This window comes from Pseudomonas fontis, assembly GCF_028656955.1.
Classification (GTDB): Bacteria; Pseudomonadota; Gammaproteobacteria; order Pseudomonadales; family Pseudomonadaceae; genus Aquipseudomonas; species Aquipseudomonas fontis.
This window is the reverse complement of the sequence record NZ_JAMDGY010000011.1, coordinates 57,672-170,218: the sequence shown is the minus strand read 5'-3', so window position 1 is coordinate 170,218 and position 112,547 is coordinate 57,672. Positions and strand designations below refer to the sequence as shown.

General features: G+C 62.7%; 100 protein-coding genes, 1 other RNA gene and 2 pseudogenes (2 of these 103 cut by a window edge). 55 read left to right on the top strand and 48 right to left on the bottom strand.

Going from position 1 to position 112,547, the window contains the following annotated elements:
• The 3 genes from M5G11_RS03815 to exaC all read right to left on the bottom strand — a co-directional run.
• Positions 1–62: the 5' end (the start) of an ethanolamine ammonia-lyase subunit EutB gene (locus M5G11_RS03815; RefSeq protein WP_273909548.1), read on the bottom strand. It extends 1,333 nt beyond the left edge of the window; only the first 62 of its 1,395 coding nucleotides appear in the window; it begins with the start codon at positions 60–62; its stop codon lies beyond the left edge, outside the window.
• A gap of 52 nt (positions 63–114) precedes the next feature.
• Positions 115–1,563: an ethanolamine permease gene (gene eat / locus M5G11_RS03810; RefSeq protein WP_273909549.1), complete on the bottom strand. Its 1,449-nt coding sequence runs from the start codon at positions 1,561–1,563 to the stop codon at positions 115–117.
• A 203-nt stretch (positions 1,564–1,766) separates the two neighbouring features.
• Positions 1,767–3,287 carry an acetaldehyde dehydrogenase ExaC gene (gene exaC, locus M5G11_RS03805; RefSeq protein ID WP_273909550.1) on the bottom strand — a complete coding sequence of 507 codons (1,521 nt, stop codon included), beginning with the start codon at positions 3,285–3,287 and terminating at the stop codon, positions 1,767–1,769.
• 266 nt (positions 3,288–3,553) lie between these two features.
• Between exaC and M5G11_RS03800 the strand changes: the two are divergent.
• The 5 genes and pseudogenes from M5G11_RS03800 to M5G11_RS03785 all read left to right on the top strand — a co-directional run.
• Positions 3,554–5,264: pseudogene (locus M5G11_RS03800) on the top strand (sigma-54-dependent Fis family transcriptional regulator); the annotation flags it as partial.
• A gap of 71 nt (positions 5,265–5,335) precedes the next feature.
• A pseudogene (locus M5G11_RS27480) lies at positions 5,336–5,482 on the top strand (helix-turn-helix domain-containing protein); the annotation flags it as partial.
• Between the two features lie 66 nt (positions 5,483–5,548).
• Positions 5,549–6,898, top strand: coding sequence for a UDP-N-acetylmuramate:L-alanyl-gamma-D-glutamyl-meso-diaminopimelate ligase (gene mpl, locus M5G11_RS03795; RefSeq protein WP_273909552.1), 1,350 nt, complete (start codon positions 5,549–5,551; stop codon positions 6,896–6,898).
• Positions 6,895–7,524: a flavin prenyltransferase UbiX gene (gene ubiX / locus M5G11_RS03790; protein ID WP_273909553.1), complete on the top strand. Its 630-nt coding sequence runs from the start codon at positions 6,895–6,897 to the stop codon at positions 7,522–7,524. The genes mpl and ubiX overlap by 4 nt, the downstream gene beginning before the upstream one ends.
• Positions 7,521–7,805 (top strand): YceK/YidQ family lipoprotein, encoded by a 285-nt coding sequence (locus tag M5G11_RS03785; protein WP_273909554.1) that lies wholly within the window; start codon positions 7,521–7,523, stop codon positions 7,803–7,805. Before ubiX ends, M5G11_RS03785 begins: the two co-directional genes overlap by 4 nt.
• A gap of 99 nt (positions 7,806–7,904) precedes the next feature.
• Here the strand turns inward: M5G11_RS03785 and M5G11_RS03780 are convergent, their stop codons facing one another.
• The 3 genes from M5G11_RS03780 to M5G11_RS03770 all read right to left on the bottom strand — a co-directional run bounded on the left by M5G11_RS03780 (position 7,905) and on the right by M5G11_RS03770 (position 10,839).
• Positions 7,905–8,546, bottom strand: a complete 642-nt coding sequence (locus M5G11_RS03780) for an oxidoreductase (protein WP_273909555.1) — start codon at positions 8,544–8,546, stop codon at positions 7,905–7,907.
• Between the two features lie 26 nt (positions 8,547–8,572).
• Positions 8,573–10,294, bottom strand: coding sequence for a C13 family peptidase (locus M5G11_RS03775; RefSeq protein WP_273909556.1), 1,722 nt, complete (start codon positions 10,292–10,294; stop codon positions 8,573–8,575).
• A gap of 89 nt (positions 10,295–10,383) precedes the next feature.
• A complete protein-coding gene (locus M5G11_RS03770; RefSeq protein ID WP_273909557.1) occupies positions 10,384–10,839 on the bottom strand; it encodes a MaoC family dehydratase in 456 nt (151 codons plus the stop codon).
• 169 nt (positions 10,840–11,008) lie between these two features.
• On the opposite strand from M5G11_RS03770, the gene M5G11_RS03765 reads away from it, so the two are divergent.
• From M5G11_RS03765 to M5G11_RS03755, 3 genes are read left to right on the top strand one after another with little or no spacing between them, the layout of a single operon-like run.
• On the top strand, positions 11,009–11,371 hold the full coding sequence (locus M5G11_RS03765) for a CidA/LrgA family protein (protein WP_273909558.1): 363 nt from the start codon (positions 11,009–11,011) through the stop codon (positions 11,369–11,371).
• A gap of 2 nt (positions 11,372–11,373) precedes the next feature.
• Complete coding sequence (locus M5G11_RS03760; protein ID WP_273909684.1) at positions 11,374–12,084, top strand: LrgB family protein; 711 nt, start codon at positions 11,374–11,376, stop codon at positions 12,082–12,084.
• Positions 12,085–12,093: 9 nt separating this feature from the next.
• Positions 12,094–12,684 (top strand): LON peptidase substrate-binding domain-containing protein, encoded by a 591-nt coding sequence (locus M5G11_RS03755; protein WP_273909559.1) that lies wholly within the window; start codon positions 12,094–12,096, stop codon positions 12,682–12,684.
• A 42-nt stretch (positions 12,685–12,726) separates the two neighbouring features.
• Here the strand turns inward: M5G11_RS03755 and M5G11_RS03750 are convergent, their stop codons facing one another.
• Both M5G11_RS03750 and M5G11_RS03745 read right to left on the bottom strand, forming a co-directional pair.
• Positions 12,727–14,043: a bifunctional DedA family/phosphatase PAP2 family protein gene (locus tag M5G11_RS03750; protein ID WP_273909560.1), complete on the bottom strand. Its 1,317-nt coding sequence runs from the start codon at positions 14,041–14,043 to the stop codon at positions 12,727–12,729.
• 4 nt (positions 14,044–14,047) lie between these two features.
• Positions 14,048–14,740: a DNA-3-methyladenine glycosylase gene (locus M5G11_RS03745; RefSeq protein ID WP_273909561.1), complete on the bottom strand. Its 693-nt coding sequence runs from the start codon at positions 14,738–14,740 to the stop codon at positions 14,048–14,050.
• Between the two features lie 384 nt (positions 14,741–15,124).
• On the opposite strand from M5G11_RS03745, the gene M5G11_RS03740 reads away from it, so the two are divergent.
• The 12 genes from M5G11_RS03740 to lipA all read left to right on the top strand — a co-directional run bounded on the left by M5G11_RS03740 (position 15,125) and on the right by lipA (position 26,402).
• On the top strand, positions 15,125–16,396 hold the full coding sequence (locus M5G11_RS03740) for a glutamate-5-semialdehyde dehydrogenase (RefSeq protein WP_273909562.1): 1,272 nt from the start codon (positions 15,125–15,127) through the stop codon (positions 16,394–16,396).
• Between the two features lie 37 nt (positions 16,397–16,433).
• Complete coding sequence (gene nadD, locus M5G11_RS03735) at positions 16,434–17,084, top strand: nicotinate-nucleotide adenylyltransferase (protein ID WP_273909685.1); 651 nt, start codon at positions 16,434–16,436, stop codon at positions 17,082–17,084.
• Between the two features lie 44 nt (positions 17,085–17,128).
• Positions 17,129–17,551 carry a ribosome silencing factor gene (rsfS, locus tag M5G11_RS03730; protein ID WP_273909563.1) on the top strand — a complete coding sequence of 141 codons (423 nt, stop codon included), beginning with the start codon at positions 17,129–17,131 and terminating at the stop codon, positions 17,549–17,551.
• Positions 17,552–17,560: 9 nt separating this feature from the next.
• Positions 17,561–18,028 (top strand): 23S rRNA (pseudouridine(1915)-N(3))-methyltransferase RlmH, encoded by a 468-nt coding sequence (gene rlmH / locus M5G11_RS03725; RefSeq protein WP_116549813.1) that lies wholly within the window; start codon positions 17,561–17,563, stop codon positions 18,026–18,028.
• 15 nt (positions 18,029–18,043) lie between these two features.
• Positions 18,044–19,930, top strand: a complete 1,887-nt coding sequence (gene mrdA / locus M5G11_RS03720; RefSeq protein ID WP_273909564.1) for a penicillin-binding protein 2 — start codon at positions 18,044–18,046, stop codon at positions 19,928–19,930.
• Positions 19,931–19,968: 38 nt separating this feature from the next.
• Positions 19,969–21,072, top strand: a complete 1,104-nt coding sequence (gene rodA, locus M5G11_RS03715) for a rod shape-determining protein RodA (protein WP_273909686.1) — start codon at positions 19,969–19,971, stop codon at positions 21,070–21,072.
• 17 nt (positions 21,073–21,089) lie between these two features.
• Entirely contained in the window at positions 21,090–22,100 is a 1,011-nt protein-coding gene (mltB, locus tag M5G11_RS03710) for a lytic murein transglycosylase B (protein ID WP_273909565.1), read from the top strand.
• Positions 22,100–23,098: a septal ring lytic transglycosylase RlpA family protein gene (locus M5G11_RS03705; protein WP_273909566.1), complete on the top strand. Its 999-nt coding sequence runs from the start codon at positions 22,100–22,102 to the stop codon at positions 23,096–23,098. The genes mltB and M5G11_RS03705 overlap by 1 nt, the downstream gene beginning before the upstream one ends.
• A gap of 137 nt (positions 23,099–23,235) precedes the next feature.
• Positions 23,236–24,396, top strand: coding sequence for a D-alanyl-D-alanine carboxypeptidase family protein (locus M5G11_RS03700; protein ID WP_273909567.1), 1,161 nt, complete (start codon positions 23,236–23,238; stop codon positions 24,394–24,396).
• A gap of 76 nt (positions 24,397–24,472) precedes the next feature.
• The gene (locus tag M5G11_RS03695; protein ID WP_273909568.1) at positions 24,473–24,748 is read left to right on the top strand and encodes a DUF493 domain-containing protein; all 276 of its coding nucleotides are present in this window, start codon (positions 24,473–24,475) and stop codon (positions 24,746–24,748) included.
• On the top strand, positions 24,748–25,395 hold the full coding sequence (gene lipB / locus M5G11_RS03690; RefSeq protein WP_273909569.1) for a lipoyl(octanoyl) transferase LipB: 648 nt from the start codon (positions 24,748–24,750) through the stop codon (positions 25,393–25,395). Before M5G11_RS03695 ends, lipB begins: the two co-directional genes overlap by 1 nt.
• A gap of 2 nt (positions 25,396–25,397) precedes the next feature.
• Positions 25,398–26,402 (top strand): lipoyl synthase, encoded by a 1,005-nt coding sequence (lipA, locus tag M5G11_RS03685; protein ID WP_273909570.1) that lies wholly within the window; start codon positions 25,398–25,400, stop codon positions 26,400–26,402.
• A gap of 114 nt (positions 26,403–26,516) precedes the next feature.
• On the opposite strand, the gene M5G11_RS03680 is transcribed toward lipA, so the two are convergent.
• The 5 genes from M5G11_RS03680 to leuS form a co-directional block, all read right to left on the bottom strand.
• On the bottom strand, positions 26,517–27,833 hold the full coding sequence (locus M5G11_RS03680) for a lytic murein transglycosylase (RefSeq protein ID WP_273909571.1): 1,317 nt from the start codon (positions 27,831–27,833) through the stop codon (positions 26,517–26,519).
• 61 nt (positions 27,834–27,894) lie between these two features.
• The gene (gene arfA / locus M5G11_RS03675; RefSeq protein WP_010222906.1) at positions 27,895–28,059 is read right to left on the bottom strand and encodes an alternative ribosome rescue factor ArfA; all 165 of its coding nucleotides are present in this window, start codon (positions 28,057–28,059) and stop codon (positions 27,895–27,897) included.
• 143 nt (positions 28,060–28,202) lie between these two features.
• Positions 28,203–29,240: a DNA polymerase III subunit delta gene (gene holA, locus M5G11_RS03670; protein WP_273909572.1), complete on the bottom strand. Its 1,038-nt coding sequence runs from the start codon at positions 29,238–29,240 to the stop codon at positions 28,203–28,205.
• A gap of 36 nt (positions 29,241–29,276) precedes the next feature.
• Positions 29,277–29,882 carry an LPS-assembly lipoprotein LptE gene (locus M5G11_RS03665; RefSeq protein WP_273909573.1) on the bottom strand — a complete coding sequence of 202 codons (606 nt, stop codon included), beginning with the start codon at positions 29,880–29,882 and terminating at the stop codon, positions 29,277–29,279.
• Between the two features lie 74 nt (positions 29,883–29,956).
• Positions 29,957–32,563, bottom strand: a complete 2,607-nt coding sequence (leuS, locus tag M5G11_RS03660) for a leucine--tRNA ligase (protein ID WP_273909574.1) — start codon at positions 32,561–32,563, stop codon at positions 29,957–29,959.
• Positions 32,564–32,801: 238 nt separating this feature from the next.
• Between leuS and M5G11_RS03655 the strand changes: the two genes are divergently transcribed.
• Together M5G11_RS03655 and M5G11_RS03650 are read left to right on the top strand one after the other, a co-directional pair.
• On the top strand, positions 32,802–33,119 hold the full coding sequence (locus M5G11_RS03655; RefSeq protein ID WP_273909575.1) for a hypothetical protein: 318 nt from the start codon (positions 32,802–32,804) through the stop codon (positions 33,117–33,119).
• Positions 33,120–33,245: 126 nt separating this feature from the next.
• Entirely contained in the window at positions 33,246–34,007 is a 762-nt protein-coding gene (locus M5G11_RS03650) for a YdcF family protein (RefSeq protein WP_273909576.1), read from the top strand.
• Here the strand turns inward: M5G11_RS03650 and lnt are convergent.
• The 4 genes from lnt to M5G11_RS03630 are packed head-to-tail and all read right to left on the bottom strand — an operon-like array spanning position 34,004 to position 37,863.
• The gene (lnt, locus tag M5G11_RS03645) at positions 34,004–35,521 is read right to left on the bottom strand and encodes an apolipoprotein N-acyltransferase (RefSeq protein WP_273909577.1); all 1,518 of its coding nucleotides are present in this window, start codon (positions 35,519–35,521) and stop codon (positions 34,004–34,006) included. The genes M5G11_RS03650 and lnt overlap by 4 nt on opposite strands.
• A gap of 8 nt (positions 35,522–35,529) precedes the next feature.
• Positions 35,530–36,369: an HlyC/CorC family transporter gene (locus tag M5G11_RS03640; RefSeq protein WP_273909578.1), complete on the bottom strand. Its 840-nt coding sequence runs from the start codon at positions 36,367–36,369 to the stop codon at positions 35,530–35,532.
• A 5-nt stretch (positions 36,370–36,374) separates the two neighbouring features.
• Positions 36,375–36,869 (bottom strand): rRNA maturation RNase YbeY, encoded by a 495-nt coding sequence (ybeY, locus tag M5G11_RS03635; RefSeq protein ID WP_273909579.1) that lies wholly within the window; start codon positions 36,867–36,869, stop codon positions 36,375–36,377.
• Entirely contained in the window at positions 36,862–37,863 is a 1,002-nt protein-coding gene (locus tag M5G11_RS03630) for a PhoH family protein (protein ID WP_273909580.1), read from the bottom strand. The genes ybeY and M5G11_RS03630 overlap by 8 nt, the downstream gene beginning before the upstream one ends.
• Positions 37,864–38,069: 206 nt before the next feature.
• Here M5G11_RS03630 and M5G11_RS03625 point away from each other — a divergent pair, with 206 nt between their 5' ends.
• Entirely contained in the window at positions 38,070–38,396 is a 327-nt protein-coding gene (locus M5G11_RS03625) for a DUF1820 family protein (protein ID WP_273909581.1), read from the top strand.
• Positions 38,397–38,405: 9 nt separating this feature from the next.
• Here M5G11_RS03625 and M5G11_RS03620 read toward each other — a convergent pair whose 3' ends face one another.
• The 4 genes from M5G11_RS03620 to M5G11_RS03605 form a co-directional block, all read right to left on the bottom strand.
• Positions 38,406–38,966, bottom strand: a complete 561-nt coding sequence (locus M5G11_RS03620; protein ID WP_273909582.1) for a tetratricopeptide repeat protein — start codon at positions 38,964–38,966, stop codon at positions 38,406–38,408.
• 225 nt (positions 38,967–39,191) lie between these two features.
• Positions 39,192–40,475 carry a glutamate-1-semialdehyde 2,1-aminomutase gene (hemL, locus tag M5G11_RS03615; protein ID WP_273909583.1) on the bottom strand — a complete coding sequence of 428 codons (1,284 nt, stop codon included), beginning with the start codon at positions 40,473–40,475 and terminating at the stop codon, positions 39,192–39,194.
• 15 nt (positions 40,476–40,490) lie between these two features.
• A complete protein-coding gene (gene thiE, locus M5G11_RS03610; RefSeq protein WP_273909584.1) occupies positions 40,491–41,117 on the bottom strand; it encodes a thiamine phosphate synthase in 627 nt (208 codons plus the stop codon).
• 22 nt (positions 41,118–41,139) lie between these two features.
• Positions 41,140–41,937 (bottom strand): hydroxymethylpyrimidine/phosphomethylpyrimidine kinase, encoded by a 798-nt coding sequence (locus tag M5G11_RS03605; protein WP_273925247.1) that lies wholly within the window; start codon positions 41,935–41,937, stop codon positions 41,140–41,142.
• A 262-nt stretch (positions 41,938–42,199) separates the two neighbouring features.
• Between M5G11_RS03605 and M5G11_RS03600 the strand changes: the two genes are divergently transcribed.
• The 4 genes from M5G11_RS03600 to M5G11_RS03585 all read left to right on the top strand — a co-directional run bounded on the left by M5G11_RS03600 (position 42,200) and on the right by M5G11_RS03585 (position 48,098).
• Positions 42,200–44,185: a sensor histidine kinase gene (locus M5G11_RS03600; protein ID WP_273909586.1), complete on the top strand. Its 1,986-nt coding sequence runs from the start codon at positions 42,200–42,202 to the stop codon at positions 44,183–44,185.
• Positions 44,186–44,271: 86 nt separating this feature from the next.
• Positions 44,272–45,924, top strand: a complete 1,653-nt coding sequence (locus M5G11_RS03595; protein ID WP_273909587.1) for an acyl-CoA dehydrogenase family protein — start codon at positions 44,272–44,274, stop codon at positions 45,922–45,924.
• 32 nt (positions 45,925–45,956) lie between these two features.
• Positions 45,957–47,462, top strand: a complete 1,506-nt coding sequence (amn, locus tag M5G11_RS03590; protein WP_273909588.1) for an AMP nucleosidase — start codon at positions 45,957–45,959, stop codon at positions 47,460–47,462.
• Positions 47,463–47,468: 6 nt separating this feature from the next.
• A complete protein-coding gene (locus M5G11_RS03585) occupies positions 47,469–48,098 on the top strand; it encodes a pseudouridine synthase (RefSeq protein WP_273909589.1) in 630 nt (209 codons plus the stop codon).
• Here M5G11_RS03585 and M5G11_RS03580 read toward each other — a convergent pair.
• Together M5G11_RS03580 and M5G11_RS03575 are read right to left on the bottom strand one after the other, a co-directional pair.
• On the bottom strand, positions 48,095–48,298 hold the full coding sequence (locus M5G11_RS03580; protein ID WP_010222926.1) for a DUF2788 domain-containing protein: 204 nt from the start codon (positions 48,296–48,298) through the stop codon (positions 48,095–48,097). The genes M5G11_RS03585 and M5G11_RS03580 overlap by 4 nt on opposite strands.
• A gap of 55 nt (positions 48,299–48,353) precedes the next feature.
• Positions 48,354–48,830 carry an Lrp/AsnC family transcriptional regulator gene (locus tag M5G11_RS03575; RefSeq protein ID WP_273909590.1) on the bottom strand — a complete coding sequence of 159 codons (477 nt, stop codon included), beginning with the start codon at positions 48,828–48,830 and terminating at the stop codon, positions 48,354–48,356.
• Positions 48,831–49,274: 444 nt separating this feature from the next.
• Between M5G11_RS03575 and M5G11_RS03570 the strand changes: the two genes are divergently transcribed.
• Positions 49,275–50,132, top strand: a complete 858-nt coding sequence (locus M5G11_RS03570) for a DUF6515 family protein (RefSeq protein ID WP_273909591.1) — start codon at positions 49,275–49,277, stop codon at positions 50,130–50,132.
• A 382-nt stretch (positions 50,133–50,514) separates the two neighbouring features.
• Here M5G11_RS03570 and M5G11_RS03565 read toward each other — a convergent pair whose 3' ends face one another.
• Together M5G11_RS03565 and M5G11_RS03560 are read right to left on the bottom strand one after the other, a co-directional pair.
• Complete coding sequence (locus tag M5G11_RS03565) at positions 50,515–51,387, bottom strand: cation diffusion facilitator family transporter (RefSeq protein ID WP_273909592.1); 873 nt, start codon at positions 51,385–51,387, stop codon at positions 50,515–50,517.
• A 27-nt stretch (positions 51,388–51,414) separates the two neighbouring features.
• Complete coding sequence (locus M5G11_RS03560; protein WP_273909593.1) at positions 51,415–51,834, bottom strand: polyribonucleotide nucleotidyltransferase; 420 nt, start codon at positions 51,832–51,834, stop codon at positions 51,415–51,417.
• A gap of 118 nt (positions 51,835–51,952) precedes the next feature.
• Between M5G11_RS03560 and hrpB the strand changes: the two genes are divergently transcribed.
• A complete protein-coding gene (hrpB, locus tag M5G11_RS03555) occupies positions 51,953–54,478 on the top strand; it encodes an ATP-dependent helicase HrpB (RefSeq protein ID WP_273909594.1) in 2,526 nt (841 codons plus the stop codon).
• A gap of 6 nt (positions 54,479–54,484) precedes the next feature.
• Here the strand turns inward: hrpB and M5G11_RS03550 are convergent, their stop codons facing one another.
• Positions 54,485–55,576 (bottom strand): endonuclease/exonuclease/phosphatase family protein, encoded by a 1,092-nt coding sequence (locus M5G11_RS03550; protein ID WP_273909595.1) that lies wholly within the window; start codon positions 55,574–55,576, stop codon positions 54,485–54,487.
• Between the two features lie 55 nt (positions 55,577–55,631).
• Positions 55,632–56,303, bottom strand: coding sequence for a YciC family protein (locus M5G11_RS03545; protein ID WP_273909596.1), 672 nt, complete (start codon positions 56,301–56,303; stop codon positions 55,632–55,634).
• A gap of 152 nt (positions 56,304–56,455) precedes the next feature.
• On the opposite strand from M5G11_RS03545, the gene M5G11_RS03540 reads away from it, so the two are divergent.
• The 3 genes from M5G11_RS03540 (at position 56,456) to M5G11_RS03530 (ending at position 58,430) form a co-directional block, all read left to right on the top strand.
• Positions 56,456–57,217 carry a DUF2076 domain-containing protein gene (locus M5G11_RS03540; protein WP_273909597.1) on the top strand — a complete coding sequence of 254 codons (762 nt, stop codon included), beginning with the start codon at positions 56,456–56,458 and terminating at the stop codon, positions 57,215–57,217.
• Between the two features lie 107 nt (positions 57,218–57,324).
• Positions 57,325–57,804: a LabA-like NYN domain-containing protein gene (locus tag M5G11_RS03535; RefSeq protein WP_273909598.1), complete on the top strand. Its 480-nt coding sequence runs from the start codon at positions 57,325–57,327 to the stop codon at positions 57,802–57,804.
• Positions 57,805–57,824: 20 nt separating this feature from the next.
• Positions 57,825–58,430: a 3'-5' exonuclease gene (locus tag M5G11_RS03530; protein ID WP_273909599.1), complete on the top strand. Its 606-nt coding sequence runs from the start codon at positions 57,825–57,827 to the stop codon at positions 58,428–58,430.
• On the opposite strand, the gene M5G11_RS03525 is transcribed toward M5G11_RS03530, so the two are convergent.
• A complete protein-coding gene (locus M5G11_RS03525) occupies positions 58,427–58,879 on the bottom strand; it encodes an Lrp/AsnC family transcriptional regulator (protein WP_273909600.1) in 453 nt (150 codons plus the stop codon). The genes M5G11_RS03530 and M5G11_RS03525 overlap by 4 nt on opposite strands.
• A gap of 152 nt (positions 58,880–59,031) precedes the next feature.
• On the opposite strand from M5G11_RS03525, the gene yedA reads away from it, so the two are divergent.
• The 4 genes from yedA (at position 59,032) to M5G11_RS03505 (ending at position 65,039) form a co-directional block, all read left to right on the top strand.
• Positions 59,032–59,961, top strand: coding sequence for a drug/metabolite exporter YedA (yedA, locus tag M5G11_RS03520; RefSeq protein ID WP_273925245.1), 930 nt, complete (start codon positions 59,032–59,034; stop codon positions 59,959–59,961).
• Positions 59,962–60,078: 117 nt separating this feature from the next.
• Complete coding sequence (locus M5G11_RS03515; RefSeq protein WP_273909602.1) at positions 60,079–62,646, top strand: T6SS effector BTH_I2691 family protein; 2,568 nt, start codon at positions 60,079–60,081, stop codon at positions 62,644–62,646.
• The gene (locus M5G11_RS03510) at positions 62,646–63,650 is read left to right on the top strand and encodes a DUF6708 domain-containing protein (protein ID WP_273909603.1); all 1,005 of its coding nucleotides are present in this window, start codon (positions 62,646–62,648) and stop codon (positions 63,648–63,650) included. Before M5G11_RS03515 ends, M5G11_RS03510 begins: the two co-directional genes overlap by 1 nt.
• Positions 63,651–63,707: 57 nt before the next feature.
• A complete protein-coding gene (locus M5G11_RS03505; protein ID WP_273909604.1) occupies positions 63,708–65,039 on the top strand; it encodes an RNA helicase RhlE1 in 1,332 nt (443 codons plus the stop codon).
• 129 nt (positions 65,040–65,168) lie between these two features.
• Here M5G11_RS03505 and M5G11_RS03500 read toward each other — a convergent pair whose 3' ends face one another.
• Positions 65,169–66,413, bottom strand: coding sequence for a TIGR03862 family flavoprotein (locus M5G11_RS03500; protein WP_273909605.1), 1,245 nt, complete (start codon positions 66,411–66,413; stop codon positions 65,169–65,171).
• 150 nt (positions 66,414–66,563) lie between these two features.
• The gene (locus tag M5G11_RS03495) at positions 66,564–67,478 is read right to left on the bottom strand and encodes a histone deacetylase family protein (protein WP_273909606.1); all 915 of its coding nucleotides are present in this window, start codon (positions 67,476–67,478) and stop codon (positions 66,564–66,566) included.
• An 84-nt stretch (positions 67,479–67,562) separates the two neighbouring features.
• On the opposite strand from M5G11_RS03495, the gene M5G11_RS03490 reads away from it, so the two are divergent.
• Entirely contained in the window at positions 67,563–67,988 is a 426-nt protein-coding gene (locus M5G11_RS03490; protein ID WP_273909607.1) for an EamA family transporter, read from the top strand.
• Here the strand turns inward: M5G11_RS03490 and M5G11_RS03485 are convergent.
• Positions 67,905–68,774, bottom strand: coding sequence for a phosphatase PAP2 family protein (locus M5G11_RS03485; protein ID WP_273909608.1), 870 nt, complete (start codon positions 68,772–68,774; stop codon positions 67,905–67,907). The two genes, M5G11_RS03490 and M5G11_RS03485, sit on opposite strands and share 84 nt — an antisense overlap.
• The gene (gene pmrG, locus M5G11_RS03480) at positions 68,771–69,445 is read right to left on the bottom strand and encodes a lipopolysaccharide core heptose(II)-phosphate phosphatase PmrG (protein ID WP_420793791.1); all 675 of its coding nucleotides are present in this window, start codon (positions 69,443–69,445) and stop codon (positions 68,771–68,773) included. Before pmrG ends, M5G11_RS03485 begins: the two co-directional genes overlap by 4 nt.
• Positions 69,446–69,786: 341 nt before the next feature.
• Here pmrG and M5G11_RS03475 point away from each other — a divergent pair, with 341 nt between their 5' ends.
• The 4 genes from M5G11_RS03475 (at position 69,787) to M5G11_RS03460 (ending at position 74,157) form a co-directional block, all read left to right on the top strand.
• Positions 69,787–71,988, top strand: coding sequence for a TonB-dependent receptor (locus M5G11_RS03475; protein ID WP_273909610.1), 2,202 nt, complete (start codon positions 69,787–69,789; stop codon positions 71,986–71,988).
• A 67-nt stretch (positions 71,989–72,055) separates the two neighbouring features.
• Positions 72,056–72,625 carry a GNAT family N-acetyltransferase gene (locus M5G11_RS03470; RefSeq protein WP_273909611.1) on the top strand — a complete coding sequence of 190 codons (570 nt, stop codon included), beginning with the start codon at positions 72,056–72,058 and terminating at the stop codon, positions 72,623–72,625.
• Positions 72,626–72,700: 75 nt separating this feature from the next.
• Positions 72,701–73,570: an acyl-CoA thioesterase II gene (tesB, locus tag M5G11_RS03465; RefSeq protein ID WP_273909612.1), complete on the top strand. Its 870-nt coding sequence runs from the start codon at positions 72,701–72,703 to the stop codon at positions 73,568–73,570.
• A complete protein-coding gene (locus M5G11_RS03460) occupies positions 73,567–74,157 on the top strand; it encodes an HAD family hydrolase (protein WP_273909613.1) in 591 nt (196 codons plus the stop codon). The genes tesB and M5G11_RS03460 overlap by 4 nt, the downstream gene beginning before the upstream one ends.
• On the opposite strand, the gene M5G11_RS03455 is transcribed toward M5G11_RS03460, so the two are convergent.
• On the bottom strand, positions 74,075–76,144 hold the full coding sequence (locus tag M5G11_RS03455) for a sensor histidine kinase (protein WP_273909614.1): 2,070 nt from the start codon (positions 76,142–76,144) through the stop codon (positions 74,075–74,077). The genes M5G11_RS03460 and M5G11_RS03455 overlap by 83 nt on opposite strands.
• A gap of 103 nt (positions 76,145–76,247) precedes the next feature.
• Here M5G11_RS03455 and M5G11_RS03450 point away from each other — a divergent pair, with 103 nt between their 5' ends.
• The gene (locus M5G11_RS03450; protein WP_273909615.1) at positions 76,248–76,931 is read left to right on the top strand and encodes a response regulator transcription factor; all 684 of its coding nucleotides are present in this window, start codon (positions 76,248–76,250) and stop codon (positions 76,929–76,931) included.
• A gap of 111 nt (positions 76,932–77,042) precedes the next feature.
• On the top strand, positions 77,043–80,216 hold the full coding sequence (locus tag M5G11_RS03445) for an autotransporter domain-containing protein (protein ID WP_273909616.1): 3,174 nt from the start codon (positions 77,043–77,045) through the stop codon (positions 80,214–80,216).
• A 57-nt stretch (positions 80,217–80,273) separates the two neighbouring features.
• On the opposite strand, the gene M5G11_RS03440 is transcribed toward M5G11_RS03445, so the two are convergent.
• The 3 genes from M5G11_RS03440 to M5G11_RS03430 all read right to left on the bottom strand — a co-directional run bounded on the left by M5G11_RS03440 (position 80,274) and on the right by M5G11_RS03430 (position 84,338).
• Positions 80,274–82,733, bottom strand: a complete 2,460-nt coding sequence (locus M5G11_RS03440) for a TonB-dependent siderophore receptor (RefSeq protein WP_273909617.1) — start codon at positions 82,731–82,733, stop codon at positions 80,274–80,276.
• A gap of 156 nt (positions 82,734–82,889) precedes the next feature.
• A complete protein-coding gene (locus M5G11_RS03435; protein ID WP_273909618.1) occupies positions 82,890–83,837 on the bottom strand; it encodes a FecR domain-containing protein in 948 nt (315 codons plus the stop codon).
• Positions 83,838–84,338, bottom strand: a complete 501-nt coding sequence (locus tag M5G11_RS03430) for a sigma-70 family RNA polymerase sigma factor (RefSeq protein ID WP_273909619.1) — start codon at positions 84,336–84,338, stop codon at positions 83,838–83,840.
• Positions 84,339–84,488: 150 nt separating this feature from the next.
• Here M5G11_RS03430 and M5G11_RS03425 point away from each other — a divergent pair, with 150 nt between their 5' ends.
• Together M5G11_RS03425 and M5G11_RS03420 are read left to right on the top strand one after the other, a co-directional pair.
• Positions 84,489–85,499, top strand: a complete 1,011-nt coding sequence (locus tag M5G11_RS03425) for a zinc-dependent alcohol dehydrogenase family protein (RefSeq protein ID WP_273909620.1) — start codon at positions 84,489–84,491, stop codon at positions 85,497–85,499.
• A 259-nt stretch (positions 85,500–85,758) separates the two neighbouring features.
• Positions 85,759–87,015: an aromatic amino acid transport family protein gene (locus M5G11_RS03420; protein WP_273909621.1), complete on the top strand. Its 1,257-nt coding sequence runs from the start codon at positions 85,759–85,761 to the stop codon at positions 87,013–87,015.
• 9 nt (positions 87,016–87,024) lie between these two features.
• Here the strand turns inward: M5G11_RS03420 and M5G11_RS03415 are convergent, their stop codons facing one another.
• On the bottom strand, positions 87,025–87,909 hold the full coding sequence (locus M5G11_RS03415) for a LysR substrate-binding domain-containing protein (protein WP_273909622.1): 885 nt from the start codon (positions 87,907–87,909) through the stop codon (positions 87,025–87,027).
• A 160-nt stretch (positions 87,910–88,069) separates the two neighbouring features.
• Between M5G11_RS03415 and ydiJ the strand changes: the two genes are divergently transcribed.
• Entirely contained in the window at positions 88,070–91,090 is a 3,021-nt protein-coding gene (gene ydiJ / locus M5G11_RS03410; RefSeq protein WP_273909623.1) for a D-2-hydroxyglutarate dehydrogenase YdiJ, read from the top strand.
• A 62-nt stretch (positions 91,091–91,152) separates the two neighbouring features.
• On the opposite strand, the gene M5G11_RS03405 is transcribed toward ydiJ, so the two are convergent.
• The 8 genes from M5G11_RS03405 to M5G11_RS03370 form a co-directional block, all read right to left on the bottom strand.
• Positions 91,153–91,932 carry a class I SAM-dependent methyltransferase gene (locus M5G11_RS03405; RefSeq protein WP_273909624.1) on the bottom strand — a complete coding sequence of 260 codons (780 nt, stop codon included), beginning with the start codon at positions 91,930–91,932 and terminating at the stop codon, positions 91,153–91,155.
• A gap of 180 nt (positions 91,933–92,112) precedes the next feature.
• Positions 92,113–92,504, bottom strand: a transfer-messenger RNA (tmRNA) gene (gene ssrA, locus M5G11_RS03400).
• A 103-nt stretch (positions 92,505–92,607) separates the two neighbouring features.
• Complete coding sequence (locus M5G11_RS03395; protein WP_273909625.1) at positions 92,608–92,883, bottom strand: hypothetical protein; 276 nt, start codon at positions 92,881–92,883, stop codon at positions 92,608–92,610.
• A gap of 146 nt (positions 92,884–93,029) precedes the next feature.
• Complete coding sequence (locus M5G11_RS03390) at positions 93,030–95,840, bottom strand: FAD-binding and (Fe-S)-binding domain-containing protein (RefSeq protein ID WP_273909626.1); 2,811 nt, start codon at positions 95,838–95,840, stop codon at positions 93,030–93,032.
• A complete protein-coding gene (locus M5G11_RS03385) occupies positions 95,837–96,508 on the bottom strand; it encodes a LutC/YkgG family protein (protein WP_273909627.1) in 672 nt (223 codons plus the stop codon). Before M5G11_RS03385 ends, M5G11_RS03390 begins: the two co-directional genes overlap by 4 nt.
• Complete coding sequence (locus tag M5G11_RS03380) at positions 96,508–97,962, bottom strand: LutB/LldF family L-lactate oxidation iron-sulfur protein (RefSeq protein WP_273909628.1); 1,455 nt, start codon at positions 97,960–97,962, stop codon at positions 96,508–96,510. Before M5G11_RS03380 ends, M5G11_RS03385 begins: the two co-directional genes overlap by 1 nt.
• Complete coding sequence (locus M5G11_RS03375) at positions 97,959–98,783, bottom strand: (Fe-S)-binding protein (RefSeq protein WP_273909629.1); 825 nt, start codon at positions 98,781–98,783, stop codon at positions 97,959–97,961. The genes M5G11_RS03380 and M5G11_RS03375 overlap by 4 nt, the downstream gene beginning before the upstream one ends.
• A gap of 141 nt (positions 98,784–98,924) precedes the next feature.
• A complete protein-coding gene (locus M5G11_RS03370; protein WP_273909630.1) occupies positions 98,925–100,613 on the bottom strand; it encodes a lactate permease LctP family transporter in 1,689 nt (562 codons plus the stop codon).
• 253 nt (positions 100,614–100,866) lie between these two features.
• Here M5G11_RS03370 and M5G11_RS03365 point away from each other — a divergent pair, with 253 nt between their 5' ends.
• The gene (locus tag M5G11_RS03365) at positions 100,867–101,634 is read left to right on the top strand and encodes a GntR family transcriptional regulator (protein ID WP_273909631.1); all 768 of its coding nucleotides are present in this window, start codon (positions 100,867–100,869) and stop codon (positions 101,632–101,634) included.
• Between the two features lie 146 nt (positions 101,635–101,780).
• Here M5G11_RS03365 and smpB read toward each other — a convergent pair whose 3' ends face one another.
• Positions 101,781–102,263: an SsrA-binding protein SmpB gene (smpB, locus tag M5G11_RS03360; protein WP_273909687.1), complete on the bottom strand. Its 483-nt coding sequence runs from the start codon at positions 102,261–102,263 to the stop codon at positions 101,781–101,783.
• A 115-nt stretch (positions 102,264–102,378) separates the two neighbouring features.
• Here smpB and M5G11_RS03355 point away from each other — a divergent pair, with 115 nt between their 5' ends.
• Positions 102,379–103,782 (top strand): sodium-dependent transporter, encoded by a 1,404-nt coding sequence (locus M5G11_RS03355; RefSeq protein ID WP_273909632.1) that lies wholly within the window; start codon positions 102,379–102,381, stop codon positions 103,780–103,782.
• Between the two features lie 7 nt (positions 103,783–103,789).
• Entirely contained in the window at positions 103,790–104,224 is a 435-nt protein-coding gene (locus tag M5G11_RS03350) for a type II toxin-antitoxin system RatA family toxin (RefSeq protein WP_273909633.1), read from the top strand.
• Between the two features lie 64 nt (positions 104,225–104,288).
• Here the strand turns inward: M5G11_RS03350 and M5G11_RS03345 are convergent, their stop codons facing one another.
• A complete protein-coding gene (locus M5G11_RS03345; RefSeq protein ID WP_273909634.1) occupies positions 104,289–104,813 on the bottom strand; it encodes an outer membrane protein assembly factor BamE in 525 nt (174 codons plus the stop codon).
• A gap of 97 nt (positions 104,814–104,910) precedes the next feature.
• Here M5G11_RS03345 and fur point away from each other — a divergent pair, with 97 nt between their 5' ends.
• On the top strand, positions 104,911–105,315 hold the full coding sequence (gene fur / locus M5G11_RS03340; protein ID WP_028944541.1) for a ferric iron uptake transcriptional regulator: 405 nt from the start codon (positions 104,911–104,913) through the stop codon (positions 105,313–105,315).
• Between the two features lie 67 nt (positions 105,316–105,382).
• Here the strand turns inward: fur and recN are convergent, their stop codons facing one another.
• Complete coding sequence (gene recN / locus M5G11_RS03335) at positions 105,383–107,056, bottom strand: DNA repair protein RecN (RefSeq protein ID WP_273909635.1); 1,674 nt, start codon at positions 107,054–107,056, stop codon at positions 105,383–105,385.
• Positions 107,057–107,285: 229 nt separating this feature from the next.
• Here recN and grpE point away from each other — a divergent pair, with 229 nt between their 5' ends.
• The 5 genes from grpE to carA all read left to right on the top strand — a co-directional run.
• A complete protein-coding gene (gene grpE / locus M5G11_RS03330) occupies positions 107,286–107,852 on the top strand; it encodes a nucleotide exchange factor GrpE (protein WP_273909636.1) in 567 nt (188 codons plus the stop codon).
• Between the two features lie 102 nt (positions 107,853–107,954).
• Positions 107,955–109,871: a molecular chaperone DnaK gene (gene dnaK / locus M5G11_RS03325; protein ID WP_273909637.1), complete on the top strand. Its 1,917-nt coding sequence runs from the start codon at positions 107,955–107,957 to the stop codon at positions 109,869–109,871.
• A gap of 193 nt (positions 109,872–110,064) precedes the next feature.
• Entirely contained in the window at positions 110,065–111,189 is a 1,125-nt protein-coding gene (gene dnaJ, locus M5G11_RS03320) for a molecular chaperone DnaJ (protein WP_273909638.1), read from the top strand.
• 13 nt (positions 111,190–111,202) lie between these two features.
• The gene (gene dapB / locus M5G11_RS03315) at positions 111,203–112,006 is read left to right on the top strand and encodes a 4-hydroxy-tetrahydrodipicolinate reductase (RefSeq protein ID WP_273909639.1); all 804 of its coding nucleotides are present in this window, start codon (positions 111,203–111,205) and stop codon (positions 112,004–112,006) included.
• A 316-nt stretch (positions 112,007–112,322) separates the two neighbouring features.
• Positions 112,323–112,547, top strand: the 5' portion of a protein-coding gene (gene carA / locus M5G11_RS03310; RefSeq protein ID WP_273909640.1) for a glutamine-hydrolyzing carbamoyl-phosphate synthase small subunit. The gene runs 912 nt beyond the window's last position; the window shows 225 of its 1,137 coding nt (coding positions 1–225); its start codon is at positions 112,323–112,325; the stop codon falls past the right edge of the window.

Below are 112,547 nucleotides of genomic sequence, written 5' to 3'. Positions count from 1 at the left end.
ACCTCTTTGAGGCTGTCGAATCGGTAGGTCTGGGTGCCTACTGCGTGTACAAAACTTGCCATACAGGATCTCCAGAGCGCCGCAGGGCTGGCCTGCGGCGCGGGGTGGCGGCGGTCAGTGCAAGGCTTCTTCAGCCTTCTGGATCGCAGCGAATTCCTCTTCCGGTGTACCGGCCACCAGGTGATGGCGGCTGTAGAAGGCAAAGTAGGCGATCAGCACGCCATAGATGATGGCTGCGCCAATCACCACCCGTGGGTCAACCAGGAAGCCGGCGATCACCGCGATGCAGGCCAGCACCAAGGCCACGCCCGAGGTGAACACGCCGCCTGGGGTACGGTATGGACGCTCCATTTTGGGGCGTTTGATGCGCAGGGTGATGTGCGCGGCCATCATCAGTACATAAGACAGCGTAGCGCCGAACACTGCAACGAGGATCAGCAAGTCACCCTGGCCGGTCAGCGACAGGGCGAAACCGATGATGCCGGGGATGATCAGGGCCAGCACCGGCGCCTTGCTCTTGTTGGTTTGCGACAGCTTGCGCGGCAGGTAGCCGGCGCGCGACAAGGCGAAGATCTGCCGCGAATAGGCGTAGATGATCGAGAAGAAGCTGGCGATCAGGCCAGCCAGGCCGACCAGGTTGACGAAGCCGCCCATCCAGGTGGAGCCGCCGTAAGCCTTGGACAACGCCTCGACCAGCGGGTTGCCCGAGCTTTTCAGCGCTTCGGCGCCGGCACCGCCAGGGCCGACCACCAGGATCAGCAGGGCGAAGGCCAGCAGCACCAGCATCGCCCCGATCAGGCCGCGCGGCAGGTCACGCTTGGGGTTCTTGGTTTCTTCGGCGGCCAGCGGCACGCCTTCGACGGCGAGGAAGAACCAGATCGCATAGGGGATCGCCGCCCACACGCCGACATAGCCGAACGGCAGGAAGCTGCTGGCGCCGACCGCGTCGGTCTGGGCGATGTCGAACAGGTTGTTCACGTCGAAGTGCGGCACCATCGCCACCAGGAACACGCCCAGGGCAATCGCCGCTACCGCGGTAATGATGAACATCAGTTTCAGCGCTTCACCCACCCCGAAGATGTGGATGCCGATGAAGATGATGTAGAAGGCCAGGTAGATGATCCAGCCGCCAATGCCGAACAGTGACTGGCAGTAGGCGCCGATGAACACCGCGATGGCGGCGGGGGCGATGGCGTATTCGATGAGGATCGCGGTGCCGGTCAGGAAGCCGCCCCAGGGGCCGAAGGCGCTGCGGGCAAAGCCGTAGCCGCCGCCTGCGGTGGGGATCATCGACGACAGTTCGGCCAGCGAGAAGCACATGCACAGGTACATCGTGGCCATCAGTAGCGTGGCGAGGAACATGCCGCCCCAGCCGCCTTGGGCCAGGCCGAAGTTCCAGCCGGCATAGTCGCCGGAAATCACGTAGGCCACGCCCAGGCCCACCAGCAGCACCCAGCCGGCGGCGCCCTTTTTCAGTTCACGTTGTTGGAAATAGTCGGAGCCGACTTTTTCAAAGTCGACAGAAGAACCAGCCGGCACGTTGCCGGAGTGATCGCTTGGCATAGGGTTCACCTGTTTTTCTTATCGTTGCCAGCGGGATGCCGGCTTGTCTGGTGATGGTCTTGCAGAAAGCGAGCCAGAGCGGCTTGGGGCGCTTTGCAGGCCATCGCCGGCAATGCCGGCTCCCACAGGGAATGGCTCAACCCTGTAATTGTGGGAGCCGGCCTTACCGGCGATGGGCCGCGAAAGCGGCCCCAAATCAGGCCCTAGAAGAAGCCCAACGGGTTGATGTCATAGCTCACCAGCAGGTTCTTGGTCTGCTGGTAGTGGTCGAGCATCATCTTGTGGGTTTCACGGCCGACGCCGGACTTCTTGTAGCCACCGAACGCGGCGTGGGCCGGGTACAGGTGGTAGCAGTTGGTCCACACACGGCCTGCCTTGATGCCGCGGCCCATGCGGTAGGCGCGGTTGATGTCGCGGGTCCACACCCCGGCGCCCAGGCCGAACTCGGTGTCGTTGGCAATTGCCAGGGCTTCGGCTTCGTCCTTGAAGGTGGTAACGCTCACCACCGGGCCAAAGATTTCTTCCTGGAACACGCGCATCTTGTTGGTGCCCTTGAGCAGGGTCGGCTGGATGTAATAGCCAGTCGACAGGTTGCCCTCGAGTTTTTCCACCTTGCCGCCAGTCAGCAGTTCAGCACCTTCTTTCTCGGCAATTTCCAGGTACGAGAGGATCTTGTCGAACTGCTGCTCGGAGGCTTGGGCGCCGACCATGGTGTCAGTGTCCAGCGGGTCGCCGCGCTTGATCTGCTTGATCTTCTTCATCACCTCTTGCATGAACGCCGGGTAGATGGACTCCTGCACCAGCGCCCGCGATGGGCAGGTGCACACTTCACCCTGGTTGAAGAACGCCAGCACCAGGCCTTCGGCGGCCTTTTCGATGAAGCTCTGCTCGGCCTGCATGATGTCTTCGAAGAAGATGTTCGGCGACTTGCCGCCCAGCTCCACGGTCGACGGGATGATGTTCTCGGCGGCGCATTTCATGATGTGCGAGCCGACCGGGGTCGAGCCGGTAAAGGCGATCTTGGCGATGCGCTTGCTGGTGGCCAGGGCTTCACCGGCTTCGCGGCCGAAGCCTTGCACCACGTTGAGCACGCCTGGTGGCAGCAGGTCGCCGATGATTTCCATCAGTACGGTGATGCCCAGCGGGGTTTGCTCGGCCGGCTTGAGCACCACGCAGTTGCCGGCGGCCAGGGCCGGGGCGAGTTTCCAGGCGGCCATCAGGATCGGGAAGTTCCACGGGATGATCTGCCCGACCACGCCCAGCGGCTCATGGATGTGGTAGGCCACGGTGTTGCCGTCGATCTCGGCGGCGCTGCCTTCCTGGGCGCGCAGGCAGCCAGCGAAGTAGCGGAAGTGGTCGGCCGCCAGCGGGATGTCGGCGTTCAGGGTTTCGCGCACGGCCTTGCCGTTGTCCCAGGTTTCGGTAATGGCCAGGGTTTCGAGGTTCTGCTCGATACGGTCGGCGATTTTCAGCAGGATCAGCGAGCGCGCCTGCACCGAGGTGGTGCCCCAGGCATCGGCGGCGGCGTGGGCCGCGTCGAGGGCTTTCTCGATGTCTTCGGCGGTGGAGCGCGGGAACTCGGCAATCAGCTGGCCGTTGACCGGGGAGGTGTTTTCAAAGTACTGCCCTTTGACCGGAGCAACGAACTCGCCACCGATGTAGTTCCCGTATTTTTTCTTGAAGGTGACTTTCGCGCCTTCAGTACCGGGATGTGCATAACGCATGGTGTGTCTCCTGGCTATTGTGCTTGTTGAGGGAGGTAACAAGCGTAGAGCAAAGTGCGGGCCACTGCCGGCAGGCCCAGGTAAATCAAGGGCTTGGGCTTTTTTGCAGCGGGGGCGAGGCGGGCGCTGTGACAGCCCTGGCACAGGTGCTGTGACACTTTGTGCCATTTTCGGCACGGCCCGTGACTCGGTGGTCGAGCTGGCATTGCAATGCGCGGGCAGCTGGAGGATGCTGGGCTTCTCTCATCTGCGGAGAACAATAAAAAGTGCAGAGCAATCATCTCAGCCGGCACGCCCGGCAAGTGTTGACGGTGACCCAGGGCAAGGCGCACCTGGAAGGGCCGGGCAGCGATCCGTCGATTGCCCGATCCTGGCTGCGCTGCCTGGAGGACTACCACCTCGACCCGTCGCAAAACATGGCGCCGACCGTGCTGGAACATGGCCGTGTGCTGGAAAGCCGCGAGCGTTTGCAGCAGGTGCTGCAAATCGCCGGCAACGAGATGAACAGCCTGCACCAACAGCTCTCCGGCGCCGGCCATGCGGTGCTGCTCACCGATGCCCGTGGGGTCATCCTCAATTGCGTGACGGCGCCCACCGAGCGGCGCATTTTCGAGCGTGCCGGGCTGTGGCTGGGCGCCGACTGGAGCGAGGCCCGCGAGGGCACCAATGGCATTGGCACCTGCCTGGTCGAGCGTCAGGCGCTGACCATTCATCAGGACGAGCACTTCCGTGGCCGGCATACCGGGCTGACCTGCTCGGCCAGCCCGGTGTTCGACCCCCATGGTGAATTGCTGGCGGTGCTGGATGTGTCGTCGGCACGCCCGGATGTTTCCCGCCAGAGCCAGTTCCACACCATGGCGCTGGTCAACCTCTCGGCGAAGATGATCGAGAGTTGCTACTTCCTGCGCTATTTCGAGAACCACTGGCTGCTGCGCTTCCACTTGCAGGCGGAGTCGGTGGGTTTGTTCAGTGAAGGGCTGCTGGCCTTTGATGGCGATGGGCGGATTTGCGCGGTCAACCAGAGTGCCTTGAACCTGCTGGGGACCATTCGCGGCGGCCTGCTGGGCAAGCCGGTGGAGATGTTCTTTGATTGTGCGCTGGACGAATTGCTCGGCCGCGCCACGGCGCTGGCCAGCACAAGCTGGCCGCTGCGCACCCGCGATGGCCGGCTGCTGTTCGCCAGCCTGCGCGGCCAAACCCGTAGCAGCGTGCCCACCCCGGTGGTGGCGGTGGCCAAGCCGGCGCCAGCGGCGGGTATCTGCCTGGTCGACCCGGCATTGCAAAATGACTTCCGCCGCGCCGTGCGTGTGTTCGAGCGCAATGTGCCGCTGTTGCTGAATGGCGAGACGGGCTGCGGTAAAGAGGCGTTCGCCAAGGCCGTGCATCAGGCCAGCCTGCGTGCGGACAAGGCGTTTGTGGCGCTGAACTGTGCGTCCATCCCGGAAAGCCTGATCGAGAGTGAGTTGTTCGGCTATCGCGGCGGCAGCTTTACCGGTGCGCGCAAGGAGGGCATGCGCGGCAAGCTGCAGCAGGCTGATGGCGGCACCTTGTTGCTGGATGAAATCGGCGACATGCCGCTGGCGCTGCAAACCCGCCTATTGCGGGTGCTGGAAGACCGCATGGTGGTGCCGATCGGTGGCGAGCCGCAGGCGGTGGATGTGCGCATCATCAGTGCCACGCACCGCAACCTGCTGGAGCGGGTGGCGGATGGCAGTTTCCGTGAAGACCTTTATTACCGGCTCAATGGGCTGGAGATTGCCTTGCCGGCGTTGCGCGAGCGCAGTGATAAAACCCAGCTGCTGGATTTCATCCTGGCGGAAGAGGCGGCCGAGCAACCAGTCCACCTTGCCCCTGAAGCGCGCCAGGCCCTGCTCGATTTCGCCTGGCCGGGCAACGTACGCCAGTTGCGCAATGTGCTGCGCACGTTGGTGGCGCTATGCGACAACCAACGCATCGAATACGCAGACCTCCCGCCCATCGTGAAGAAAACGGTGATCACTGTGGGAGCCGGCCTTGCCGGCGATGAGGCCAAACAAGGTCCCGCCGCCCCCCTGCAGGACGCCGAGCGCGAAACCCTGCTGCACACCCTCGAACAACTACGTTGGCACATGACCCATGTCGCCCAGCACCTGGGGGTCAGCCGCAATACCCTGTATCGGAAACTGCGCAAGCATGGCCTGGCGCGGGGCGTCTGAGCGAAACTCAGGATGCGATTTTTCGCCCCCTAAGCTACCCTGCCTCCACGTTTCGTGAGGTCGACCATGCACATTCATATTCTCGGTATCTGCGGTACTTTCATGGGCTCGCTGGCAGTGCTGGCCAAGGAACTTGGCCACCGTGTCACCGGCTCCGATGCCAACGTCTATCCCCCCATGAGTACCCAGCTCGAAGCCCAGGGCATCGAGTTGCACCAGGGCTATGACGCCGCCCAGCTCGACCCGGCCCCCGACCTGGTAGTGATCGGCAACGCGCTGTCGCGCGGCAACCCGGCCGTGGAATACGTGCTGAACAAGGGCCTGCCGTACGTGTCGGGCCCGCAGTGGCTGGCTGACCATGTGCTGCAAGGTCGCTGGGTACTGGCCGTGGCCGGCACCCATGGCAAGACCACCACCAGCAGCATGCTCGCCTGGGTGTTGGAACATGCCGGCATGAGCCCGGGCTTCCTGATCGGTGGCGTGCCGCAGAACTTCTCGGTATCGGCGCGCCTGGGCGGTACGCCGTTCTTCGTGGTCGAGGCAGACGAATACGACAGCGCCTTCTTCGACAAGCGTTCGAAGTTCGTTCACTACCGTCCGCGTACCGCGATCCTCAACAACCTGGAATTCGATCACGCCGACATCTTCCCGGACCTGCCAGCCATCGAGCGGCAATTCCACCACCTGGTGCGCACCATCCCGAGCGAAGGCCTGGTGATCCATCCGACCACCGAGCCGGCCTTGGCGCGGGTGATCGAGATGGGCTGCTGGACCCCGGTGCAAACCACCGGCGAAGGTGGCCAATGGCAGGTCAAGCTGCTGAGCCAGGACGGTTCGCGCTTCGAGGTGAGCTTCGAAGGTGAAAGCCAGGGTGTGGTCGAGTGGGAACTGACCGGCCAGCACAACGTGGCCAACGCACTGGCCACCCTGGCGGCGGCGCGGCATGTCGGCGTTGTGCCGGCCATGGGCATCGCTGCACTGAGCGCGTTCAAGAGCGTCAAGCGGCGCATGGAGAAGGTTGCTGAAGTGCAGGGAGTGACCATCTATGACGATTTCGCGCACCACCCGACGGCGATTGCCACCACCCTGGATGGCCTGCGCAAGCGTATCGGCGATGCACCGCTGATCGCCGTGATCGAGCCGCGCTCCAATTCGATGAAGCTCGGCGCGCATCGCGACGGCTTGCCGGAAAGCGTGCGCGATGCCGACCAGGTGATCTGGTACGCACCGCCGAACCTGGGCTGGGACCTGGCCGGTACGGCGGCGCAATGCACCGTGCCGTCGATTGTTGCCGACAGCCTGGAGGCGATCATCGAGCGCGTGAAGAGCCAGGCCACGCCGGGCACCCAGGTGGTGATCATGAGCAACGGCGGCTTTGGCGGCCTGCATGGCAAGCTGGCTGAGGCCCTGAAATGAGCGGCCCGGAACGCATCACCCTGGCGATGACCGGTGCTTCCGGCGCCCAGTACGGCTTGCGCTTGCTGGACTGCCTGGTGCGCGAGGAGCGCGAGGTGCACTTCCTGATTTCCAAGGCGGCGCAGTTGGTGATGTCGACCGAGACCGACGTGGTATTGCCGGCCAAGCCGCAGGCGATCCAGGCGTTCCTGACCGAGTACACCGGCGCGGCTGCCGGGCAGATTCGCGTGTATGGCAAGGAAGACTGGATGTCACCCGTGGCCTCGGGCTCGGGTGCGCCGGCGGCGATGGTGGTGGTGCCATGTTCGACCGGCACCTTGTCGGCGATTGCCACCGGGGCCTGCAACAACCTGATCGAGCGGGCGGCGGACGTGACCTTGAAGGAGCGTCGCCAGCTGATCCTGGTGCCGCGTGAGGCGCCGTTCTCGACGATTCACCTGGAGAACATGCTCAAGCTGTCGCAGATGGGCGCGGTGATCTTGCCGGCGGCGCCGGGGTTCTATCACCAGCCGCAGACCATTGATGACCTGGTCGACTTCGTCGTGGCGCGGATTCTCAACCTGCTGAACATTCCCCAGGACATGCTGCCACGTTGGGGCGAGCATCATCTGGGCGGTGAGGAGTGAAGCTGCTGTTGAGCGCCCTGGCGTTGCTGGTGGTGGGGGGGTGCTCGACGGTGCGCACGCTGGATGCCGCCAAACCGGGGGCACCGGTGGTGTACTCGGGGACGCGGCTGAACCTGTATGTGATGCAGGGCGGGTGTTGCCCGGAAGACCGCTTCGGGGTGGCAGCGCCGGCACATCCGGGGTTGGACCTGCCGGGCAGTGCGTTGCTTGATACGCTGTTTTTGCCGCTGTCGTTGCTGACGGTGCTGGGGGTAGGGTTTCAGGCTACCGGTGGGTTGTAGCTACTGGCCTCATCGCCGGCAAGGCCGGCTCCCACAGTGTCCAGGCTGAACTCAACTCAATACCTGTGGGAGCCGGCCTTGCCGGCGATGGTGCCCCAGTTATTTCCCCAGCTTGCGCAACTCATCAGACTCGACAACCCGAACCCCATCCTGCTCTTCCAGCGCCAGGCGCCACAACGCCCTGGCCAACTGACAGGCTTCGATCCCGCGATACTTGCCGGGAATCAGCTTCGACAACGGCCCTGCCAACTGCTCGCCAAGGCGCGGTTCAATCCGCTCACCGAGCAACAGCGAAGGCCGGGCAATGGTCAGCTGCGGCCAATCCTGCGCCTTCAGTGCTTCCTCCATCTCGCCCTTGACGCGGTTGTAGAAAATCTTCGACTTGGCATCAGCGCCCAGGGCACTGATCACCAGCAAATGCCGCGCACCCATCTCCCGCGCGCGCTTGCTGAACGCCACCACCATGTCCAGATCAACTGCCCGAAACGCCGCCTCCGAGCCCGCCACCTTGATGGTGGTACCCAGGCAGCAGAACGCGATGTCCACCCGGCCATTGAGCTGCGGCAGGAACACCGCTGGATCACCCACCGGGTTTTCCAGGTGCGGATGCTCCGCCAATGGGCGGCGTGAAGGGGCTAGCACGCGGGTGACCGTCGGCTCGTTGAGCAGCCGGTCAAGCAGATGTTCGCCAGTAAGTCCGGTGGCTCCGGCAAGCAGAATGTGCTGAGGCGTCAGGTACATGATGTCTCTCCCTTGTTACAGTCAGCTTAGTGGCTGCCGGCACTTTTTGCTTGGCTGGCCTCGGCACTTTGCAGTGCTTTGCGGGCCTGCTGCTGACGCAACTTTTGCCAATGTGCCAGTACGCCCTTTGGCGCCCACATCTGTGGTTCGGAAGCTTCGAAGTCTTCCGCCTGTTCACGTTCGGCAACGCTCGCCTTGGCGAGTTCGAAGGCTTGTTGCAAGTCATCGGTCTGGTTCAGCGCCTGGGCAAACAGGGCATCGCCGAAATAGGTGAAGTCGGCTTCTTCGCTGCAACCGAACGACACTCGATCACTACGCGCCGCCGTCATGATCAGCGTGCGTTCATCCTTGAGAGGGGCGATGTAGCCTCCTGAATAACAGGCCGAGATGACAATGATCTTGTCGCGATCCTTCAGTGGGGCCAGGGCACTGGCCAGCTCGTCGGCAGGCAGGTCAGCCAGTTGCAGGCGCGGCTGGTCGAGCACCAGTTGGTGATCCTCGCTGCCATGGCTGGTCAGGTAGATGAACACCAGGTCTTCCGGCCCCGTGCGATCGGCCAGGGTGCGGGCCGCGCGGGCGAGGTTCTCGCGGGTGGCCAGCGGGCGGTCGGCAAGGTGGTCGCGGTGGTTCACCAGGTTGATATGGGCGACTGCGCCGAAGCGGCTCTTGAGCATGTTGCTGACATAGTCGGCCTCGCGCATGAACACGCTCTGCTTGCCATCACCGGCCAGGGTCAGGCTGTACAGCTCGATCTCCGGGGTGGATGGCGGCACTTGCGCCAGCGCTTTTTCCAGCAGGCTGCCCTGGTTGAGCAGGGCCAGTTCCAACGGGTCGGGCAGCAACCGGCCCTTGTCATCCCGTACGCGCAGGCCGTTGACCCACAGGCCGCTTTCCGCGGGCGCATCGATTGGCGTCAGTTGGCCGGCGCCCTGGTAGGTGTCGTTCTCGAAGCCGCCGACATACACACTGCCATCCGCCAGTTGCAGGCGACCACTGCCGGAGAAACGCCAGTCACGGAACCGGCCTTTGTAGTGGCTGCCATCCACGGCGAAGAGTTCGCCCTTGCCGGTAAGCGAGCCGTCCTTGAACTGGCCGATCCACACATCGCCGTCGGCGTTCTCGTAGCGGCCGCGGCCTTCCAGGCGATTGCCCTTGAACTCGCCGATGTACTGGTCGCCTTCGGCGCTGTTGAAGGTGCCGCTGCCTTGCAACTGGCCATTGACGAAATGCCCGCTGAACTGATTGCCGCTGGCGTCGCTGCGAATGCCTTCGCCATTGGGCTTGCCCTTGGCGAACAGGCCCTGGTACTGGGAACCGTCGGCCAGGGCCAGGTGGCCGGCACCGTTGTATTGGTCATCCTTGAACTGCCCGCGATATTGCAGGCCACCCTCCTTGAGGGTGCCTTCGCCGTCACGTCGGCCCAGCTTGAAGCCGCCGCTGTAGCTGCTGCCGTTGCTGGTCAGTTCGCCCTGGCCATGGAACAGGCCCTGTTCGAACTGGCCGCGATAGATTTCGCCGTTGCTGCCGTGCCATTCGCCACGGCCGTGCCACTGGCCATTGCTGAAGTTGCCGGCGTACCAGCTGCCATTGGGGTAGTCGACGCGTCCGGCACCTTGCAGCAGCCCGTTGACCACTTCACCCCGGTAGCGGCCGCCATCGGGCAGGCGGGCATCAGGCGGGGAAAGCGGTTCGCCATCGCCGCAGGCGGCAAGTAGCAGGGTCAGGGCAAGAGGCACGAGAGGGCGCATGACGGGGTCCAGGCAAGTGAGGCCCCGAGTATGCCGCAGATTGTCCCGGGTGAAACAGCCGGGGGTGGCTGTTTCACCTTGAGGTTAGGTCAGACGAAGCAGAGTGACAGCGGCTCGGCGATGTAAGCCGGTTTGTCCTGGCCTTCGATTTCCAGGGTCACGGTTGCCTTGAGCAGCCACTGGCCGGGCTTTTTCTCGATGGCGCTGGTGAGGTCCACCTTGAGCCGCACCCTGGAGTCCACTTTGACAGGCTGGATAAATCGCACACTGTCCAGGCCATAGTTGACGACCATTTTCAGACCTTCAGGTAGGACCAGAATGCCCTCCATCAGCTTCGGAATCAGCGAAAGGGTGAGAAAGCCATGGGCGATCGTGCTGCCAAATGGCGTTTTTGCCGCCTTCGCCGGGTCGACATGAATGAACTGGAAGTCCCCTGTTGCCTCGGCAAACAGGTTGATTCGGTCTTGATCGATCTGTAGCCATTCGGAACGTCCCAGTTCCTTACCAACGTACTGCGCAAGCTCTGTAACGGGTACTTGGGGCATCGAAACTCTCCTGAGTAACGGGTGGTTTTATTGTGTTTGGCAGATTCGAAAACCTAAGATCAGCATGCCGGCATGTTCAGGTCAAGTCCGTATGGTTTGAGCGAATATCGCGCTATAGACCGGTCGATAGCGTGCTTATAATGGCCACCAGGTCTGAGGGAGAGATGCAATGTTGTTGCGTGGTTTGACGTGGCTCGTGCTGTTCCAGCTGTTGGGAACAGCGATCAATCACCTGCTGGTGCCGATTTTGCCGGGGCCGATCATTGGCCTGGTGCTGTTGCTGATCTTCCTGATGCTGCGCGGCGAAGTCAGCGCGCCTTTGAGCGAAGCGTCGAGCAGCCTGCTGCGCTACCTGCCGTTGCTGCTGGTGCCACCGGCGGTGGGGGTGATGGTGTATGCCGCGGACATTGCCGCCGACTTCTGGGCCATCGTCGGCTCGCTGGTGCTCTCGGTGCTGATCGCCCTGGTGTTCTGCGGCGTGCTGATGCAAAAGCTGATCGCCCGCCAGGCCAAGCGCGAGGATCAGCCATGAGCCTGGACTGGCACGGCGCCATCGAGGCGGTCATCCACCATCCGCTGTTCGGTATTGGTATCACCCTGGGTGCGTACCAGCTGGTATTGGCGGCCTACGAAAAAACCCGCTGGATCTTCCTGCAACCGGTGCTGGTGTCGATGCTGGTGGTGATCGGCGTACTGCTGACTTGCGGGCTCTCCTACGCCGAATACCGCAAAAGCACCGAGATCATGAACATCCTCCTGGGCCCGGCCACCGTGGCCCTGGCGATACCGCTCTACCTGAACCTGAGACGCATCCGTCAGCTGTTCTGGCCGACCTTTACTACGCTGGTAATCGGGGGGCTGGTCGCCACGTGCCTGTGCGTGTTGCTCGGTTGGTGGTTGGGTGCCGAGCACATGATCCTGATGACCATGGCGCCGAAGTCAGTGACTTCGCCCATCGCCATGCTGGTGGCGGAGCAGATTGGCGGCGTGGCGGCCCTGGCAGCGGTGTTCGTGCTGATTACCGGGGTGATCGGGGCGATTTTCGGCCCGGGCCTGTTGACCCGCTTTGGTGTGCACAGCCCCGAGGCGCGTGGCATGGCCCTGGGCATCACCGCGCATGCGGTGGGCACCTCGGTGGCGTTGCAGGAAAGTGAGGAATGCGGGGCCTTCGCGGCCCTGGCGATGAGCCTGATGGGGGTTGCCACGGCGGTGTTCCTGCCGTTGGCAGTAAGCCTGGTTGCTTGAGGACGATTGATGACGTTACCCCTGTTTCCACTCAATACCGTGCTGTTTCCCGGCTGCAATCTGGATTTGCAGATTTTCGAGGCGCGGTACCTGGACATGATCGGCCGCTGCATGAAGCAGAGCGGTGGCTTTGGCGTGGTCTGCATTCTGGAGGGCGAGCAGGTCGGGCCGGCGCCGCAAGGCTTTGCCCTGATCGGCTGCGAGGCGGTGATTCGCGACTTCAAGCAGCAGGACAACGGCCTGCTGGGGATTCGCGTGGAGGGCGTGCGCAGGTTCCGGGTCGGGCCGTACGAGGTGCAGAAGGATCAATTGCTGATTGCCGATGTGTCCTGGTTGCCGGAGCAGGAGGATGCACCGCTGGAAGACGATCACCACGATTTGCTGGCGTTGTTGCATGCCTTGGCCGAGCACCCGATGGTGGCGGCGCTGGATATGTCTGTTGAGGTGATCGGGCAGAAGGTCCTGGCCAATCAGTTGGCCTACCTGTTGCCGTTTGATGAGCAGGACAAGCTGGAATTGCTGGCGATTGATTCGCCGCGCTTGCGGCTGGAAGCGATCCAGCATTTGCTGGATCGCCTTCAGGGGGAGCTGTTTGCCTGAGGGTATCTGGCTAGCCCAATGCCCTGTGAGGGGTGGTGGCGGTCAGTATTGGTAGCGCAGTAGTGCATGCGGCAACGCATGCAGCGCAAAGAACGCCAACACCCCCATGCACGCCGGCAGTACCAGCCACCACACCTTCAACGGCAGCGCGGCGAGCGGCTGACGGTCCTGCAGCAAGGTCAGGCTGGTGGCGCAGACGCAGCAGGCCAGCATGGCCCCGGCCAGCACATCCGTCGGCCAGTGCGCCCCCAGATACACCCGCGACAAGGCAATTGCCGCCGCCGGAATACAGCCCAGGATCACCCAGGTCAGGCGCATGCGCGGCGGTTGCCCGCGCCCGGCCAAAATCGCCAGCACCAGGAAGAACGCAAACGCTGCCGAGCTATGCCCGCTGGGCATGCTGTAGGTGGTCAGCGGGTCGCTCAACACTTCCGGGCGGGCTCGGGCAAACAGCCATTTCAAGCTGCCATTGGCCAGCGCCGTACCGATCAGCGCGCTGCCGGCGAAGATCGCCGGGCGCCATTGCCGCGCAAGCAGCAGTAGGCCGGTGAGTACACCCCCGAGAATGAACTGGGTACGGAAGTCGCCCATCCGGGTAATCAGCACCAGGGTGCCGTCGATGGCGCTGCTGCGGTTGTTCTGGATCAGGGTCATCAGCCCCTGGTCGAACGCGCTCAGGTATGGCCAGCCGAAGAACATCGCAAGCAACGCCAGCAGGCTCAGCGCGGCTATCAGCCGGGTGCCCTTGTGCTGGCTGCGCAGGCTGGCATTGACGCTCAGGCCCAGCAGCACCGCGAGGGTGGCGGCAATGATCCCGGCCTGCATCCAGAACCCTTCGGGCAATGGCAGGCGCATGGCCGCGCCGGTGGCCCAGCCGGGCAGCAGGTAGGCCACCGACCAGCCGGCCCCGGCGACCAGGCTGACCGCGATGAAGCGCGGGATCGGCATGTCGAACATCCCGGCGACCATCGGCAGCATCGGCCGCAGCGGGCCGATGAAGCGGCCCACCAGCAGGCTGGCAATGCCGTAGCGCTGGAAATAGGTCTCGGCGCTGCCGATCCACTGCGGGTGGGTGCGCAACAGCGGCAGGCGGCGGATGCCCTGGTGGAAGTGCCGGCCCAGGGTGTAGGAGATCGCATCCCCCAGCAGCCCGCCGAGGTAGCCCAGCAGCAGGGTTTCGCCCAAGGTCAGGGCGCCGCTGCCGGCCAGGACGGCCACGGCGAACAGCAGCACGGTGCCGGGCACGATGATCCCGGCGATGGCCAGGCATTCGACGCAGGCGACGATGAAAATCGCCAGGCCCAGCCATTGCGGGTTAGTGGTCAGCCAGGCGGTCAGGCTGTCGAGCCAAGGGCCCATCGTCTCAGTTTCCTTGTGTCAGTGAAAAATAGTCGCGTCCTTCGACCTGGCCACGACGCAGCGGGTTGCGCGTGCAGTAGCGGGCGTAGTCGGCATCGACGAAGCGAAACGGCAGATGTTCGTCGCGGCCGTGAGGAATGCCCAGCCGGGTCGTCTGAATAATGTGTTGCACGGTGATTCCACAGTCTTCGACGAACAGTCGGTCCGGGTCGAAGCGTTGCGCGTCCCAGTGCGGCACCTTCAAGCCCATGGCCTTGCACAGCAGGGTCTGGCCGGCGCACAGGCGCTCGGCTGGGCGTGGGTTGCCGCTGGCGTCGGGGTTGTTCAGTTGCATCTGCGCCAGGCTGTTGTCATCGGAGCAGGCATCGAGCCACGGGTAGGCGGACTTGATCAGCACGGCGTTGCCGGCGCCGTGGGCGCTGAAGTTCAGCGAGTCGCCGCCACGGGCGTAGTACATGTAGATGTGCCCGCCATCGAGGAACAGCGCCTTGCGCTTTTCGGTGTAGCCCAGTGAGGCGTGGCTGCCCTTGTCGCTGCAATAGTAGGCTTCGGTCTCGATGATCCGCGCCGACAGCCAGAGCGCGCCCTGGCGATGGCGGATGATCTTGCCGAGCAATGCCTTGGCCAGTACCTGGGCATCACGGTCGAAAAAACCGTCGGGCAAGGCCCGTGGCGGGCAGGGGGCGGTATCGGGCATGCGCAAGGTTCGCAAGGTGGCAGGGGAGCGATGATAGCAATTTCTTGCTTAATCGAGGCTGAACGGTGGCTGTGCTGGCCTCATCGCGGGACAAGCCCGCTCCCACAACGCGAATACCGGCCTCATTGCTGGCAAACGTAGCCGCTGCCGTCAGGCTGCGCTCGCCTGCATGGCAGGCGCCGCCTTTGGGAGCCCTCACGGGCTCCAGCGCAGCCTGACGGCAGCGGCTACAAGGGATATGGGCAAGACAGTTGCTTCTACAGGCGGGCCGATATCCCGCGATGCGGTAACACTGTTTTCGACCATCCGCCTGTCACCGCTGGGCGTATACCGGCGCGGCAGTTATAATCAGCCGATTTCCCCTTTCGCCAAGACACTGAGCCCATGACTGAGTCCGTTCTTGCCTACATGACCCGCCTGGGTCGCGCTGCCCGCGAGGCTTCCCGCGTGATCGGCCGTGCCAGCACCGCGCAGAAGAACCGCGCGCTGCAAGCGGCCGCCAATGCGCTGGACGCCGCGCGCGAAGAATTGTCCGCCGCCAACGAGAAAGACCTGGCCAACGGCCGCGCCAATGGCCTGGAACCAGCCATGCTCGAACGCCTGGCGCTGACCCCGGCACGCATCGACGGCATGATCGTCGGCCTGCGTCAGGTGGCCAGCCTGCCAGACCCGGTCGGGGCAATCCGTGACATGAGCTACCGCCCGTCGGGCATCCAGGTCGGCAAGATGCGTGTGCCACTGGGCGTCATCGGGATCATCTACGAGTCGCGTCCCAACGTGACCATCGACGCCGCCAGCCTGTGCCTGAAGTCCGGCAACGCGACCATCCTGCGCGGCGGCTCCGAAGCCATTCATTCCAATCGCGCCATCGCCGCCTGCATCCAGCGCGGCCTGGCCGAAGCCGATTTGCCAGCAGCCGTGGTGCAAGTGGTGGAAACCACCGACCGCGAAGCCGTTGGCGCGCTGATCACCATGCCCGAGTACGTGGACGTCATCGTCCCGCGTGGCGGCAAGGGCCTGATCGAGCGCATCAGCCGTGACGCTCGCGTGCCGGTCATCAAGCACCTGGACGGCATCTGCCACGTGTATGTGGGCGAACACGCCGAGCTCGACAAGGCCCGACGGATTGCCTTCAACGCCAAGACCTACCGTTACGGTATCTGTGGTGCAATGGAAACCCTGCTGGTCGATCAAACGGTCGCCGCCGAGTTCCTCCCGGAAATGGCTCGCCAGTTCCGCGAAAAAGGCGTCGAATTGCGCGGTTGCGAACGCACCCGCCAGTACATCGACGCAGTAGCAGCCACGGAAGACGACTGGAACACCGAGTACCTCGCGGCCATCCTGTCGATCCGCGTGGTCGACGGTGTGGCGCAAGCCATCGAGCACATCAACCACTATGGCTCGCACCACACCGACTCCATCGTCACCGAGCACCAGGGCCAGGCCCGGCAGTTTGTCGCAGAAGTCGATTCGGCTTCGGTGATGATCAACACGCCGACCTGCTTTGCCGACGGTTTCGAATATGGCCTGGGCGCAGAAATCGGTATTTCTACTGACAAACTGCACGCCCGTGGCCCGGTCGGCCTGGAGGGCCTGACCTGCGAGAAGTATGTAGTAGTCGGTGACGGCCAGCTGCGCGGGCAGGAGTCGATCTGACTTGGCCGAGCACAGCCCGCTCGCCGCTGCCGTGACGATGCCGCCGATCCAGCGTATCGGCGTGCTCGGCGGCACGTTCGACCCGGTGCACATCGGCCACCTGCGCAGTGCGCTGGAAGTGGCGGAAGTGATGGCGCTGGACGAGCTGCGGCTGATGCCCAACGCCCGGCCACCGCACCGGGACATGCCGCAGGTGTCGGCACAGGATCGCCTGGCCATGGTCGAGCGAGCAGTCGAGGGGGTGGCGGTGTTGACCGTCGATGCCCGCGAGCTGGCCCGTGACAAGCCGTCCTACACCATCGAGACGCTGGAACTGATGCGTGCCGAAATGGCCGCCGATGACCAGTTGTTTCTGCTGCTGGGCTGGGACGCATTTTGCGGCCTGCCTGGCTGGCATCGCTGGGAAGAGTTGTTGCAACACTGTCACATCCTGGTGCTGCAACGCCCGGATGCCGACGTCGAACCGCCGGATGCCCTGCGCAACCTGCTGGCCGCACGTTCGGTCAGTGATCCGCAGGCCCTGCTGGGGCCGTCGGGGCACATTGCATTCGTCTGGCAGACACCCCTGGCGGTGTCGGCCACGCAGATCCGTCATCAACTTGCCGCTGGCAGGTCGGTGCGGTTTCTGGTGCCAGACGCAGTACTGGCCTATATCGAGGCGCACGGTTTGTACCGTGCGTCGAACTGAGTGCGCGACAAGCGCCTCATACCTACGAGTTGAATGAGTTTTATATGAGCAAGCAAGTAATGAAGGGTGAAGAGCTGGTCAAGGTGGCAGTTGCCGCACTGGAAGACGTCAAGGCCCAGGACATCCTGGTCATCGATGTTCGCGAAAAGCAGAGCATCACCGACTTCATGATCATCGCCACCGGTACTTCGAACCGCCAGATCGGCGCGATGCTGGACAAGGTCCGCGAAATGGTCAAAGCCCAAGGCGTTCGCCCGCTGGGTGAAGAAGGCAAAGGCGACAGCGACTGGGTTCTGCTGGACCTGGACGACGTCATCGTGCACATGATGACCGCCGCTGCCCGCCAGTTCTACGACCTCGAGCGTCTGTGGAAAGGTGCCGAGCAAAGCCGTGCCGCCGATGGCAAGCACCACAGCCCTGAGCACACCCACGAGCATTTCGTTAAGCTCACCAAAGACCAGGAATAAGGAAGCGTCGTGCGTCTGCGTTTGATCGCGGTCGGCTCGCGCATGCCCAAATGGGTCGAGGAAGGCTGGCATGAATATGCCAAGCGCCTGCCGGCAGAGCTGTCCCTGGAGTTGGTGGAGATCCCGCTGAACACCCGGGGCAAGAATGCCGATGTTGCCCGCCTGATCCGTCAGGAGGGCGAGGCCATGCTCGCCAAGGTCCAGCCGGGGGAACGCATCGTTACCCTGGAGGTCCATGGCAAGCCCTGGAGCACCGAGCAACTGGCGGTCGAGCTGGACCGCTGGCGCCTGGATTCGCGTACCGTGAACTTCATGGTCGGTGGCCCGGAAGGGCTGGCGCCGGAAGTCTGCGCGCGCGCCGAGCAGCGCTGGTCGCTGTCGCCGCTGACCTTGCCGCACCCGCTGGTGCGGATCCTGATCGGTGAACAGCTGTACCGCGCCTGGACCGTGCTGTCCGGGCATCCTTACCACAAATAGCGTTAAGCCCTTTCAATGTCGCAACCGATTCGCCTCAAGGACCACGAGAAAGACGCCCGTCTGGTGCGTAACCGCGTCGTGGTCGGTGCGGTCGCGATTGTCGTACTGATCTGCGTGCTGATTGCCCGGCTGTATTACCTGCAGGTGATCCAGTACGAGTACCACTCCACGTTGTCGGAAAACAACCGGGTGCATGTGCAGCCGATTCCGCCAACCCGTGGGCTGATCTTCGACCGAAATGGGGTGATCGTCGCCGATAACCGGCCAAGCTTCAGCCTGACCATGACCCGCGAACGCTCGGGGGACTGGCAGCAGGTGCTCGACGTGATCGTCGAGGTGCTGCAACTGACGCCTGACGATCGCACGCTGTTCGAGAAGCGCATGCGCCAGGGGCGCCGGCCGTTCGAGCCGGTGCCGATCCTGTTCGAACTGACGGAAGAACAGATCGCCCGCGTGGCGGTGAACCAGTTCCGCCTGCCGGGCGTCGAGGTGGTTGCGCAGTTGGTGCGGCATTACCCGCAGGGCGCGCATTTTGCGCACTCGGTGGGCTATGTCGGGCGGATCAACGAGAAAGAGCTGAAAACCCTCGATCCGATCAACTACAGCGGCACGCACCACATCGGCAAAACCGGTATCGAACGCTTCTACGAGCCTGAGCTGCATGGCCAGGTGGGCTATGAGGAAGTCGAGACCAACGCCCGTGGCCGCGTATTGCGGGTGCTCAAGCGCACCGACCCGATCCCCGGCAAGGACATCGTCCTGAGCCTCGACATCAAGTTGCAGGAAGCCGCCGAAGCCGCACTGGGCGGGCGTCGTGGCGCGATTGTTGCGCTCGATCCGAACACGGGCGAGGTGCTGGCAATGGTCAGCCAGCCAAGCTTCGACCCGAACCTGTTCGTCACCGGCATCAGCTTCAGGGCCTATGCCGAGCTGCGCGACTCGATTGACCGGCCGCTGTTCAACCGCGTATTGCGTGGCTTGTACCCGCCAGGTTCGACCATCAAGCCGGCGGTGGCGATTGCCGGCCTGGACAGTGGCGTGGTCACCGCCTCGTCGCGGGTGTTCGACCCGGGTTACTACCAACTGCCCAATTACGATCACAAATACCGCAACTGGAACCGCACTGGTGATGGCTGGGTCGACCTCGACACGGCGATCATGCGCTCCAACGACACCTACTTCTACGACCTCGCGCACAAGATGGGCATCGACCGGCTGTCGAACTACATGGGCCGTTTCGGTATTGGCCAGAAGGTCGCCCTGGACATGTTCGAAGAATCACCGGGGCTGATGCCGTCCCGCGAGTGGAAGCGCGCCACCCGTCGCCAGGCCTGGTTCCCGGGCGAGACGCTGATTCTCGGGATCGGCCAGGGCTACATGCAGGCCACCCCGTTGCAGTTGGCCCAGGCCACTGCGTTGATCGCCAACAAAGGCGTGTGGAACCGTCCGCACCTGGCCAAGACCATCGAGGGTCAGCCGCCGGTGGATGAGAACCCGATGGACAACATCATCCTGCGTGACAAGTCCGACTGGAACAAAGTCACCCACGGCATGGAGCAGGTGATGCACGGCGCTCGCGGTACCGCGCGCAAGGCTGCGGTCGGTGCCCAGTACCGCATCGCCGGCAAGAGCGGTACCGCCCAGGTGGTGGCGATCAAGCAGGGCGAGAAGTACGACCGCAACAAATTGCAGGAGCGTCACCGCGACCACGCCCTGTTCGTCGGCTTTGCCCCAGCGGACAAACCGCAGATCGTGGTGGCGGTGATGGTCGAGAACGGTGAGTCCGGCTCTGGCGTTGCGGCCCCCGTGGTGCGCCAGGTGATGGACGCCTGGCTGCTCGATGAAAACGGTCACCTCAAGCCGCAATACAACCCTTCCATTGCGCAGGAACCGGCTCCGTGAAGAGTAATTTCGATCGCATGCTCTCCAGCGAGGACGTGATGCGCCGGCGTGCAAGCTTCTTGCAGCGCATCCACATCGACGGCCCCTTGCTGATCCTGCTGCTGACCCTCGCGGCCGGCAGCCTGTTCGTACTCTATTCAGCCAGCGGCAAGAACTGGGACCTGCTGCTCAAGCAGGCGACCTCGTTCGGCATCGGCCTGGTGTCGATGTTCATCATTGCCCAGCTGGAGCCGCGCTTCATGGCGCGCTGGGTGCCCCTGGCGTATGTCGTCGGGGTGATCCTGCTGGTGGTGGTGGACGTCATGGGCCACAACGCCATGGGCGCGACGCGCTGGATCAACATCCCCGGGGTGATCCGCTTCCAGCCTTCGGAGTTCATGAAGATCATCATGCCGGCGACCATCGCCTGGTACCTGGCCAAGCGCACCCTGCCGCCGCATTTGAAGCATGTAATGGTCAGTTTGATGATGATTGGCGTGCCGTTCATCCTGATCGTGCGCCAGCCGGACCTGGGCACCGCGCTGCTGATCCTGGCCTCCGGCGCCTTCGTGCTGTTCATGGGCGGGCTGCGCTGGCGCTGGATTCTCAGCGTGCTGACCGCCGCCGTTCCGGTGGCGGTGGCGATGTGGTTCTTCGTCATGCACGACTACCAGAAGCAGCGGGTACTGACCTTCCTCGACCCGGAAAGCGACCCGTTGGGCACCGGCTGGAACATCATCCAGTCCAAGGCGGCCATCGGTTCGGGCGGGGTGTTTGGCAAGGGCTGGCTGCTCGGTACCCAGTCGCATCTGGACTTCCTTCCGGAGAGCCACACCGACTTCATCATCGCCGTGCTCGGCGAGGAGTTCGGCCTGGTCGGCATCTGCGCGCTGCTGCTTATCTATCTGCTGCTGATCGGCCGTGGCCTGGTGATTACCGCCCAGGCCCAGACGCTCTACGGCAAATTGCTGGCCGGCAGCCTGACGATGACCTTCTTCGTCTACGTATTCGTCAACATCGGCATGGTCAGTGGCCTGCTGCCGGTGGTGGGCGTGCCATTGCCCTTCATTAGTTATGGCGGAACTTCGCTGGTGACCCTGCTGTCAGCGTTTGGGGTTTTGATGTCGATCCACACACACCGCAAATGGATCGCACAGGTTTGAATAAGGTGAACAAATTAATGCAATTGATGCGTGGCTGGGCGGCTCGTTGCGCGCCTGTAGCCGGCCTGTTTGGGTTGCTGGGTACGGCGCAGCTCGCCAATGCCGGCGACTATGACGGTTCGCCCCAGGTGGCCGAGTTCGTCGGTGAAATGACCCGCGACTATGGTTTTGCCGGGGAACAGCTGATGGGCGTGTTCCGCGATGTGCATCGCAAACAGGCCATCCTGGATGCGATCTCGCGGCCTGCCGAGCGGGTGAAACCCTGGAAGGAATATCGCCCGATGTTCCTCACCGACGCGCGGATTGCCCGCGGCGTGGACTTCTGGCGTCAGCACGAGGCCGTACTGGCGCGTGCCGAGCAGGAATACGGGGTGCCGGCCCAGGTGATCGTCTCGATCATCGGCGTGGAAACCTTCTTTGGCCGCAACACCGGCAATTACCGGGTGATCGACGCGCTGTCGACCCTGGGCTTCGATTACCCGCCGCGTGCCGCGTTCTTCCGCAAGGAGCTGCGTGAGTACCTCCTGCTGGCCCGTGAAGAACAGGTCGACCCGCTGACCCTCAAGGGCTCCTACGCCGGGGCCATGGGCCTGCCGCAGTTCATGCCGAGCAGTTTCCGCGCCTATGCGGTCGACTTTGACGGTGACGGCCACATCAACATCTGGAACAACCCGGACGATGCCATCGGCAGCGTCGCCAGCTACTTCAAGCGTCACGGCTGGGTAGCCGGCGAGGCGGTCGTCAGCCGCGCGTCGGTGAGCGGTGAGCGCGTCGACGAAGGTCTGACCACCGGCATCGAGCCGGTCAAGACGGTCGGGGAGTTGCGGGCATTGGGCTGGTCGAGTCATGATGCGCTGCGCGATGATCTGCCGGTCACCGCTTTCCGGCTTGAAGGCGACAACGGCCCCGAATACTGGATGGGCCTGAAGAACTTCTACGCGATCACTCGCTACAACCGCAGCGTGATGTACGCCATGGCGGTACATCAACTCTCGGAACAGCTGGTTCTAGCACGAGGCGCCCGGTAATGCGCGTATTGTTCTCTGCAACATCCTTGAAACTGCTGGGCTGTGCGGCCCTGGGCATGCTGTTGGTCAGTTGCTCGTCGAGCAAGCCTGCATCGCAAGGCGGCGGCAACACCGTGCGCGCCAAGCCCGGCCTGGACATCAACCGCGCGCACAAAGACGGCGCGCCATGGTGGGATGTCGACGTATCGAAGATCCCCGACGCCACCCCGACCGTGCACACCGGCAACTACAAGGCCAACCCGTACACAGTACTGGGCAAGACCTATTTCCCGATCCAGGAATCGCGCAACTACCGTGCCGAGGGCACCGCGTCCTGGTATGGCACCAAGTTCCACGGGCAGAACACCGCCAACGGCGAGGTCTATGACCTGTACGGCATGAGCGCGGCACACAAGACCCTGCCGCTACCGGCCTATGTCAAGGTGACCAACCTGGACAACAACCGCACGGTCATCCTGCGGGTCAACGACCGTGGGCCGTTCTATTCCGACCGGATCATCGACCTGTCCTACGCCGCCGCGAAAAAGCTCGGTTATGCCGAGAGCGGCACCGCCCATGTGCGGGTAGAAGGTATCGACCCGCAACAATGGTGGGCCCAGCGTGGCCAGCCGGCACCGATGGTGCTGCAGCAGCCGCAGGTCGCGCAGACCCAGGCGCTGCCCGCCAACTCCGGTGCGGTTGAGCAATGGACGCCACCGCCGCAGCAGCACGCGGCTTCGGTTGTTCCGTTGCAGGTGGCCAGCAACAACATCCCGGCCGGTTCCGGGGTGTTCCTGCAGGTCGGCGCATTTGCCAACCCGGACGCCGCAGAGTTGCTACGCTCCAAGCTCAGTGGCATGGTCAGTGCCCCGGTGTTCATCAGTTCCATCGTGCGCAACCAGCAAACCCTGCACCGCGTACGCCTGGGGCCGATCAGCAGCCAGGGTGAAGCCATGAAGATGCAGGACAGCCTGCGCCTGGCCAATCTGGGGCAACCCAAAGTCGTGACGGCAGACTGATCAGGGGGACTGATCGGTTTTGTCATGTAGCAGGGCGGAACAGCCATGTACAATGGCCGTTTTGCTCACCAGGCCAAGTACCTGGAACAACATTTTGCCCGCAAGGGCATGAGCCCATAAGCCATTTCGAGAGACGGATGAACATCACCACCTTTGCCAAACGCCTTTGCCTGCTTGTACCGCTGATGATCGCCCCTGCCGCTTTCGCGGCAGAGCAGATGATGCCGTCGCCGCCGCAACTGGCAGCCAAGTCCTACGTGCTCATGGAAGCCTCCAGCGGCAACATTCTGGTCGAGAACAATGGCGACCAGCGTCTGCCGCCGGCGAGCCTGACCAAGCTGATGACCGCCTACATCGCGACCCTGGACATCCGTCGTGGCCAGATCGGCGAGAACGACCCGGTAACCGTCAGCGAAAACGCCTGGCGTACCGGCGGTTCGCGCATGTTCATCAAGGTGGGCAGCCAGGTCACCGTCAGCGACCTGCTGCACGGCATCATCATCCAGTCCGGTAACGACGCCAGCGTCGCCCTGGCCGAGCACATTGCCGGCAGCGAAGATGCCTTCGCCGACATGATGAACAAGACCGCTACGGATCTTGGCATGAGCAACAGCCACTTCATGAACCCGACCGGCCTGCCGAACCCCGAGCACTACTCCTCGGCGCACGACATGGCAGTGCTGGCGCGCGCGATCATCGGCGAAGACCCAGCGCACTATGCGATCTACTCGCAGAAGGAGTTCTACTGGAACAACATCAAGCAGCCTAACCGCAACCTGCTGCTGTGGCGCGACAAGACCGTCGACGGCCTGAAAACCGGCCACACCGACGAAGCGGGCTACTGCATGGTGTCGTCGGCCGTGCGTGATGGCATGCGCCTGATCGCCGTGGTCTTCGGTACCAACAGCGAGCAATCGCGTGCTGCTGAAACCCAGAAGCTGCTGACCTACGGTTTCCGCTTCTTCGAAACCCAGACCTTCTACCAGAAGGGCACCGAGCTGGCCCAGGCGCCGGTCTGGAAAGGCACCACCAGCCAGGTCAAGGCCGGTCTTGCTGAAGACTTGAGCATGACTTTGCCTAAAGGCCAATTGAAGAAACTGGCTGCAAGCATGACCATGAACCCACAATTGACCGCACCCATCGCCAAAGGTGACGTGATCGGTAAAGTGGAAGTCAAACTGGATGACAACGTTGTACACAGCGCCGACTTGATCGCGCTGGACGGCGTAGAGGAAGGTGGTTTCTTCCGTCGGGTGTGGGATAGCATTCGTCTATTCTTCTACGGGTTGTTCAACTGATATCGTGACCTGCCACGCCCCCGCCAACATACGCGGGGGCGTTGTTGTTGCCACGGCTTACGAGGCCGTTACTGCCATGACCGAACCAGACGCCAACGCGCACAAAATCGTGTTCCCTTGCGCCGATTACCCGATAAAGGTCATTGGCGATACCGTGGTCCACTTCAAGGACACGGTAATCGAGATCCTGAAGAAGTACGCTGAAGTCGACCTCAAGACCCTGGCCGAGCGCCAGAGCAAGGAAGGCAAGTACACCACCGTACAGTTGCACATCGTGGCGACCAGTGAAGACCAGCTGCACAATATCAACAGTGCCCTGCGTGCGACCGGTATCGTGAAAATGGTTCTGTGATGCCGGCCAGCCTCGGCGTTCGCGATCTTGGATTGATGCCCTACGAGCCAGTGCTCGAGGCCATGCGCCGGTTTACCGACCAGCGTGGCCCCGGCACGGCCGATGAGCTTTGGCTGGTGGAGCACCCTGCGGTGTTCACCCAGGGCCAGGCGGGCAAGGCCGAGCACCTGCTGGTGCCTGGTGATATCCCGGTGGTGCAGACCGACCGTGGCGGCCAGGTGACCTACCATGGCCCCGGCCAACTGGTGGCTTACCTGTTACTTGATGTGCGCCGGCTCGGGTTTGGCGTGCGCGATCTGGTATCCCGGATCGAGCGCTGCCTGATCGAGCTGCTCGCCAGTTACAGCGTCGAGGCGGCGGCCAAGCCGGACGCCCCCGGCGTGTATGTCGACGGGGCGAAAATCGCCTCCCTCGGCCTGCGGATTCGCAATGGCTGTTCTTTCCACGGCCTTGCCTTGAACGTGGACATGGACCTTGCGCCATTCCGCCGGATTAACCCCTGTGGGTATGCGGGGCTGGCCATGACCCAGCTGCGCGACCAGGCAGGTCCGATCGAACTCTCCGAGGTAAGGGCAAGGCTGCGCGGGCAGCTGGTCAAGCACCTCGACTATGCTGAGCAGACGACCCTTACGGGCGGAATCGACTGAATATGACTATCGTGCAAGAGCCGGTGAAAATCGCCGTGCAATCCGTCACCCCCCCGCGACCGAAAGTCGAGGCGGGCGTAAAACTGCGTGGTGCCGACAAAGTAGCGCGCATCCCGGTAAAGATCATTCCTACCGACGAACTGCCGAAGAAACCTGACTGGATCCGCGTGCGCATCCCGGTTTCGCCGGAAGTCGACCGTATCAAGCAACTGCTGCGCAAACACAAGCTGCACAGCGTGTGTGAAGAGGCGTCCTGCCCGAACCTGGGTGAGTGTTTCTCCGGTGGTACCGCGACCTTCATGATCATGGGTGACATCTGCACCCGCCGTTGCCCGTTCTGCGACGTGGGTCACGGTCGTCCGAAGGCACTGGATGCCGAGGAGCCGAAGAACCTCGCCGTGGCCATTGCCGACCTGCGCCTGAAGTACGTGGTAATCACCTCGGTGGACCGCGACGACCTGCGTGACGGCGGTGCCCAGCACTTTGCCGACTGCCTGCGGGAAATCCGTGCGCTGTCGCCGGGCGTGCAGCTGGAAACCCTGGTGCCGGACTACCGTGGTCGCATGGATGTGGCTTTGGCCATCACTGCGCAAGAGCCGCCAGATGTGTTCAACCACAACCTGGAAACCGTGCCGCGCCTGTACAAGGCTGCGCGTCCGGGTTCGGACTACCAGTGGTCGCTGACCCTGCTGCAGAAGTTCAAGGAACTGGTGCCGCACGTACCGACCAAGTCCGGCTTGATGCTGGGCCTGGGCGAAACCGACGAAGAAGTGATCGAAGTGATGCACCGCATGCGCGAGCACAACATCGACATGCTGACCCTGGGCCAGTACTTGCAACCGTCGCGCAGCCACTTGCCGGTGCAGCGCTTCGTGCACCCGGACACCTTCGCCTGGTTCGCCGAGGAAGGCTACAAGATGGGCTTCAAGAACGTCGCCTCGGGCCCGCTGGTACGTTCTTCGTACCATGCTGACCAGCAGGCGCATGAGGCCAAGATCAAGCTCTGATCGCGGCCGGAATGCAAAAAGCCCCCGCACCTGAGAAGGTGCGGGGGCTTTTTTGTGCCTGGCTTGCGGGCCTCATCGCGGGACGAGCCCGCTCCCACAGGTCCCGCGATGCTTTTAGCGGTTGCGCAGGCTATCGAGCAGCTTGTGGTTCGGGTAGCCGTCTGCCGGCCAGCCCAGCGCCTGCTGCGCGCTACGGATGGCCTTGCGGGTATTGGCGCCGATGATCCCGTCAGCGCTGCCGGCATCGAACTGCCGGGCGCTGAGCAGGGTTTGCAGTTCGACCCGCTCACTGCGGCTCAACGGCAGGTCATCCTTTGGCCAATCGCCACGGATAAAGCCGGAATTGGAGAACCGCTCGCCCAGCAGGCTGACCGCCAGTGCATAGGACGAGGAATTGTTGTACTTGAGGATCGCGCGGAAGTTGTCCAGCAGCAGGAACGCCGGGCCACGATAACCGGCTGGCAGCAGCAGGGTGGCCGACAGTTGCTCGCTACCCACAGGCACCTGATTGCCGGCAGGCAGTTTCAGGCCCATCTGCATCCATTCGGCAACGCTCTTGCGTTGGCTGCCATCTGCCAGCCAATAGTCGAAGCTGGCAGGCAGTTGTACTTCAAAGCCCCAGGATTCACCGCGTTTCCAGCCAGAGCTTTGCAGATAATGCGCCGTCGATGCCAGGGCATCGGCCGAACTGCTCCAGATATCCCGGCGCCCGTCGCCGTCGAAGTCTACCGCGTGGGTGTTGTAGGTGGTCGGGATGAACTGGGTCTGGCCCATGGCGCCGGCCCAGGAGCCGCGCATTGCATCCGGCTGGATATCGCCATTTTGCAGGATCTGCAGGGCGGCAATCAGCTGCGCCTGGGCAAATGCCGGGCGACGGCCTTCGTAGGCCAGGGTCGCCAGCGAACGAATAACCGATTTATTGCCCTGGAACTGGCCGAAATTGCTTTCCATGCCCCACACGGACACCAGCACGTTGCGGTCAACGCCATAGCGTTGCTCAAGGCGTGTCAGCAACTCGCCGTTCTTCTCCAGCAGGGCCTTGCCATTGCGTACGCGCAGGGGCGAAAGCGCACCATCAAGGTATTCCCAGACAGGGCGGCTGAATTCGGGTTGGCTGCGGTCGGCCTTGATCACGTCCAGGTCGGGCGTGACACCGAGGAAGGCGCGGTCAAAGGTGCTCGGGTTGATACCGGCTTGCAGGGCCTGCTGACGGAAACCGGCTTGCCATTGGGCAAAGGTTTGCAGCGGTTGGATCTCGCCAGGGGTATCGGGCGTGGCGCTCGGCAGGGTGACGACCGGGGTCGGCTGCGCTGGGGCCAGCGGTAGAGTGTCTGCGACGGTCGGTTGCTCCGCACAGGCGACAAGCAGGATGAGGCTGGAGGCAGCGGTCAGTTGGCGCAATTGCCAGCGACGGGAAAGGCTGAGGGGCATGCACGGGTCCAGGTATTACAAGTCAGGTGCCGACCATATCATGCCTGTGGTTTTCGTGCCTTCATGCGGCCAAAAAGTAAGAAGCCTCCCAATCTCTCGATTGGAAGGCTTCGCGGCGGTAGCTGCCTTTGCCTTTGCCGGCCCGTTCCTGGCGGCTGCGGAACAGGGGTTGGGCGATGATTGACTTGGCCTTGTTCGGGCCTGGTTTTGCAGGCTTTTTGCTCATGGCAGGGGATCCTGTGGGGGTAAGTGTCGGGCGCAAATATAGGCGCTGAGTTCATCGCTGGCAAGGCCAGCTCCCACAGGGGTCGTCTGATATTACTGTGGGAGCCGGCTTTGCCGGCGATGGCTGCAAGGCAGCCCCGGCGTCTATTCAGCCGGCAATGCCAGCCGTTGCCCTGCCATCAACAGTGAAAGCCGCGCCAGGCTGGTCCAGGGAGAACCCTGTGCCTGCCCCTTGATCTGCGCATCGATGCGCTGGGCATCCTGCAGCAATTGCCCCCAGCGTTGCGCCGTGTGCCGTTGCAGGGCTTTGCTCATCAATGGTTTACGCTTGTCCCAGATCGGTGGCCGGGCTTGGCTGAAGGCCTTGTCCAGCGGCACGCCCTGGCTGAACTGCTGGGCAAGACCGGCCAGTACCCGCAGCTCACGTGCCAGTGCCCAGAGAATCACCGGTGGCTCAACGCCTTCCCCGCGCAAGCCCTCGAGCATGCGCAAGGCATGTGCGGCTTCGCCATTGAGAATCGCATCGACCAGGCCGAACACGTCAAACCGCGCACTGTCGGCGACCGCCGCCTGCACGGTTTCGACAGTGATCTGCTGGCCATCGGCAAGCAGCTTGAGCTTTTCGATTTCCTGGGCGGCCGCCAGCAGGTTGCCTTCGACCCGTGCCGCGATCAGTTCGACCGCATCACGCTGGGCTGAAAGCCCCGCCTGGACCAGGCGCTGGTTGATCCATTGCGGCAACTGGCTGGTGTCCACCGGCCAGATCTGCACGAACTGCACCTGGGCGCCTTCAATCAGCGCCTTGCCCCATTTGGTCTTTTGCGCGCTGCCATCGAGCTTCGGCAGGCTGATCAACAGCAAGGTGTCTTCAGCAGGCCGTGAGCAGTATTCGATCAGCGCAGCAGCGCCCTTGTCGCCCGGTTTGCCGGACGGCAGGCGCAACTCGAGCAGGCGACGCTGGGCGAACAGCGAGAGGCTGGCCCCGGCCTGGAGCAAGGTGCCCCAGTCGAAGTTGGCGTCGGCGCTGAACACCTGGCGTTCGTCAAACCCTTGTTGGCGTGCGGCCTGGCGAATCGAGTCGGCGGCTTCCTGGCACAACAGCGGGTCGTCGCCACTGATCACGTAGACCGGAGCGAGGTTACCTTGCAGGTGCTTGTTGAGCTGGGCGGGGGCGAGTTTCATGGGGGAGGGCGGGGTGCGTGAGCACCCCGTTCAGGCTCACTTGACCGGGAATTCCAGCGGGGATTGCTGGGGGGTTTCTGCTTGGGCGCGGCGGGCCGCTTCCACGGCTTCGGCTTCGGCACGAGCACGCTCGTCGGCCTTGGCTTGCAGCTCTTCCAACTGAACCGGGTTCAGCAGTTGCAGGCGCAACATCATCTTCTGTACCAGCTCGCGGCGCATTTCTTCACGAACCTGGTTGGACTCTTGGTTAGAGCCGGTAATGTTGTTGCCGTCGTAGTTGTAGACCTTCTGCACTTCCAGTTTGTCGGACAGCAACTCGGTGTTGTCGTGACCCTGGATGGTGTAGTTCAGAACAGTGTTCAGCTCATAGTCCACCGAGCGACCGGCACCGGCATAGCTAGCCGCGCGCTGGGTTTCGGTCTCGTTGGTCAGGACCAGGGTGTAAGGCGCGCCTGCATGGACCTTCACGCCGCTACCTTGCAGAACCTGGCGCAGTTGAATCACGGTCGGGCCGTAGGCATTGCGTGCGCTAAGGTCCATTTCCTTGATGGTCAGGGCATTGGTATCGGTACCGCGCAGCTGGAAGCCACAGGCGCTGAGCAGGACAGCCAGGCCCATTACCAGCAGATTGCGTTTGATCATCTTGTTGCTCCCTTGAACCCTTGTGGGCACGAGTCTATACCGGCGCCCCGGCTGAGCCGGGGCGCCTGTTCCTGTCAGTTGGCGACGATGTTGACCAGCTTGCCCGGGACCACGATCACTTTGCGAATGGTCAGGCCTTCGGTGAAGCGCAGCACGTTCTCGTTGCTGCGCGCCTCGGCTTCGACTGCTTCGCGGCTGGCCGTGGCGGGCATCTCGATCTGGCCGCGCAGCTTGCCGTTGACCTGGATCACCAGGACCAGGCTGTCTTGCACCAGGGCGCTTTCGTCCAGTGCTGGCCAGCCGGCATTGATCACGGCGCCTTCGTGGCCCAGCTCATTCCACAGTGTGTGGCTGATGTGCGGGGTGATTGGCGCGAGCAGCAAGGCCACGGTTTCCAGGCCTTCCTGCAGCAGGGCACGGTCCTGTTCAGTGGCGTGCGGGGCTTTCTCCAGCACGTTCATCAGGGTCATCACCTGGGCGATGGCGGTGTTGAACTTGTGGTGTTGGCCCACATCGGTGCTGGCTTGCTTGATCGCCGCGTGCGTGGCACGACGGATGACCTTCTGGGCGTCGTCGAGGCCGGCGATGTCCAGCGCAACGGTCTTGCCCCGGCCCACATGGGCCTGGGCCAGGCGCCATACGCGGCGCAGGAAGCGGTTGGCACCTTCAACACCGGAGTCAGACCATTCCAGGCTCATGTCGGGCGGCGAAGCGAACATCATGAACAGGCGGCAGGTATCGGCGCCGTAGACGTCGATCATCGACTGCGGGTCGACGCCGTTGTTCTTGGACTTGGACATCTTCTCGGTGCCGCCGATTTCCACCGGCAGGCCGTCGGTCTTCAGGCGGGCGCCGATGATCTTGGCCTTGGCATCGCGTTCGATCTCGACGTCAGCCGGGTTGAACCAGTCCTTGCCGCCATTGCTGGCCACGCGGTAGTAGGTTTCGGCAACGACCATGCCCTGGGTCAGCAGGTTCTTGAACGGCTCGTTGGAGGTGACCAGGCCTTCGTCACGCATCAGCTTGTGGAAGAAGCGCGCGTACAGCAGGTGCAGGATGGCGTGTTCGATGCCACCGATGTACTGGTCGACCGGCAGCCAGTGGTTGGCCGCTTTCGGGTCAACCATGCCGCCTTCGTAGTTTGGCGAGGCGTAGCGGGCGAAGTACCAGGACGACTCGACGAAGGTGTCCATGGTGTCGGTTTCGCGCTTGGCCGCAGTGCCGCATTTAGGGCAGCTGCACTCGTAGAACTCGGGCAGGCGCGCCAGTGGCGAACCGGCGCCGTCCGGCACCACGTTCTCCGGCAGGGTGACCGGCAGTTGGTCTTCCGGCACCGGTACATCGCCACACGATGGGCAATGGATGATCGGGATCGGGCAGCCCCAGTAGCGCTGGCGGCTGATGCCCCAGTCGCGCAGGCGGAACTGGGTGCGGGATTTGCCGAGTTCTTTCTTGATCAACGCCACTTCGATGGCATCGAAGGCGCCGGCGAAGTCCAGGCCGTCGAACTCGCCGGAGTTGATCAGCACGCCGTGCTCGCCATAGGCGGCGTCCCAGGTGCTGGCGACCTGGTCGCCGGCGCTGGTGCGTACCACGGCCTTGATTGGCAGGCTGTACTTGGTGGCGAACTCGAAGTCGCGCTCGTCGTGGGCCGGCACTGCCATTACCGCGCCATCGCCGTAGTGCATCAGCACGTAGTTGGCGATCCACACCGGCAGTTTTTCGCCGGTCAGTGGGTGCTCGACCAGCAGGGAAGTGGCGACGCCTTTCTTCTCCTGGGTGGCGATGTCGGCTTCGGCAACGCTGCCGCCCTTGCACTCGTCGATAAACGCTTGCAGTTCAGGGTTGCCTTGCGCAGCCAGGGTGGCCAGCGGGTGCTCGGCGGCCACGGCGACGTAGGTCGCGCCCATCAGTGTGTCCGGGCGGGTGGTGAAGACTTTCAGTGCACCGGCTTCGCCGATGCTGGCCTGGTTGTACGGGAACTGTACTTCCATGCCGCGCGACTTGCCGATCCAGTTGCGCTGCATGGTCTTGACCTGTTCAGGCCAGCCCGGCAACTCGTCGAGGCTTTCCAGCAGCTCGTCGGCGTAGTCGGTGATCTTGAAGTAGTACATCGGGATTTCGCGCTTCTCGATCAGCGCGCCCGAACGCCAGCCACGGCCGTCGATGACCTGTTCGTTGGCCAGAACGGTCTGGTCAGCCGGGTCCCAGTTCACGGTACCGTTTTTACGGTAGATCACGCCTTTTTCGAACAGGCGGGTGAACAGCCATTGTTCCCAGCGGTAGTAGTCCGGCTTGCAGGTGGTGACTTCACGCGACCAGTCGATGGCCAGGCCCAGGCTCTTGAGCTGGGTCTTCATGTAGTCGATGTTTTCGTAGGTCCACTTGGCCGGGGCGACGTTGTTCTTCATCGCGGCGTTTTCAGCCGGCATGCCGAAGGCGTCCCAGCCCATTGGCTGCAGGACGTTTTTGCCGAGCATGCGCTGGTAGCGCGCGATCACGTCACCAATGGTGTAGTTGCGCACGTGGCCCATGTGTAGCTTGCCGCTTGGGTACGGGAACATCGACAGGCAGTAGTAAGTGTCCTTGCCTGGCAGTTCACTGACTTTGAAAGACTGTTGCTCGTCCCAGTAAGTCTGGGCGGCGGCTTCGATTTCGCGGGGCTGATAGAGTTCGTGCATGGCTACTTTGCGCTGAGAAATGGGAGACCTTATCCAGGCAGGTTTAAAACCGTTGCGCCCGGCATTCCGGTGTCAAGAGTGAACGCCGTAGCATACATGACCCCCGCGCGTCGTGGGAAACCCTGATTGCAGTGGGGTGACTGGCGCGGGCCGTTGGTCGCGGCGTCCAGCCGCTTTTTCGAGTAACGCTAAGCTCATGTGTGGGGGAGATAAATTATATCTTCAATGAGGTGAACGGATGGGAGAGTCGCAGCTACAAGCACTGAAACCGGAGCTGTACGAGCGGTTGATCGATCGCCTTGGTTTAGCCCTGGACGTTGCCAGGACTGCCGTTCGATTACGCGATGAAATGCCAGCTGAACTGGAGTTGCGCGGTTTGAGCCACGCAGAATTCGAAGTGATTAAAGCTTACCTGGCCTCAATGCCGGGAGGCGGGCATGGATGCGCCGGCACACAGCAGCAACCGGAGCCAGTGCCTTCGGCCAATATAGTCTGGCTCAAGGACAAGAAACGCTCCACTAACTCGACACCGTCCCGCACGCAGCAGGTCAAATAGCCGTTCGGGATGCCAGGGCGCAGGCGGGAGTGCGCCGCATGCAGGATTCGGATCTGATCGGCACCGGGCTATTGTTGCCCGGTGCCAATCCTCTTAGGCTGCGCGCACCTCATGGAGAGATGCCCGATGCCGTTTCGTTACTTCCTCAAACAATTGCTCATGCCGCCAGGCGTCCTGTTCCTGCTGCTGCTTGCTGCTTGGTGGCTACGTAACAGCTGGCCGCGGACCGCGCGCCTGTGTTTCGCGACTGGGTTGGGGGGCTTGCTGCTGATGAGCCTGCCGGTGGTGGTGGAGCAGTCGGCGCGTGCCCTGGAGAGCGTTCCGGCGTTGCAGATGGACCAGTGGGCGGCCTTGGCCGGGCAGGCTGATGCGATTGTGGTCCTGGGGGCCGGGCGTGAGCGTGGTGATCCGGCCTGGGGCGCCGTCGACCAACCGACGGGTACTGCGCTGGAGCGCATGCGCTACGCCGCACAGTTGGCCAAGGCGTCCGGGTTGCCGTTGCTGACCAGTGGCGGGCTGCACTACGGCTCACCGCCGAGCGAGGCTCGGTTGATGGCCGATTCACTGCGTCGGGACTTCGGGGTCGAAGTGCGCTGGCTGGAAGAGCAGAGCCATACCACCTGGGAAAACGCCACCTTCAGCGCGGCGATGCTCTTGCCCGAAGGTAAAAAGCGCGTGGTGGTGGTCACCCAGGCCTGGCACATGCCACGTTCGGTCTGGAGCTTCGAGCAGGCCGGCTTCAGCGTGGTGCCTGCGCCGGTAGGCTTTCTGGGCAAGGACCACGGGCGCCCGTTCGGTGGCTGGATGCCAGAGAACAAGGCGCTGTGGCAGAGCGGCCAGTTGCTCAACGAGATCACTGGCCTGGTCGGGTACCGGCTTTTCTACTAGACGGTCCGGGCAATCCGGCTGGCCAGCAGGGCCCAGCCGAGCAGCAGGGTGCAGAGGATCACCAGTGGCCACGAACGCCATTGCAGGTAGGGCGTGAGCTGCTGCATTGGCACCACTTCACCATAGAGAATGCCGCGCTCGAACTGCGGGATCTGCGTGGTGATCTGGCCAAATGGGTCGATCAGCGCGGTGACGCCATTGTTGGTCGAGCGGATCATCCAGCGCCCGGCTTCCAGCGCGCGCATCTGCGCCATCTGCAGGTGTTGCAGCGGGCCGATGGAGCGGCCGAACCAGGTGTCGTTGCTGATGGTCAGGAGCGCGTCGCTTTTCGCCGCAAGGCTGGCGGAGAGTTCCGGGTAGACCACTTCGTAGCAGATCAACGGGGCAAACTGATAGCCCTTGGCCTGGAGCAGTGGCTGGTCTTCCGGGCCGCGGGCGAAGTCGGACATCGGCAGGTCAAAGAACTCGATCACCCCGCGCAGCATGTCTTGCAGCGGCACGTACTCGCCAAACGGCACCAGCTTTTGCTTGAAGTAGGTGCCATCGCCTTCACCGACCACGGTGATGCCATTGAAGTAGCGCCGTTGCTGGTGCACCACTTCGCGCACCGGTACGCCGGTGATCAGCGCCGAATGACGGTCTGAGGCAAAGCTGCTCATCATGTCCAGGTAGCCCTGGGCGGACTCCTTGAGCACAGGCACGGCAGTTTCCGGCCAGACGATCACGTCCACCTGTTTGCTGCTGAACGTCATGTCGCGGTACAGCGCCAGCTGGGCATTGAGCTGGGCCGGGTCCCATTTCAGGCTTTGTTCGACGTTGCCCTGAATGGCGGCGATTTTCAGTGGGGCGCCGGACGGCTGGGTCCAGGCGTGGCCTTTGAGTGCCAACCCGATCACCCACGGCGCCAGGAGCAGCACCACGCCGATGGCCAGGAAGGATTTGCGCTCGCGCAGACGGTACAGGTTGCACAGCAGCGCAGCGGTCAGGGCCAGGCTGAAGGAGATCAGCCACATGCCGCCCAGCGGGGCAAGCCCGGCCAGCGGGCCGTCCAGTTGGCTGTAACCGGAGTAGAGCCAGGGGAAACCGGTGAGGAACCAGCCACGGAACGCCTCCTGCGCCAGCCACAGGGCGGCAAAGCCCAGGGCGTCGGCCAACGGCGCTTCGCTGCGGCGCAGCCAGCGCGCCCAGGCCCAGGCCGGCAAGGCGAAGAACCAGGCTATGGCGGCGAAGAACAGCAGCATCAGCCCGCCGGCAAGCAACGCTGAGGCGCCGCCGTAGGTATGGATACTGACGTAGATCCACCAGGTGCCGGCGGCGAACAGGCCGAAGCCGTAGCACCAGCCGCGCCACAGCGCCTGGCGCGGGCTGAGCTCGCGCAGGCCGAGGTAGAACAGGCCCAGTGCGACCAGCGCCAGGGGCCACAGGTCGAATGGTGCGAGTGCCGGGGTGGTCAGTGCGCCGGCCGCCATGGCCAGCAGGTTACCGGGCCAGCCGGGGCGGGTGATCCAGCGCATGGTTGTCCTTAACGGGTGATGGGGGTCAAGCGCAGCAGGTGTATCCGGCGGCTGTCGGCGTTGAGGATACGGAAGCGGTATGGCCCGATTTCAGTGGTTTCGTTGCGCTTGGGCAGGTGGCCGAAGGCACTCATGACCAAACCGCCAACAGTATCGAACTCGTCATCGGAGAAGTTGCTGTCGAAGAACTCGTTGAAGTTCTCGATCGGGGTCAGCGCCTTGATCAGGAAGTCGCCGCTGGGCAGCGGCTTGATGTAGCTGTCTTCCTCGACGTCATGCTCGTCCTCGATGTCGCCGACGATCTGCTCCAGCACGTCTTCGATGGTCACCAGGCCTGCCACGCCGCCGTATTCGTCAATGACGATGGCCATGTGGTTGTGGTTCGCGCGAAACTCGCGCAGCAACACGTTCAGGCGCTTGGACTCGGGCACGAAGGTGGCCGGGCGCAGCAGGTCCTTGATGTTGAAGCTGTCGCCGTTCTCCTTGAGGATGAGCGGCAACAGGTCCTTGGCCAGCAACACGCCGAGGACATCATCGTGGCTTTCGCCAACCACCGGATAGCGCGAGTGCGCGGCGTCGATCACCGCCGGGAGGAACTCCCGTGGCGATTGCGAGGCCTTGATGCTCATCATTTGCGAGCGCGGCACCATGATGTCGCGCACCTGCAGGTCAGCGACCTGGATGGCACCTTCGACAATGGTCAGCGCTTCGCTGTCGAGCAGCTTGTTCTGGTGGGCTTCGCGCAGCAGCTCAAGAAGCTCCTGGCGGTTTTTCGGCTCATGGGCAAAAGCCTGGGTCAGTTTACCCAGCCAGGACTTTTGCCCGGTGCTCGATCGATCTTCGCTCATGGCGGTTACTCGTGATCCTTGCAGATATCAGTGTGGGGTGAATCGTCTTCGTCGTCGGCGTACGGGTCCGGATGACCCAGTTCGGCAAGCAACTCGCGTTCCAATGCTTCCATTTCCTCGGCTTCCTCATCGTCGATGTGGTCGTAGCCGAGCAGGTGCAGGCAGCCGTGGATGACCAGGTGCGCCCAATGCGCCTCCAGGGCCTTGCCCTGTTCGGCAGCCTCGCGCTCGACCACCGCGACGCAGATCACCAGATCGCCCAGCAGCGGGATATCCAGCAGGTCGTCGGGGACGTCGGCGGGGAAGGACAGCACGTTGGTGGCGTAATCCTTGTGCCGGTAGGTGTGATTGAGCTCACGGCCTTCGGCTTCATCCACCAGGCGGATGGTCATCTCCGAGTCGGCACTGCGCTGGCGCAGGGCCAGCTCGCACCAGCGGCGGAACAGGGCATCGTCCGGGGCAGCAGCATCCGTGGCCCGTTGCAGGTCAAGTTCAAGCATCGTGACGGGTGCCTGCGCTGGTTTCCTGCGGACGGTTCTCGAAGCGCTCGTAGGCCTCGACGATGCGTTGCACCAAGGGGTGGCGCACCACGTCCTTGGGCTGGAAGTGGGTGAAGCTGATGCCGGGAACGTCCTTGAGCACTTCGACGACGTGCGCCAGGCCCGACTTGGTGCCGCGCGGCAGGTCGACCTGGGTGACGTCACCGGTGATCACGGCGGTGGAGCCGAAACCGATCCGCGTGAGGAACATCTTCATCTGCTCAAGCGTGGTGTTCTGGCTTTCGTCGAGGATGATGAAGCTGTTGTTCAGGGTGCGCCCGCGCATGTAGGCCAGCGGGGCGATCTCGATCACCTGGCGCTCGATCAGCTTGGCCACGTGTTCAAAGCCGAGCATCTCGTACAGCGCGTCATACAGTGGGCGCAGGTATGGGTCGATCTTCTGGGCCAGGTCGCCCGGCAGGAAACCGAGCTTTTCGCCCGCCTCGACCGCTGGACGCACCAGCAGGATGCGGCGCACCTGTTCACGCTCCAGTGCATCAACCGCGCAGGCCACCGCCAGGTAGGTCTTGCCGGTACCGGCCGGGCCAACACCGAAGTTGATGTCGTTGGCGAGGATTTCCTTCACGTAGCGCTGCTGGTTGACGCCGCGTGGGCGAATCATGCCCTTGCGGGTACGCAGCGATACCGACACTTCGTTGACCGCTGGGTGTTCCAGCGCTTCGACGGAGGATTCCTGGAGGAACAGGTGGACCATGTCCGGCGACAGCTCGGTAGCTTTCGCCTCGCGATAGAGACGACGCAGCAGTTGCTCGGCAGACGTGGTGTGCTTGGGTTCGCCGATCAGTTCGAACTGATTGCCGCGGTTGCGGATCTCGATGGCCAGGCGTTGTTCGATCAGGCGCAGGTGCTCGTCGAACTGCCCGCACAAGTTGGCGAAGCGGCGAGCCTCGAAGGGCTCGAGGATGAAGCGATGAGGTTCTATGGGTGCGTTCAAGGTCGTTTATAGCCGCCCGACGGCAATGGAATTGGATTCAAGGATAACCCCAGTGACGATGCTGCGAAAGCGCTGAAACGATCAAGGGTCGCCAGGCCCGTGGCGATGGCCGCCAGGACGGCGGTCAGGCGCGCGTATCCAGGGGATTGGCAGGCGGCGCTATGGTATAGTTTGCGGCTTCTTACCACCGATTGTTCCAGTCAAAAATGACAAAGCGTGAAGCCCCTATCTACAAAGTGATCTTTCTCAACCAGGGTCAGGTGTTCGAGATGTACGCCAAGCAGATCTATCAGAGTGATCTGTGGGGCTTTCTCGAAATCGAGGAGTTCGTCTTCGGCGAGCGCACCCAGGTTGTCGTAGACCCGAGCGAAGAGAAACTCAAGGCCCAGTTCGAAGGCGTTGTGCGCAGCTTTGTGCCGATGCATTCGATCGTGCGCATCGATGAAGTCGAGCGTTTGGGTACACCGAAGATCAGCGAGGCGCGAGGGATGGGCAACGTGATGCCATTCCCGGTGCCGATGCCCGAGAAGTAATCGCGCTAATCAGGGCCTGGTGTCGGGCAGGGGCGAGAAGGGCGTACGGCCTTCGGCGGTCTGCAGTTCCAGCAGGTACTTGCGGAAGATCTGCCCGAGTACCTGGGTGGCCACTTCCAGCTCGTCGCGGGGCATTTTCTCTGACACTTCGTCCGCCAGGTCCAGCGCATCCTCGGCGCCGTTGACCGCGGCCATCTTCAGCACGATATAGGCCTGCACGTTGTTGGCGGCAACCCCTTCGCCCTTGGCGAACATGGTGCCCAGGCGCAGTTGTGCGTCGGCGTGGCCTTGCAGGGAGGCTTGCTCGAAGTAGTTGAGTGCTTGCTTGAGGTCGCGGGGGGTGTTCTTGCCGTCGTAGTAGTACTCGCCGAGCTCGAACTGTGCTTGCGCGTCGCCGGATTTTGCCGCGTCCTGGCAGGTGGCCAGGGCCTGGGGCATTTCTTCAGGGGGCGCAGAGAGGGTGCAGCGTCCCGTTGCGGGGATCAGCAACGAGTTACCGCCTGCTTGGGCCAGCAGGGGCTGAAGTAGCAACAGGCAGCCCAGTGCAAGGGCGCGGCCGGCGCGGTTCATGGTGATCGACTTACCTCTGCAAAGCTGCGGCCAAAGTGTCTGGTGGCACATTATGGGATAAGCGGCGCCAACCTTACAAAGTCTTTACTCGATTTTCTGTCGATCAGCGGCCAAAGGGCAGGCTGAACGTGAATATTCAGGCCCCATCGCCGGCAAGGCCGGCTCCCACAGAGGACCGTGTGGGAGCCGGCCTTGCCGGCGATGGGCTGCAGGGCAGCCCCCGTGTTACTTCAGCTTAGCGAACGCCCGCTCAGCTGCATCCAGGGTGATCTTCAGCTCGGTTTCACCATGCGCAATCGAGGTGAAGCCCGCTTCGAACGCACTCGGCGCCAGGTACACGCCACCTTCAAGCATCAGGTGGAAGAAGCGCTTGAAGCGCTCGGCGTCGCTGGCCATCACATCATCAAAGGTCACGATATCGTCGGCACCGCTGAAGTATAGGCCGAACATCCCGCCCGCCTGGGTGGTGACGAACGGTATACCCGCCGCATCGGCGCGCTGCTGCAAACCATCGAGCAGGCGGCTGGTGTAGGCGCTCAACTCGTCATGGAAGCCAGGACGGCTGATCAGCTTGAGGGTGGTCAGGCCGGCGGCCATGGCCAGCGGGTTACCCGACAGGGTGCCAGCCTGGTACACCGGGCCCAGCGGCGCGATCTGTTCCATGATGTGGCGTTTGCCACCGAAGCAGCCTACCGGCATGCCGCCGCCGACGATCTTGCCGAAGGTCGACAGGTCCGGGGTAACGTTGTAGTAGGCCTGGGCACCGCCCAGCGCGACGCGGAAACCGGTCATCACTTCGTCAAAAATCAGCACCACGCCATGTTGGTCACACAGTGTGCGCAAGCCTTCGAGGAAGCCTGGTGCCGGCGGCACGCAGTTCATGTTGCCGGCTACCGGCTCGACGATGATGCAGGCGACTTCCTGGCCAACGTCGCTGAGCATCTGCTCAACGGCAGCAATATCGTTGAACGGCAGGGTCAGGGTGTGTTTGGCAAACGCCGCCGGTACGCCGGCCGAGCTTGGCACGCCCTGGGTCAGCAGGCCGGAGCCGGCTTTTACCAGCAGGCTGTCGGAGTGGCCGTGGTAGCAGCCTTCGAACTTGATGATGCTGTCGCGGCCGGTGTAGCCACGGGCCAGGCGAATCGCGCTCATGGTCGCTTCGGTGCCCGAGCTGACCATGCGCACCATTTCCATCGACGGCACGATCGAGCAGACCAGGTCGGCCATCTCGGTTTCCATCGCGGTTGGTGCGCCGTAGGACAGGCCATGCACCAGTTGCTGGCGTACCGAGTCGAGTACGTCCGGGTGGCCGTGGCCGAGGATCATCGGGCCCCAGGAACCGACGTAGTCGACATAGCGCTTGTCATCTTCATCGGTGACGTAGGCGCCTTCGGCATGCTTGAAGAACAGCGGCGTGCCGCCAACGCTCTTGAAGGCGCGAACGGGCGAGTTGACGCCACCGGGGATGTGTTTCTGGGCATTGGCGAACAGTGTTTCGGAACGAGACATGTCAGGCTCTCTCAATCAGGCAGATGCGAACAGGGCGTTGAAGGCGCGGGCGCGGCGGGTGACTTCCTGCGCGCTGTCGGCGCCGAACAGCCCGTGGATGACTGCCAGCAGGTCAGCGCCATGGGCGACCAGCGGGGCAGCGTTGTCCAGGGTGATGCCGCCAATCACGGCTATCGGCAATTTGATCCGGGCGCGGGTCTGCTCCAGCAGTTCAACGCTGGCAGCGGGGGCGCCGGGTTTGGTAACGGAATTGAAGAAGCGACCAAAGGCCACATAGGTAGCCCCCTGGTCGGCAGCCTGCTCGGCCAGCTCCAGCTGGGCGTGACAGGTGGAGCCGATGATCGCGCTGCGCCCAAGCAGGGCACGGGCCGGAGTCAGCGGGCCATCGGTCTGGCCCAGGTGCACACCAACACCCAGGCGGGCGGCCAGTTCGGCGTCATCGTTGATGATCAACTGGGTATCGTAGCGCTCGCAGAGCCTGGCCAGGGCTTCGGCCTCGCGCAGGCGCTGGGCCTGGTCGTCACTCTTGTCACGGTATTGCAGCAGGGTCACGCCGCCATCCAGCGCCGCCTCGACCCAGGGCAGGAAGCGCCCGGCGAGCAATTGGCTGTCGGTGATGGCATACAAACCACGTAACTTCATCAAGGGACCTCGTGACGATCAATCAGGAACAGAAATCCAGCGGCAGGCGACGTGGCACGTATTGGCCTTTGCCCAGTTGCTCGGCGTCACGCAGGGTACGCCAGGTGTAGTCCAGTGCCGAGCGCACGGCGCTGTGCAGTTGCTCGCCCAGGGCCAGGCGACCGGCGAGGGTGCTCGCCAGGGTGCAGCCCGAGCCGTGATAGTTGCCGGGCAGGCGTTGGCAGGTCCAGGTTTGGCGTTGGCCGTCACGGCTGTACAGGCGGTTGTGAATCTCGTGCTCGTCGCCGTGGCCGCCGGGGATCAGCAGGGGCTTGACGTAGGGCAGCAGTTTTTCGGCGCATTCGTCGGCCGTGCCGTCCGGCAGTTCGGCCAGGATGCGTGCTTCAGGCAGGTTCGGGGTGGCAATGGTCGCGAGCGGCAGCAGGCGTTCGCGCATGGCGTAGCCGACTTCATCCTTGCCCAGGCGGCCACCGCCGCCTGCCCGCAGGACCGGGTCGCAGACCAGCGGCAAATGCGGATGCGCGCTGAGCAGTTCGACCACCGTGTCGACCATTTCCAGCGAGCCGAGCATGCCCAGCTTCACGGCGGCAACCGTCGAGTCGCTGAGCACGGCATTGGCCTGGGCCAGTACCCACTCGCGGTCGAGCACGCGGAAGTCGGTGACATTGACAGTATTCTGAACGGTCAGGGCGGTCACGGTCGGGGCGGCGTGACAGCCTTGGGCGATCAGGGCTTCGATATCTGCCTGCAAGCCGGCACCGCCACTGGGGTCGTGGCCGGAGAGACAGAGGACAACGGGGCGGGAGCTGTAGGTATTCATGGTGCGCGAGCTTACCACCAAACGCTTTTCTCGCGACTTCCGGTTGTACACAGTTTTTTCGACAATATGCCCTCCTGGTTTTTCTGTATCCTCTGAGAGTGCCGAGATAGAGCCTTTTCTTTAAATTTTAGGCTGGTTGCTGGTCGTCTCATGAAGCTATGCTAGAGTGCTCGGAAATCGATAACAGGCACTGCCGGATTTCGTCGTCTCAAACGGATAGGAGGCAACCGCGACGCGACCGCACAGGCCATGCTGGGGCTGTATGCGCTATTTGCTGATTGTTCTGCTGGGCTGGCTGCCATTGCTGGCCAGTGCCGTCGATTTCGACGACTCCACGCGCAGCGTGCCACTGGGGCGTGCGATGCAGGTCTACGAAGACCGCGACGGCTCGGCGAGTATCGCCCAGGTCAGCTCGCCCGACTTCGCCGACCAGTTCAAGCTGCACCGCAGCGACGTGCTCAATGCCGGGTACTCGACCTCGGTGTTCTGGCTACGTATCGACCTTCACTACCTCGCTCAAGCGCCAAGCGCGCCGCGCAGTTGGCTGCTGGAGCTGGCCTATCCGCCGCTCGATCACCTGGAGCTGTACCAGGCTGATGAAGCAGGGCACTTTCGTCTGACCCAGCGCACCGGCGATGCACTGCCCTATGCCAGCCGGCAGATCGCGCAGAACAACTACCTCTTCGAACTGCCCTTCGCGCCCGGCCAATCGACCACGGTCTACCTGCGCCTGCAAAGCGAGGGCTCGGTGCAGGCGCCGCTGACCTTGTGGGCCAGCGATGCGTACCTTGAAGCGCAGCCAACGCGCTTCTATGTGTTCGGGCTGATCTATGGCGCATTGCTCGCCATGCTGCTGTACAACCTGTTCATCTATGTCAGCGTGCGCGACACCAGCTACCTCTATTACATCCTTTATATCGCCTCGTTCGGGTTGTACCAGGTATCGGTCAATGGCGCGGGCGTGGAGTTCTTCTGGCCGAACAACCCGTGGTGGGCGAATGCGGCCACGCCGCTGTTTATCGGCGCTGCTGGTTTGTTCGGTTGCCAGTTCGCCCGCAGCTTCCTGCAAATGGCCCGGCACAGCCGGCTGGTCGACCGGGCGTTGCAGGGGCTGATGGCCTGCTCGGCGCTGGTCATGCTGATGTCGCTGACCCTCAGCTATGGCATTGCCCTGCGCCTGGCCACCGCGCTGGCCCTGGTGTTCACCGTGACCATTTTCAGTGCGGGGATCCTGGCCTGGTGGCGTGGCTTGCGCGTGGCGCGCTACTTCATCATCGCCTGGACGGCGTTCCTGCTCGGCGGGCTGATCAACACGCTGATGGTGCTGGGCTACCTGCCAAACGTGTTCCTGACCATGTACGCCAGCCAGATCGGCTCGGCGCTGGAAGTCTGCCTGCTGTCGCTGGCGCTGGCCGACCGCATCAACAGCATGCGCGAAGAGCAGGCGCAGACGTTGCGCCAGGCGGGCGAAACCCTGGAGTTGCTGAACCAGCAACTGGCCCACAGCAACCGGCTCAAGGATGAGTTCCTCGCCACCGTCACCCATGAGCTGCGCACCCCGATGAACGGCGTGATCGGCTCGCTGGAGTTGATGCAGACCGTGACCATGGACCAGGAGCTTACCCAGTACCAGCACACGGCCAGTGCGGCCGCGCAGAACATGATGCGCATGGTCGATGACATCCTCATCCTTACCGAGCTTCAGGCCGGCCGCTTGCACGCGCAACCGGAACTGTTCAGCGTGCGCGGCCTGTTGCATGAACTGCGCATACGCTTTCTGCCGCTGGCACTGGAAAAGGGCCTGTTCCTCAACCTGGACGCTGGCGCAGAGCTGCCCGACACGGTCTATGGCGACCGGCACAAATTGTCGCTGTGCCTGAGTTACCTGCTCGACAACGCGATCAAGTTCACCTCGCGCGGCGGCGTGCTGGTGCAGGTGCGGGCCAGTCGCATGAGCCCGCAGCACCTGAGCCTGACCTTCAGCGTGCGTGACAGCGGCATCGGCTTCACCTGCCTGGACGATGCCATGTTGTACCAGCGCTTCTTCCAGATGGACGGTTCGATGACCCGTGAGTACGGCGGCCTGGGCATTGGCCTGGCGATCTGCCGGCAACTGGCCGAATTGATCGACGGGCGCTTGCAGCACGAGTCGCGCCCAGGCGAGGGCAGTTGCTTTGAATTGAGCCTGCAGGCGCAGGTGCCGGCCGGGTTTGCCGGGGCGCTGATGCAAGGGGCATATCGCGGCTAATTCGGCGTGTTTGTCACTTTGAGCCGGGGGCGGGGCGTGATTCACTGACTTTTCAGTCACGACCGGATCTTGCCAGGGAGCCCCCGATGAACCTGCACCAGTACGCTGAAACCCACGAAGTCACCAACCAGCCGCCGTCACTGGACGGGTGCAACCTGTATCGCATCGACCTGCCCTTGCAGGAATGGTCGCGGCGCTATGGTGCGGGGTGGGCCGAATCGCGGATCGACGCCTATGGTGCGTTGGCTGGGGGGCCGCTAATGGCGGCGGGCTTCCTGGCCAATGAGAACAAACCGCGCTTCGTCAGCCATGACCGTTACGGGCATCGCATCGACCTGGTGGAGTTTCACCCGGCCTATCACGAGCTGATGCGCACGGCGATCGAGCATGGCCTGCCGTCCCTGCCCTGGACCGACCCGCGCGCCGGGGCCCATGTGGCCCGGGCGGCAATGACCTACCTGCACAGCCAGGCCGAAGCCGGTAGCGGCTGCCCACTGACCATGACATTCGCCGCCGTGCCGGCGCTCAAGCTGCAACCGGAGCTGGCCGAGTACTGGCTGCCCAAGGTGCTGGCGACCGAGTACGACCCGCGCAACGTGGGCGACCGGCACAAGGCCGGGGTCACCCTGGGCATGGCCATGACCGAGAAACAAGGCGGCACCGATGTGCGTGCCAACACCACCCGGGCCTACCCGGTGGGGGCGCCAGGGCCGGGGCAGGCGTACGAGTTGGTGGGGCACAAATGGTTCTGCTCGGCGCCGATGTGTGATGCCTTCCTGACCCTTGCGCAGACGGACAAGGGCTTGAGCTGCTTCCTGTTGCCGCGCCATCGCCCGGACGACCAGCGCAACCAGTTCTATATCCAGCGCCTGAAGAACAAGCTCGGCAACTGTTCCAACGCCTCCAGCGAGGTCGAGTTCCGTGGTGCGTTGGCGTGGATGATCGGTGAAGAGGGGCGCGGTGTGCCGACCATCATCGAGATGGTCGCGATGACCCGTTTTGATTGCATGGTCGGCTCCAGCGCGCTGATGCGCCAGGCCCTGACCCAGGCAGCGCACCACTGCGCGCACCGTACGGTGGGTGGCCGGGTGCTGGCCGAGCAACCGTTGATGCAGAACGTGCTGGCGGACCTGGCCCTGGAAAGCGAAGCGGCGCTGGCGCTGAGCCTGCGCATGGGTCATGCCCTGGACCAGCCGGACGATCCGCACCAGGCGCGCTTTGCCCGCTTGATCACGGCAGTGGGCAAATACTGGATCTGCAAGCGCGCCCCGGCAATGATCAACGAAGCCGCCGAATGCATGGGCGGGGCCGGCTATGTGGAAGAAAGCATCCTGCCGCGCCTGTACCGTGAGGCACCGGTGAACTCGACTTGGGAAGGCTCGGGCAACGTACAGTGCCTGGATGTGCTGCGAGCGCTGTCCAAGGAGCCCGGCGTGCTGGACTCGTTGTTCGCAGAACTGGGCGACGGGCACGGCGACCCGCGTTTGGCCGCGCATATCGGCAACCTGAAAAGTGCCTTCGCCGACACCGGCGACATTCAGTACCGCGCCCGGCAACTGACCGAGGATATTGCCGTGGGCTTGCAGGCCAAGCTGCTGCTGGAGGCAGGCAACGCGGCCGTCAGCGATGCCTTTATCGCCAGCCGCTTGGGCGGCAGTGGCCGGGTTTACGGGGTATTGCCGCGTGGCGTGGACGTGGCGGCCCTGGTGCAACGCGCGACACCGAACTGGCCGTTCTAACGTACGTGCCTTTGTTTCCAGATAGAGGCAAGATGAGCGCAAGCACGCCAGACAGGAAGTACATTGTGAGCCGTACTGATGCAGCCTTCATTGTCGTAGAAACCGCCGAGCAAGCCGTCGATCGCCTGGCGACCCTGCACGAAACTGCCACCGCGGCCCTGAGCCAGGCGCTCAAGCGCTACCTCAAGGACCGCACCGAGCCGAACGCGCAAGAGCGCGCGCAGTTCCGCTACCCCGAGTTGCGTCTGACCTATCAGTACCAGGGCGAAGTCCCGGTGATTACCCGGGCCTATGCCAAGGTCCAGCTACCGGGCACCTACAGTGTCACCGTGACCCAGCCGGCGGCGTTTCGCAGCTACTTGCTGGAGCAACTGCGGCCCTTGATGCGCGACTTCACCGTGATGGTCGAAGTGGGCGTCAGCCAGCAGAACATTCCGTACCCTTATGTGGTCGAGCAGGGCGATGAGCTGGCCGGTACCGGCATCACCGCCGCTGCCCTGGCCCGTGTGTTCCCGAGCACCGACCTGTCGGCTGCCACCGACGGCATTGCCGACGGCCTGTATGACTGGGCCAACGTCGACCCGTTGCCGCTGGCGCTGTTCGATGCGGCGCGGGTGGACTTCTCGTTGCGCCGCCTGGTGCATTACACCGGCAGCGACTGGCGTCATGTGCAGCCGTGGATCCTGCTGACCAACTACCACCGCTATGTCGACCAGTTCATCAGCCACGGGCTGGAGCAACTGCGCGACGACCCGCGCTTCGTGCGCATGGTGCTGCCGGGCAACGTGGTGATCGAAAAGGCCATGGACAACTGCGAAGCCCAGGCCCTGGTGGCCGGGGTGGTCTGGCACCGCTACCAGATGCCGGCCTACCACCTGATCGCCGCCGACGGCGACGGCATCACCCTGGTCAATATCGGTGTCGGCCCGTCCAACGCCAAGAACATCACCGACCACCTGGCGGTGCTGCGCCCGCATTGCTGGCTGATGATCGGTCACTGTGGTGGCTTGCGCCAATCGCAGACCATCGGCGACTACGTGCTGGCCCACGCCTACATGCGCCGTGACGGCATTCTTGATCGCGTGGTGCCGCCGAACATTCCGATCCCGGCCCTGGCCGAGGTGCAAATGGCCTTGCAGGAAGCGGCGGCGCAGGTTACTGGCGAGCGTGGCGACGAATTGAAAAAACGCCTGCGCACCGGCACCGTACTGACCTACGATGACCGTAACTGGGAACTGCGCTGGGCCCAGGAGCGGCCGCTGATCAACCTGTCGCGCGCGGTTGCAGTGGACATGGAAAGCGGCACCATCGCCGCCCAGGGGTATCGCCTGCGGGTGCCGTACGGAACCTTGCTGTGTGTATCGGACAAGCCGCTGCACAGCGAGATCAAGTTGCCGGGGGCGGCCAACGCCTTCTACAACCGGGCGGTGAGCCAGCACTTGAAGATCGGCATTGCCGCGCTTGATCTGCTGCGCACCGAACTCAACTCGCTGCACTCGCGTAAACTGCGCAGCTTTGATGAGCCGCCGTTCCGTTGAGGCCCCATGCCGTTACCCCCTCGTAGCAAGCCGCGCCGCCCGGCGCCCAAGCCCGCAGCAGTGCGTCGCCCGCCCAAGGCGGCGCCTGCCGAGTCGCGGCTGATCCTGTTCAACAAGCCCTTCGACGTGCTGACCCAGTTCAGCGACGGCGAAGGCCGGGCCACCCTCAAGGACTACATCGCCATCCCCGGCGTGTACCCGGCCGGGCGCCTGGACCGGGACAGCGAAGGCTTGCTGCTGCTGACCAACGACGGCCAGTTGCAGGCGCGCATCGCCGACCCCAAGCACAAGTTGCCCAAGACGTATTGGGTACAGGTCGAAGGGGAGCCTAGCGAAGAACAACTCAAGCAGCTGCGTGAGGGGGTCGAGCTGAATGACGGCATGACCTTGCCCGCCGAGGCACGCCAGCTTGAGGAGCCAGACCTGTGGCCACGCAACCCGCCGGTACGCTTTCGTAAAAGCATACCGACCAGTTGGCTGGAACTGGTGATTCGCGAGGGGCGCAACCGCCAGGTGCGGCGCATGACGGCGGCGGTCGGGTTACCGACCCTGCGCCTGGTGCGCGTACGGATCGGTGACTGGACGCTTGATGGCCTGGAGCTGGGCCAGTGGCGGGAAGTCCCCGCGCGGCGCTAGACGCCTTCGATAAAGCCGATGACCACGCTTTTGATGATGAAGGCGAGGATACCCAGGCCCAACACGAAAAACAGGATGAAGGTGCCGAACTTGCCGGCCTTGGATTTCTTCGCCAGGTCCCAGACGATGAAGCCCATGAAACCAATCAGGATGGTGACCAGGATGGTCATCATCCACTCTTCGAACAACGCAGGATCCATCGGTTTTCTCCGGCAGGTTGAGGCGCAAGATTATACGCCTGCACCGCCGGTGTGACTAACGCAGGTGTGTCAGCGGCAGTTCGGTGCTGGCCAGGACCTGGTTGAGCACGAAGCTTGAGCGCACGCTGGTGACGCCTTCAATGCGGGTCAGGTGACCGAGTAGCAGCTTCTGGTAGTGGTCCATGTCGGGCACCACCACCTTGAGCTGGTAGTCCGCGTCCATGCCGGTCACCAGGCTGCACTCGAGCACTTGCGGCAGGCCGCGAATGGCCGCCTCGAATGTCTCGAAACGTTCCGGGGTGTGCCGGTCCATGCCGATCAGCACGTAGGCGGTCAGGCTCAGGCCGAGCTTCTTGCGATCAAGCAAGGCGACCTGGCGATTGATATAGCCGTCGTCTTCCAGCTGCTTGACCCGTCGCGAACACGGCGAGGGCGAGAGGCCGATGCGTTCGGCCAGTTCCTGGTTGGAGATGCGCGCGTCGCGCTGCAATTCGGCAAGAATGCTGAGGTCGTAACGATCCAGTTTGCTCATGGATAATGTCTTTCCTGCTTTGATTGCTGCGAATTATGATTCCTTAGGTAAAAATTGCGCAAGTAATGTTTTGATGAGCAATTTTCGCAATCCTCTGCTGCCGTCGATTTCATATGATTGTTTCCAGAATCACTGCCCGGACTACAGTCCACGGCTACTGGCCCAATCAGGCTGGTGGCGGCCAGCAACCCCACCGGGTTGTGTTTGGCCCCCGGGCTACACACTGTCTACAAGACGGCGTGAGGTGAGCCGGCGCCACAAGCGCCGAGCAAGGACAAAATTCTCGAAGGGGGGCCTGCTGGCCTCCCTTTTTTATTGCCTGCATTTTTTTCATTTTGCGGCCGATACCCTGAAGCAGACGGCCTGATAGAGTTGCTGGAGAACCGCTGGCGGTTTATCGAGTCTTAGTATCAGGCCCCCGTTATCGGCCACGAGAGGAATAGCATGAAGTCGCGCATCTGGCATCTGGCAGGTGTTGGTTTGCTCTGTTTGAGCATGGTGGTACAGGCTCAGGATGAGCGCCGCGGGCCGCACGATGGCAATGGGGGCCAAGGCGGTGGCAATGGCGGTGGCGGTGAGTCGTCGTTGCCGATCCAGGCAAAGCCCAACGAAGCCCGGCAGACCCAGCCACCCAGGCAGGGTTATTACCAGGACATCCCACGCGGTAACAACAACGGCCACAACAATGGCTACAACCAGCACTGGCAGGCGGGTGGGCCCGGGCAACGGCCTGGGGACTCGAACTGGCAAGGCCGGCCCAATGGGCATGGCAATGGCTGGGGACCGGGGCCGCAGTATCGTCCGGGGCATGTGATCGATCGCTTCCCGGCCCAATACTGGCGTGTGCCGTACCGTGGCAATGACTACTTCTATTCCGGTGGCTATTGGTACCGGCCACAGGGGCCGCGCTATATCGTCGTGGCGCCGCCTTATGGCGTGCGTGTGACCTACCTGCCGGACTATGCCCGTGAGGTGTGGGTGGGTAGTGCGCTGTTCTTCGTTGCGGCGGGGACCTATTACCAGTACCAGGACGATACCCGTGAGTACGTGGTGGTGAACCCGCCGGTTGCCACGGCGCCGGTGCAGGACACGGCGCAGGGTTACGACGTGATCGCCTACCCGGCCAACGGGCAGGGCCCGCAGCAGGTCGAGCAGGATCGCTACCAGTGCTATCGCTGGGCGGTGGAGCAGACCGGGTTCGATCCGGCGACGGCGAGTTATGCGCCAGCGCCACAGGTGGTGGACAACTACCGGCGGGCGATGGGTGCTTGCTTGAGTGGGCGTGGGTACAGCGTCAACTAAGGGGCACTGGTGACCCCGGTTGGCAAGGCTTCGCCTTGCATCGCTGGCAAGGCCAGCTCCCACAGATATCAGGGGTGCTGCTGATGTCTGTGTGCAAGGGCAGCTTCCACAGATGTTTGGGGTGCTGGTGATGCCTGTGTGCAAGGGCAGCTTCCACAGATGTTTGGGGTGCTGCTGATGCCTGTGTGCAAGGTGCTGGTGATGCCTGTGTGCAAGGGCAGCTTCCACAGATGTTTGGGGTGCTGCTGATGTCTGTGTGCTAGTCCAGCTTACACAGATGTCTGGGTGCTTCCGATTCCTGTGGGAGCCGGCCTTGCCGGCGATGGGGCGCATAGCGGCCCTGGTTTTGGCCGGCACCCCCGGCGCTTTCACAAGTCAGGCGTCAAGCTATCGGGTCAGCATGCACCAGCACTTCAGCTTGCGGGAACTTGCGCTTGATCGCCGCTGCCGCTTCATCGCTCAATGCATGGGCTTTGGTCAGCGGCAAGTCCCCCGGCAACTCCAGGTGCACCTGCACAAACCAGTGGCTGCCCGACACCCGTGTGCGCAGATCATGCGCACCAAGCACCCCGGGCACTGCCGTCACCAGCGCCATCATCTCTTCACCAACGTCCCCCGGCAGCTCCTTGTCCATCAGCGTCGCGGTACTTTCCCGGGCGATCTGCAGCGCGCTCCACAGAATGTACAACGCAATGCCCAGGCCGAAATACGCATCCAACTGCGGCCAGCCAAAGCGCGCCAGTATCAGCGCCAACAGAATGCTGCTGTTGAGCAGCAAGTCGGAGCGGTAGTGCAGTGAGTCGGCGCGCACCGCCGTAGAGCCGGTAATGCGGATCACCTTGCTCTGCAACGCCAGCAAGGCCACGGTCAGCCCCAGCGAGAGGACCATCACCACGATGCCCACTGTCGCATCACCCAAGGGGTGGGGGTCCTGCAAGCGCTCCAGCGCCTGCCCGGCAATCAGCACCGCACTCACCCCGATGAACAGCGCCTGGGCCATGCCGGCGAGCGCCTCCGCCTTGCCGTGGCCGAAACGGTGATCGTCATCGGCCGGGCGCAGTGCGTAGTGCACGGCCAGCAGATTGAGGAACGAAGCCGCCCCGTCGAGCATCGAGTCGGTCAGCCCGGCCAGCAGGCTGACCGAACCGCTGAGCCACCAGGCCACGGCCTTGCTGACGATCAGAATGCAGGCCACGGCAACCGACGCGCGGGTGGCCAGGCGTAGTAGGCGGGCGTGTTCGGCGCTGCTGTTCATGGGCTCGACATCCTTGTGCGGGTGAGATCAGGCGGCAGGCGTGAGGCCGTACAGCGCCAGTTGTTCGACGCTGCCGCTGTGCTGGATCAGGCGCGGGTCGTTCAGCGGCAGGCGCTGGCCCAGTTCATCTTGCAGGATGGCCTGCAGGCGCTGATTGTCCACCTTGCCGTCGGCGCCGATGGCCTGGTTGAGCTTTTCCGGGGTGACCTGGGCGGTGGTGCCGCCTGGCAGGTAGATGGCGCCGGTGGCGAAGTCGATGCCGAACGCGATCAGCCCGGGGATCACGTAGAACAGGATGCCGACGGCGTTCAGGGCGACGATGACCGGGTCTACCCGGCCCTCGATCTGGCCGCGACGGTCCGGGTAGAACAGGGTGCCGCACGCTGTCAGCTGGGTCAGCAAGGCCGTGATCAGGACTGCACCTGTGACACGCAAGGGAATACGCATGTGAATCTCCGCAAAGAAGGTCGCAACGATACCGGCAAATGGCCGGTGTCTGAAGGTAAGACCATGATAATGCAAGGCCGGTTCGCCGTTATACTCGGCCGATTGTTTGAGGGCTACCATGATTTCTTTACCGATCGATGCTGTACTGCCGGCATTGCGCGAGGCTTTGTCGCAGCGCCACGAGGCGGTGCTTGAAGCCCCCCCCGGCGCCGGCAAGACCACCCGTGTGCCGCTGGCACTGCTCAACGAGCCGTGGTTGGCCGGGCAACGCATTCTGATGCTCGAACCGCGGCGCCTTGCCGCGCGCGCCGCCGCCGAGCGGTTGGCCAGCGAGCTGGGTGAGGCGGTCGGCGAAACGGTCGGCTACCGCATCCGCCTGGACAGCAAGGTCGGCCCGCGTACACGCATCGAGGTGGTTACCGAAGGCATCCTCACCCGGCGCTTGCAGGAAGACCCAGCGCTGGACGGTGTCGGCCTGCTGATCTTCGATGAATTCCATGAGCGCAGCCTGGATGCCGACCTGGCGCTGGCGCTGAGCCTGAACGGTCGCGAACTGCTGCGCGACGAGCCGCCGCTAAAGATCCTGCTGATGTCCGCGACGCTGGAAGGGCAGCGGCTGTCGGCGTTGCTCGACGATGCGCCGATCATCAGTAGCGAAGGGCGCATGTTCCCGGTGCAAATGCGCTGGGGGCGGCCATTCCAGGCGGGGGAGTTCGTCGAACCGCGAGTGGTCGACTGCGTGCTGCAGGCGCTGGCCGATGAGACCGGCAGCCTGTTGGTATTCCTGCCAGGGCAGGCGGAGATTCGCCGCGTGCACCAGTCGCTGCAGGAGGCCGTGGGCGAACGTGCCGAGATCCTGTTGTGCCCGCTGCACGGTGAGCTTGACCTGACGGCCCAGCGCGCGGCGATCGAAGCGCCGCCTGCCGGTAAGCGCAAGGTGGTGCTGGCGACCAATATCGCCGAGACCAGCCTGACTATCGATGGCGTGCGCGTGGTAATTGATGCCGGGTTGGCGCGAGTACCGCGTTTCGACCCGGGCAGCGGCATGACGCGGCTCGACACCCAGCGTATTTCCCGCGCCAGCGCGACCCAGCGGGCGGGGCGGGCGGGGCGTCTGGAGCCGGGCGTGTGTTACCGGCTCTGGTCCGAAGCCCAGCATGATCAGCTGGCAGCCTATGGCAGCGCGGAGATTCTCCAGGCAGACCTGGCCGGGCTGGCCTTGCAACTCAGCCGCTGGGGCGTGGCCCCGGCACAATTGTGCTGGCTCGACTTGCCTCCGGCCGCAGCCTACGCCCAGGCGCAAGACCTGCTGATGCGCCTGGGGGCCTTGCAGCCGGAGCAACTGCTGACGCTGACCAGCCACGGCCAAGCCATGGCGCAATTGCCTGCCCACCCGCGTATCGCCCACCTGCTGCTGCGCGGCCAGGACCTGGGGCTGAGTGCGATGGCCTGTGATGTCGCGGCATTGCTCGGTGAGCGCGATATCGTGCGCGGTGGCGGTGCCGACCTGCATACCCGGCTGAGCCTGCTCAGCGGCGAAACCCGTGGTGCGCGGGGCAGCCAGGGCGGGGTGCAGCGTGCACGGCAGTTGGCGCGGCAGTACCGCAGTTACCTGCGCGGCAAACCGGGCAACGCCGTGACCGACCCTGAACACTCACGCTGGCTGGGCGCCTTGCTGGCGCTGGCCTATCCCGACCGTGTCGCCCAGCAGCGCCGCGCCGGTGGTGCCGAGTACCGCCTGGCCAATGGCCGTGCGGCGTTGTTCGGTGAAGCGGATGCACTGATGAAACAGCCCTGGCTGGTGATTGCCGACCTGGGCAGCCGTCAGGGGCAGCGCGAAGAGCGTATCTACCTGGCTGCCGAGTTCGACCCGGCGCTGTTCGAGGGTGTGCTCGCCGAGCAGGTGCGCACGGTCGATCAGCTGGAGTGGGACGAGCGTGAAAATGTGCTGCGCGCCGAGCGCCAGCGCAAGGTCGGCGAGCTGGTGCTCAGCCGCGAGCCATTGACCGGGCTGGACGACGATGCGCGCGCCAGGGCGCTGCTTGAGCTGGTGAAACGCAAAGGCCTGGAACTGCTCAGTTGGACCCCGGAGCTGCGCCAGTGGCAGGCACGTGTGGCGTTGCTGCGTGCGCTGGACCTGAGCGGCAGCGGGCAGAGTGAGTGGCCGGATCTGAGCGATGCGGCCTTGCTGGCGAGCCTGCCGGATTGGCTGCAACCCTACCTGGGCAAGGTCACCCGGCTCAGCCATTTTGCCCAGTTGGACCTGTCGTCGATCCTGCGCAACCTGCTGCCCTGGCCGTTGCCGCAGCGCCTGGATGAGTGGGCGCCGACGCACCTGCATGTGCCGTCCGGTTCAAACATCCGCCTGGACTACAGCGAGCATCAACCGGTGCTGGCGGTGCGCTTGCAGGAGTTGTTCGGCTTGGCCGAAACCCCACGCATCGCCCAGGGCCGGCAACAGGTGCTGCTGCACCTGCTTTCGCCGGCACGCCGGCCAGTGCAGGTGACCCAGGATTTGGCCAACTTCTGGCGCAGCACCTATGCCGAAGTGAAGAAGGACCTCAAGGGCCGCTACCCCAAGCACTACTGGCCGGACGACCCGCTGATCGCCGAAGCCACCGCGCGGGCCAAGCCGCGCAAGTAGCGGCGCTTACTGCTCGGGCTCAGGCGTCGTCGGCAGCAGCAGGCGCGCGGTGAGCGGCAAGTGGTCGGAGATCTCCAGCGTGTCCTGCTGCACGACCTGTGCGCTGACACGCTTGAGTTTCGGGCTGTGGAACAGGAAGTCGAGGGTCCGGTCCGGGCCGTCGACCCGCCCGTCGTTGGGGAAGTGCGTCAGCCAGTCGGCACGCTCGGCACCGCTGGATTCGGCATTGCTCGGGATCATCGGGTACTTGTCCCAGAGCAGGTGCAGATCGCTGTCAGGGGCGTAGTGCTGGCGCTGCTCCGGTTTCAGGCGACGGTATTGGCCCAGCGGCAACAGGTTGAAGTCCCCGCCGAGCAGCCAGGCAGTGCCCTGGCTTTCCAGCTTGTCGACCAGGCGCACCAGGCGCTCCAACTGCTGGCGCTGCAAGTCGCTGCCCTGGGCAAAGGGGATCAGGTGAGTGTTGAGCACGGCCAGCTTGCTGCCGTCGCTGACCGGCAGGTAGCTGGCCAGCACGGCTTGCTGCGGGTGCAGCAGGCGGCTCAGGGCATTGCCTGAATCCGTCGGCAATTGCAGGCGCCGGGCCTGTTCGATCGGGTAGCGGCTAAGGGTCGCCAGGGTGCGCCCGACGCTGCCAGCGATATGCCAGTCGGGGACGAAGTCGGCTTTCCAGTCGTAGGCCTGCACGGCGCAGGGGTAGAGGTCGACCAGGCGTTCGCGCAGCAGCGCCAACTGGTCCTGGTAATCGCTGGCCTTGGCGTTCTGGTCCAGCTCCTGGAGCAGCACCAGGTCTGGCGCTTCGGCGCGGATCACCCGCGCCACCTCGTCGAGGTTGAAGGCCAGGTCCTGCGGGGTCGGGCGGGTGTCCGCGCCACGGCCTTCGTCATACCAGAACACATAGCGCTTGCCGGCCAGGAACTGGACGTTCCAGGTCATCACCTTCAGCGCCTGGCCCGGCACCAGCGGTTTGGCCGGGCCGCTGCACGACACCGGCAGCGCCTCGCGCGCTTCGGGCTGCCAGCTCAGTTGCCAGGCCAGCAGCCAGAGCAGGGCGGTGATCAACACTACAACCAGCAGGGCATTGCGCAGAAGTCGGATCATTGGCTCGACGTATTCACAAGTGACGCTTGAGCATACCCGAGCCGTTCGTCGGCTCCTAGGGCTGCGACGGTTCCACTGCCGGCTCGCTGATCAGCATGAACAGGCGGTAGATCACCACGGTGCTGAACAGTTGCAGGAAGCTGCTGAGGGTGTTGAACAACAGCTCCAGCGCCGGGTTTCGCGGGTCGGGCAGCAGCGCCAGGGTCAGCCCGTCGACCAGCCACAGCGGCGCGAGTACGCCGAGCATGCATGCCAGCACCACCCAGAAATGCCCGTTGGCCATCTGGAAACTGCCGCGCATGGCGGCAATCGGCTGTTGGCCGCGCAGCACCACGAGGAACTCGGAAAACGCCAGGTTGATCATCACCCAGATGCCCGGGAGGATGAACAGCGCAATACCGGCCATGATCAGCAACGAGCTGAGCATGACCATCAAGGCGAACGTCGGCCACAGGCGCACGGCCATGGCCAGCAGGTTGCGCTTGAGCGGTTCATGGCCCTGGCTGCGTGCGTCGAGATAGAGGATCAGCGCAGCGCTGTACAGTGGGTAGAACAACATCCCCACCAGCAGGCCATAGGCCGGGGAGGCCTGGTCACCGAGCTGGCCATAGAGCAGTTGTGTGCACAGGGCTTCAAGGAGCACCAGTGGCAGGCATAGCTTGGCGATGCTCACCAGGTGGCGGCGGAAGAAATACAGGGAGTCACGCAGAATGTTGAGCGGATTCATCGGTCGATATCGCAGTGGAAAAGCAGGCCGACACTTTAGCCCACCGCTACAACCTGAACAAAGTTTCATGCGCTGGGTGCATTGAATCGCCGATGCTGGTTCCCCATCTTCAATGAACCTGAATTCTTTCCGGCAATCCCATGAGGTCGCCCATGAACCACGAAGAACAATCCCTGATCGACGGTCTGTTCGCCCGTCTCAAGCAAGCCGAAACCGCAGGCGCACCTCGCGATGTACAGGCTGAGCAAGTGATCGCCGGGCACGTGCAGCAACAGGCTGGCGCACCGTACTACATGGCCCAGGCCATCCTCGTGCAGGAAGCCGCGATCAAGCAGCTGGACGAGCAGAACAAGCAGCTGCAGGCCGAGTTGGCCAAGGCGCGAGCGCAAGCGGCCGCCAGTGCGCCGCAAGGCAGCGGCGGTTTTCTCTCCAGTATTTTTGGCGGTGGAGCGCGCCCATCGCAACCGCAGTCCCAACCTCAGTCGTATGCCAGCCAGGCACCCGCGCCCGCACCTTCGAGCGGTGGTGGTTGGCGTGAACCGTCCAATGCCGGGTTCGGTGGCCCGGGTGTAACCCCACAGCAGGGCTTCACTGCGCCACCGCCAGCTGCGCCGGCCCGCAGTGGTGCCAGCAGCTTCCTCGGTGGTGCCTTGCAGACCGCAGCCGGCGTGGCTGGCGGGGTGATGCTGGCGCAAGGCATCAGTAGCCTGTTCAACCACAACACGCAGCCGCAGGAAGTGGTCGAAGTGATCAAGGAAGAGCCCGCCCCCGCCAGCGATAGCGGCGGCTGGGGTAGCAACGACGACCAGCGCCTGACGGCCGACAACAGCAACTACGACCAGGGCGGTTTCGCTGATAGCGGCTACAACGATGAGGGTGGTGACCTGTTCTCCGACGACGATTCCTACGTCTGACGGCTTGATCCGCCCGCGTGCATACCCGCGCGGGCGCCAGGCTGGCATACTGGGCGCCGAATCGGCCCGGTATGCGCGGCCGGCCATAAGCGTCATGAGGAAGTGCGGTGAAAAAGATTGCGGTGTTCGCCGATGTGCAGAACCTCTACTACACTGTGCGCCAGGCTTATGGCTGCCACTTCAACTACGCGGCCTTCTGGGCCGACGTCAGCCAGCAAGGGCAGATCGTCGAGGCGGTGGCCTACGCCATCGACCGTGGTGACAGCAAGCAGCAGCAATTTCAGCAGATCCTGCGCAACCTGGGCTTCACGGTCAAACTCAAACCCTATATCCAACGCAGCGACGGCTCGGCCAAGGGCGACTGGGACGTGGGCATCACCCTGGACGTGATCGACGCCGCGCCGCGTGTCGATGAAGTGGTGCTGGCCTCCGGCGATGGCGATTTCGATCTGCTGCTCGAGCAGGTCATCAGCCGCCATGGCAAGACCGCCGTGGCCTATGGCGTTCCGGGCCTGACCGCCAACTCGCTGATTCGCGCCGCCAGCCGCTATGTGCCGATCGAAGGCGCGCTGCTGCTCAAGCACTGAGCCCAACCCCGAGGTTTTTTGTGGAACGTATTGCTGTCATCGACTTTGAAACCACCGGCATTTCTCCGGGCCGGCACTGCCGGGCAACGGAAGTGGCGGTGGTCATGCTCGAACGCGGGCGCATTGTCGAGCGCTACCAGAGCCTGATGAACGCTGGTTTGCCGGTCCCGGCCTTTGTTGCCGGGCTAACCGGCATCACCACGGCCATGCTGCGCAGCGCGCCGCCGGTGGCGCAGGTGATGAACGAAGTGGCCGAGTTCGTCGGCAGCACGCCGCTGCTGGCGCACAACGCCTCGTTCGACCAGAAGTTCTGGGATTACGAGCTGGCGCAGATCGGTCGCAACCGCGTGCAGTCGTTCGCCTGTTCGATGTTGCTGGCGCGTCGTCTGCTGCCCGGCGCACCCAACCACAAGCTCGGCACCCTGACGCGCTGGGCGGGCCTGCCAGACACCGGCACGGCTCACCGGGCCATGGCCGACGCCGAAATGGCCGCCAACCTGGCCCAGCACCTGGCAGGTCAGTTGCGTCAGGCCCATGGGCTGAATGAGGTGTCCCACCAGCTGTTCTGCAGCTTGCAGAAAGTCCCCGCCGCGAAAGTCGCAGAAACCCTCAAGCGCTACCGCTAAGCCTTCTTGGCATCCAGGTGGTCGAGCGGCACGCGCCGCTCCATCGCGCTGGAAAGAATGATCGAAGTCTTGCTGAAGCCGAACTGGGACACACGGTTGATCAACTCCTCCAGTTCCGGCATCGAGCCGACGGCTGCCTGCATGATCACGCAAGGGTCCCCCGTAACCCGGTGACATTCGGTGAGCTGGGGGATCTGCGTCAGCGCTTCATACGCCTGCTGATTGCCATGGCTGCTCAGGCGCAGCTCGATCACGCACTGGATCGGCAGGCCGATCTTGCTCATGTCGACCTTGGCCTGGTAGCCGCTGATGACCCCGCTGGCCTCAAGCTTGGCGACCCGCTCGGCAACCGCCGGGGCAGACAGGTTGACCTTGCGTGCGAGCTCGGCAAAGGAGGCGCGGCCGTTTTCCAACAGTGCGGCGAGGAGCATGCGATCGTACTTGTCCATGGTGTTCGGTTGCCTTGTTTCGAAATATTGGAGAAAAGCCTGAATATCCTTTTTTTCGAAAGCCAATGCTGTTGATAAAAAGGTATTGCTGCTTATGTTTCCCGCTTGGGCTTTCTAAACTAACGCTCCAATAACAGAGTTTCGAGCCCCCCATGCCTGCCTCTCGTCGTTTCCCCTTGTTGCTGATCGGCGCGTTCCTCGCCCTGTACCTGGTATGGGGCTCGACTTACCTGGCAATTCGCATCGGTGTGGAGTCGTGGCCGCCGCTGCTGATGGCCGGTGTGCGTTTCATCATTGCCGGTAGCCTGCTTTACGGCTTCCTGCGCTGGCGCGGCGTGCCGGCGCCGACCTGGCCGCAATGGCGGGCCGCCGGGATGATCGGCTTCCTGTTGCTCAGCTGTGGCAATGGCGGGGTGACCGTCGCCGAACATGCCGGCGTGGCCTCGGGGGTAGCGGCCCTCGCCGTGGCCACGGTGCCGCTGTTCACCTTGTTGTTCGGCTTGTTCTTCGGGCACCGCACGACCCGCCTTGAGTGGGCCGGGATCGCCATGGGGCTGGTGGGTATCGGCCTGCTCAACCTGGGTTCGAACCTGCAAGCGAGCCCATTGGGCGCGGCGCTGATCATCTTTGCGGCGGCGTCCTGGGCGTTTGGCTCGATCTGGAGCCGGAACCTGCCGCTGCCGCCGGGCCCGATGGCCAGCGCAGCGGAAATGCTGGTGGGCGGGGCGGCCTTGCTGATCGGCAGCGCACTGAGTGGCGAACGCATGACCCAGATGCCCACGGCCGCTGGCTGGGGCGCGCTGATGTACCTGGTGTTCTTCGGCTCGATCCTGGCGTTCAGTGCCTACATGTACTTGCTCAAACACGTACGCCCAGCGGCGGCGACCAGCTACGCCTACGTCAACCCGGTGGTGGCGGTGCTGCTGGGGATGGCCTTTGCCGGTGAGCAGATCGGGGCCGAGGAGTGCCTGGCCATGGCCGTGATCATCGGCGCGGTGGTACTGATCGGCTTGCCGCAGTGGCGCAAGCCAGCGGTGGCAGCTCCAGCGCCGACGCCAGAGGCGCGTTTGCAAAGCGAATAATTCACGGATATTTCCTGCACGAACACAGGACAAGTCTGATTTCCTCGACTGGGCGATAGGGCGAGGATTTCCAGAGGAGGTGGCCCGACACGGGCTCGCCAGGTCGGAGTGTCGTGCATGGAGCCGGAACGTCTGCGGGAAATCCTCGAACAGTGCAAGCAAGCCTGTGAAGCGCTCAGTGGGCCGTTGTTTCACAGCCCCACGGTGAACTGCACACGGGCCTTCAGCATTTTCCCGATGCGCTATGGCGTAGTGGGTGGCCCGAGCACGTTGCGCGACTACCTGCTCCCGCAATTGCCCGCCCACCTGCGCCGCCCGCACAAGGTCGGGCGTCTTGCTCAAGCCAGCTATGCCATTCGTCCGCTGCGCGAAGGTTTTCTCTATGTGCTTGAGCGACGCACCAGTGTCGGCAGCTATGCCTGGCACAGCCAGTTCAGGGTCTCGGAAATCGGCTCGCTGCAATACATGGAGCAGGACAAGCCCTGGGCACCCCCCCCCATGGGCGGCGGTATTGGCAATATCGCCTGGATGTTCACGATGCAGGACATCGACGACATCGAGGATGTGCGCCTGCTCTACAGCCCGGCGCCACTGACCCAGGAGGTGCTGCGCAACTACCGGGTGCGCGCAGCCTTGCGCGATACCCTGGCATCCATTGATCTGGCCAGGCTCACCCATGAAAGACCGCCGGTCATGGACAATGTGCTGCCCTATGACCAGCTCAAGCGGGTCGCGGACTTTGCTGCGGCCGACAACCCGCAACTGCGCGCCTTGCTGGCCAGTCAGGCGTTCTCCGTGGTTGTGCCGCCCGAGCAGGCGCTGTATCTGGAAATGATGCCCGGCAAGGAGCACCCGAAATACCGTGGGGTGGGCATCGTGGTCGACGACGCGCTGGGTATCGCCCAGGAGCTCAATGCCTGGCGCAACGCCAGCGCCGAGACGCTCGAAGCCTTCATGGGCAGGGTTGATGGCGAAGGGTTGAGCAATCAGCGCAAGTTCACCATCGCCATGGCCATCGACAACATCCGCCTGACACTGGCCGATGAAGCTGAAGTGCGGATGCGCGAGCACTTCAAGACCCTCGGGGTGACCTACACCTCGCCGCCCCATTCCCACAGCACCTTGCATGTACCGCAGGCCGCGCTTGGCTACACGGTGTCCTACCGTGACCCGGCGCATCAGCAGCAGGCCGAGCAGGAACGCATCGAGAAAGTGCGCAGCACCAGCTGGGAGAAGTACGCCGGCTATGTGGACGAGCCAAGGCGCGAGAGGTTCCTGGACACCTATCGGCACGCAGTGAACTTCGCCGATAGCAACAAGGAGGCGCGCGCGGGTGATCATCTGTTGTGGCTGAAAAGTGCGGCGTTGCTGGAGGCGCTTGACCGTTTTGACCGCAATGACCAAGAGCAGGCGCTGTTGTTTGAAGACCAGATGGCCAAGGTGCTGGTCGGCATGAATGCCACGGCGGCTGGGGAGGCATTGCTGAGCCAGTGGCGTGAGGCAGGCATCGCCAGGGACAACCTGTTCTGGAGAGCGCTGGCGCAGAATCAGGATGCCGCTGCCGATGAGTTGGCCAACTTGCTCGGGCACAAGGATCAGTTGGCGCAGTTGGATGATGACCAACTGCGTGGCCACTTCAAGAAGCTGACCGACCTCTTTGACAAGAGCCATGCCCTGGCCGATGAGCTGGCCAACTCGACTGAGGGGCCGCCGACGGCCCGTTTGATGGGCGGGGCGCTGTTGGTCAATGCGTTGGGCAATACCTTGTTTCAGAGCAAGTTGTCCGCTATTGCGGATAAACCGGTGAATTGGTTGTTGGCGCAGACGCTGAAGGCTCGCCTTGGGCGTTTCGCGGAACACTTCAGCCTGGAGAGCCGCGGCGGCATGCCGTTGAGCCGTGGTGCCCAGCGGCGGATCGAGCGCGCTACGCAGGGGAGTTTCAGCGAGGTATTGCAAGCAGGCGCCAAAGGGCCAATGGCCGAGGTGCGGATCGGTTCCGTGCTGGTGCTGCTGGAGGTCTGGAACCTGACCCACCGGCTGAATGCGGCGGACAAGCAGAGCAAGGAGTATGTCGAGATTGCAGCGGCATTGCTGGGGCTGACGGCTGCGGGGCTGGAGCTGGGCGCGGTGGCGGTGGGGTTTGCCGAGAAGAGCGGGAGTGCGGTGGTGCGGGAGGGGACTGCGGTGTTCAAGGGTGGCTTGCGGTTGGGGGCGGGGATACTCGCGGGAGGCGTGGCTGGAGTTGGAGTGTGGTACGACATCCAGGACATGTTGTTGGCATATTCAGTGCGTAAGCACTCATTCTCAGGTTTCTACGCCGTTCGAGCCATAGTACAAGCAGGCGCTGCCGGCTTATCAATTGCTATCGGCTTGGCTGTAGCTGGCCCGTTCCTTAACTATCTGGTTAAACGCCATGGCACTCAGTCCTTCTTTGGACAGTCATTGCTTCGCGCTGCACAAACGTCTTCTACATTGGTGCTGCGTATGACATGGATGTTGCGAGGCTTCTACGGAATTAATATTGTTCTCTTGATATTAACGGTTGTTGATATCGTATTTATGCCTGATGCATTGCAACGCTACCTCGATCACAGTAGCTTCCGAAAAGATCGAAGTAATGGAATCGCTGAGACGGAAGAGCAAGAACTCAAAATTATGGTGAATGCAATCAAAGGTACACTCTGATGTATTTCTTCGAATGGGGTTATCAGATAGCCAGGCGTGCCATGTCCTATGAGGAAAGTCTGGAGGCATTCAACAAGCAAAAACGCCAACCCGGCCAGCCAGAACTCAACGCACCAGATGGAGTAGGTGAGTCAGTATCAGCAAGCGTCAGCGCGCATGAGTCGATCTATACCTATAATGAGGTTTATATTGATGCTCGTACGCCCAATGATGAAAAACGTGGAGTGATCACTTTTTTCGTGGGTGGTATTGGTATGATGCTGATTTATATGTTTCTTGGTTTGTTGTTTATTTATTTAAATCAAGTTTTTACCGGGTATGATAGTGCCGGTGATGCACTCCTGCGTTCTGATTATTTCTTTGCCCCGCTAGTGCTGGTGATCCCTGCTATTGCGCTCGTTGTGTATTACAAGTATGCGTTCCGGCATCTTTTTCTGGAGGCATTCACCGCCCGCCGCCTAATCATCCGTTTCAACCGCATCACCCGCAAAGTCTACCTGCTACGCCCCAACTACCTCGGCGGCTTGCGCATCATGGACTGGGATAAAACCCAGCCGCTCATCGAAAAGAACATGACCCAAAGCGAAGGCATGGGTGGTTTTGTGGTGCTGTGCTGGGACAAGGGCGATGGCACTGACCTGGCCGGCAACCCCACCGACGACATCGAACTCACCTTCGTCGGCAAACCCACGCGCAACGCCAGGGAATTGCTGGCCTTCTGGGAATACATCCGCCGCTACATGGAAGTCGGCCCTGAAGAAGCCCCGCCGCCGAAGAAACTGATCAGCAAGTTCCCCTGGCCCTGGCTGTCACTCAAAGCCGCCTGGGGCCTGGACACCAGTTTTCTGCGCCACAGTGCGCTCTGGGTGTTTGTCCTGCTCAATTGCATGCTGCTGCCGGCGATCCTGATTCATGCCGTGGGCCACTGGGTTTCCCTGCTGCTGTGCTACGAACCGCGCTTTCCCAAGGCCATCGAAAACGCCGGACGCGACGAGGCGCGGTGAAGCGTGGCCGAAACAGGTAAACTGGCGCCATTGCTGATTTCCCTTGATGGTACCGTCATGACATTCGCCAAACTTGGCCTGATTGAACCCTTGCTGCGCGCGCTCGAGCACCTCAACTACACCACCCCGACACCGGTCCAGGCCGAGGCGATTCCTGCCGTGCTGGCCGGTCGCGACCTGATGGCCGCGGCCCAGACCGGCACCGGCAAGACCGCAGGCTTCGCCTTGCCATTGCTGCAGCGCCTGACCATGGAAGGGGAGAAGGTCACCAGCAACTCGGTACGTGCCCTGGTGCTGGTGCCAACCCGCGAGCTGGCCGAGCAAGTTCACGCCAATATCAGCGAATACGCCGAACACCTGCCGCTGCGCACCTATGCCGTCTATGGCGGGGTCAGCATCAACCCGCAGATGATGAAGCTGCGCAAGGGCATCGACCTGCTGGTGGCCACCCCAGGTCGCCTGCTCGACCTGTTCCGCCAGAACGCCGTGAAGTTCTCGCAGTTGCAGACCCTGGTGCTGGACGAAGCCGACCGCATGCTCGACCTGGGCTTTGCCGATGAACTGCGCTCTATCTACGCCGCGTTGCCGGCCCGCCGCCAGACCCTGCTGTTCTCCGCGACCTTCTCCGACGAGATCCGCCTGATGGCCGGGCAGATGCTCAACGATCCGCTGAGCGTCGAAGTCAGCCCGCGCAACGTCGCCGCCAGTTCGGTGAAGCAGTGGGTGGTGCCTGTGGATAAGAAGCGCAAGCCGGAGCTGTTCAGCCATTTGCTGCGCAAGCAACGCTGGAAGCAGGTGCTGGTGTTCGCCAAGACCCGTAACGGTGTTGATCAACTGGTCGAGCGTCTGCGTGGCCAGGGGGTGAACTGCGACGGTATTCATGGCGACAAGCCGCAGGCGACGCGTCAGCGCGCGCTGGACAGCTTCAAGGCCCGTGAAATCCAGATTCTGGTGGCCACCGATGTGGCCGCGCGCGGCCTGGATATCGATGACCTGCCGTTGGTGGTCAACTTCGATCTGCCGATCGTGGCCGAGGATTACATTCACCGGATCGGCCGTACGGGCCGGGCGGGCGCTACCGGGGAGGCGATTTCGCTGGTGTGTGCCGATGAGGTGCAGCTGCTGTCGGCGATCGAGACACTGACCCGCAAGACCTTGCCGCGTCATGAAGAGCCGGACTTCGTGCCTGAGCACCGGGTGCCGCTGACCGATGCCACGGGCCAGGTGCTGAAGAAGCCGAAGAAACCGAAGAAGCCGAAAGAGAGTGGCGCCAAAGGCAAGCTGGGGCGCTGGATGGACAGCGGGGATACCCCGGCGGTGGCGCCACAGGCCAAGCCGGTGCGCAAGGTGCCGACGTTCAACACCGGGCCGCGCAAGCGTAAGCCGTAAGCTCAACGCAGCGCTGCAAACCCTGTGGGAGCCGGCTTTGCCGGCGATTGACCGCTTGGCGGTCACAGCCCTTCGCTGCCAGCGAGGGCCTTATCGCCGGCAAGCCTGGCTCCCACAGTGCTGGGTCAACTACCTGGTTGTAGTACCCAGCCACTCCAGTACACCCAACCCCGCCTTGCGCCCGCTGGCAAAGCACGCCGTCAGCAAGTAGCCCCCCGTCGGCGCTTCCCAGTCGAGCATCTCCCCGGCACAGAACACCCCCGGCACTTGACTGAGCATCAAACGCTCATCCATCGAATCAAAGCGCACGCCCCCGGCACTGCTGATCGCTTCATCCAATGGCCGTGCCCGCACCAGCAGCATCGGCAACGCCTTGATCGCCGCCGCCAAGCGCTGCGGATCGGCAAACACCTCAGGGCCAGTCAGCTCACGCAGCAATGCTGCCTTCACCCCATCAATCCCCAACTGCCCCTGCAGGTGCTTGGCCATCGAGCGTGAGCCCCGTGGCTTGGCCAGCGCGGCGGCAATCTTGTCCACAGGCTTGCTGGGCAACAGGTCGAGCAGCAGGGTGGCCTGCCCATCCCGGTTGATCGTTTCGCGAATCTGCGCCGACCAGGCGTACACCAGGCTGCCTTCCACACCGCCTGCGGTCAGCACGCATTCACCCAGGCGCGGCGCCTGGCCGGGCAGGCTCAAGGCGATGTTCTTCAGCGGGGCGCCGGCAAACTTGCTCGTGAGCAGGTCGCTCCATGCGGCCACTTCAAAACCGCTGTTGGCCGGCTGCAACGGCGAGATATCCACACCCCGGGTCTCCAGCCACGGCAACCAGGCGCCATCAGAGCCCAGCCGCGCCCAACTGCCACCGCCCAGTGCGAGCACTACAGCATCAGCGTTTACCGCCAATTCGCCCTGTGGATAACCGATTCGCACGCTGCCGTCGGCATTCCAGCCGAGCCAGCGATGACGGGTGTGGATAACTACCCCGGCATCGCGCAGGCGCTTGAGCCAGGCGCGCAGCAGCGGTGCGGCCTTCATGTCGCGGGGGAAGACCCGGCCGGAGGTGCCGACAAAAGTCTCGATGCCCAGCCCGTGAATCCACTGGCGCAAGGTGTCGGCATCAAAGCCTTCGAGCAGCGCCGCCACTTCAGTGGCCCGCTCGGCATAGCGCGAGATAAAGGCCGGGTAAGGCTCGGAATGGGTGATGTTCATGCCGCCAACACCGGCCAGCAGGAACTTGCGCCCCACCGACGGCATGGCGTCGTACAGGTCCACCGCCACACCCGCCTGGCTGAGCACTTCAGCGGCCATCAGGCCGGCTGGCCCACCTCCGATAATGGCAACGTGGGGGCGGTCAACAGAGGGGGTATCGGTCATGGTGGCTGCAAGCTGGGGATAAATGAGCCGGCATTCTACCCGAGGCAGGCCTTCAGCGGCACTGTACAAAAAACGTACAGGTCGCTGCGGGCCAAGCGCTGCAAGGGTTTGAGTGGCTTTCACAGAGGTTATCCACAGCCGGTTCCACAGTCATTGTGGGTAATTCAGTACCCGTTGTGCGCTGTGATGAAGGATGCCATGGCGCCGGGCGAGCGCTTGGCGATCCTTGCTGTAGCCGCCGCCGATCAGCCCGACCACCGGAATGTCCCGCCCCAGGCACTGGCGCAGCACGCACTCATCGCGTGCGGCAACGCCTTCATCCGTCAGTTGCAGGTAGCCCAGGGCGTCATCCTTGTGCACGTCGACGCCGGCGTCATACAACACCAGGTCGGGCTGGTACAGCGGCAGCAGGTAGTTCAGGGCATCCTCGACCACCTGCAGGTAGGCCGCATCACCCATGCCGCGTGGCAGCGGGATGTCCCAGTCGCTCTGCGCCTTGCGCGCGGGGAAATTCTGCTCGCAGTGCAGCGACACGGTAATGGCTTCGGGGGTGTCGTGCAGGATGCGTGCGGTGCCGTCGCCCTGGTGCACGTCGCAGTCGAAGATCAGCACCCGCTGCACGCGTCCGGCTTCCAGCAGATAACGGCTGATCACCGCCAGGTCGTTGAAGATGCAGAAACCGGCCGGGTGATCGAAATGGGCGTGATGGGTGCCGCCGCCCAGATGGCAGGCGATGCCATGCTGCAAGGCCTGCTCGGCCGCCAGCAACGAGCCGCCCACGGCCCGCACGGTGCGCCGGGCCAGCGCCTCGCTCCAAGGCAGGCCGAGCCGGCGCTGGTCGGCATGGGCCAACTCGCCGTTGCGAAAACGCGCGATGTAGTCGCGGTCGTGGGCCAGCGCGAGGATATCGTCGGGGCAGATTTGCGGACGCAGCAAGGCCTCCTCGGTGGTCAGGCCGCTGTCGATCAGGTGATCGCGCAGCAAGCGAAACTTGTCCATCGGGAAGCGATGCTCGGGCGGGAAGTCCGGGCTGTAGTCGTCGTGGTAGATCAGGGGCAGGTGCATGGAGGTGATCTTGCCAGTCCTGCCCCGTTCGGCGCCAGTCGATCTACACTGGCGCGAACACACTCCACGCAGGGGCTCGCAGGCATGCTCGCTTCATGGACATTCTGGGCAATCCTCTCGGCGGTGTTTGCCGCGCTCACGGCCATTTTCGCCAAGGTCGGGGTGACCGGGATCAATTCCGACTTCGCCACCCTGCTGCGCACGGTGGTGGTGCTGATCAGCCTGGCGCTGATTCTCTTCGCCACCGGCCAATACCAGGCACTGGGCTCGATCTCTGCGCGCAGCTATGTGTTTCTGCTGCTGTCGGGGCTGGCCACCGGCGCCTCGTGGATTTGTTACTTCCGGGCCCTGCAACTGGGCCAGGCATCCCAGGTGGCGCCTGTGGACAAGTTGAGCGTGGTGCTGGTCGCGGTGCTCGGAGTCACCCTACTGGGTGAGCGACTTGATCTGCGCCAGTGGGGTGGCATCAGCCTGATTACCCTGGGTGTGGTGTTGCTGGCGTGGCGCTAGGGGCGATGCGTCCAGCGCGGTGCGACCGTAGAAGAACAACGCCGGCAACAGGCTGCTCAACCAGACGAAGATCCCCGCCCAGAAGGTGTGCGACATATAGTGCCAGCCTTGCAGTACCCGAGTAGTGCCATACACCAGGCCCACCAGCAGGATCGCGATCAGCAGGCTGCGGGCATGCGCCCAGCGATGGCGCAGGGCGACGAAGTACAGCGCCAACAGGGTGAAACCGCTGGACGCATGCCCGCCCGGCCAGCAGCGGCCCTTGCCGGCTTCGCTGAACCAGGTGAAGTTCTCGAACCATTCCCGTTGCAGTTGTTCGCCGCCGTACAGCGTGGTTTCCACCGGGCAGTACACGCTGGTGTGGCTCTTCAGGTAGTGAATCACCGTGGTGCTCAAGGCAAAGGCCACCACCACATAGAAGAAGTCCCGGCGATAGCGGGTGGTGAAGCGCAACACGCGGGCCACTGGGGTACGTTCCAGCCAACGGGTTGGCGCACTGCGCGGGTAGGCGGCAAAACGCGGCCAAAGGAATGACAGCACGGCGCCGATAATTGCCAACTCGCCCGTCCAGTTCGGCAGGATGCGCGGCCACTTGTGCGTCAGTTTCTCGAACAGCTGATTGTGCAGCAGCGGGAACTGGCCGGTGGCCGGGTCGAGCAGCAGGTTGCTCAGCCAGCGGTCGAGATTGGTCAGGTCGAACATCAGGAACACCACCGCCGCGAGCAGCAGCGGTACGCCGAGGTGACGCAGGTAGAACGCCTTGCGCGAATGAAGGGCCCGGGTCATTGCGCCACCGTCGCCAGCAGTTTGCGCCATTGCGGGGCGTTCATCTTGCCCAGGATGCGCGGCTTGCCATTGCTGCCGACCGAGACAAACACCGCTTCGGCGTAGCCGCTGGAACGCTCACCGCCCGGCACGCCGAGCTGGCGCTCAAGCTGATCGATACAGCCGCTGTGGGTCACCAGCACGAGGTTGCGGTCGGGCGTCTTGTGCGCCAGGGTCTCTGCGGCAAAACGCTTGGTGCACTGTTCGACCCAGGCTTCGCTGGTGGCCAGCTTGCCGAACATGAAGTGCGCGGTTTGCTGGGTACGCACGGTGCCACTGCTGAGCACCTGCGCGTTGTCCATGCCCAGTTGCTGAAGGCCGTTGCCGACCTGCGCGGCGGCCTCGCTGCCGGCAACGGTGATGCCGGCAGGGTCGTCCAGGCACGGATTGTTGGAGCGGTCGCAACGTTCGGCATGGCGGACCAGGACGATGATTTCGCCCTTGGCCCAATCGGCATAGACACCACTGCTGCGCATCTGACTATCGCTGACCAGGTTCACGATCGGTGTACCTCTGGTTATCCACACGGTGGTAGCAGCCAGTGCCAGCACGGCACCCAGGCTCGCCAACAGGATTCGCACGCGACGTCGGGATCGTCGCTCGGGTTGGGGAAGGAAGGTCTGATCAACGATCGCGGGGTGCATCGGTTGCTCCAAAGGCCATCAACGGGTGCGTGGGCAGTTGGCCGCACGGGAATGGCCGCACTCTAGGAGAGTGTCTGTCGGGAGCGAGTGAAGGGGATGTGAAAAATAGATTGAACACAGCAAGGACGCGGGCTTCAGGCGACTAGCGCGAACGTTGCAAACAATTGAATTACAACTTGTTACTTATTCAATGACTGTTTTAATCGGTACTTGGTAACTAAGTATGTAGAAATAATATGTTACCCGGCGTAAATAATGTAAATGCACTTCGGTTGAGAATAACTCGCAAATAGTATCCGTCCTCACTTTCTCGGTGATGGCACTTAACAATGAAATCCACACACAAATCCTTGCGTCTTTCCGAATCCGGCCAGCTCTGCACGGCCCTGGGGCTGGCGGTGGCGTCCTGGTCGAGCAGCAGCCTTGCCGACACCACGCCAGCGGCACCTACTGAAAAGGCCGCTTCCGTAGAACTGGATGCGCTTGATATCACCGGGAAACAGCATGTTCCTGGCAAGCCTGCGGAAACGTTCAAAGTTGACGCGATGGCGTCGCCAAAGTTCACCGCGCCCCTGCGCGAAACACCCAAGTCGGTCACCATCATCAATGAAGCGTTGATCAAGGAACGCGGTGCCACCTCGCTGGCCGATGTATTGCGCACCACGCCGGGTATTACCCTGGGCGCGGGTGAGGGCGGCACGCCGTTGGGCGATCGACCGTTCATTCGTGGCTTTGAGGCCAGCACCGATATCCAGATCGATGGCCTGCGTGACCTGGGGCGTTCTTCCCACGAAACGTTCAACGTCGAGACCGTGGAAATCCTCAAGGGGCCAAGCTCGGCCTACAGCGGCCGCGGCTCGACCGGGGGCACTATCAACCAGGTCAGCAAGTCCGCCAAGGCCGAGGACTTCATCGCCGGCAGCCTGACACTGGGCACCGACCAACTGCGCCGCGAGACGCTGGATATCAACCAGTACCTGCCCGAGCAGGACCTGGCCCTGCGCTTGAACGCCATGAAGCACGAAGCGGACACCCCAGGCCGCGACCACGTTGAAGTCAGCCGCTGGGGTATCGCCCCGACCGTGACCTGGGGCCTGAGCGGGCCAACCCAGGTCACGGCCAGCTACTACCACCTGGAGTCCGATGACATTCCAGACCAGGGTCACCCGATCTCGCTGATCACCAACAAGCCGGTCAAGGTCGATCGCGACAACTTCTACGGTTTGGTCGATCGCGATTTCCGCAAGACCTCCGCCGATATCGCCACGTTGATCGTCCAGCACGAGTTCAACGACGCCTTCAGCCTGCGCAACACCTTGCGTGGCGGCCGGACCATGCAGAACTACGTGATGAGCCGTCCGGTGTTCGCCAACGTTGCCCAGGAGCAGAATGGCCTGGTGCCGCGCGGCTTCCGCCCGCGCAACGTGGTCAACACCTCGCTGATCAACCAGACCGACCTGTTCGGCACCTTTGCTACCGGTGGCATCAAGCACACCTACGCGGCAGGCCTGGAAGTCAGCCGGGAAACCATCACCGACAAGGACAAGCACGCCGGCAACAACGGCCGCCCGGGTGACCTGTACAACCCCAACCCGCATGACGGCGGCTGGACCCTCACCCCGGGCACCAACCAGGTCACCGGCAAGTACCAGACCGATGTGAAGTCGCTGTATGCCTTCGATACCCTGGGCCTGCACGAACAGTGGGACCTCAACCTGGGCCTGCGCTATGACGATTACGACGTGAAGAACCGCGTCGCCGGTGGTGCCGAGTCCAACAGCGAATTGTGGAACTACCAGGTCGGCATCGTCTTCAAGCCGCTGCCCAACGGTGCGATCTACCTGTCCTACGGCACCTCGTCCAACCCATCCGGCGAGAACACCCAGTCGGGCGGCGCCGACGGTGCTGGCGCGGGCAACCTCAATGGCAACAAGGCCAACCTCGACCCGGAAAAATCCCGCAGCATCGAGCTGGGCACCAAGTGGGACGTGTTCAACGAGCAGTTGTCGCTGACGGCGGCGGTGTTCCGTACCGAGAAAACCAATGCGCGGGTCAATGATCCACTGACCGGCCTGGTGGTAATGGACGGTGATCAGCGGGTAACCGGGCTTGAGCTCGGCGCTTCGGGGCGGATTACCGATGCTTGGGCGCTGTGGGCCGGCTACACCTACCTGGACGCTGAAGTGCTCAAGTCCGGTGGCAACGGCGACAACGACGGCAACCAGTCCAAGTTCATCGCACCGAACAGCCTCAGCCTGTGGACCTCGTACGATATCGACGCGCGCTGGACCGTCGGTGCCGGGGCCAACTACATGGACGAGCGCTACATGAACGACGCCAACACCGTCACCCTCGACAGCTACTGGCGCTACGACGCGATGGTCAACTACAAGGTCAACAAGAACCTCGACCTGCAGGTCAACGTGCTCAACCTGACCGACGAGACCATCTACGATGCCTCCCATGTCGGCCTGTTCGCCACGGTCGCTCCAGGCCGTTCGGCTGAACTGACTGCCAATTTCCGCTTCTAGGACCTGGCATCGCCTCATTGCCTGCCTACGCTATAAACTGCAGGGCAGTAGATACCCGGAGCAGGCAATGACCCCCATTCTCGAACTGGAGAGCGCGCGGCTGCTGCTGCGCCAGTGGCAGGACGACGACCTCAACGAGTTCGCCGCGCTGTGCGCCGACCCGCAAGTGATGCGTTATTTCCCGGCGCCCCTGACGCGCCTGGAAAGTGCCGCGCTGATCGGCCGTGTCCGTGGTCATTTCAATGAGTACGGGTTCGGCCTGTGGGCCCTTGAACGCAAGGACACCGGGGCCTTCATCGGCATGACCGGGCTGCTCAACGTAAGCTTCGACGCCGATTTCGCGCCCGCCGTGGAGATCGGCTGGCGCCTGGCCCGGCGTCACTGGGGCCTGGGCTTTGCCAGCGAGGCGGCCTGGACCAGCCTGCGCTGCGCCTTTGCCCAGTTGGGCCTGGACCAGGTGGTGTCGTTTACCACCCGGGCCAACCAGCCGTCGCAGAAGGTCATGCAGTCGATCGGCATGCAGGCCGACCCTGGCGGCGACTTCGAACACCCCAAGCTCGACCCCGGCCACCCCTTGCGCCCGCATGTGTTGTACCGGATCAACCGTGCCCAGTGGCAGGCCACCCTGCGCGGCTGAATCAGCGAACATAACGGCCGGCAATGACAAACCCTGTATCATTTGCGCCCTGAGCCTTGCTTTGGAGAATCTCGAATGAGCCACGTGTTGGACGATCTGGTCGACCTGCTGAGTCTGGAAGCGATTGAAGAAAACCTGTTCCGCGGCCGTAGCCAGGACCTGGGCTTTCGCCAGCTGTATGGCGGTCAGGTGCTGGGCCAATCACTGTCGGCCGCCAGCCAGACAGTAGAGGAGGCGCGCCATGTGCATTCATTGCACGGCTACTTCCTGCGCCCGGGCGATGCGTCCATGCCGGTGGTGTACTCGGTGGACCGTGTGCGTGATGGCGGCAGTTTCAGTACCCGCCGGGTCACTGCGATCCAGAAGGGCAACCCGATCTTCACGTGCAGTGCATCGTTCCAGTATGACGAGGAAGGTTTCTCGCACCAGGAGCCGATGCCGGCTGTGGTCGGGCCGGAAAACCTGCCCTCGGAAGTGGAGCTGGCCAAGCTGATGGCCGACCGCCTGCCCGAGTCGATTCGCGACAAGATGCTGTGCGCCAAGCCCATTGAGATCCGCCCGGTGACGGCGCAAGACCCGTTCAACCCCAAGCCGGATGAGCCGGTCAAATACGTGTGGTTCCGCGCCGACGGCACGCTGCCGGACTCGCAGGCCCTGCACAAGTACATGCTCGCCTATGCCTCGGACTTCGGTTTGCTGACCACCTCGCTGCTGCCGCATGGCAAGTCGGTGTGGCAGAAGGATATGCAGGTCGCCAGCCTCGACCATTCGCTGTGGTTCCACGGCAACCTGCGCGCCGATGACTGGCTGCTGTATGCCATGGACAGCCCTTGGGCAGGCAATGCCCGTGGCTTCTCGCGCGGCAATATCTTCAACCGGGCCGGGCAACTGGTGGCATCGTCGACTCAGGAAGGCCTGATCCGTCATCGCAAGGACTGGTCATGAGCCTCGCGCAGATTCGCCATTGGGTGTTCGACATGGACGGCACCCTGACGGTGGCCGTGCACGACTTCGCGGCCATCCGCGAGGTGCTCGGGATTCCGCCCGAGGACGACATCCTCACCCACCTGGCAGCGCTGCCCGCCGAGGAAGCGGCGGCCAAGCATGCCTGGCTGCTGGAGCATGAACGCGACCTGGCGATTGCCTCGCAGCCGGCCACCGGCGCGGTCGAGCTGGTGCGCGAGCTGCACGGTCGCGGGGTTGCCCTGGGCATCCTTACGCGCAATGCGCGCGAGCTTGCGCACGTGACGCTGGAGGCCATCGGCCTGGCGGACTGCTTCCCGGTCGAGACGATCATTGGGCGTGACGAGGCGTTGCCCAAGCCCAGCCCCGATGGTTTGCTGAAACTGGCCCAGGCCTGGCAGGTTGCCCCGCAGCAGATGGTGATGGTCGGCGACTACCGTTTCGACCTGGACTGCGGGCGTGCCGCTGGCGCCCGCACGGTGCTGGTCAACCTGCCGGCCAATCCATGGCCGCAGCTGACGGACTGGCATGCACGTGATTGTGCGGCGTTGCAGCGGATGCTGGGCTGAGCCATAAGCGGAACAGCACTGGCTGCGCACCACCGGCACTGAGCAGGGCGACGTCGCCGCCGTGCATCTGCGCGATGCGCTTGACCAGGTAGAGCCCCAGGCCCGCGCCGGGGCTCACCAGGGCCTGGCGCCCACGGTAGTACTTCTGGAACAGCCGATTCTGTTCGTCCTCGGGGATCGGCTCGCCCGGGTTGCTGACCTCCAGCCACAGGCAGTCGCGTGCATCCAGGCCCACCCGCACGGCGATGGGCTGGTGCGCCGGGGCATGCCGGTCGGCGTTGGCCAGCAGGTTGCGCACGGCCACCCGCAACAGGCCCTGATCGCACTGCCAGTGCGCCTCGGCCAGGGTGCACTCGACCTGCACGCGGCCTGGGTCAAACTCGCATTCCACACTGCGCAACAACGCCGGCAAGTTGCACGCGCTCAGTTGCAACTCGGGCCGCGTCTCGGCCATGCGGTCGTGATCCAGGTAGTCATCGACCAGCGCCAGCAGGCGCCCGACCGCTTCGCGAATGTTTACGCAGCGTCGCTGGTTCTTTTCCAGCGGGGCGTCGAGGTTGCGCGCCAGTTGCTGCGCCGAGGTGCTGATCACCGCCAGCGGTGTGCGGAACTCATGGGACACCATGGCGACGAAGTCGCGTTGCTGGGCCTGCAGGCTGAGCTGCTGGGTCAGGGCCTCGCGCAGTTCCACTTCGAGGCGCTGGCGTTGGTCGATCTCTTCGCGCAGCTCCTGCGTGCGACGCTGCACTTCGGCCTCCAGGCGCTCGTTCTGGCGCAGGGCCAGTTCCGCAGCTTCGGCCTGGGTGCGTTCCGCAGCGCTCTTGAGCTGCTGGTAATGGTTGATGATGTGCAGGCTCATCAGGGCCATGTGCAGCAGGGTGCCGATGGCCGAGGCATGGTCGGTCCAGAAGGTGATCGGCACGTACCCCAGGTTGCGCAGGAAGCTGATCACCACGCCCGCATAAAACACGCCAAACGCCAACAGGTAGAAACGCGCTGGTGCATGGCCGCGCCAGTACAGCCACACGGCCAGGCTGACGAATATCGGGATCAGCAACAGGATCGTGCCTTGCACCATCTGTGCGGCAGCGCCGTAGTGACCGGCCAGGGTGACGATCGCACCGCTGATGCCGATCAACCAGGTGAGGCCCTGAAGGCTGCGGAAACTGCGCGGGAACAGCGCTTGCAGTTTCAGCTGGCGCCCGGCGAAGGTCACCCCGATCGGCAGGCTCAGGGCGATGCCGACACCCAGCAGCGGGTCGCTGACGCCGACGGACAAGCCGAGCAGTTGCTGCGGCAGGCCGATGGTCAGGCCCTCGATCCACACGCAGGACATCACATAAAGCAGGTACCAGCCGCTTTCCGGCACCTTGGTGATGCGCCAGAACGCCGTATGGAAAATGATCAGCAACAGGTAGAAGCCGAAGTACAGGCCGTAGCCGAGAAATTCGCGGCGGGTGTTGTCGGCGAAGATTGCCTGCGGCGAGAGCTCGACCCCCACCGACAGGGCATTCTTGCTTTGCAGGCGCAGGAGGATGTCCTGTTGCCCGGTCTGCTCGAACTTCAACGGGAAGGCGGCGGTGCGGTAGCGTACTTGCCAGAGCGCGCGCGGCAGGTTTTCCCCCGCCCGCGACTCGCGCCAACTGCCCGGGCCCGTGGGCAGGTACAGGCGCACGTCGTCGAGCAGGGCATTGCTCAGGCGCAGTATCCACGGGTCTGGCGCGTTGCCGACGTAGGTCACCGGCACTTTCAGCCAGATCGTGCTGTGGCTGAAGCCGGCGCTCAGGCCTGCGGGCAACGGGCGCCAGCCCTGGGCATGCGCGGCTTGTTCAGGTGTCAGCAGGCCATCCGGGTCGTCCAGGCGTTGCAGGCTGCCGGCAGCGTTCAGTGGGGTCAGGCGATCATCCAGGCGCAGCTCGCCGGCCTGCACGCCAAGGCAGGTAAAACACAGCAGGACGAAGGCCAGCAGGGCAGAGGACAGGTTCATGGGGCGGCACATTAGCATGACTTTTTCAGCGCACCTGCAGCCCGTTGCAGATGCTGAGAAATGCTCAGGTAAACCGGGCGGGTGATTGGGTAGACTGGCGCGCATGACCGACCTGATTCTGCTTGAAGACGAACCCGTGCTGGCCCAGGAACTGTTCGAGTTCCTGGAGGAGTGCGGCTATCGAACCGAGGTCGCCGCCGACCTGGCGCAGTTCGCCCAAGTGTTCGATGCGCAGCGTCATGGCCTGGCGGTGATCGACCTGAACCTGCCCGATGGCGATGGCCTGGACTTGATCCGGCGCATGCGCGAGAGCGGCCATCGGCTAGGCATTGTCGTGCTGACCGCACGCGGCACCACGCGCGAGCGAATTGCCGGGCTGGGTGGCGGAGCGGATTACTACCTGAGTAAAGGCTGCGACCTCGATGAACTGGCTGCCGTGCTTTGTGCACTGGAGCGCCGCTTGCAATTCGACGGGCACGACGAGTTGTGGCGCCTGGACTGGCGGCCACGTCGCTTGCTGGTGCCTGGCGGTGAGGCGGTGCGCCTGTCGCAGCAAGACCTGCTGGTGCTCAACACGCTGATGGCGCAGGCCGGGAAGGTGGTCAGCCGGCAGCAGATCGTCGAAGCGCTCGGTGAAAGCTACCTGGACTACGACCAGCGCCGGCTCGACACGCAGATGCGCCGCCTGCGCCGCAATATCGAAGAAGCCAGCGGCCAGGTGCTGCCGGTCAAGACCCTGCGCAATGCCGGGTACTGTTTCTACTCGCCGGCGCGCATCGTGCTCTGAACACCCAGCGACGCCCTCGGGAATCGCTCAGATTTGCTCGATTCTGCCCGATGCCACCACGGTTAATTTGCGCGCCCTCGACAGTCATCGAATTCTAGGGAGCAACGCGCGATGAACGCATCTTATCGTCTGGTCTGGTCTGCTGGCCGCCAGGCCTTTGTGGTGGCTGATGAACACGCCAAGGCGGGCGGCAAACGCACCGGCCGTACGCGCGCCATCCTGGCCGGCCTGGGGCTGGCAATGGCCTGTGCTCCGCTGTTTGCGGCCGACCGCTGCACGGCGCTCAACAACGTCATCAGTTCAGGCGCGCCTACCCATGATGTCTGCGAGCTGAGCGCTGCAGAAAGCCTGGAAGTCACCGAGACCGGGAACCTTGAGTCCCAGGACACGAGCGTTTACATCCTCGACGCCAAGGGCGGGCGGATCGTCAATGCTGGCCAGATCTTTTCCATGCAGGGGTCGGGCATCGTGATCAGGGTCAATGATGCGTTGCAGCCTGCGCTGATCGGGTTCATCAACCGGAGCAACGCGCTGATCCATGGTGGCCGTTTCGGCATGGATGCGAGCAATGCCCACTTCAGTGAGTTCACCAACGACGGCACCATCAGCACTACCAATGGTTTTGGCGTGATTCTCTCCGACTCGCAGGTCAGCGGCAGCCTGGTCAACAACGGTTCACTGCTGGGTGAGGCGGATGCGCTGGCACTGCGTGGTGTGAGCATTGAGCAGAATCTCGTCAATACCGACGGTGCCCAGATGGTCGCGAGCAACGCGGACAGTTCCTGGGCGGCACTGAACCTGGCGGACAGCAGCAAGGTCGGCGGCGATCTGATCAACGCGGGCAACATAAATGGCGCGAGCGGTGGGATTCGCGTGTACCGGAGCACGATTGGCGGCACCCTGTTCAACGTGGGATCGATCATCAGTGGCGCGCAGGGCATCGACCTGGAGCAGTCCGTCATCAAGGGTGACCTCATCAACCGGGGCAGCGTGCTGTACGACACGCAAAACAACCTGCAAGGCGATGGCATCGAACTGACCGATGCAACCCTTGAGGGTACCTTTGTCAACAGCGGCCAGATCGTGGGCGGCGACGATGGCCTGGGCATTTTCTCCAGCGATCAGGGTAGCCGGATCAAGGGCGACGTACTCAACAAAGAGGACGCTGTGCTGATGGGTGAAGACGACGGCATCGACATGGAGGACAGCGTGATCGACGGCACGCTGAGCAACGCCGGCACGATTGCCGGGCGGACCAGCAACGGTATCGAGGTCAGTGACAGTCGCATTGGCCAATTGAGCAATTTTGGCAGCATTGAAGGGCCGAACGTCGGCATCCTGCTCAAGCGCAGCGTCGTGGCCGGGGGCATCGATATTCATGGCCGCGTGATGGGCGGCAAGTATGCGCTGCAGTTTGTCGAGGGCAGTGTCGCTGACGTCACCGTGCACGGGGTGGGGCAGTTGATGGGTGATGTCGATGCACAGAACAGCCAGCTGACCCTGGCCAGTGATAGCCGTTTCAGCAACAACAACGCCATCGCGGTCCAGGGTATGACCCTCGCCAAAGGCGCCATGATGGAGCTGAGGACAGGGGCGTCTGCTTCCGGCAACCTCTCGTCAGGGATCACGGTGGGCGAGCAGGGCTTTCTCAACAACGGCACGTTGAGGATCGTGCCGGGTGAGCAGGGCGTCATCCATGGCAACTACCGGCAAAGTGCCGATGGTGTGTTGAATGTGCTGGTGCGGGACAATCAGCAGTTCGGCAGGCTTGAAGTGGATGGCATTGCCACGTTCGCCAGCGGTTCGGCGATAACGGTTGATGTGGAGGATCCGCAGTTCAAGTTCAGTGTGGCTGCCTTGAACAATGTCGTGTCCGCCCGTGAGCTGGTCAGCGATGGCACCTTCCGGGTAACTGACAACTCGCTGCTGTTCAACTTCGCTGCGATCAAGAACGGCAATGCCATCGACCTGACGCTGGCTTCCGCCGTGGTCAAGCCGGTAGAGCCGGAGAAGCCCGTTGATCCGGTCAAGCCAGTGGAACCGCAGAAGCCTGTCGAGCCAGTCAAGCCGGTAGAGCCAGAGAGGCCTGTCGAGCCGGTCAAGCCGGTAGAACCGGAGAAACCCGTCGAGCCAATCAAGCCTGTCGAGCCGGAAAAACCGAGCAAACCTGCGGTGTCGGCCGAGTCAGTAGTGCTGGGCCTGGCCAACCATCCCGCGGCACCGGCTGCCCGCGTGCTGGATGCAACCTTTGCCAGCAACCCGACCGGCGAGTTGGCCAGTCACTTTGTCGGCCTGAGCACAGAGCAGCAGGTGTCTGACGCCGTGACCCAGAGCTTGCCGCTCTTGGTGGGTGGTTCGCAGATGGCCACCAGCAACACCCTCTCGGGCGTCAATCGGGTGGTGCAGGCGCGTCAGGACAGCCTGCGCGGAATGTCTTCAGGCGAGGTGACGCCGGGCGAGGAGAACGTTTGGATCAAACCGTTCGGCTCCTGGGCCGACCAGCAGGCGCGCAGTGGTGTCAGCGGCTTCGATGCCAACACCCAGGGCCTGGCGCTGGGTGCGGATGCGGCGGTCTCGGAAAATGCCCGCCTGGGCCTGGCCTTTGCCTATGCCCGTAGCGACATCGACAGCGATTCGTCCGTTGCGCGCCAGAGCATGAAGATCGATACCTTCCAGCTGATCGGCTATGGCAGCTACGCCCTGGCCGAACACACCGAGTTGAACCTGCAGCTGGATGTCGGCCGGCACAATAACGAAGGCAAGCGCCATATGCCGTTCGCCGAGGCCACCGCCAAGGCGGATTACCACAGCACCAGCGCGCATGCCGGTGTTGGCCTGGCGCACACGCTGCGGTTGAGCGAGCAACTGGAGTTCGTGCCGTCGGTGCGCCTGGACTACACCTGGATCGGCGACGAGGCCTATCGCGAGAAGGCCGCCGGGGCGCTGAACCTCAAGGTTGATAGCCGCGATGCCGAAGCGTTGCTGCTGGGTACGGAAGGCCGCTTCAACTATGACCTGGGCCACAACACCGTGCTCAGTGCCAGCCTGGGGGTCGGCTACGACATGATCAACGAGACCACGGCGATCACCTCGACCTACGCCGGCTCGCCGGATGCGGCGTTCACCACCCGTGGCCTGGACCCGAGCCCATGGCTGGGCCGTGTCGGGCTGGGCGTCAGCCATACCCTGGATAACGGCACCGAGTTGAGCCTGCGCTACGACGCCGAATCGCGTAGCGACTTCCTCAACCAGGGGGCTGCGATCAAGGCACGCTGGGCGTTCTGATGTGCTAAAAAAAGCCCCCGGCAGCCAGGCTGTCGGGGGCTTTTTCATGGGTGCGGTTTAGAAGTTCCAGCGGGTGGTCAGCATCAGGTTGCGTGGCTCACCGTTGTAGGTGGTGTTGAAGTTGCCCAGGCCGGTGAGGTAGCGCTTGTCGAACACGTTGTTGGCGTTGAGCGTGAAGCTCAAATGCTCGTCGTATTCATAGCGGGTCATCAGGTCGACCAGGGTGTAGCCGCCTTGCTTGATCCGCGTGTTGTCGTTCAGCGTTGGGCTGTAGATGTTGCCGTAGAACGCACCTTGCCAGTTCACACCGCCACCGACAGTCACCTTGTCCAAGACGCCCGGCAGGCGATAGGTGGTGAAGACCCGCACCAGATGCTCAGGCTTGGTGGTGGTCATCGGATAGCCGAAAATGCGCTGCTCATCGGCGTCGCGGGTACGGGCGTAGGTGTAGCCCGCCGAGAGGTTCCAGCCGTCCTGCAACTCACCGGCAACTTCCAGCTCCAGGCCTTGGGTGGTTGCGCCGCTGATGGCCCGGTAGATGCCTTCGTTGGTGTTCGGGTTGGTGCCGATCGATTCGGCCAGGTTTTCCTGGTCCATACGGAACAGCGCCAGGCTCGCATTCAGCCGGCCATCCAGGTACGCCGCCTTCAGGCCGGTTTCGTAGCTGTCGCCTTCCACCGGGGCGAGCGTGGCGCCATTGCTGTCCTTGTACACCTGCGGCTGGTAGATCTTGGTGTAGCTGGCGTACACCGAGTAGGTCTCGTCCAGGTCATAGACCACGCCGGCGTAAGGGGTGACCACGCCGTGTTCCTTGTAGCCGGTCTGGCTGTCCTGGAAGTTGATGTTCTTCCCGTCGTAGTCGTAGTCGCTGTCGTATTTGAACGTGCTGACGCGGGTGCCGAGAATGACCGACAGATCATCGGTGGGGCGCAGACGGGTGGCCAGGTAAGCGCCGTTCTGGCGCTTGGTCTCTTCATACTTGCCGTTCTTCGGGAAGTCCGGCACGCCGATATGGCCCTTCCAGTCAAAGATATTGCCCGGTACCAGGCCGGATTGGCCGGTGTCCCAGGTTGCGCCGGTCTGGCGTGAATTCGAGGTCATGAAACCGGCGACCAGATCGTGCTCGCGACCCAGCAGGGTGAAGGGGCCGGACAGGTTGATGTCGGCGGTGTTCTGCACCCGATGACCTTCCCAGCGGCCCCAGTAGAAGAACATCCCTTCACCCGTGGCGCGGTCCGGATTGCCGCCGCTGGCGGAGGCCAGGCGAGTGTCGTGGTCGGTGACCATCTGGTTGACGCTGAGCTTGAGCTTCCAGTCGTTGGCCAGGGCCTGTTCGAGGGTGGCGAAATAAGTGCGGCTCTGGAAGTCACGCCGGCTCCAGTCGGCGCCGGGGTTGAACGAGCGCGAGAAGTCGGTGCGCCCGCCGTCGCTGAAATACACCGGGTTGCCGGTCCAGGTACTGCCACGCGGGGTGGTGGTCTGCTGGTCGATGCCCACGCTGAGCAGGGTGTCGGGGCTGAGGTCGGCTTCGAGGATGCCGTAGTAGACCTCTTTGCTCAGTTGATAGTGATCCTGGTAGGAGCCGCGATCCTGTTTTGCACCGACGAAGCGCCCGCGCAAGGTGCCCTCGTTGTTCAGTGGGCCGGAGATGTCGCCTTCGCCACGGTAGTTGTCCCAGTAGCCGGCGCTACCGGTCAGCGAGGCCTGGAAGGTGGCGGTGGGTTTCTTGCGGATCAGGTTGACCGTGGCCGAAGGCTCGCCGGAGCCGGTCATCAGGCCCGTGGCGCCCTTGAGCACTTCGACGCGGTCGTAGGTGGCCATGTCGACGTGGGTGGTGCCTTCGTCGTACACGTCGCTGTAGACGGTGTTGACGCCATCGTACTGGTAGTTGGTGATCGCCATGCCGCGGGTCGAGAACTCGGTGCGGTCGCTGTCGTAGGACTGTGCCGAGACACCGGGCGTCGTGCGCAGGACGTCGGCGATGCTCTGGGCGCCTTTGTCGTCCATCTGCTGGCGGGTGATCACGGTAACCGTTTGTGGGGTTTCACGGATCGACAACGGCAGCTTGGTGGCGGTGCGGGTGGCTGCGGTGGTGTACGACCCGGTGTGCTCGCTGGACTCGCCCAGCAGTTGGCTGTTGATGCTGGTTGCCCCCAACTCCAGCGCCGCGCCGTTGCTGGAGGGCACCAGCACATAGCCGCCATTGGACTGACGCTGGGCTTGCAGGCCGCTGCCTGCCAGCAGGCGCGCGAGGCCGTCGTCCACCGAGAAATTGCCTTGCAGCCCATTGGACTGCTGGCCCTGGGTTTGCCGGGCGTCGAACGACAGGGTGATGTTGGCGCGGGTGGCGAACAGGCTCAGTGCAGTCCCCAACGGCCCTGGAGCAATCTGGAAGTTCAGGCTGGCGCTTTGCGCCATGGCCTGGCCGGGCAGGGCCGCGAGGAGTGCGGCGGGCGCCAGGGTCAGGCCGAACAATGCCAGGTGAACGGCGCGAACCAGGGGGCGAGGTGAGGGCATGCAGGTGTTTCCTTCCGATGGCTGGCAGAAAGGCGACTCGAAGTGGTCGCGTTACCTGCGTAGCCGATTGAGAATGGAAATCGGCAACCTTCTGTGTGAATAATTTTTCGCGGTTGCCTGCCGCCTTTGGGAGCCCTGGCGGCAGCGGCGACACACTCACGCCGGCTCGATGCTGACCCAATACCGCGTCATGTAGCGAACCCGTACCGGCAGTGACGCCCCCAGGTTCTCCAGGATGGTGTCGCTGTCATCCACCCGAAACGCCCCGGACAAGCGCAAGTCGGCAATGCCCTCGGCGCAGCGCAGTACGCCTGGGCGATAGCGGCGCAGTTCATTGACGAAGTCACCCAGGCGCCACTCGATCACCGTCAGCATGCCCTGGGTCCAGGCATCGCTGCCGGGGGCCATTGGCAGTGCTGCTTCGATCTGCTGGCGATCAAAACGCACGCTTTGCCCCTGTTCCAGGCGCAACGCTTGCAGCGGCTGCTCGGCGGGGCGTACCTCGACGGCGTGCGCCTGCACACTGACGGTGCTGCGGCCCTGCTCGCTGCGCACGCAGAAGGTGGTGCCCAGCGCGCGTATCCGCCCTTCAGCGGTTTGCACGATGAAGGGCCGGCCTCGCGGATCACTGGCGGTCTGCACGCGGATCTCACCGTTGTGCAGCTTCAGCAGGCGCAGGTCGGCATCAAAGTCGACGTCCACGGCCGTGTCGGTATTGAGGGTCAGCTGGCTGCCATCCTTGAGGCGAAACTCGCGCCGCTCACCGGTGCGCGTGCGCAGGTCGGCCATGAACGTCTGGCCGACCGGGCTTTGCCGTACGGCCCAGGTGCTGCAGCCGGCGGCGAGCAGCACCGCGAGGGTCTTGAGCACGGCACGGCGGCGGGCACGCACACCGGCAAGCGTCGGCAGGGCGACATCGCTGGGTAAACGGCTGAATTGCTGTTGCAGTTTTTCGACCCGCGTCCAGGCCTGGACGTGCGCCGGGTTCTGCTCCAGCCACTGCTGCCAGGCCTGCATTTGCGCATCGCTGGGCGGCGCGGCATTGAGCTGGACGTACCAACTGGCAGCGGCTTCGAGGGTCTGGTAATCCAGGGGCTGGGCCATTCAGTCGTCCGTCAGCAGCAGGCAGTGGGTCATGGCGCGGATCAGGTGTTTTTTCACCGTGGTTACCGACACGCCGTGGCGTTGCGCGACCGTCACATAGTTCAGGCCCTCGAGCTGCACGGCGAGAAAGATCTGCCGTGTGCGCTCGCCCAGGCCATCGAGCAATGTGTCGATGGCCACCAGGGTTTCGAGGATCAGCACGCGGGTTTCCGGGGACTCGGCAACGCGTTCGGGGCGGCTTGCCAGCTCGCTCAGATACGCCTGCTCGAGTGCCTTGCGGCGGAACTTGTCGACCATCAACGCATGGGCGATGGCTCCCAGGTAACTGCGTGGCTCGCGGATCGGCTGGGCGTTGCGCGAGGTCAGCACACGCATGAAGGTGTCCTGGGCCAGGTCGGCAGCATCGCTGGCATTGCCCAGGCGGCTGCGCAGCCAGTTTTTCAACCAGCCGTTATGTTCGTTGTACAAGGCATGCAGGGTGGCGTGATCAGGTGCAGACATGGCGGCACAACCAATGCAGTAATTGATAATTAGTCGCATTATCGTGGCTTGCGCGAGGATTGTGCAAGGCCCGGCGCTTGACCTGGGCCAGGGTGGGGCAAAGACTGCTACGCACTGTGCTCCCCCAACGGCTCTAACCAGGAGGTTCCAATGACCAGCAAGGCCATCTACGTAAACACCGGCGGCGGATATGACCAGGTAACGCTTGGCACCTGCGAGGCGGCCGCGCCGGGCGTCGGTGAAATCACCGTGCGCCTGCACGCCAACTCGCTCAACTACCACGACTTCGCAGTGGTCAGCGGCATGTGGGGGCCGAGTGCGCCACGTATCCCGATGGCCGACGGCGCGGGTGAAGTGGTGGCCGTAGGGGCGGGTGTCAGCGAGTTTGCCATTGGCGATGCGGTGGTGAGCACGTTCTTCCCGGACTGGATCGACGGCGAGCCATTGGTCGAAGGGTTTGCCACGGTGCCGGGTGACGGCATCGATGGCTATGCGCGTGAGCGCGTCACCGCACGCGCCACCTCGTTCACCCATGCACCAAAGGGTTACAGCCACGCCGAAGCGGCTACCTTGACTACCGCCGGCCTTACCGTCTGGCGCGCGCTGATGGCTGATGATGCGCTCAAGCCGGGCGATAGCGTGCTGGTGCAGGGTACTGGCGGGGTGTCGATTTTCGCCCTGCAATTTGCCAAGTTGGCCGGGGCAACAGTGATTGCCACCTCGTCCAGCGATGCCAAGCTCGAACGCCTGAAGGCGCTCGGCGCCGACCATCTGATCAACTACCGCAGCACCCCGGCCTGGGGTGAAAAGGTCCGCGCGCTGACCGGTAACCGGGGTGTTGATCATGTGATCGAAGTCGGCGGCCCGGCGACCCTGGAGCAGTCGATGATCGCCGCGCGCATTGGTGGGCATATCTCGCTGATCGGCATTCTGACCGGTGTTGCCGGCCAGTTGCCGCTGGTCCAGGCGCTGGTGCGGCAGATCCGCCTGCAGGGTGTGCTGGTCGGTAGCCGCGCCCAGCAACAGGCGATGGTGCGCGCCATCGATGCGAATGGCTTGCGCCCGGTGATCGACAAATCCTTTGCGCTGGAGCAGATCGTCGATGCGTTCAAATACCAGGAAAGCAACCAGCACTTCGGCAAGATCTGTTTGACAATCTGAACGGATTTTCCCACGGTCAGACCCGACATTGGTCGGGCTTGACCCATTGTCTTTACAGCTCAACCGCTCTAGGTAAATACATTCGTAGGAATTTACGCATTTTACGTTCAGACAATTCTGAATGTTATTTCAAACGCTGTGTGTGATATTTTGCCCGCCGCTCGAATAATCCATGGCACAGCGCGCCCGCCAGGACAGCGCTGTGACGCATCGCTTTGATGCAGCCGGTAATAAATATAAATACGCAGTGAGTGTGATCATGAGTGGAACCCCCAACGCCGCCGTGGGTGGCGCAGTTCAGGCCGAACATGACCAATCGTCAGGTCTGGAGGTCAAGCGGCTTACGTTCGTCGAAGCCGTTGCAATGATTGTCGGCACCAATATCGGTGCCGGCGTCCTGTCCATGGCCTATGCCAGTCGCAAGGCGGGCTACATGCCGCTGCTGCTGTGGCTGGCGGTGGCCGGTGTGTTCACCACCATTTCCATGCTCTACGTTTCCGAGACCGCGCTGCGTACCCGCAGCCATCACCAGCTGAGTGGCCTGGCGCAGCGCTATGTCGGCTCGTTCGGCGCCTGGGCGATCTTCCTCTCGGTAGCGGTCAACAGCATCGGCGCGCTGATCGCCTACATGAGCGGCAGCGGCAAGATCCTCAGCGAATTCTTCGGCATCAGCCCCGCGCTGGGCAGCCTGCTGTTCTTCGCCCCGGCCGCATTGGTGCTGTACCTGGGCCTGAAAGCGATCGGCAAGGGTGAGAAGTTCATCAGCATCGGCATGGTCTCGATGACCGTGGTGCTGGTGGTTGCCACGCTGATTCACGAGAACACCAACTTCGGCAACCTCCTCGAAGGCAGCTGGGTGTACATGATCCCGGTGTTCAACATCGCGGTGTTCTGCTTCTCGGCCCAGTATGTGGTACCGGAAATGGCCCGTGGTTTCAGCCATGCACCCAAGCGCCTGCCGGTGGCGGTGATTACCGGCATGGTGATCACCTTCATCCTGCTGGCCATCGTGCCGCTGTCGGTGATCTCGCTGACCGGCCTGGAAAACCAGTCTGAAGTGGCGACCCTGGCCTGGGGCCAGGCGCTGGGCCAGTGGGCGTTCTACACCGCCAACACCTTCGCCTTGTGCGCCATGATGACCTCGTACTGGGGCCTGGGCGGCAGCTTCCTGACCAACATCTTCGACAAGTTCCCCAAGCTGGGCTCCGAGAGCAACCCGAAAAATCGCCTGATGGTGCTCGCCATCGTCTGCCTGCCGCCGTTTGTGCTGGCTTACAGCGGCATGGTCGGCTTTGTCAGCGCGCTGTATTTCGCCGGCGTGTTCAGCGGCGTGATTCTCTCGATCATGCCGATCCTGATGCTGCGCTCGGCGCGCAAGAACGGTGATATCGAGCCGGCCTGGCAGTGTGGCTGGATCGCGCACCCGGCATTGCAGGCGATGGTTGTCGTGCTCTACCTGTGCAGCATGGCCTACGCGATCTGCAGCGCCCTGGGCTGGTTGCCTTCGGGCTGGTAAGCCGACGGCCTAGATCTGTGCCAGCAGCCAGCTGCGAAACGCCCGCAACGACGGCAATGCCTCGTTGCGCGGCGGGTAGATCAGGTAGTAGCTGCGCTGGCTGGCAAAAGGCACGCAGGGGCTGATCAGCTCGCCGCTGGCCAGCTCTTCCTCGACCAGGATGCGTGGCACCAGGCCAATACCGATGCCGGCGCGCACTGCCTGGATCAGGTGGGAGGTCAGCTCGAAGCTCGGCCCAATGCGCATGGCCTTGTGCGGCAAATGATGATGGCTGAACCATTCACCCCAGGCCGTGGGGTTGTTGGCGACGTTGAGCAGCATCTGCTCGCCGAGCTGTTCTGGCGTCCATCCCAGGCAGCTGGCGGCCACTTCCGGTGCCAGGATCACTACCAGTTCTTCGGCATGCAGCCGATGGCAGACCAGCCCCGGCAGGTCGCCGCTGGCCACGCCGATGGAGGCGTCGATGCCGCTGGTTTCGAAGTCGATGGCTTCGATGCGCGAGTTGATGTGCACCAGCATGCCTGGGTGGGCCTTGTAGAAATCGTGCAGCCGCGGCAACAGCCATTTCGAACCAAAGGTCGGCAAGGTCGCCAGGTGCAGGGTGCCGCCCCCGGACTGGTAGGCCATGGCCTGCAATGTGGCACTGCGAATGCGCCCGAGCGCTTCACTCATCTCCCGCTGGTACAGCCGACCGACGTCCGTCAGTTGCACCTGGCGGCCCTCGCGGCGGAACAGCGTCAGCCCCAATTGCTGCTCCAGCGCCTGCACCTGCCGGCTCACGGCGCTTTGCGTCAAAGACAGCTCTGCCGCAGCGCGGGTATAGCTTTCATGTCGGGCGGCAGCCTCGAAGGCCAGCAGCAATGACATGGACGGAGTGAGGTGGCGGTAATTCATTCGTAAAGCTCATCAATAGCGGCAGAAATATCCGTTTGTGCCGGGGGTGAAGCTCCGGGATCATTGGCACAGCCAATTGCCTGAGGGTGAGCCAAGCATGCCCGGGCTGCAAGTATTCCGTATGACCGTGTTCAGCCAAAATTAAAGAAGCCATCCGTAGATGATTGCCCAACTGCCTCCCCGTGTTCCTGCTGCCGACTATTCCGAGTTCCTCGACGCACTGCGCGCCAAGGGCTTTCGTGGGCAATTCAGTGCCGACTACGCCACCCGTACGGTGCTGGCGACGGACAATTCCATCTACCAGCGCCTGCCCCAGGCGGCGGTGTTCCCGCTGGACGCGGACGATGTCGCGCAGGTCGCCGCCTTGATGGCCGAGCCGCGTTTTCGCCAGATCAAGCTGACGCCACGCGGCGGCGGCACCGGCACCAACGGCCAGTCGCTGACCGACGGCATCGTGGTCGACCTGTCCCGGCACATGAACAACATCCTTGAGATCAACGTCGAGGAGCGCTGGGTGCGTGTCCAGGCGGGGGTGGTCAAGGATCAGCTCAACGCGGCGCTGAAACCCCATGGGTTGTTCTTCGCTCCGGAGCTGTCCACCTCCAACCGTGCCACGGTCGGCGGGATGATCAATACCGACGCCAGCGGGCAGGGCAGTTGCACCTACGGCAAGACCCGCGACCATGTGCTCGAACTGCACAGCGTGTTGCTGGGCGGCGAGCGCCTGCACAGCCTGCCCATCGATGACCAGGCGCTGGCGCAGGCCTGTGCCGGGCCGGGGCGGGTTGCCGAGGTCTACCGCATGGCGCGGCAGATCCAGGAAACCCAGGCTGAGCTGATCGAGTCAACCTTCCCCAAGCTCAACCGTTGCCTGACCGGCTACGACCTGGCGCACCTGCGCGATGAGCAGGGGCGCTTCAACCTCAATAGCGTGCTGTGTGGCGCAGAGGGCTCGCTGGGTTATGTGGTGGAAGCCAAGCTGAACGTGCTGCCGATTCCGAAATACTCGGTGCTGGTCAACGTGCGCTACAGCAGCTTCATGGATGCCTTGCGTGATGCCAATGCATTGCTGGCGCACAAGCCGCTGTCGATCGAGACAGTCGACTCCAAGGTGCTGATGCTGGCGATGAAGGACATCGTCTGGCACAGCGTCGCCGAGTATTTTCCGGCGGACCCGGATCGCCCGACGCTGGGCATCAACCTGGTGGAATTCAGCGGCGATACCCGGGCCGAGGTGAGCGCCCGGGTGCAGGCCTTCGTCGAACATTTGCAGGGCGATACCGGCATTGAGCGCCTGGGCCATACCCTGGCCGAGGGCGGCGAGGCGGTGACCCGCGTCTACACCATGCGCAAGCGTTCGGTGGGCTTGCTCGGCAACGTCGAGGGTGAAGTGCGCCCGCAGCCATTCGTGGAAGACACCGCCGTGCCGCCGGACCGCCTGGCCGACTATATCGCCGAGTTCCGCGCACTGCTGGACAGCTACGGCCTGGCCTACGGCATGTTTGGCCACGTCGACGCCGGGGTGCTGCACGTGCGCCCGGCGCTGGACATGAAGGACCCGGCCCAGGCCGCGCTGGTCAAGCCGATTTCGGATGCCGTGGCGGCGTTGACCCTGCGCTACGGCGGCCTGTTGTGGGGCGAGCACGGCAAGGGCTTGCGCTCGGAATACGTGCCGGAGTATTTCGGTGAGTTGTACCCGTCGTTGCAGGCCTTGAAAGGCGCTTTCGACCCGCATAACCAGCTCAACCCAGGCAAGATCTGCACCCCACCGAACAGCCCCGAAGGGCTGCTCAAGGTCAACGAAGTCGACTTGCGCGGCGATTACGACCGGCAGATCGACGAGCGTGTCTGGCAGAGCTTCGGCAGCGCCGTGCATTGCAACGGCAACGGCGCCTGCTACAACTTCGACCCCAATGACGCGATGTGCCCCTCCTGGAAAGCCACCCGCGAGCGTCAGCATTCACCCAAGGGGCGTGCCTCGCTGATTCGTGAATGGCTGCGTTTACAGGGGGCGGCCAGCATCGATGTACTGGAGGCAGCGCGCAAGAAAACCTCATGGCTCAAGGGGCTGCCGGCGCGGCTGCGCAACAACCAATCGCGCGAGCGGGGGGAGGCGGACTTCTCCCATGAGGTGTACGACGCCATGGCGGGTTGCCTGGCCTGCAAATCGTGCGCCGGGCAATGCCCGATCAAGGTCAATGTGCCGGAGTTCCGCTCGCGCTTCCTTGAGCTGTATCACGGGCGCTATCAGCGGCCAATGCGCGATTACCTGATCGGCTCCCTGGAGTTCACCATTCCCTACATGGCCTACGCGCCCGGTTTGTACAACGCGGTGATGGGCTCGAAGTGGGTCAGCGGGTTGCTGGCGCAGCATGTCGGCATGCTCGACAGCCCGCTGATCAGCCGCTTCAACCTGCAGGCCACGCTGGCCCGTTGCAACGTCAAGCCGGCCAGCGTGGCGGCACTGCGCAAGCTGACCCCGGCGCAGCGCGAGCGCAGCATCGTGCTGGTGCAGGATGCCTTCACCCGCTACTTCGAAACGCCATTGCTGGCTTCGTTCATCGAGTTGGCTTATCAACTGGGGCACCGGGTGTTCCTGGCGCCTTACAGCGCCAATGGCAAACCGTTGCATGTGCAGGGCTTCCTGGGTGCATTCGCCAAGGCCGCGATTCGCAATGCCAGTCAGCTCAAGGCGCTGGATGAGTGCGGGGTACCGTTGGTGGGCCTGGATCCGGCAATGACGCTGGTGTATCGCCAGGAATACCAGAAAGTCCCGGGCCTGAACGCGGCGCCGAACGTTGCCCTGCCGCAGGAGTGGTTGATGGACGTGCTGCCGGAGCAGTCCGGTTCGGTTGAAGGCACGTTCCGTTTGATGGCCCACTGCACGGAAAAAACCAACGTGCCGGCCAGCACCCGTCAATGGGAGCAGGTGTTCGCTCGTTTGGGGCTGAAGTTATCCACAGAGGCGACCGGGTGCTGCGGCATGTCGGGTACCTACGGGCACGAGGCACGTAATCAGGAAACCTCGAAGACCATTTTCGAACAGTCCTGGGCGACCAAGCTGGACAAGGATGGCGAGGCGCTGGCGACCGGGTATTCCTGCCGTAGCCAGGTCAAGCGCATGGCCGACCGACAACTGCGTCACCCGCTGGAAGTGGTGCTGCAGTACGCCAAGCGCTAACCCTGAGCGCTAAATGGAAAAGCCCCGAATGGTCGGGGCTTTTTCTTGGGCGATGGCCCGGATCAGTTGAAGCTGATGTTGTGGCGCTGGCTGCCGTAGACGACCTTGGCTGCCGAAATCAGCTGGTGCGGGATCTCCACGAACGGGATATCGGAGTTGGTCAGGGCGATGTCGACCATCTGCACCATGATCGAATTCTTGCGCACCAGGATGACGTCCGACCAATCGGTGTTGGTCATGGCCAGCGGGATGAAGTCCGAGCGTTTGAGGAAGCTGCTCAAGGCTTCTAGCACGCCGAGGTTCTGCTTGGTGCCATTCAGGCTGTGGCAGCAGTCGTTGAGCAGCATGAAGCCGTCGGGGCCCACCAGGTCCTGGTAGTACATCAGGTCACGCAGGATGAACTCGTACTGGTGGCTGGCGTCGATGTAGACCACGTCGAACTTCTCGATGCCGGTGCGTGGCTGGATGGCGTCGATGGCGCTGATGGTATCGGCGCGAATGATGCTGACGTTGTCCTTGTCAGCAAAGCGATCTGCGCATTCCTGGTACAGCTTGTCGAAGGTTTCCTGCTCGTGCAGCGGGCCGCCATAGTAGTAGGCGTACTTGTCGACCGGGTCGACCCAGGGTGGAAGCTGGTCGAATGGGCTGTAGTCTTCGTTCGCGGCAGGGCTCCAGCTGTCGATCAGCACCATCTTCTCTGGTGACAGGGCGTTGTACAGCTTCAGTGCGTTCTCGCCCCGCAGTACACCCAGCTCCGCAATGACGGGCTGCTTGCCGTAGGCGGTGAACACCGCGTTGAGTACGTGATAGAACGTTTCTCGGTGTGTATTGCAGACTTTCATCCATTACCTACTGAGGTTCTGTTGCAAGAAAGGGCCGGTGTGCCGAGGCATCAAGACAGCGAAAGTAGCGGGGAATCGAGGCGTTGGCAATCGGGGTTTGGAGGAGGCGGACGGATTGCTTGCGGGCACAAAAAAGGCACTTGGGTTAGCCCCAAGTGCCTGATTCGTTTTTGCTGAATTTGGTGGAACCGGGGGGATTTGAACCCCCGTCCGCCAGTACTCCGCTGTCGGTCCTACATGCTTAGCCGTGTCTATTGAGTTAATCCGCAGCCGCCCGACGGGCAGGGTGCTTTGGACGAGTTGTGTAAGTTTTAGCCACTTCGTCCACAACGTACTACGCGGCGATCCTGTTCTGTATGACAATCATTTTGGGTTTACAGGCATCCCCTGATGATTGCTGGAGCCGAAGCTACCAGGAGAGCGGGCTCAGCTGCTTACGCAGCGAGAGCGTAACCCTCGTAGTTTTCGTCATTGGCAACTATAGAAAGTTGCAACAGTGGATTTACGAGTTCTGTTACCAACTCGGCATGCACCTAGAGTTTCGCGACCGGCGTCGAATCCTAAACGGCCCCATTTTTTGCTCTAGATCAAGCGTTCTTTCGAGCGCTTGGGTCGGAGTATACGCCATCGGCCGGGCGACGTCGACAGCTGGCCCTGTTGCCCGGCCTGTGCGCGTTACTGCCCGCCTTTTTCGGTTTTTTCCATTCGGCTGATGATCTTGCTGGTGATGGCCACGCACTCCTTGGTGTCGCCGGTGGCCTGGGCTGCCTTGGCTTTTTCCAGTCGTACTTCGAGCGAATCATCAAGGCTCTCGGAATTAGAGACCTGCGCCGCGGGCATGTTGTCGTTGATCTTCTGCAGGTTGCTGGCACACAGGTCTTCGGCCGCGAATACAGGGGAGGCAAGCAGGGTGCTGGCAAGGAACAGTCCGGAAATCGCAGTACGCTTCATGTGAATCTCCTTGGCTGGGAAGGCCTCGGGAAATGGGTAGGCCTATCGAGATGGACTGTCTCGCTTGCCAGGGGTTCAGCCCCCGTGATCGACGGCAGCCGCATCGCGGGCCCAGCCCGTTCGAACGGGCTGGGCCCGCGATGCCTTTAAATTGCCCTGGCCCGAGTAACCCGGTCCACGAGATAGACTAGCCCGTGGTAATCGATGCCACCATGATTCGACAAACCGATCTCGCAGGTGCGGCTGGTCGAGATCCCTTCGCTGCAGTACTGCACCGCATCCTTGAGGCTGCGCAGCGAGTGAGCATTCAGTTCGGGGGTGGTGAACCCCTTGTCACCGGCGAAGCCGCAGCAGTGAATGCCTTCCGGAATCACCACCTGCTTGCTGCAACGCCGTGCCAGGTCGATCAGCGCCTGGCTCTCGCCCAGGTGCTGGGTACTGCAGGTGACGTGCACCGCGATTGGCGCCTCCTGCGGCGTGAACTCCAGCTTGTCGACCAGGTGGGTGCGAATGAAACGCACCGGGTCATACAGGTCCAGCCGGGTTTCAGCCAGGTCCTGCACCAGGCGCAGGGTGCAGGGGCTGGTGTCGCAGTAGATCGGGTCAAGCCCGCCACGGCTGGCCTGCAACAAGGCGGCAATCAGCTCCTGACGCTTGTGCTCGGCCTGTTCGGCGTAGCCCTTGGACGCAAATGGCTGGCCGCAGCAGAGGTTGTCCTGATCGTGCGGGAACACCACCTGGTAGCCCGCCTTCTCCAACAGTGCCCGGGTCTTGTCCAGCAGCGAGGTCTGCTCCTGATCCCCTGCCGCAGGCCCCATCACCCGCGAGACACAGGCGGCCAGGTAGACCACGCGCGGCCGTGCATCGTTGCTCGGCGGGCTGAAATGCACGTTGCTGAGCGCTTGCGGCATGGCCGCGGTCCACTGCGGCAGGCGCCCACCGCTGGCCTTGCTCAAGCCTGCGCTGATGCGCCCGAGGCGCGGCGCACCGAGCAGCTTGCGGGCGCCGTTGGCTGCGCTCAAGGTCAGCCGCGCACCGCCCAGTACGGTATGGAAGTTGTCGGCCAGCCAGTTGGCCGTCTTGGCGTGCCCGGCAGCCTGGCTGCGCAGTTTCTTCACCAGCTCGCCGGTGTTGATACCCACGGGGCAACGCTGGGCGCACAGCCCCGTGGCAGCGCAGGTGTCGATGCCCTGGTATTGATAGTCGCGCTCCAGTGCATCGGTGTTGATGCCCGCACGCTTTTTCGCCTGGATATCACGCCACATCACGATGCGCTGGCGCGGGCTGAGGGTCAGCCCCTTGGATGGGCAGACCGGCTCACAGAAGCCGCACTCGATGCATTTGTCGACGATCTCGTCGGCCGCTGGCAGTGGCTTGAGGTTTTTCAGGTGAATCTGCGGATCGTCGCTGAGCACGACGTCCGGGTTGAGAATGCCGTTAGGGTCGAGCAGGCGCTTGAGCGCCCACATGAGCTGATAGGCGTCATGGCCCCATTCCAGCTCGACGAACGGCGCCATGTTGCGTCCGGTGCCGTGTTCCGCCTTGAGCGAGCCGCCAAACTCCACCGCCACCAACTGTGCCACGTCATCCATGAAGGCCTGGTAGCGCGCGACCTCTTCGGTGCTGTTGAAACCCTGGGTAAAGACGAAGTGCAGGTTGCCTTCCAGCGCATGGCCGAACAGGATCGCTTCGTCGTAATGGTGCTTGTCGAACAGCTCGATCAGGCGGTTTACGCCGATTGCCAACTGTTCGACCGGGAAGGTCACGTCCTCGATGATCACCGTGGTGCCGGTCTTGCGCACCGCGCCGACGGCGGGGAAGGTGTCCTTGCGGATCGCCCAGAGCTTGGCGTTTTCCCTGGGGTCTTCGGTGAAGTCGATCTGCTTTTCTACCGGGAAGGACACCAGCGCCCCCATGATTTGCGCCAACTGCTCATGCAGCAGGGCCTGGGTGGCGGCACGCGATTCGATCAGTAGCGCGCAGGCGCCTTCGGACAGTTGCTGCACGAAGGCCGGCATGCCCGGCTTGTCCTGCACCGAGCGCAGGCTGCGTCGATCGAGCAGCTCCACCGCTGACACCGGCTGGCTTTTCAGCACGGTGACGGCGTTGCAGCAGGTCTCCACGTCAGGGAAGACGATCAGCGCCGAGGCCTTGTTCGGGTGGTCGATCACCGTGTCGTAGGTAACCGCGCTGATAAAGCCCAGGGTGCCCTCGGAGCCAACCAGCAGGTGGCTGAGGATGTCCAGTGGCTGGTCGTAGTCGATCAACGCGTTCAGCGACAGCCCGGTGGTGTTCTTCAGGCGGTACTTGTGGCGGATTTTCGCAGCCAGTTCGGTGTGCGCACGGGTTTCGCGGCCCAGCCGGGCCAGCTCATCGAGCAGCGTTGCATGGCTGTGTTCGAAGGCGGCCACGCTGGCCGGATCTTCGGTGTCCAGGCTGGTGCCATCGGCCAGCACCAGGCGTATGCCGGCCAGGGTGTGATAGGTGTTCTGCGCGGTACCGCAGCACATGCCGCTGGCGTTGTTGGCGACGATGCCGCCGATCTTGCAGGCGTTGATCGAGGCCGGATCCGGGCCGATCTTGCGCCCGAATGGCGCGAGCCAGGCATTGGCCTGGGCGCCGATCACGCCCGGCTGCAGGCGGATTTGCAGGCCTTGGTCGCGGATCTCGCGGCCGTTCCAGTTATCGCCCAGCACGATCAGCACCGAGTCACTGATCGCTTGCCCGGAAAGGCTGGTACCCGCGGCGCGGAAGGTGACTGGCACCTGATCACGCTGGGCCAGCTTGAGCAGGGCAACCACTTCAGCTTCGGACTCGACTCGCACCACCAGCTTGGGGATCAGTCGATAGAAGCTGGCGTCGGTGCCGAAGGCCAGGGTCGAAGTCGGATCATCGAAGCGGCGTTCGCGTGGGATCAGTTGCTCGGTGTCACGTAAAAAGGCGGCAGGCAGGCTCATTGGTCCTCCAGGATCAACAGCACCAGGTCTTTCGGGCCGTGGGCGCCATAAGCCAGTACCTGTTCGATGTCGGCGGTTTTCGACGGGCCGGAAATCAGCAGGGCATTGGTCGGCATGCCGGCGGCCCAGGCGAATTTCTGCTGCACCTCATAGAAGTTGTTGTGTACCTCGCTGGCCTTGAGCAGGGCGAAATGCACGGGCGGCACCAAGCTCATCAGGCGCGGCTCTTGCGGCGTCGGCCAAACGATCAGGCTACCGGTGGAAGCGATTGCGCCCAGGGTGCCGGTAAGGCTGGCCGGGGTGTCGTTGAACAGCTCGGCTTTCCATTCCTCTACCGGGCGATCATAGGCCTTGAGGGTCGGCAGGCCTGCATTGGCGTCCCAATGCGCCGCCAGTTGCTTGCCATGCGGCGTCGCTGGTGAAACCAGCAGGCTAGGCAGCTGACGCTCGTGCAGCAAGCGGGCAAGCAAGGCAGGCCAGGCGTCGCCAGTACTCAGGTGAATCTCGGTGTGCACGGCTTCCATCTGCTTGCGCAGTTGGGCGATGCGCTGCTCGGGCGGGTAGCTCCAGGGCTCGGTGACCAGGGCTTCGTCGAAGTTGTCGGCCAGCGGCGTGGTGCCCACCAGGCTCTTGCGCAATTTGGCGAGGATGTTCTGTTTGGCGCTCATCAGTGTCGGTCCTGCTTGGCCAGGTGTTCGCGGGCCAGCTCATGCAGCGAGCGGGCAGCCGGTTTCGGTGCGCTGTGGTTTTGCGTCCAGGGCCCGACATTGCTGGGCACCAATTGCCGCAGCCGGGTGGCGAAGAAGCCGAACAGGCGATAGAGCGTCGGCGAGGTGTTCAGTCGTGCCCAGAAATTCCAGATCAGGCGCTCCTTGCGCGAGTACTTGCTGCCTTGGCCGCGCATCACCTGATTAGGGCTGTCTGGCGCCTTGACGTTCTCTTCGCGCAGGCGTCGCAGAATCGCCGGGATCGGAATTTTCACCGGGCAGACCTCACCACAGGCACCGCACAACGACGACGCGCTTGGGTGGTCGGGAACATTGGCCAGGCCAACCATGTGCGGGGTGATGATCTTGCCGATCGGGCCGGGGTAGACCTCGCCATAGGCATGCCCGCCGATGCGGGTATACACCGGGCAGTGGTTCATGCAGGCGCCGCAGCGGATGCAGTTGAGGGTCTGGCGCAGCTCGCTGTCGGCAAACGCCTGGCTGCGGCCGTTGTCCAGCAACACCAGGTGCACTTCCTGCGGGCCATCGAGTTCTTCGGGCTTACGCGGGCCGGAGATCATGTTGACGTAGGTGGTGATCGGTTGGCCCAGCGCCGAGCGGGTCAGCAGCGACAGCAGCGGGACCACGTCACGCATGTGCTCGACGACTTTCTCGATCCCGGTCACGGCAATGTGCACCGGCGGGACGGTGGTGGACATGCGGCCGTTGCCTTCGTTCTCCACCAGCAGCAGGGTGCCGGTTTCGGCCACGGCGAAATTCACCCCGGAGACACCGACATCGGCCTCGAAGAATTTTTCGCGCAGCACGCGGCGACCGATCTGGATGAGTTGGTCAACGTCCTTGGTGTACTCCACGCCAAGTTTGTCGTGGAACAAGGACGCGACCTGGCCGGCGTTCTTGTGGATTGCCGGCATAATTATATGAGAAGGCTTCTCGTGGTCGAGCTGGACGATGAACTCGCCCATGTCCGATTCCAGGCATTCAATACCCTGTTCAGCGAGGACATGGTTCATCTCCATCTCTTCGCTGACCATCGATTTGCCCTTGATCACTTGCCGCGCCTCGTGAGCCCGGATGATCGAGAGGACGATGCCATTGGCCTCGTCCACCGTTTCCGCCCAGTGTACCTTCACACCGTTGCGAGTCAGGTTCTGTTCCAGCCGCTCGAGCAAGTCGGGCAGCTTGGATAAAGCACGTGCGCGAATGGCGTTACCCAGTGCGCGCAGGTGCTCACGTTCGTGCGCATCGCTGAATGCCACGGCGCGCTTGGTCATCAGCGAATCCATGGCACTGCGAAAGTTGTTGCGCAGTTGCTTGTCGCCCAGGGCCGTGTGGGCCCGAGCGCGAAAATCCTCTTCGACCGCGACGGTCGGAATCAGCGCCGGAGAGCTCATTGGCCACCCCCGGTGCGCTGCCAGAGGAAGCTTGCCAGGTGTTGCCCGCGCAATGCTTCGTGCTGTTTTTCCAGGGCGCCATTGATGTTCATCAGGCAACCGCAGTCGGCGCTCACCACCTGATGGGCACCGGAATCCTTCAGGGAGCGGGTCTTGTCTGCAACCATCGCGCCGCTGATGTCTGGCATACGGACGCTGAAGGTCCCGCCAAAGCCACAACATTCGCTTTCATGGTCGTGTTCGACTCGTTCCACATTGCCCAGTTGTGCCAGCAAGGCACGCCCGTGCACATGGGTATTCATTTCCCGGCGTGCCGAGCACGAGGTGTGCAGGGCGATCTTGACCGGGTTGCCACTGTCGTTCAGTTGCACCTTGCACACGTTGAGCAGGAACTCGGCCAGCTCGAAGGTCCGTTCGGCCAGGGCCTGGACCTGTTGCAGGGTTGCCGGCTCGTCCTTGAACAAGTCGGCGTAATGTTCGCGAATCATCCCGGCACACGAGCCGGAAGGCACAACCACCGGGTACTCACCGGCAAACAGCGCCAATTGCGCGCGCGCTACGTCACGGGCCTGCTCGGTGTAGCCGCTGGTGTACGCCGGCTGGCCGCAGCAACTTTGCCCCTGGGGAAACTCGACGCGAATACCTTCGCGTTCCAGCAGGCGAATCGCGTCCATCCCGGCTTCGGGGTAGAACAGGTCGAGTACGCAGGTCCCGAAGAGGTAGACCTTTGCCGGTTTCACTGGCGGATAAATCCGCGGTTGGGGCAGTGGCGGTGCGACGCGGGTGGCGTTGGGCACGGCGTTGTAGAACAGCTCGCTCATCAGGCGTGTCTCCGGGTGGGCCCGGTTATCCGTCCATCAAGCCTGGCGAAAGGTATCGGGTGAAGCTTTCGCCAGCCTTGCAGACCGGGTTATTGAACAGCGTGCGCCGGTGGTCCGGCGCGCGGTTTATTGCAGACTAGATCAGTGCACCAGCATGCCGGTCAGCCAGTACGCCTGGACCAGGGTGATCAGGCCGACGATGGTGGCAAAGAACAGGCTGTGCTTGAGGGTGAAGCGGAACAGGTCGGACTCTTTGCCTACCAGGCCGGTAGCGGCGCAGGCCACGGCGATCGATTGTGGCGAGATCATCTTGCCGGTCACGCCGCCGCTGGTGTTCGCCGCCACCAGCAAGGTGTCGTTGACTCCGATCTGGTGCGCAGTGGTGGCTTGCAGCGAGCTGAACAGCGCGTTGGACGAGGTGTCGGAACCGGTCAGGAACACGCCCAGCCAGCCGAGGAACGGCGAGAAGAACGGGAACGCCGCGCCAGTGCCCGCCAAAACCAGGGCCATGGTCGAGGACATGCCCGAGTAGTTGGTGACGAAGGCGAAGGCCAGCACCATGCCGATCGACAGGATAGGCCAGCGCAGCTCGTAGAACGTTTCTTTGAAAGTGGTCAGACCAGTTTTGAAGTTGATCTTCAGTACCAGCATCGAGATCAGCGCGGAGAAGAAGATCGCGGTGCCGGTGGCCGAAATCGGGTCGAGCTTGAACACGGCCGGGATGGCAGTTGGCGCGGCAACGATTGGCGCGGTCTTGATGACCAGTTGATCAAGGTGTGGGATGGCGAAGTTGAACACCCAGCTGTACATCGAGCCGCCGGCGGCGAACATCGCCTTGAACGGTTTCAGGGTCCAGATGGTGACCAGCACGGTGAGGATCAGGAACGGCGACCAGGCCTTGAAGATCTCGCCGAGGCTGTAAGGCGAAGGCTGCATGTTGCGCACCTGGCCGAAACCGCCAGTGCTTTTCACGGCGGCTGCGCCAACGCTGCCGGTGGCTTCGGTGAAGGCCCGCTTGGGCTGCCAGACCTTGAGGAACAGGGTCAGGGAGATCAGGCTGGCCAGGGCCGAGGTGATGTCCGGCAGTTCCGGGCCGATGAAGTTCGAGGTGAAGTACTGGGTCACGGCGAAGCTCAGGCCAGCCACCAGGGCGGCAGGCCAGGTTTCCTTGACGCCGCGCAGGCCGTCCATCATGAACACCAGCCAGAACGGCACGAACAGCGACAGCAGTGGCAGCTGGCGGCCGGTCATGGCGCCGATCTTGAAGGCGTCGATACCGGTCACCTGGCCGGCGACGATGATCGGAATGCCCAGGGCGCCGAAGGCCACCGGCGCGGTGTTGGCTATCAGGCAAAGGCCGGCGGCGTACAGCGGGTTGAAGCCCAGGCCTACCAACAGGGCGGCGGTGATCGCCACCGGGGCGCCGAAGCCGGCGGCACCTTCGAGGAAGGCGCCGAAGCAGAAGCCGATCAGCAGCACTTGCAGGCGCTGGTCATCGGTAATCGACAGCACCGAGCTGCGGATCACTTCGAACTGGCCACTCTTGACCGTCAGTTTGTAGAGGAACACCGCCGCAACGATGATCCAGGCGATAGGCCACAGGCCATAGGCAAAACCGTAGCCGGCTGCGGCGAGCGCCATGTCGGCAGGCATCTGGAAGGCGAAGATTGCAACGAGGATCGACAGGCCCAGGGTGATGCTGCCTGCGACGTGGCCCTTGAGGCGGAACACGGCCAATGCCAGGAAGAAGAACACGATGGGAATAACTGCCGCCAGAGCGGACAGGCCGAGACTACCGAGCGGGCTATAGAGTTGTTGCCAGGTTTGCATATGGGGTGGCCCCTAATTGTTGTTGGTCAGGCACTGGCATTGGATAATTGGTAATACCAATTTACAATGTCGAGGCGCTAGGTTAAAAGCCTCGCTGTGGGTGTGTCAATTTGCCTCGGCAAAACTTTTTTCGAATGCCGTGGGAAGGGGCGACTGAGGGGTAAGGAAATTTGCCAACTGGAGGGTGTGGGGCAAGCGCGGATAGGCCAGAATAGACGGCCCCGTAAGCACCCGGGATTGTGGAGAGCATGTGATGGTTTTCGACCAGGTCCGCCAGCGCCGTTTGTCCGACGATATTGTCGAGCGGCTTGAGGGGATGATTCTTGAAGGCTCCTTGACGGCCGGTGAGCGGCTGCCTGCTGAGCGCGCGTTGGCGGAGCAGTTCGGCGTATCGCGGCCTTCGCTGCGTGAGGCGATCCAGAAACTGGTGGCCAAAGGGCTGCTGGTCAGCCGGCAGGGCGGCGGCAATTATGTGGCCGAGGCGCTGGGCACGACGTTCAGCGATCCGCTGTTGCAGTTGCTTGAATGCAATCCGGAAGCGCAGCGTGACCTGCTGGAGTTTCGTCACACGCTGGAAGCGTCATGCGCCTATTACGCGGCGATACGCGCAACCTCGGTTGATCGCGACCGGCTCAAGGCGGCATTCGACGCGTTGCAGGACTGCTATAGCCGGGTCGATGAAGTCAGCCGGGCGGAAGAGGGCATGGCTGATGCACGTTTTCACCTGGCGATAGCCGAGGCCAGCCACAACGCGGTGCTGCTGCACACCATTCGCGGCCTGTTCGATCTGCTCAAGCGCAATGTGGTGACCAACATTGGCGGCATGTACAAGCAGCGCAGTGAAACCCGCGACATGCTGATTTCCCAGCATCGAGAGCTGTACCTGGCGATTGTCGAAGGGCGCGCCGAAGATGCCCGAGCGGTGTCGAGCCGGCACATTCTGTATGTGCAGGAGGTGCTGGAGGAGGTGCGTCAGGAGGTTCAGCGCGAAGCGCGAGCAGAGCGGCGCAAGGGCCGTTGAGCTACTTGTAGCCGCTGCCGACAGGCTGCGCTGGAGCCCGCTCCCAAAGGCGGCGCCTGCTACGCAGGCGAGCGCAGCCTGACGGCAGCGGCTACAGAGAGCTGGCAATGCCAGCTCTCACAGGTTCAACGTCTGGCTGTCAGGCCTTAGTCTTCCTTGCCTTTGTTGCGTACCGCGCGTTGCAGCTCGCGGTTGGAATCACGTTCACGCTCGGTATCGCGCTTGTCGTATTCCTTCTTGCCTTTACCGAGCGCAATCTCGCACTTGATCAAGTGCTTGCTCCAGTAGATCGACAATGCCACGCAGGTGTAACCCTTCTGCTGCACGGCAGCATGCAGGCGCTCGAGCTCGCGGCGGTTGAGCAGCAGTTTGCGGGTACGGGTCGGGTCGGCGATGACGTGGGTGCTAGCGGCTGTCAGCGGCGTGATATGGCTGCCCATCAGCCAGGCTTCGCCATCCTTCAGTACCACATAGCTGTCCACCAGATGCGCCTTGCCGGCACGCAGACTTTTTACTTCCCAACCGGACAGGACCAATCCGGCCTCGAATTTATGCTCGATGAAGTAATCGTGACGCGCCTTTTTGTTCTGCGCGATGGTCCCTGTCGGATGTTTCGTTTGTTTAGCCATAGGGGCGGCATTATAGGCAGGAGTTGCGCTGACGGCTACGGGGTAGCAGTGCGCTTGAGCCGCAGTAGTGAATCCCGGACAATGCGCGCTCTTTTTTCCTAAGTTGAGCGTGTTGATGTCGACGGACAAGGTTTCTGTCCATGGTGGCTGGGCCAGTCGCTGGGTATTCGTGCTGGCGGCAACCGGCGCCGCGGTGGGCCTGGGGAGCATCTGGAAGTTTCCCTACATGGTCGGCGTCTACGGCGGTGGCGCATTTGTGCTGGTATTCCTCGCCTGTATCGCGTTGATCGGCATTCCGGTGATGCTGGCCGAAACGCTGATCGGCCGACGTACCCGGCAAAGCCCGGCCAATGCCCTGCGTGACCTGGCGCTTGAGTCCGGGCATTCTCCGCGCTGGTCGTGGTGGGCCTTCGCTGGCATGCTCACGGCGCTGCTGATCCTGTCTTTCTACAGTGTGGTGGGCGGCTGGTCGTTCGATTACATCCTCGACATGGGGCGCGGCGACTTCCAGGGCGTCACGGCCGATCAGGTGGGCGCCTACTTCAACAATGTGATCAGCGACCCATGGCGCCTGGTGCTCTGGCACACGGTGTTCATGCTGTTGTCGGCGGTGGTGATTGCGCGAGGTGTGGTTGGGGGGCTGGAACGCAGCCTGCGGATCATGATGCCGTTGCTGTTCGTGCTGTTGCTGATGCTGCTGGGCTACAGCCTGACGACCGGACACTTCATGCAAGGTGTCCACTTCATGTTCGATTTCGACACTTCGCGCCTGCTCGACGGCTTGTTGCCGGCGATGGGGCACGCGTTCTTCTCCTTGAGCGTGGGGGTGGGTTCGCTGCTGATCTACGGCGCCTACATGCCGAAAAACGCGTCTATCAGTGGCACCATCGTGGTGGTCGCGCTACTGGACACCTTTGTCTCGTTGCTGGCGGGGCTGGCGTTGTTCCCGATCGTCTTTGCGGCAGGCTTGAACCCCAGTGAAGGGCCAGGGTTGATGTTCGTCGCGCTGCCTTTTGCCTTCGGTAATGTGGCCTTCGGCCAGTTGATGGGCGTCGTATTCTTTGTTCTAGTGGCAGTTGCGGCATGGAGTTCGGCCATTTCACTGCTGGAGCCGATGGTCGCCTACCTGGTTGAGCGTACCGGCGTGCGCCGGCTATGGATCACCGCAGGCCTGGCATTCAGTTGCTGGCTGGTGGGCTTGGGTACGGTGTTTTCGTTCAATATCTGGCAACAGGCTCGATTCTTTGTGAGCGATGAAACCGGCATGCACCTCTACCAGTGGGGTGCTACGACCGGGCTGGATTTCTTCGGGGTGATCGATTTCTTCACTTCCCGGATCATGCTGCCATTGGGTGGCTTGTGTTTCGTGATTTTCGCCGGCTGGATCATGGGTCGTGAGACTGTGCGTGACGAACTGAACATGCGCAGCCCGCTGTTGTTTGCTTTTACCTTTTTCTTGATGCGCTATGTGGCGCCCCTCGGCATTCTGGTTGTGTTTGCCGCTCAGCTTTGGAAATGACGCCTCGATGACTACTCATATTCAACGTTCGGCCCTGCTGCCTTACCCTGCCCAGGTGCTCTACGACCTGGTCAACGATGTGGCGCGTTATCCGGAGTTTCTGCCGTGGTGTTCGGCAAGTACCGTGATGGAGTCGAGTGACACGCACATGCGGGCACGGTTGGAGGTGGCCAAAGGGGGCATGAGCCAGCAATTTGTTACCCGTAACGTGCTGGTGCCGGGGCAATCCATCGAAATGAACCTGGAAGAAGGACCGTTCACCCAGCTGCACGGCATCTGGGTTTTCAAGCCATTGGGGGAGAAGGCCTGCAAGATCAGCCTGGATTTGTCCTTTGACTACGCCGGGCCACTGGTGCGCGCAACGCTGGGGCCGCTGTTCAATCAGGCGGCCAACACTTTGGTGGATGCATTCTGTCAGCGTGCCAAGCAACTCAGCAGTTGAGTAGAAACAAGCGGCCACAAAAAAGCCCGGACAAGTCCGGGCTTTTTTATGCGCTACGCAGCGGTTACTGCGGCGAGGTGTCCAGCGGCTGTTGCACCGGAACCGGCATGACTTCGATGGTATCGACGTCGCGCTGGATTTTTTCTTCCAGCGAGCCTGGCTTGGCCGGGGTTGCCTTGACCGGCTGCTCGGCGCCTTGGGCCGGGTTGACCGTCGTGCTGCTTTCGTTGCCGAGGATTTCCTGGTCACGGCTTACGCCTGGCATGAAGTCACCGGACAGGTTGGCGAGCTGGTCATTGGCGTTGAAGAACACACTCATGCGTTCTTGCTGACGCTGACCGCCACCTGGCTGCAGGCTGTACAGGTAATCCCACCGATTGGTGTGGAAGGTATCCTGAATCAGCGGGTTGCCCATGATAAACCGTACTTGCCGGCGGGTCATTCCCGGGCGCAATTGGTCTATCATGTCCTGTGTGACGACATTGCCCTGCTGGATGTCGATTTTGTAAACCCCGGGGAACGAGCAACCGGCGAGTGCGAGCAGTCCCACGAAGGTGAGGCTGGTTAGCAAGAGCTTGGTGTTTTGCATCGGTGGGCGACTTCCACTATCTTGGCTGGACAACGTAAACCCCGATCATACCCGTATTCAGAGAAGCTGCGAAGCAGCATCGGCGAGAAAGCTGACCATGGTTGAAAATAGCGAATTACGCAAAGCCGGTCTCAAGGTGACCCTGCCTCGAGTCAAAATTCTACAGATGCTCGACTCTACCGAGCAGCGTCACATGAGTGCCGAGGATGTTTACAAGGCATTGATGGAGGCTGGTGAGGACGTTGGCCTAGCGACCGTTTATCGCGTTCTGACCCAGTTCGAGGCTGCTGGCCTTGTTGTGCGTCATAACTTTGATGGCGGTCACGCGGTCTTCGAACTGGCAGACGGCGGCCACCACGACCATATGGTCAACGTGGAATCCGGCGAAGTCATCGAGTTCTTCGACTCCGAGATTGAAAAGCGTCAAAAGGAAATTGTGGCTGAGCACGGCTTCGAGCTGGTGGACCACAATCTCGTGCTGTACGTACGCAAGAAGAAGTAAGCGTCAGTATCAAGCACTGAAGGCGACCCTGGGGTCGCCTTTGTGCTTTCTGGGGGAGGGGTTTGAATCAGGCCTTGCTGGTCACCACCATCTTGCGGGCGTGAGCCAGGGATTCCTTGGTCAGGTCAATGCCGCCGAGCATGCGCGCAACTTCTTCTACCCGCTCACGTTTGCCCAGGTTGGCAACTGCCGTGTGGGTGGCATCGCTGTTGCGAACTTTATGCACAAATAAATGGTGATGGCCCTGGGCTGCTACTTGCGGCAAATGGGTCACGGTCAGTACCTGGCCGCGGTCACCCAGTCGGCGCAATAGCTGGCCGACGATCTCGGCCGTTGGGCCGCCGATACCCACGTCCACCTCGTCAAAGACCAGTGTCGGGATGCGCGAGGTCTGTGCGGTGATGACCTGAATGGCCAGGCTGATACGTGACAGTTCGCCGCCAGAGGCGACCTTGGCGAGGCCTTTGAGTGGCTGGCCGGGGTTCGCACTGACCAGCAGCTCGACTAGTTCGAGGCCATAGGGCTGCAAGTCATCGCTGGAGTTGGCGTGCAGTTCGATGCTGAAACGTCCACCCGGCATCCCCAGGCGTTGGATCTCTTGCTCCACGGCGGCGGCGAGCTGGGTGGCAGCCTGTTGGCGCAATGCGCTTAGCTCCGCGGCTTTCTCGTGATAGTGGCGGGCGTAGGCCGAGAGCTCGTCGGCCAGGCGCTCGATGGACTCATCATTGGCGTTAAGGCTTTCGATCTCTTCCATCAGGCGTTGTTGCAGGTTGCTCAGTTCGCTCGGGTGAACGCGATGTTTGCGCGCCAGGGTGTAGAGCGTATCGAGCCGTTCCTCAAGGGATTGCAGGCGTGCGGGGTCGGCGTCGAAGTTGTCGAGGAAGCGATTGAGCTCGCCGACCGCTTCCTCGACCTGAATTTGTGCGCTGGCGATCAGGTTGACGGCCTCGCCGAGCGCCTTGGGTGCACTTTGTACGGCGGTGAGCCGGTTGAGGCTGGCGGTCAGGGCGCTCAGGACATTGCCCGAATCGCTTTCGCTGCAGTGGTCGATCACCTGGCGGCAAATCCCGAACAGCGCTTCGGCGTTGGTCAGGTTTTTATGTTCTTGCTCCAATTGCTCTAGTTCGTTCTCGCCCAGCGCGACGTTTTCCAGCTCTTCGAACTGATAGCTGAGCAGTTGGTGGCGCGCGCGTTGTTCATCACCCGAATTGGACAGGCGCTCGAGCTCTTGGCGGGTCTGGCGCCAGCGTTGGGCGGCCAGTTGTACCTGGCGTGCGAGGTCGATGGCCCCGGCATATTCATCCAGCAGGCGGCGATGCGTGTCGGTTTTGAGCAGCGACTGGTGTTCATGTTGGCTGTGGATGTCGATCAGCAGCTCGCCAAGCGCCTTCAGGTCGCTGAGCGGGCAGGGCGTGCCATTGATATAGCCGCGGCTGCGGCCCTCAGCGGTGATCACCCGACGCAGGATACAGGGGCCGTCACTGTCCAGGTCGCGCTCAGCCAGCCAGGTGCGGGCTTCGGGGATATCGATCAGGTCGAAGGTGGCGAGGATGTCGGCCTTGTCGGCGCCTGGGCGCACTACGCCGCTATCGGCACGATCGCCCAGGGTCAGGCCCAGGGCGTCGAGCATGATCGATTTACCGGCCCCGGTTTCACCGGTGATGACGCTCATCCCGCGGGCGAGTTCGAGGTCCAGGTGTTCGACGATGGCGTAATTGTGTACGGACAGGTGCACCAGCATTGGGGCGGCTCCCAGGCGTTAAGTCTGGTTATTTATACAGTGTTTTTAAATCAGCTGACAATGCTTGCCTTTAGTTCGATTCGCTTTGCGCGGGAGCGTTTTGATCGCAAGGGGTTATGAGCGGATTCGGTTCAGCGCAAATCCAGCCCTTGAAGCTTGATTTTACGACCCCATATACCCGGCAGACGTGCGAGTCGAGCTCGCTGATGAAATTGAAAGGAGAGATTTTATGGCTGACGAACAGATGCTGGATGAACAGAATCTGAACGCTGACAAGTCCGCAGAGGCGGCCAGCGAAGACGTAGGCGCCCGCGTACAGGCGCTCGAAGAGCAACTGGCGGCGGCCCAGGATCAATCCCTGCGTGTGGCTGCTGACCTGCAAAACGTGCGCCGTCGCGCCGAGCAGGATGTAGAGAAGGCACACAAGTTCGCACTGGAAAAATTCGCTGCCGACTTGCTGCCGGTCATCGATAGCCTGGAGCGCGGCCTGGAGCTGTCCAGCCCGGACGACGAAAGCATCCGTCCGATGCGTGAAGGGATCGAGCTGACCCTGAAGATGTTCCACGACACCCTCAAGCGCTACAACCTCGAGGCCATCGACCCGCACGGCGAACCGTTCAACGCCGAGCATCACCAGGCGATGGCCATGCAGGAAAGCGCCGAGGTCGAGCCGAACAGCGTGCTCAAGGTGTTCCAGAAGGGCTATCAGCTCAACGGGCGTCTGCTGCGACCTGCCATGGTCGTGGTCAGCAAGGCCCCGGCACCAGTTTCGCCTTCGATTGACGAGAAGGCTTGAAATTAGCTGGGCGGCCCCCATCTAGGTGTCAAGCGTTTAAGTGCTACCGCAGTTGGCAACCACCGCTGCGGCAACCAAATCCAAAGTTTCGGGAGAGTTAACATGGGCAAAATCATTGGTATCGACCTGGGGACCACCAACTCCTGCGTCTCCATTCTGGAAAACGGCAACGTCAAGGTTATCGAGAACGCCGAAGGCGCTCGTACCACTCCTTCGATCATTGCTTACGCCAACGACGGCGAAATCCTGGTTGGTCAGTCGGCAAAACGCCAGGCTGTGACCAACCCGCACAACACCCTGTACGCAGTAAAGCGTCTGATCGGTCGTCGTTTTGAAGAAGATGTCGTTCAAAAAGACATCCAGATGGTTCCGTACAAGATCGCCAAGGCTGACAACGGCGACGCTTGGGTTGAGGTGAACGGCCAGAAAATGGCACCGCCACAAATCTCGGCTGAAATCCTCAAGAAAATGAAGAAAACCGCCGAAGATTACCTCGGCGAGGCAGTGACTGAAGCGGTCATCACCGTGCCTGCCTACTTCAACGACAGCCAGCGTCAGGCCACCAAAGACGCCGGTCGTATTGCCGGTCTGGACGTCAAGCGTATCATCAACGAACCGACCGCAGCCGCACTGGCTTACGGTATGGACAAGGCCAAGGGCGATCACACCGTGATCGTGTACGACCTGGGTGGCGGTACCTTCGACGTTTCCGTGATCGAAATCGCCGAAGTCGATGGCGAGCACCAGTTTGAAGTGTTGGCCACCAACGGTGACACCTTCCTCGGTGGTGAGGACTTCGACATCCGCCTGATCGACTACCTCGTCGAAGAGTTCAAGAAAGAAAGCGGCATGAACCTCAAGGGTGACCCGCTGGCAATGCAGCGTCTGAAAGAAGCCGCTGAAAAGGCCAAGATCGAGCTGTCTTCGAGCCAGATGACCGACGTCAACCTGCCGTACATCACTGCAGATGCCACCGGTCCTAAGCACCTGAACGTGAAGATCTCCCGCGCCAAGCTGGAGTCGCTGGTCGAAGACCTGGTTCAGCGCACCATCGAACCTTGCCGCATTGCCTTGAAAGACTCGGGTATCGACGTCAGCAAGATCGACGACGTGATCCTGGTCGGTGGCCAGACCCGTATGCCGCTGGTGCAGAAGGCTGTTACCGATTTCTTCGGTAAAGAAGCGCGTAAAGATGTCAACCCTGACGAAGCTGTTGCCATGGGTGCCGCGATTCAGGGTGCCGTTCTGGCCGGTGACGTGAAAGACGTGCTGCTGCTGGACGTCAGCCCGCTGACCCTGGGTATCGAAACCATGGGTGGCGTGATGACCGCGCTGATCGAGAAGAACACCACCATCCCGACCAAGAAGTCGCAGGTGTTCTCGACGGCTGATGACAACCAGGGCGCCGTGACCATTCACGTCCTGCAGGGCGAGCGTAAGCAAGCTGCACAGAACAAGTCGCTGGGCAAGTTCGATCTGGCCGACATTCCACCTGCTCCACGTGGTGTGCCGCAAATCGAAGTCACCTTCGACATCGACGCTAACGGCATTCTGCACGTAGGTGCGAAAGACAAGGCTACCGGCAAGACCCAGTCGATCGTGATCAAGGCCAACTCCGGCCTGTCGGACGAAGAAATCGAGCGCATGGTGCGTGATGCCGAGGCCAATGCCGAGGAAGACCGCAAGTTCGAAGAGCTGGCCGCAGCCCGTAACCAGGGTGATGCACTGGTTCACTCGACCCGCAAGATGGTCGCGGACGCTGGCGACAAAGTGACTGCCGAAGAGAAAACCGCGATCGAAGCGGCCGTGGTTGCCCTGGAAACCGCTGTCAAAGGCGACGACAAGGCTGCCATCGACGCTAAAGTCGAAGAGTTGTCCAAGGTCTCCGCACCTGTTGCGCAGAAGATGTACGCCGAGCAGGCCGAGCAACCGCAAGCGGGTGCCCAGGCTGCTGAAGAGCCGGCCAAGCACGACGATGTCGTCGACGCCGAGTTCGAAGAAGTAAAAGACAACAAGTAAGCAATTGCTGGTTGTCGGCCGGTTGACTGCTATCAAGCGGTGACTGGTAGGATGTCGCCGCGCGGGAGCTTGCTCCCGCGTTGGCGTGTCTGGAATACCCGAATTTTTACAGCATTTGACAAGGCTCAGGTGCTGGCGGCACAGCGCTACATGCGCAGAGGTTTGCCGAACGTCCTCAAGAGTGCAAAGACTTATGGCAAAGCGTGACTATTACGAGGTTCTAGGTGTCGAGCGTGGCTCGAGCGAGGCCGACCTGAAGAAGGCCTATCGCCGCCTGGCGATGAAGCACCACCCGGACCGTAATCCTGATGACAAGGAGTCGGAAGAGAAATTCAAGGAGGCCAACGAGGCCTACGAAGTACTCTCCGATGCCAGCAAGCGTGCAGCCTATGACCAATACGGTCATGCCGGCGTCGACCCAAGCATGGGTGGCGGTGGTGCTGGCTTCGGCGGTGCGAACTTCTCCGACATCTTCGGCGATGTGTTCAGCGACTTCTTCGGTGGCGGTCGTGGCGGTGGTCGCGGTGGCGCCCAGCGTGGCAGCGACCTGCGTTACACGCTGGAACTGAACCTGGAAGAAGCGGTGCGCGGGACCACGGTCAATATCCGTGTGCCGACATTGGTCAACTGCTCGCCGTGTGATGGCTCCGGTGCCAAGAAAGGTTCGTCGGCATCGACGTGCCCGACCTGTGGCGGTATCGGCCAGGTCCGCATGCAGCAAGGCTTCTTCTCCGTGCAGCAAACCTGCCCGCGCTGCCAGGGGCAGGGCAAGATCATTACCGACCCATGCACCTCGTGCCATGGCGAAGGTCGTGTCGAAGAGTACAAGACCCTTTCGGTCAAGGTGCCAGCAGGCGTGGATACCGGTGATCGCATTCGCCTGTCGGGTGAAGGCGAGGCGGGCGCCATGGGCGGTCCGACTGGCGACCTGTACGTGGTGATCAATGTGCGTGAGCACGCGATCTTCCAGCGTGACGGCAAGCACCTGTATTGCGAAGTGCCGATCAGCTACACCGATGCGGCGCTGGGCGGCGAGTTGGAAGTGCCGACCCTGGATGGTCGGGTCAAGCTGAAGATCCCTGAGGGGACTCAGACCGGCAAGCAGTTCCGTCTGCGTGGCAAGGGTGTTGCCCCGGTACGTGGCGGCGGTGCGGGCGACCTGATGTGCCGGGTGGCGGTTGAAACCCCGGTCAACCTCAGCCGTCGTCAGCGCGAACTGCTCGAAGAGCTGCGCACTTCGCTGGACAGTGACAGCTCCCACTCGCCCAAGGCCAGTGGCTGGTTTGAAGGCGTAAAGCGCTTTTTCGGCGATCTGTAAGAAGGAATAAGGCATGCGACGTATAGCGGTAATGGGCGCGGCAGGGCGGATGGGCAAGACCCTGATCGAAGCCGTGCAGCAAACTCCGGGCGCCGGCCTGACGGCTGCCGTGGATCGCCCCGACAGCACGCTGGTGGGCGCTGATGCGGGCGAATTGGCGGCGTTGGGGCGGATCGGTGTGCCATTGTCCGGTGACGTGGCGAAGGTGGCGGATGAGTTCGATGTGCTGATCGACTTCACCCATCCGTCGGTAACCCTGAAGAACCTGGCGTTCTGCCGCAAGGCTGGCAAGGCCATGATCATCGGTACGACCGGGTTCAGCCCTGAAGAGAAGCAGTTGCTGGCCGAGGCGGGCAAGGAAATCCCGATCGTCTTTGCGGCGAACTTCAGTGTTGGTGTCAACCTCTGCCTGAAGCTGCTGGATACCGCTGCGCGCGTGCTGGGTGACGAGGTGGATATCGAGATCATCGAGGCCCACCACCGTCACAAGGTCGATGCGCCGTCGGGCACTGCCCTGCGCATGGGTGAAGTGGTTGCCCAGGCGTTGGGTCGCGACCTGCAGGAAGTCGCGGTCTATGGCCGTGAAGGCCAGACCGGTGCGCGTGATCGCCAGACGATCGGCTTTGCCACGGTGCGAGCGGGTGACGTGGTGGGTGACCACACCGTGCTGTTTGCTGCTGATGGTGAGCGTGTCGAGATCACCCACAAGGCTTCCAGCCGCATGACCTTCGCCAAGGGCGCGGTGCGTGCCGCACTGTGGCTGGACGGGCGTGAGCCTGGCCTGTACGACATGCAGGACGTTCTCGACCTGCGTTGATGCCCATGAAGAGAGGCTGCCTTGACAGCCTCTTCTTCCGCGTGGGAGCCGGCATTGCCGACAATTGGCTGTCTCGCAGTCATGAATGTTTTCTGAGGCCGTCCTGGCCCCGCACTGCGCTCTGTCGCATTCCCATGCCTTTCAGGCACTTCAGTGGTAGACCAAAAAAGCCTTTTTCTGTAAGCTACAGCTTTAGTGTGTCCACTAAAAGCGCGCAGATAATTCGACGAAGAAAGCGGGGTGACGTGTCTATACGTCATTCCGCTTTTTTGCAACCTGCGATCGCCCCTTCAGGCTTTATTTTTGGGAGGTCTTCTTGACTAAGCCAGCCATACTCGCCCTTGCCGATGGCAGCATTTTTCGCGGTGAGGCTATTGGAGCCGACGGTCAAACCGTTGGTGAGGTGGTGTTTAACACCGCAATGACCGGCTATCAGGAAATCCTGACTGACCCTTCTTATTCCCAGCAGATCGTTACCCTGACCTATCCGCACATCGGCAACACCGGCACTACGCCGGAAGACGCCGAGTCCGACCGCGTC

What these genes read in the sequence shown, in the direction of transcription:
- M5G11_RS03560 (WP_273909593.1), bottom strand. Translation starts at nt 51,834, where the DNA reads ATGCGTATTCCCTTGCGTGTCACAGGTGCAGTCCTGATCACGGCCTTG.
- M5G11_RS03780 (WP_273909555.1), bottom strand. Translation starts at nt 8,546, where the DNA reads ATGTACCTGACGCCTCAGCACATTCTGCTTGCCGGAGCCACCGGACTT.
- M5G11_RS03500 (WP_273909605.1), bottom strand. Translation starts at nt 66,413, where the DNA reads ATGACCGATACCCCCTCTGTTGACCGCCCCCACGTTGCCATTATCGGA.
- grpE (WP_273909636.1), top strand. Translation starts at nt 107,286, where the DNA reads ATGGCTGACGAACAGATGCTGGATGAACAGAATCTGAACGCTGACAAG.
- M5G11_RS03750 (WP_273909560.1), bottom strand. Translation starts at nt 14,043, where the DNA reads ATGGGCCCTTGGCTCGACAGCCTGACCGCCTGGCTGACCACTAACCCG.
- holA (WP_273909572.1), bottom strand. Translation starts at nt 29,240, where the DNA reads ATGAAACTCGCCCCCGCCCAGCTCAACAAGCACCTGCAAGGTAACCTC.
- M5G11_RS03435 (WP_273909618.1), bottom strand. Translation starts at nt 83,837, where the DNA reads ATGGCCCAGCCCCTGGATTACCAGACCCTCGAAGCCGCTGCCAGTTGG.
- M5G11_RS03495 (WP_273909606.1), bottom strand. Translation starts at nt 67,478, where the DNA reads ATGCACCTGCCCCTGATCTACCACGACGACTACAGCCCGGACTTCCCG.
- M5G11_RS03640 (WP_273909578.1), bottom strand. Translation starts at nt 36,369, where the DNA reads ATGAGCGAAGATCGATCGAGCACCGGGCAAAAGTCCTGGCTGGGTAAA.
- M5G11_RS03425 (WP_273909620.1), top strand. Translation starts at nt 84,489, where the DNA reads ATGACCAGCAAGGCCATCTACGTAAACACCGGCGGCGGATATGACCAG.
- amn (WP_273909588.1), top strand. Translation starts at nt 45,957, where the DNA reads ATGAGCGCAAGCACGCCAGACAGGAAGTACATTGTGAGCCGTACTGAT.
- M5G11_RS03455 (WP_273909614.1), bottom strand. Translation starts at nt 76,144, where the DNA reads ATGAACCTGTCCTCTGCCCTGCTGGCCTTCGTCCTGCTGTGTTTTACC.
- M5G11_RS03450 (WP_273909615.1), top strand. Translation starts at nt 76,248, where the DNA reads ATGACCGACCTGATTCTGCTTGAAGACGAACCCGTGCTGGCCCAGGAA.
- M5G11_RS03545 (WP_273909596.1), bottom strand. Translation starts at nt 56,303, where the DNA reads ATGAATCCGCTCAACATTCTGCGTGACTCCCTGTATTTCTTCCGCCGC.
- M5G11_RS03765 (WP_273909558.1), top strand. Translation starts at nt 11,009, where the DNA reads ATGTTGTTGCGTGGTTTGACGTGGCTCGTGCTGTTCCAGCTGTTGGGA.
- lnt (WP_273909577.1), bottom strand. Translation starts at nt 35,521, where the DNA reads ATGCGCTGGATCACCCGCCCCGGCTGGCCCGGTAACCTGCTGGCCATG.
- M5G11_RS03625 (WP_273909581.1), top strand. Translation starts at nt 38,070, where the DNA reads ATGACAAAGCGTGAAGCCCCTATCTACAAAGTGATCTTTCTCAACCAG.
- M5G11_RS03605 (WP_273925247.1), bottom strand. Translation starts at nt 41,937, where the DNA reads ATGAATACCTACAGCTCCCGCCCCGTTGTCCTCTGTCTCTCCGGCCAC.
- M5G11_RS03385 (WP_273909627.1), bottom strand. Translation starts at nt 96,508, where the DNA reads ATGAGCGCCAAACAGAACATCCTCGCCAAATTGCGCAAGAGCCTGGTG.
- M5G11_RS03345 (WP_273909634.1), bottom strand. Translation starts at nt 104,813, where the DNA reads ATGCAAAACACCAAGCTCTTGCTAACCAGCCTCACCTTCGTGGGACTG.
- M5G11_RS03565 (WP_273909592.1), bottom strand. Translation starts at nt 51,387, where the DNA reads ATGAACAGCAGCGCCGAACACGCCCGCCTACTACGCCTGGCCACCCGC.
- M5G11_RS03550 (WP_273909595.1), bottom strand. Translation starts at nt 55,576, where the DNA reads ATGATCCGACTTCTGCGCAATGCCCTGCTGGTTGTAGTGTTGATCACC.
- M5G11_RS03370 (WP_273909630.1), bottom strand. Translation starts at nt 100,613, where the DNA reads ATGCAAACCTGGCAACAACTCTATAGCCCGCTCGGTAGTCTCGGCCTG.
- M5G11_RS03405 (WP_273909624.1), bottom strand. Translation starts at nt 91,932, where the DNA reads ATGAAAGTCTGCAATACACACCGAGAAACGTTCTATCACGTACTCAAC.
- M5G11_RS03695 (WP_273909568.1), top strand. Translation starts at nt 24,473, where the DNA reads ATGACCGAACCAGACGCCAACGCGCACAAAATCGTGTTCCCTTGCGCC.
- M5G11_RS03515 (WP_273909602.1), top strand. Translation starts at nt 60,079, where the DNA reads ATGGAGCCGGAACGTCTGCGGGAAATCCTCGAACAGTGCAAGCAAGCC.
- eat (WP_273909549.1), bottom strand. Translation starts at nt 1,563, where the DNA reads ATGCCAAGCGATCACTCCGGCAACGTGCCGGCTGGTTCTTCTGTCGAC.
- leuS (WP_273909574.1), bottom strand. Translation starts at nt 32,563, where the DNA reads ATGCACGAACTCTATCAGCCCCGCGAAATCGAAGCCGCCGCCCAGACT.
- M5G11_RS03775 (WP_273909556.1), bottom strand. Translation starts at nt 10,294, where the DNA reads ATGCGCCCTCTCGTGCCTCTTGCCCTGACCCTGCTACTTGCCGCCTGC.
- mrdA (WP_273909564.1), top strand. Translation starts at nt 18,044, where the DNA reads ATGTCGCAACCGATTCGCCTCAAGGACCACGAGAAAGACGCCCGTCTG.
- dapB (WP_273909639.1), top strand. Translation starts at nt 111,203, where the DNA reads ATGCGACGTATAGCGGTAATGGGCGCGGCAGGGCGGATGGGCAAGACC.
- M5G11_RS03440 (WP_273909617.1), bottom strand. Translation starts at nt 82,733, where the DNA reads ATGCCCTCACCTCGCCCCCTGGTTCGCGCCGTTCACCTGGCATTGTTC.
- M5G11_RS03430 (WP_273909619.1), bottom strand. Translation starts at nt 84,338, where the DNA reads ATGTCTGCACCTGATCACGCCACCCTGCATGCCTTGTACAACGAACAT.
- M5G11_RS03350 (WP_273909633.1), top strand. Translation starts at nt 103,790, where the DNA reads ATGACTACTCATATTCAACGTTCGGCCCTGCTGCCTTACCCTGCCCAG.
- M5G11_RS03355 (WP_273909632.1), top strand. Translation starts at nt 102,379, where the DNA reads ATGTCGACGGACAAGGTTTCTGTCCATGGTGGCTGGGCCAGTCGCTGG.
- rodA (WP_273909686.1), top strand. Translation starts at nt 19,969, where the DNA reads ATGCGCCGGCGTGCAAGCTTCTTGCAGCGCATCCACATCGACGGCCCC.
- rsfS (WP_273909563.1), top strand. Translation starts at nt 17,129, where the DNA reads ATGAGCAAGCAAGTAATGAAGGGTGAAGAGCTGGTCAAGGTGGCAGTT.
- yedA (WP_273925245.1), top strand. Translation starts at nt 59,032, where the DNA reads ATGCCTGCCTCTCGTCGTTTCCCCTTGTTGCTGATCGGCGCGTTCCTC.
- M5G11_RS03705 (WP_273909566.1), top strand. Translation starts at nt 22,100, where the DNA reads ATGCGCGTATTGTTCTCTGCAACATCCTTGAAACTGCTGGGCTGTGCG.
- M5G11_RS03365 (WP_273909631.1), top strand. Translation starts at nt 100,867, where the DNA reads ATGGTTTTCGACCAGGTCCGCCAGCGCCGTTTGTCCGACGATATTGTC.
- M5G11_RS03600 (WP_273909586.1), top strand. Translation starts at nt 42,200, where the DNA reads ATGCGCTATTTGCTGATTGTTCTGCTGGGCTGGCTGCCATTGCTGGCC.
- ydiJ (WP_273909623.1), top strand. Translation starts at nt 88,070, where the DNA reads ATGATTGCCCAACTGCCTCCCCGTGTTCCTGCTGCCGACTATTCCGAG.
- M5G11_RS03485 (WP_273909608.1), bottom strand. Translation starts at nt 68,774, where the DNA reads ATGACCCGGGCCCTTCATTCGCGCAAGGCGTTCTACCTGCGTCACCTC.
- M5G11_RS03655 (WP_273909575.1), top strand. Translation starts at nt 32,802, where the DNA reads ATGGGAGAGTCGCAGCTACAAGCACTGAAACCGGAGCTGTACGAGCGG.
- M5G11_RS03460 (WP_273909613.1), top strand. Translation starts at nt 73,567, where the DNA reads ATGAGCCTCGCGCAGATTCGCCATTGGGTGTTCGACATGGACGGCACC.
- hemL (WP_273909583.1), bottom strand. Translation starts at nt 40,475, where the DNA reads ATGTCTCGTTCCGAAACACTGTTCGCCAATGCCCAGAAACACATCCCC.
- M5G11_RS03740 (WP_273909562.1), top strand. Translation starts at nt 15,125, where the DNA reads ATGACTGAGTCCGTTCTTGCCTACATGACCCGCCTGGGTCGCGCTGCC.
- M5G11_RS03470 (WP_273909611.1), top strand. Translation starts at nt 72,056, where the DNA reads ATGACCCCCATTCTCGAACTGGAGAGCGCGCGGCTGCTGCTGCGCCAG.
- M5G11_RS03620 (WP_273909582.1), bottom strand. Translation starts at nt 38,966, where the DNA reads ATGAACCGCGCCGGCCGCGCCCTTGCACTGGGCTGCCTGTTGCTACTT.
- M5G11_RS03585 (WP_273909589.1), top strand. Translation starts at nt 47,469, where the DNA reads ATGCCGTTACCCCCTCGTAGCAAGCCGCGCCGCCCGGCGCCCAAGCCC.
- M5G11_RS03525 (WP_273909600.1), bottom strand. Translation starts at nt 58,879, where the DNA reads ATGGACAAGTACGATCGCATGCTCCTCGCCGCACTGTTGGAAAACGGC.
- M5G11_RS03510 (WP_273909603.1), top strand. Translation starts at nt 62,646, where the DNA reads ATGTATTTCTTCGAATGGGGTTATCAGATAGCCAGGCGTGCCATGTCC.
- M5G11_RS03505 (WP_273909604.1), top strand. Translation starts at nt 63,708, where the DNA reads ATGACATTCGCCAAACTTGGCCTGATTGAACCCTTGCTGCGCGCGCTC.
- M5G11_RS03755 (WP_273909559.1), top strand. Translation starts at nt 12,094, where the DNA reads ATGACGTTACCCCTGTTTCCACTCAATACCGTGCTGTTTCCCGGCTGC.
- M5G11_RS03380 (WP_273909628.1), bottom strand. Translation starts at nt 97,962, where the DNA reads ATGAGCTCTCCGGCGCTGATTCCGACCGTCGCGGTCGAAGAGGATTTT.
- M5G11_RS03420 (WP_273909621.1), top strand. Translation starts at nt 85,759, where the DNA reads ATGAGTGGAACCCCCAACGCCGCCGTGGGTGGCGCAGTTCAGGCCGAA.
- M5G11_RS03745 (WP_273909561.1), bottom strand. Translation starts at nt 14,740, where the DNA reads ATGCCCGATACCGCCCCCTGCCCGCCACGGGCCTTGCCCGACGGTTTT.
- M5G11_RS03375 (WP_273909629.1), bottom strand. Translation starts at nt 98,783, where the DNA reads ATGAGCGAGCTGTTCTACAACGCCGTGCCCAACGCCACCCGCGTCGCA.
- M5G11_RS03770 (WP_273909557.1), bottom strand. Translation starts at nt 10,839, where the DNA reads ATGCCCCAAGTACCCGTTACAGAGCTTGCGCAGTACGTTGGTAAGGAA.
- ubiX (WP_273909553.1), top strand. Translation starts at nt 6,895, where the DNA reads ATGAGCGGCCCGGAACGCATCACCCTGGCGATGACCGGTGCTTCCGGC.
- dnaJ (WP_273909638.1), top strand. Translation starts at nt 110,065, where the DNA reads ATGGCAAAGCGTGACTATTACGAGGTTCTAGGTGTCGAGCGTGGCTCG.
- dnaK (WP_273909637.1), top strand. Translation starts at nt 107,955, where the DNA reads ATGGGCAAAATCATTGGTATCGACCTGGGGACCACCAACTCCTGCGTC.
- M5G11_RS03650 (WP_273909576.1), top strand. Translation starts at nt 33,246, where the DNA reads ATGCCGTTTCGTTACTTCCTCAAACAATTGCTCATGCCGCCAGGCGTC.
- M5G11_RS03700 (WP_273909567.1), top strand. Translation starts at nt 23,236, where the DNA reads ATGAACATCACCACCTTTGCCAAACGCCTTTGCCTGCTTGTACCGCTG.
- exaC (WP_273909550.1), bottom strand. Translation starts at nt 3,287, where the DNA reads ATGCGTTATGCACATCCCGGTACTGAAGGCGCGAAAGTCACCTTCAAG.
- thiE (WP_273909584.1), bottom strand. Translation starts at nt 41,117, where the DNA reads ATGAAGTTACGTGGTTTGTATGCCATCACCGACAGCCAATTGCTCGCC.
- lipA (WP_273909570.1), top strand. Translation starts at nt 25,398, where the DNA reads ATGACTATCGTGCAAGAGCCGGTGAAAATCGCCGTGCAATCCGTCACC.
- M5G11_RS03475 (WP_273909610.1), top strand. Translation starts at nt 69,787, where the DNA reads ATGAAATCCACACACAAATCCTTGCGTCTTTCCGAATCCGGCCAGCTC.
- ybeY (WP_273909579.1), bottom strand. Translation starts at nt 36,869, where the DNA reads ATGCTTGAACTTGACCTGCAACGGGCCACGGATGCTGCTGCCCCGGAC.
- M5G11_RS03445 (WP_273909616.1), top strand. Translation starts at nt 77,043, where the DNA reads ATGAACGCATCTTATCGTCTGGTCTGGTCTGCTGGCCGCCAGGCCTTT.
- M5G11_RS03580 (WP_010222926.1), bottom strand. Translation starts at nt 48,298, where the DNA reads ATGGATCCTGCGTTGTTCGAAGAGTGGATGATGACCATCCTGGTCACC.
- arfA (WP_010222906.1), bottom strand. Translation starts at nt 28,059, where the DNA reads ATGAGCAAAAAGCCTGCAAAACCAGGCCCGAACAAGGCCAAGTCAATC.
- M5G11_RS03390 (WP_273909626.1), bottom strand. Translation starts at nt 95,840, where the DNA reads ATGAGCCTGCCTGCCGCCTTTTTACGTGACACCGAGCAACTGATCCCA.
- recN (WP_273909635.1), bottom strand. Translation starts at nt 107,056, where the DNA reads ATGCTGGTGCACCTGTCCGTACACAATTACGCCATCGTCGAACACCTG.
- M5G11_RS03415 (WP_273909622.1), bottom strand. Translation starts at nt 87,909, where the DNA reads ATGAATTACCGCCACCTCACTCCGTCCATGTCATTGCTGCTGGCCTTC.
- smpB (WP_273909687.1), bottom strand. Translation starts at nt 102,263, where the DNA reads ATGGCTAAACAAACGAAACATCCGACAGGGACCATCGCGCAGAACAAA.
- M5G11_RS03665 (WP_273909573.1), bottom strand. Translation starts at nt 29,882, where the DNA reads ATGATCAAACGCAATCTGCTGGTAATGGGCCTGGCTGTCCTGCTCAGC.
- M5G11_RS03395 (WP_273909625.1), bottom strand. Translation starts at nt 92,883, where the DNA reads ATGAAGCGTACTGCGATTTCCGGACTGTTCCTTGCCAGCACCCTGCTT.
- mpl (WP_273909552.1), top strand. Translation starts at nt 5,549, where the DNA reads ATGCACATTCATATTCTCGGTATCTGCGGTACTTTCATGGGCTCGCTG.
- M5G11_RS03570 (WP_273909591.1), top strand. Translation starts at nt 49,275, where the DNA reads ATGAAGTCGCGCATCTGGCATCTGGCAGGTGTTGGTTTGCTCTGTTTG.
- mltB (WP_273909565.1), top strand. Translation starts at nt 21,090, where the DNA reads ATGCAATTGATGCGTGGCTGGGCGGCTCGTTGCGCGCCTGTAGCCGGC.
- hrpB (WP_273909594.1), top strand. Translation starts at nt 51,953, where the DNA reads ATGATTTCTTTACCGATCGATGCTGTACTGCCGGCATTGCGCGAGGCT.
- M5G11_RS03595 (WP_273909587.1), top strand. Translation starts at nt 44,272, where the DNA reads ATGAACCTGCACCAGTACGCTGAAACCCACGAAGTCACCAACCAGCCG.
- M5G11_RS03490 (WP_273909607.1), top strand. Translation starts at nt 67,563, where the DNA reads ATGCTCGCTTCATGGACATTCTGGGCAATCCTCTCGGCGGTGTTTGCC.
- M5G11_RS03575 (WP_273909590.1), bottom strand. Translation starts at nt 48,830, where the DNA reads ATGAGCAAACTGGATCGTTACGACCTCAGCATTCTTGCCGAATTGCAG.
- nadD (WP_273909685.1), top strand. Translation starts at nt 16,434, where the DNA reads ATGCCGCCGATCCAGCGTATCGGCGTGCTCGGCGGCACGTTCGACCCG.
- M5G11_RS03540 (WP_273909597.1), top strand. Translation starts at nt 56,456, where the DNA reads ATGAACCACGAAGAACAATCCCTGATCGACGGTCTGTTCGCCCGTCTC.
- M5G11_RS03680 (WP_273909571.1), bottom strand. Translation starts at nt 27,833, where the DNA reads ATGCCCCTCAGCCTTTCCCGTCGCTGGCAATTGCGCCAACTGACCGCT.
- lipB (WP_273909569.1), top strand. Translation starts at nt 24,748, where the DNA reads ATGCCGGCCAGCCTCGGCGTTCGCGATCTTGGATTGATGCCCTACGAG.
- fur (WP_028944541.1), top strand. Translation starts at nt 104,911, where the DNA reads ATGGTTGAAAATAGCGAATTACGCAAAGCCGGTCTCAAGGTGACCCTG.
- tesB (WP_273909612.1), top strand. Translation starts at nt 72,701, where the DNA reads ATGAGCCACGTGTTGGACGATCTGGTCGACCTGCTGAGTCTGGAAGCG.